Source organism: Erwinia amylovora, assembly GCF_017161565.1.
In the GTDB taxonomy this organism is placed as follows: Bacteria; Pseudomonadota; Gammaproteobacteria; order Enterobacterales; family Enterobacteriaceae; genus Erwinia; species Erwinia amylovora.
This window is the reverse complement of sequence record NZ_CP066796.1, coordinates 3,681,264-3,796,606: the sequence shown is the minus strand read 5'-3', so window position 1 is coordinate 3,796,606 and position 115,343 is coordinate 3,681,264. Positions and strand designations below refer to the sequence as shown.

Genomic DNA, 115,343 nt, shown 5'->3' with positions numbered 1-115,343 from the left:
CGTACCGAACACGGTGGCCCAGAAGATCAGCAGGCCGCTGCCCGCGAGAGCATTGGCCAGGCCGCCTCCCGCCGTATTCGGCGGCGGGGTGTTTTCGGTAAACAGCGCCAGCGACATGCCGTCCATACCGCGCGTCACGGTAGAAAACAGGATCCACACCAGCCAGAAAAGACCAAAGGCCATCGTCAGTAATGACAAAGTGAGAGCCATGCGGTTTTTCATTCGCCGCCACGCCTGCATTTTGCGGCGCGAGACAAGCAGTTGGTCATCAGCCTGTAAATCAACGGGATTCATGAGCGCGCTCCTTCACTTTTCGCCAGGCGCAGGATCAACAGTTTGGAACAGGCCAATACGATAAAGGTGATGACAAACAGGATCAGCCCCAGCTCCATCAGCGCAGCGGTGTGCACGCCGGACTCAGCTTCAGCAAATTCGTTGGCCAGCGCCGAGGTGATGCTGTTGCCCGGCATAAACAGTGAGGCGCTGTCGAGCTGGTAAGTGTTACCGATAATAAAGGTTACCGCCATGGTTTCACCCAGCGCACGCCCCAACCCAAGCATTATCCCGCCAATCACCCCGTTTTTGGTGAACGGCAGGACTATCCGCCAGATAACCTCCCAGGTGGTGCAACCGATGCCGTAAGCCGACTCTTTCATCATCACCGGCGTCTGTTCGAATACGTCACGCATCACCGAAGAGATATAGGGAATAATCATAATCGCCAGGATAATCCCGGCGGCGAGAATGCCAATTCCAAAAGCCGGGCCGGAGAACAACGCGCCAACAATCGGCACGTTAGCCAGCACGTCGCCTACCGGCTGCTGGAACCAGGTGGCAAACAGCGGAGCAAAGATAAACAGCCCCCACATGCCATAGACAATGCTGGGGATGGCCGCCAGCAGTTCGATGGCCACGCCCAACGGGCGACGCAGCCAGCCAGGGGCCAGTTCGGTCAGAAACAGGGCGATGCCAAAACTGACCGGGACAGCGATCAGCAGGGCAATAACCGAGGTGACAACGGTGCCGTAAATCGGCACCAGCGCACCAAACTGCTGGTTCGGCGCATCCCACTCTTTGTTCCACAGGAACGAGAAACCAAACTTGTGGATGCTCGGCCATGAGGAGAAAAGCAGGGAAACGATGATGCCGCCAAGCAGCAACAGCACGATCAGCGCAGCCAGTTTCACCAGCGCGCTGAAGATGATGTCACCCTGTTTTCCGGGGGCCTTAAATGTCGGCTTGCTTGCAGCCATAGAGTTCTCGAGTCGGTAACAGCTAATACATAACGGGCAAGGCGGCTTGCCCGTGCGGGAGAGACGCGCCACCTCAGCGTGGCGCGTTAAGCAATCAGTACAACGCCTTGCCGGAACTGTCTTTCACGTTGCTTTTCCAGGCGGCGCGGATCTGCTCCACGACGGGAGCTGGCAGCGATGCATAGTCCAGCGCGCTGGTGGTTTTGCCACCGTTTTTATAAGCCCAGTCAAAGAACTGCAACACGGCTGCGCCCTTCGCGGTGTTGGCCTGCTCTTTATGAACCAGGATAAAGGTGGTAGAGGTGATCGGCCAGGCGTTATCGCCTTTCTGGAAGGTCAGATCCTGAGCGAACGAGGTGCTCCAGTCTGCGCCTTTAGCCGCATCGCTGAAGCTTTTCTCGCTCGGGGCAATCGCTTTGCCGTCGGCATCGACCAGTTTGGTGTAGGCGAGGCTGTTCTGTTTAGCATAGGCGTATTCGACATAGCCGACAGATCCTGGCAAACGCTGTACGAATGCAGCAACGCCGTCATTACCTTTACCGCCCAGGCCCACCGGCCAGTTAACGGTGCTGCCTTTGCCGACTTTGCTGCTCCAGTCTTTGTTCACTTTAGACAGATAGCTGGTAAAGACAAATGAGGTCCCGGAACCATCAGCGCGGCGTACCACGTTGATATTGGCATCAGGCAACTTTACGCCCGGGTTGAGTTTGGTGATAGCCGGATCGTTCCACTTCTTGACAGTACCAAGGTAGATATCCCCCACGGTTTTACCATCCAGCGTCAGCTCCCCGGATTTGATACCAGGAATATTGACCGCCAGTACCACCCCGCCAATCACCGTCGGGAACTGGAACAGGCCATTTTTAGCCAAATCTTCGTCTTTCATCGGTGCATCTGACGCACCAAAGTCGGCGGTTTTCGCGATAATTTGCTTCACGCCGCCGGAAGAGCCGATACCCTGATAGTTAACCTGGCTGCCCGTGGCGGTGTGGTACTCTGCCGCCCACTTGTTATAAACCGGAGCCGGAAAGGTGCCGCCAGCGCCGGTCAGATTCGTCGCAGCCAGCGCAGAAACAGCGCTCAGAGAAAGGGTTAATGCAACGCATTGAGCCAGAGTTTTGTGCATCGAAGTCATATTCCCTCCACGGGATAATAAAATCAGGTCGGTAACCGTGTTCGAATGATTAATTATTGCTGCTGGGGGCAAAATAGGACAGTTTGGTGACAGTAAAATGTCGATAGTATGACAGAATTATGACATCCGGCCGTGACCGCCTTGTCAGCGCTGGAGTGCCATGACGCTGGCCATGCGCTCACGACAGCAACCGGCTTTGTAGCGCGCTGCCCACGGTGGCGCAACGACATCAAGATGGCACCCTGTAGATCGTACAGCATCAGAAATTAAGACTATACGGCAAGCTGGAAAGGGGCGGGCCGTTATTTGTCATCAACGGATATTCTGCTAAACAGCATCTGCATGCTCTGCATCAGGGTAAATGCCCTGAAGGTGTTCCTTTAATTTAGTCTTCAATAGCCTGTTTATTTACCAGTCTTCAGACAGCTGTGGGGTTGATTCAATATCAATAATCATTAAGTCCTGATGTTGTTATTCAGCGTCCTGACATATTGTCTGACGCATTAATTTTTAACGGAAGGCGGTTAATTACAGCAAACCGGGAGCGCCCCCGGGCAACTAAAAGGCTCAGATTGGAGGGGAGGATATTTCAGCATCCGGTTTTGTCAGAATTTTAGCAACACTTTCTATTGTTTTAAACGTACAGGAACACCTTATATTCTGGCACTGATAATACGCTTCTTTCGTTTGCTCGGAAATATATCGACTGGTTCTTGTGTGCGAAGCGTTATTGCAAACTGGACAGCGCATCATAAGTGCACCTCCGCAAGGTCCCCGTACCTTCGTGCAGCGCCGATGAGCTTATAAAAAACCGCCACCCTGTTACTCCTTTTCATTGCTGCCCCCTTATCAGTAGCTTCTCAAACCTGTTAAAATTTGCATGATTCGTCGATAAATCAAGGATGTTTAACTCATAATACAACAAATACATCGACTCAATCCTCGTTATTCATAATGTATCAACCAATATTTAACAGAGAGCTACAAGAAAAATCCTGCAGCGATCATGGTTATTTATAAGGGATTGTTATGTCCTGAAAACCACACAACAGAACCAGAGTGATTTCAAAAAATAAAAAGCTATTAATATACAGACCTTCAGCAAGAAGGTATTCGAAATAACCTGTGAGGATATTTATGTCAGATTATAATTATAAACCAACGCTGTGGACTCGTGCCGATGCATTGAAAGTTCATGAGGATGACCCAACCACAACTCAACCGGTTATTGACATTGCATTCCCGGTAATGAGTGAAGAAGTCTTTATTTGGGATACCATGCCATTGCGAGACTTCGACGGAGAGATTATCTCTGTAAATGGTTGGTGTATTATTTTTACGCTAACAGCAGATCGCAACACTGATAATCCGCAATTCCAGGATGAAAATGGCAATTATGATATTACTCGTGACTGGGAAGACAGACATGGTCGTGCGCGTATTTGTTATTGGTACTCACGCACCGGTAAAGACTGGATTTTTGGCGGTCGGGTAATGGCCGAAGGTGTCTCACCGACGACGCGTGAGTGGGCCGGAACCCCGATCCTTTTAAACGATCGGGGCGATATTGACCTGTATTATACCTGTGTCACTCCGGGTGCAACCATTGCCAAAGTGCGCGGTAAAATCGTCACTTCCGATCAAAGTGTAAGCCTGGAAGGTTTTCAGCAGGTTACATCACTTTTCTCTGCTGACGGGACTATTTACCAGACGGAAGAGCAGAACGCTTTCTGGAACTTCCGTGACCCAAGCCCATTCATTGACAGGAATGATGGCAAATTATATATGCTGTTTGAAGGAAACGTGGCGGGGCCGCGCGGTTCGCACGAAATTACCCAGGCTGAGATGGGTAATGTGCCGCCGGGTTATGAAGATGTGGGTGGCGCAAAATATCAGGCAGGCTGTGTTGGTCTGGCTGTGGCCAAAGACCTGTCAGGCAGTGAGTGGCAAATCCTGCCTCCGCTGATCACCGCTGTTGGCGTAAACGATCAGACTGAACGCCCTCATTTTGTCTTCCAGGATGGTAAATACTATCTGTTCACCATTAGCCATAAGTACACTTTTGCCGATAACCTGACCGGCCCTGATGGAGTGTATGGCTTTGTAAGCGATAAACTTACCGGCCCTTACACGCCGATGAATAGCTCCGGGCTGGTGCTGGGCAACCCGTCTTCACAACCTTTCCAGACATATTCACACTATGTTATGCCTAATGGGCTGGTCACTTCCTTTATTGACAGTGTTCCGTGGAAAGGTAAGGACTATCGCATTGGCGGTACTGAAGCTCCGACCGTAAAAATTCTGTTGAAAGGCGATCGCTCATTTATTGTTGATAGCTTCGATTATGGATATATTCCGGCAATGAAAGACATTACTTTAAAATAAGTCTGTTAGTCGATATCAGTCAGGTCAGGCTGGCTGATATCGCTATGATAGTCATATTAATTTTCCAAGGTTAAGTCTATATCTTCTTCGTATTGAAATTTTAATCTCTTCAAAGGATTGTATATATGGCGTTCTGGCTCAATGTTAATTTATTAGAGATTATAAAATCATGGTGGCGCGGGGAAGTTCCCATTGGTGGTGTATTAATGGCTATTGGCATGGCCGTGCTGCGGATGAAGTACTCTGGCAAATCTCGGGGAAAAACAGTGACAGAAGGATTACTCTGTGGAGCGTTAACATTGACGACGGTTTCAGCAATGAATTTCTTCCATATACCACAAAGTATGACGGTTGCTATTGGTGGCTTTATTGGCTTTGTTGGCGTTAAAAAGATAAGTCATCACCTGTTAATGTATCTGAGTTCACGGATTAAGAAGGAATAATAAAGGACGGTTTAAGTTGTGTCATTTGTGGTTAATATGATTGATTGCAGAATCTTGATCCAATCGACTTCTAACCTACCCGTTCTTCGGATAACCGAAGAACGATTGCACTACAGGCAGCAACCAGACGGGGGATAATATGCTGATATACAAGAACGTTCCCAGCAGGATTGATTTTAAGTATATCGAGGTTAACGGCTACGATCCCTTTATCCGTGATTTCATTAAAGGGAAAAGTTATCCATGGTGAGTGGTAGGGCATAACGATCGGCAAAATCAAAAGGGTCTCAAGGAGATCCTTTTTTTCGGGCGTCATCTCCGGCTCTGTAAACGAAAAAAACACCTGTTGAGGTGTTGCGTGTGCAGTGGTTGGTTCAATGGCTGGTGGCTAGGCTGGAAGCAAGGTGGCTGAATTTGGCGTGGATATGGTATTTCAACATTATGTTAATTAAAATGATCCTTCACTATAGGCCTTTTATCGTTATGACTATTGGTGTTATCAGCTTCATTTCATCCATAATATGGTATGGCTTCAACAGAAAAAAACATTACACGTTATTACCTCTGTTGCAGAAGGAATATAGCCCCGGCACCTTATTCATTTCATTGTCTCAAGTTTTTTTTGGGCTGCACCCATTGTATATTTATTCTTAGATTTAAAAAGAAAGAAGAATATACTGTTCGTAAAAAGAGAGTGGGAATTTTACACTTTTTTGAGAAAAAAGAGACTGCGCTAACTAACCGGATACTTCCATTCTGTTATTTATGCAACAGCAGCATGCTAGGTTGCTCATTTGTTATTATTTGCGGAATAATTATACATATTCAATTAAATTATTTCGCATGAGAAAATTTTCGCCTCTTAACTACGCCGGGTGTAAAGGGATAAGCATTAATTACTGGCCTAAAAAAAGCCCGGTACGCTGTTAATACAGCCCGCCGGGCTTTCACGTTAACCGTGGCTTTATCTGCCGTGCCGTTAACGATTGCCCCTTATTCCACCGTCACCGATTTCGCCAGGTTGCGCGGCTGGTCTACATCGGTGCCTTTAATCAGCGCCACATGGTAGCTGAGCAGCTGCAACGGCACGGTGTAGAAGATTGGCGCGATCACCTCTTCGACATGCGGCAGCGGAATGATACGCATCCCTTCGCTGTTGGCAAAACCGGCATCCGCATCGGCGAAGACATACAGCAGGCCGCCACGGGCGCGCACTTCTTCAATGTTCGACTTCAGCTTTTCCAGCAGTTCATTGTTCGGCGCGACAACAATCACCGGCATATCAGCATCGATCAGCGCCAGCGGGCCGTGTTTCAGCTCTCCGGCGGCGTAGGCTTCAGCGTGAATATAGGAGATCTCTTTTAGCTTCAGCGCCCCTTCCATGGCGATCGGGTACTGATCGCCACGGCCAAGGAACAGCGCGTGATGTTTGTCTGAGAAATCCTCTGCCAGGGAAGCAATCAGCTCATCCTGTGACAGCATCTGCTCAATACGGCTCGGCAACGCCTGCAGGGAGTGAACAATATCGTGTTCCACCTGTGGATTAACGCCTTTAAGACGACCAATTTTTGCCACCAGCATCAGCAGGACGGTTAGCTGGGTGGTAAAGGCTTTGGTTGATGCCACGCCGATTTCCGTACCGGCTTTGGTCATCAACGCCAGGTCAGATTCGCGCACCAGGGAGGAGCCCGCCACGTTGCAGATCGCCAGCGATCCCAAATAACCCAGCTCTTTCGACAGGCGCAGCGCTGCCAGCGTATCGGCGGTTTCACCGGATTGAGAAAGGGTGATCAGCAGGCTGTTTTTGCGCACCGCAGATTTGCGGTAGCGGAATTCAGAAGCGATCTCCACGTCACAAGGTACGTTGGCCAGAGATTCAAACCAGTAGCGCGAAACCATACCAGAGTTGTATGAGGTGCCACAGGCGACAATCTGGATATGTTCAACGTTGGCCAGCAGCGAGTCAGCGTTGGCGCCCAGCTCGGAAAAGTCGACTTCTCCGTGGCTGAAACGACCGCTAAGGGTGTTTTTAATCGCCACCGGCTGCTCGTAAATCTCTTTCTGCATGTAGTGGCGGTAGGCACCTTTATCGCCGGCATCATACTGCGTATTGGATTCGATTTCGCGGCGCTGTACAACCTCGCCGCTGCGGTCAACGATAATGACGTTACGGCGGGTAATTTGCGCGATATCACCCTCTTCCAGATAGATAAAGCGGCGCGTAACCGGCAGCAGCGCCACCTGATCTGAGGCAATAAAGTTTTCACCCACGCCACGGCCTATTACCAGCGGGCTGCCGGAGCGCGCAGCTATCAGCGTGGCGGGATCGCGACTGTCAAGGATAACCATACCGTAAGCACCGCGCAGCTGCGGGATGACACGCTGCACCACTTCATGCAGTGAGCCGCCGTTTTGCTGTTCCCAGTGCACCAGGTGCGCCACCACCTCGGTATCAGTTTCTGAGGTAAAGGTGTAACCGCGGCCTGTCATCAGCTCGCGCAGTGGCTCATGGTTTTCAATAATGCCGTTGTGAACAATAATGATTTCGCCGGAAATGTGCGGGTGCGCATTACTTTCCGACGGTTCGCCGTGCGTGGCCCAGCGCGTGTGCGCGATACCGGTTCCACCCGCCAGCGCGGTGTTTTCCGCCGCGGCAGTCAGGTTGCTCACCTTGCCAACGCGACGCAGGCGGGTAGCCTGCCCGTTAGCATCAACCACGGCCAGACCGGCAGAGTCATAGCCACGGTATTCCAGACGGCGCAGCCCTTCGAGCAGGATTTCTGCAATATCACGCTGCGCTACAGCACCAACAATTCCACACATAGTAATTTTCCTGACATGATGGCGGACAGGCCATCAGCGTTGTCTTCTGACCTGATTGTTCCGGTACATTCCGGTTCCCCGAGCCTTGTAGAGAGTGGGGATTATTTTTATGTTTACTGCGGGTTTCAGGCTGCGGTAACCACAGCCTGAAGAAGCTTACTTTTTCTTTTGCGGCCGCTGCCAGCTGGCGTTCAGCTGCTGCTCTTTACGGTTGTAGACCAGCCCGGCAGCCGGGACATCTCGCATAAGGGTGGTGCCGGCAGCAATGGTCACGCCCGCCGCCACGCTGACCGGCGCGATCAGCTGGGTATCAGAACCGACAAACACATCATCGCCGATAACCGTTTTGAATTTATTGACGCCATCGTAGTTACAGGTGATGGTACCGGCACCGATATTAACATTAGCACCTATTTCCGCATCGCCAAGATAGCTGAGGTGACCGGCCTTGGATCCTTTACCGAGCCGCGCTTTTTTCATCTCGACAAAGTTACCGACGTGCGCACCTTCTGCCAGCTCGCTGCCGGGGCGCAGACGGGCAAATGGCCCAACGCTGCATCCCGGGGCCAGCTGCGCGTCTTCAATCACGCTATACGGACTGATGATGCTGTCGTCGGCAATCACGCTGTTTTTAATCACGCAGCCGCTGCCGATTTTCACCCGGTTGCCGAGTATGACATGACCTTCAATAATGACGTTGGTATCAATGACCACATCGCGACCGTGGTCCAGCGTGCCGCGTAAGTCGAATCGTGCCGGATCCTGTAACATCACGCCGGACAACAGCAATTTTTCTGCCTGCTGAGCCTGGTAAACACGCTCCAGCGTTGCCAGCTGCAGACGGTTATTGACCCCGTCAGTTTCAGTGGTGTGCGCCGGATGCGCAGCCTCAACCTGGCGGCCTTCCTGGTGAGCGAGCGCGATAATATCGGTGATGTAATATTCACCCTGCGCATTGTGATTGGTCAGCTGGCCTAACCAGCGCTTCAGGTCCGCCCCCCCCGCCAGCAGGATGCCGGTGTTAATTTCGTTGATCGCCAGCTGTTCAGGTGCAGCATCTTTCTGCTCGACAATGCCAACCACCCGGCCGTTTTCACGGATGATGCGGCCATATCCGGTCGGGTTATCCAGGCTAACCGTCAGCAGGCCGATGCCGCCATCGGGTTTCACTTGCTGCAAACGACGCAGCGTTTCGCTGGATATCAATGGCACATCGCCGTACAGCATCAGAATGTCTTCATTATCCGCGAAATAAGGCGCGGCCTGTTGCATCGCGTGCCCGGTTCCCAACTGTTCCGCCTGAAGCACCCAGTTCAGGGACTCGTCATTAAGGGCGGTTTTCAGCAGCTCTCCCCCGTGCCCATAAACCAGATTGACGCGCTGCGCATTCAGCGCCCTTGCCGCGTCTATCACGTGCTGAACCATCGGTTTTCCTGCCAGTAAATGCAATACCTTCGGCAGGTCGGAATACATGCGGGTTCCTTTGCCAGCGGCAAGAATTACCACGCTCATCGGGCGGTTTGACATAGACATCCTGACTGATCTTTTATGAGATGAAAGTTAAGCGGTTTACCCCGCCAAATACTACATATTTTTCGGAAAAAAACATCTCGGGCCGGTCGCGGTACACCGATCACGCAGACATTTTAGCGCACCCGCCGGTGGCTATCATCGTTGCGATGGCCGGAAATTCAGCCGGCAAAAGCCATAAAAAAAGCCAGTCAGTTTCCTGACTGGCCTTCTGCAACTTAAACCTGAGTTACATCGCGTTTTTGGTCAACTCGATCACGCGCAGTTTGGCGATCGCTTTAGCCAGTTCCGCAGACGCTACCGCAAAGTCAACATCACCGTGAGAGCTGTTCATATGCTCTTCAGCTTTGCGCTTCGCTTCCAGAGCGCGAGCTTCGTCGAGATCGCTGCCGCGGATCGCCGTGTCAGCCAGTACGGTAACCGCACCGGGCTGCACTTCCAGCACGCCGCCGGAGAGGTAAATCACCTCTTCTTCACCGTACTGCTTAACGATGCGGATCATACCAGGCTTAATGGCGGTCAGGAGCGGGGCGTGGTTTGGGCGAATACCCAACTCACCTTCGCTGCCTGATACCTGGATGCTTTGCACAGTGCCGGAGAACATCTGCAGTTCTGCGCTGACAACGTCCAGGTGAAAAGTCATGGCCATAGTTAACCTCCAGGGAAACTATCCCCTTTAACCTTCAGGCTGCGTCCGGGTGGGCTACCTGCGTTTACCCGCATCACCCCTTCGGTAACATGCGGATCCACGCCTTTGCCGCCTTTCTGCAGCCCGATTGCTTCAGGGCTGTCTGATTACAGTTTCTTCGCTTTTTCCACGGCTTCTTCGATGGAACCCACCATGTAGAAAGCCTGCTCTGGCAGATGGTCGAACTCGCCTTCCATGATGCCTTTAAAGCCACGGATGGTATCTTTCAGAGACACGTATTTACCTGGAGAACCGGTGAACACTTCCGCCACGAAGAACGGCTGGGACAGGAAGCGCTGCATCTTACGCGAGCGTGCTACCACCAGTTTGTCTTCTTCTGACAGTTCGTCCATCCCCAGGATGGCGATGATGTCTTTCAGTTCCTGATAACGCTGCAGCAGTGACTGAACGCCACGCGCAGTGTCATAGTGTTCCTGACCCACAACCAGCGGATCCAGCTGACGACTGGTGGAATCCAGCGGGTCAACGGCCGGGTAGATACCCAGAGAAGCGATTTGACGGCTCAGTACCACGGTTGCATCCAAGTGCGCAAAGGTGGTGGCTGGTGACGGGTCAGTCAAGTCATCAGCAGGAACGTAAACGGCCTGTACGGAGGTGATTGAACCGGTTTTGGTCGAGGTGATACGTTCCTGCAGAACGCCCATCTCTTCCGCCAGCGTTGGCTGGTAACCTACCGCAGAAGGCATACGACCCAGCAGAGCGGAGACTTCAGTACCGGCCAGGGTGTAACGATAGATGTTATCGATAAACAGCAGTACGTCACGACCTTCGTCACGGAACTTCTCCGCCATGGTCAGACCGGTCAGCGCAACGCGCAGACGGTTACCCGGTGGCTCGTTCATCTGACCATAGACCAGCGAAACTTTGTCGATAACGTTGGAGTCGGTCATTTCGTGGTAGAAGTCGTTACCTTCACGGGTACGCTCACCCACACCGGCAAATACCGAGAAACCTGAGTGCTCAGCCGCAATGTTACGAATAAGCTCCATCATGTTGACGGTTTTACCTACGCCCGCACCACCGAACAAGCCGACTTTACCGCCCTTGGCGAACGGACACATCAGGTCAATCACCTTGATGCCGGTTTCCAGCAGATCCTGAGAGTTCGACTGATCTTCGTAAGAAGGTGCAGAGCGGTGAATCGCCCAGCGCTCTTCTTCGCCAATGTCGCCTTTCATATCGATCGGCTCACCCAGCACGTTCATGATACGGCCAAGTGTGGCAGTACCTACCGGTACTTCAATTGGGTGCTGAAGGTCAACGGCTTCCAGACCACGCTTAAGGCCGTCTGAAGAACCCATGGCGATGGTACGAACCACGCCACCGCCCAGCTGCTGCTGAACTTCCAGCACCAGACGAGCATCACCATTTTTAACCTCAAGGGCGCTGTACACTTGTGGTACTGCGTCCTGAGGGAACTCGACGTCAACCACGGCGCCGATTACCTGGACAATCTTTCCAGTAGCCATCTTGAATCCTCTACCTAATTCATTTCTACCCGACGTTTAGGAAGCCGCAGCGGGGTTAGCGGTAACCGATCACCTGAATTGCTTACCAGGTAAACGCATTGTGACTCGTCCCCTTACTGCCAACTTCATCGCCTGAGCAGTACCTGGTTAAACCGCGGAGGCCCCCGAGACGATCTCGGTAAGTTCCTGAGTGATGTTGGCCTGACGAGCTTTGTTGTAGACCAACTGCAGCTCTTTGATCAGGTTTCCGCCGTTATCGGTTGCGGCTTTCATCGCCACCATTCGCGCGGCCTGCTCGCTGGCCAGGTTTTCAACAACACCCTGGTAAACCTGAGATTCGACGTAGCGGCGCAGTAACGTGTCCAGCAGCGCTTTCGGATCGGGTTCATACAGATAGTCCCAGGTGCTCTTTTTCACAACGCCTTCCGCATCATCTGCTGGCGGTAACGGCAGCAGCTGTACGATCTGTGGAGACTGAGACATGGTGTTGATAAATTTGTTGCTGACGATGTACAGCTTGTCGATGCGGCCTTCATCGTATGCCTGTAGCATCACTTTGACCGGGCCAATCAGGTCGGACAGGGCAGGTTTATCGCCCATGCCGTTGACCTGAGCAACCACGTTGCCGCCGACAGAGCCGAAGAATGACATCCCTTTAGAACCGATAATCGCCAGATCGCTCTCGACGCCTTTATCAGCCCAGGATTTCATATCCATCAGCACTTTTTTGAACAGGTTAATGTTCAAACCACCACAAAGCCCGCGGTCGGTAGATACGACCAGATAGCCGACGCGCTTAACGTCACGCTCATCCAGGTAAGGGTGCTTGTATTCCAGATTACCTAGCGCAATGTGACCAATCACTTTGCGCATGGTCTCTGCATAAGGACGGCTGGCCGCCATGCGTTCCTGCGATTTACGCATTTTGGAGGCGGCGACCATTTCCATCGCTTTGGTGATCTTCTGCGTGTTTTGCACGCTGCCGATCTTACTACGTATCTCTTTTGCGCCGGCCATAAGCTTCTCCTCAAAGCCTTGCGGCCTGCCCCAACAGGGACAAGCCGCCAGACATTACCAGGACTGGGTTGCTTTAAACGTTTCGAGGAGGCCTTTCAGCTTCTCTTCGATTTCGCCGTTATAGTTACCAGACTGGTTGATATCAGCCATCAGCTCTGCATGATCGCGATCCGCATAAGCCAGCAGTGCCGCTTCGCAGCTACCGATTTTCGCCAGTTCGACGTCATTCAGGAAGCCGCGCTCGGCGGCAAACAGCACCAGACCCTGCTGCGCTACGGACATCGGCGCATACTGTTTCTGTTTCAGCAGTTCGGTCACTTTCTGACCGTGGCTCAGCTGTTTGCGGGTTGCTTCATCCAGATCGGAAGCGAACTGCGAGAACGCCGCCAGCTCGCGATACTGTGCCAGCGCGGTACGGATACCCCCGGACAGTTTCTTGATGATCTTAGTCTGAGCAGCACCGCCCACACGAGATACGGAAATGCCCGGGTTAACCGCCGGACGAATACCGGAGTTGAACAGGTTGGTTTCCAGGAAGATCTGACCATCGGTAATCGAAATGACGTTGGTCGGAACGAACGCAGAAACGTCACCCGCCTGGGTTTCGATGATCGGCAGAGCCGTCAGTGAACCGGTTTTACCTTTCACTTCACCGTTGGTGAAACGCTCAACGTAGTCGGCGCTCACACGGGAAGCACGCTCCAGCAGACGGGAGTGGAGATAGAACACGTCGCCCGGGAAGGCTTCACGGCCCGGTGGACGGCGCAGCAGCAGAGAAACCTGACGGTAAGCAACAGCCTGTTTGGACAGGTCATCGTATACGATCAGCGCGTCTTCACCGCGGTCACGGAAGTATTCGCCCATCGCGCAGCCGGCATATGGTGCCAGGTATTGCAACGCAGCAGATTCAGATGCGGTCGCAACCACCACGATGGTGTTAGCCAGCGCGTTGTGTTCTTCCAGCTTGCGTACCACGTTAGCGATGGTCGAGGCTTTCTGACCGATGGCCACGTACACGCATTTGATGCCGGAATCGCGCTGGTTGATGATGGCATCGATCGCCATCGCGGTTTTACCGGTCTGACGGTCACCGATGATCAGCTCACGCTGGCCACGGCCGATTGGGATCATCGCATCAACCGATTTGTAACCGGTCTGTACCGGCTGATCGACGGACTGCCTGTCGATAACGCCAGGTGCAATCACTTCGATCGGGGAGAAACCGTCGTTGTCGATAGCGCCTTTACCGTCGATAGGTGCACCCAGGGTGTTCACCACGCGGCCCAGCAGGCCACGGCCGACCGGGACTTCGAGGATACGGCCAGTACACTTCACCGTCATGCCTTCCGCGAGGTCAGCATATGGGCCCATCACCACTGCACCTACGGAGTCACGCTCCAGGTTCAGTGCGATAGCGTAACGGCTGCCCGGCAGGGCAATCATCTCACCCTGCATCACATCGGCCAGGCCGTGTACGCGGATGATGCCGTCACTTACAGAAACAATAGTACCTTCGTTGTGAGCTTCGCTCACTACATTGAACTGAGCAATGCGCTGCTTGATCAGTTCGCTGATTTCGGTGGAATTCAGTTGCATATGCTCCAGTCCCCTTAAGACTGCAAGACGTCTGCGAGGCGTTCAAGACGACCGCGTACGCTGCCGTCAATGACCATATCACCCGCACGGATGATTACGCCTGCCATTACAGACTTATCAATTTTGCAATTCAGCTTAACTTTGCGTGACAGACGTTTTTCCATCGCGGCGCTGATTTTAGCCAGCTGTTCGTCACTCAGTGTTGTGGAAGAGATAACGTCAACCTCGGCGGTCGCATCGTGTGCGGCACGCAGTTGGATGAACTGTTCCAGAACAGCGGTAAGCGTGGGTAAACGTCCGTTTTCAGCCATCACCTTAATCAGGTTCTGACCGGCTTCGTCGAGTTGGTCACCACAAATCGCGATGAATGTTTCAGACAACGCTTCCGGCGCCAGGGCGCCGGAAAGGAGATCTGTCATCTGTTCATTGCTTGCCACCGAGGCGGCAAACGCCAGCATCTGCTGCCAGCGATCGACACCTTGATGCTCAACAGCAAAGTCAAAAGCTGCTTTGGCGTAGGGGCGAGCTACAGTAGTAAATTCAGACATCAGCCCCTCCCTCCTTACAGTTCAGCGACCAGTTTATCTACGATGTCGCTGTTAGCAGCTTCATCCACGGAACGTTCAATGATTTTCTCGGCGCCGGCAACAGCCAGCATCGCGACCTGCTTGCGCAACTCTTCACGAGCACGTTTGCGTTCGGCGTCAATTTCAGCCTGCGCCTGGGTGACGATCTTGTTACGTTCTTGCTCAGCCTCTGCTTTGGCTTCGTCCAGGATCTGCGCACGGCGTTTGTTCGCCTGCTCGATGATGACCTGAGCGTCGTCCTTTGCTTTTTTCAGCCGATCGGTCGCACTCGCCTGCGCGAGATCCAAATCTTTCCTGGCACGTTCAGCGGAAGCAAGGCCGTCGGCAACTTCTTTCTGGCGCTTTTCGATAGCGGCCATAAGCGGCGGCCATACGTACTTCATGCAGAACGCTACAAACAGGATGAACGCGATAGCCTGGCCGAGGATTGTTGCGTTAATGTTCACAGCACAATGCCTCTTGTTAAGTTAACTTATTCTGCCGCCGTGACTCACGGCGGCAGAAGCCGTTCATCGCATCCATCAAAGCAGAGCGATGAACAATCGGTTCTTACGCCGCGACAGCAAACATCACGTACAGTCCCAGCCCCACAGCGATCATCGGGATTGCATCCACCAGACCCATTACAACAAAGAACTGCGTACGCAGCAGAGGGATCAGATCCGGCTGGCGCGCGGCGCCTTCCAGGAATTTACCTCCGAGGATGCCGATACCGATCGCAGCACCGATTGCCGCCAGGCCCATCATCACAGCGGCAGCCATGTACAGCAGATCCATATTCAGGTTTTCCATGACAGTCTCCAGTTTGTTTCAGTTAAAACGCAGTAGTGTTGAGAAAAATATCAATGTTCTTCAGATGCCATCGACAGATAGACAATCGTTAAGACCATGAAAATGAAAGCCTGCAGCGAAATGATCAGGATGTGGAAAATGGCCCAGGGCACACTCAGAATCCACTGTGACCACCACGGCAACAGACCGGCAATCAGGATAAAAATCAATTCACCCGCATACATATTTCCGAACAGTCGCAGCCCCAGAGATACTGGTTTGGACAGCAGGCTCACGCCTTCCAGAATCAGGTTGATCGGAATGAATAACGGGTGGTTGAAGGGTTGCAGTGTCAGCTCTTTACTAAAGCCGCCAATGCCTTTCATCTTGATGCTGTAGAACAGAATCAAAACAAATACGCCAAGCGCCATCGACAGCGTGATGTTCACGTCGGCGGAAGGCACCACACGCAATGCTGGCAGCCCGAGGAAGTGCTCGCCGATATACGGCAGCAAATCGATAGGCAGCAGGTCCATGAAGTTCATCAGGAACACCCAGACGAAAATCGTCAGGGCCAGCGGAGCGATAACTTTGCTTTTGCCGTGGTACATATCGCGCACGTTGTTATCAACGAAACCGATAACCAGCTCGATAGCGGCCTGTAATTTGCCCGGTACGCCGCTGGTTGCTGATTTCGCTACCCGGCGAAACAGCACCAGGAATACCAGTCCCAGTACCACAGAGAAAAACATGGAGTCGATATTTAGTACCCAGAACGTCGCCGGAGCGTCGTGCGGATTCACTAGCCCGAAGGTACGCAGATCAAGCTGAAGATTATTCAGATGATGACCTATGTACTCTTGCGGCGTAGAGATTTCTCCTGCAGCCATGATGCCTCTTACCCTTTGTTGTTAATTACAGCCGGCGCGACGATTTGCACCATCAGCACCGATAACCAGGCCAGTCCCAGCGGCGTAAATACCGCTTTAAATACCCCCAGCGCCACGATAAGAACGAGAACAGTAACCATCACCTTTAGCGCTTCACCTAACGCAAAAGTCCAGGCGAGCCGCCCCGTTACTTCATGCCCCGCCTGGTGACGCCAGGCAAAAATCATAAACAACACGTTTGGCAGCCAGGCTGCCAGCCCACCGGCAAAGGCGGATACGCCCCAGGTCAAATCCTTAAAGGAAAACAGTACACCGATTACGACGAAGGTCACCAGCTGTAACAACAGCACGGTCCGGGCAAATTTCACTTTACAGAGGGACACTGACATGACGTTGAAACTCTCCTGCCCGGCTTAGGGTGTGCCGCGTGTCGCATTAATTTGCCTTAGCTCATTTGAGTAAGGTGGCAAAAACCGTGCAAATTATACGGTGCGCACCTGTGATTTCAATCGATAAGTCGTGAAAAGGTGAACAATTATTTTATTTTCTTTCTGACGGCCTGTTTTCCAAAAGGCCGAACAACGGCAACGGGTGGTTTTTTTTCTGCAATTCGAGACATTCCTTGCACATAAAGCGTGTCCACGATCACAAATTAGTAATATCACACTGCGATAATAAGCCACGCAATAACTAAACTTTAATAGTGTATTCGCTAAAAAACATTAACAATCATGAGCATAATGACTGTTTCTCTGAAAATGCTTTGTTCCTTTAAAAAAAAGCTTCTGTTGACTTTCGTAGCAAATATTTAACACAGGAAAGTAATGACTCACGCCAGGTTAATTACCCATATTTTATTTTCATAAGTGATTATAAGCTGGTGAACATGCCTGAGAAAAATGAACAGGCTGCTAACAGGATGTAAAAATCTGGTTAAATGTAACAGAGCTGTTCAGATAATTTCTGCCGGATAGCAGAATTTGAGAGTCATTTCACAGCCAGATGATTTTTGTGGATAGCCCCATCAACCTTAAGGTATTCGCGTTTAATGGCCAGAATCAGCAGAAAAGGGGCTTAACCAGGCGCCGCAAGTACTGCATAAACAGCAGACTGACGGGCCTTTATCTGTGGTTCTACGATCGGTTAGTGGGGACAATTATCACCAGATGCCGCTCACCTTCCAGCTGCGGGACGGTTAACGGACTGATTTTTTCTACCCTGAAACCTGCGGGCAATGCCGCGATTTCATCCTCGGGCAGTACGCCTTTTAAGGCGTAAAATCTCCCCTGTTGGGCCGGTAAATGGCGGCACCAGCTGACCATATCAGTCAGTGAAGCAAATGCCCGGCTAATCACGCCATCAAATCCCGGTTCGCCCGCAAAGTCTTCTACCCTGCTCTGCACCGGCATGATGTTTGCAAGCTGAAGCTCGTGCTGTACCTGTTTCAGGAAGCGTATGCGCTTACCCAGGCTATCCAGCAGGGTGAAGTGCGCCTGCGGGCGGACGATCGCCAAAGGCACCCCCGGCAGCCCGGGACCGGTGCCGACGTCGATAAAGCGATCGCCGACCAGATGCGGTTCCACCACGATGCTGTCGAGAATATGACGTACCAGCATCTGCTGTGGATCGCGCACCGAAGTCAGGTTGTAGGCTTTATTCCACTTGTGCAGCATCTCAACATAGCCGATCAGCTGATGTTTCTGACCGTCGGACAGGGAGATGCCTGCCGTTTTAAGTAACGCCGAAAGTTGATTAATCATGCACTTTTACGCAACAGGCCCTGTTTTTTGAGATAAATAAGCAGAATGGAGATCGCCGCCGGCGTAATGCCAGAAATACGCGATGCCTGACCAATTGAACCCGGTTTGTGATCGTTCAGTTTCGCGATCGCTTCATTGGACAGTCCGCTGACCTGCTGATAATCCAGATCGACGGGTAGCACCGTATTTTCATTGCGTAGCTGTCTGTCGATCTCTTCCTGCTGACGGGCGATATAGCCTTCATATTTGACCTGGATTTCAACCTGTTCCGCCGCTTGCGCATCGGCTAAAGCCGGAGCGAAGTGCTTCAGGGTCATCAGCTGCTGATAGGTCATTTCCGGGCGGCGCAGCAGGTCTTCGCCGCTGGCCTCTTTGGTCAGTGCAGCGCTGATCACACTGTTGACCTCAGCCACGCATTCCGATTTGGGATGTACCCAGATATCACGCAGACGCTGGCGTTCCAGTTCAATGCTTTCCAGCTTCTCATTGAAGCGCGCCCAGCGGGCATCATCGACCAGGCCCAGCTCCCGGCCAGCTTCGGTTAAGCGCAGATCGGCGTTATCTTCACGTAGCATTAAACGATATTCGGCACGCGAGGTGAACATGCGGTATGGCTCTTTGGTGCCAAGGGTACAGAGATCGTCCACCAGCACCCCGAGATAAGCCTGATCGCGCCGTGGCGCCCAGCTCTCTTTGTCCGCAGAGAGACGGCCCGCATTCAGGCCGGCAAGCAGTCCCTGCGCGGCGGCTTCTTCGTAGCCAGTGGTGCCGTTGATCTGTCCGGCAAAGAACAGGCCCTGAATATATTTGCTTTCCAGCGTCGGTTTGAGATCGCGCGGATCGAAGAAATCGTATTCGATGGCGTAGCCGGGGCGGACGATTTTCGCGTTTTCCATGCCGTGCATGGAGCGGACAATTTGCATTTGCACATCGAACGGCAGGCTGGTAGAGATGCCATTAGGATAGATTTCGTTGCTGGTCAGCCCTTCTGGTTCCAGGAAGATCTGGTGCGCATTACGATCGGCAAAGCGCATCACCTTGTCTTCGATGGACGGGCAGTAACGTGGGCCGATGCCTTCAATCACTCCTGCATACATCGGACTGCGGTCGAGATTATTGCGGATCACCTGATGGGTTTTCTCATTGGTGTAGGTGATATAGCAAGGCACCTGCCGGGGATGCTGGCTGACGTCCCCCATGAATGAGAAGACCGGTAGCGGGGTATCGCCATGTTGTGGAGCCAGCACGCTGAAATCGACAGTGCGGGCATCGATACGCGGAGGCGTTCCGGTTTTCAGGCGACCGACGCGTAGCGGCAGTTCACGCAGACGGCGTGACAGCGGGATAGAGGGGGGATCGCCAGCACGACCGCCGCTGTAGTTGTCCATGCCAATATGAATTTTGCCATCAAGAAAAGTGCCGACGGTCAACACCACGGCTTTGGCACGAAACTTCAGCCCCATTTGAGTCACTGCACCAACGACACGATCGTTTTCAACCAGCAGATCTTCAACGGCCTGCTGGAAGATCATCAGGTTGGGTTGATTCTCCAACGCGGTGCGTACCGCCTGACGATATAATACGCGATCGGCCTGAGCACGAGTGGCGCGAACGGCAGGCCCTTTGCTGGCGTTTAGTATCCTGAACTGGATACCCGCCTGGTCAATTGCGTGGCCCATCAGGCCGCCCAGCGCATCCACTTCTTTAACCAGATGTCCTTTCCCGATACCGCCAATCGCCGGGTTGCAGGACATCTGTCCCAGCGTATCGATATTATGGGTTAACAGCAGGGTTTGTTGACCCATACGAGCAGCGGCCATGGCGGCTTCTGTCCCCGCATGACCACCACCGATAACGATGACGTCAAAAGGATCTGGATAAAACATGGTACTGCACCTCGCGGCTTGTGCGAATTAAGGGACGTTGCTGAGGGCGTGGATTCTACTCAACTTTAGACGATGGGGAAAGCATCGGGATCGTCGTGTATTAAAAAGAAGATCTTTTTTATTTAGAGATCTCTTTATTAGATCTTCTATTAGGATCGACGATCTCTGTGGATAACCCTTTTTTACTGATAACGATCAACTTATTAGAGACGATCGTTAGCTGTTAACGACCGGTGATCCCGATCCGTATAAGCTGGGATCTAAATGGCATGTTATGCACAGGCTCCGCCAGGATGCCAAGTTGTTATTGGCATAACAACCGGTTTTCACCCGGTAATTAGCTATGTTATCCACAGAAATAAGTGTGAGAAAGCCTCAAAAAAGAGCGATATTTACAAAAGGGGGCGTGGGCAACGCAGGTTCAAAGGATCGAAAAGGCGATCGCTGCCCGATCGCCTCCCTGTTCAGATCAATGTCTTCCAGGTTTCCAGCCATTCGCCGGCGGGATCTTCCGGGATTTCATGTTCAAGTACGTCAATTTCCAGACGCTCGCCGATACGCTGCGCACCCAGAGAGGTCAGCAGCTGGTCAAATTGTCTGACGGCGCCGCAGAACAGATCGTATTCGCGGTTACCGAGGCCAACAGCGCCGTAGCGCAACTGACTCAGGTCGGGCTGCTGTTCCTTAATCGCATCGAACAGCGGCTGAATGTTGTCGGGTAATTCACCGGCCCCGTGGGTGGAGGTCACGATAATCCAGATCCCTTCCAGCTTCAGTTCTGCCAGCTCCGGCCCGTGGAGCGTGGTGGTGTTGTGACCGGCTTCAGAAAGCTGCTCATCCAGATGATCGGCCACGTATTCCGAGCTGCCCAGCGTACTGCCACTGATTAAAGTAATGTCGGCCATAATCTGATCCCAGTGTGATAATGGCGGGCATTGTACGCTGTGATCAGGCTGGGATCTACCTGTGGGTAAGTAGGGATATTTCTTAATTTCATTGGCTTTGCTGGCCATCGTGATCATAGCCATGTTTATCGCCAGGCTGTCTGTAAACGGATTAAGCAGAACCTGGCGCAGTCGCAACGCGGTGCCCGACTTACAGAAACGGGAGGGGTTGGCTGTGGATAATTTCATGCACCGATCATGGGATAATCGTACGCATGATCGGGTTTTGCAACGAGATCAGGGTTTCAGTTGACTGGATCTCATCGATGGTCTGGATCTTGTTAATCAGTACCTGTTGCAGGGCGTCGATCGAACGGCACATCACTTTAATAAAGATGCTGTAATGTCCGGTGGTGTACCAGGCTTCCACCACTTCTTCAAGCTGCTCCAGTTTCGCCACCGCAGCAGGATAGTCCCTGGCACTCTTCAGGATGATGCCGATAAAGCAGCACACGTCGTAGCCAAGCTGTTTTGGGTCTATTTCGACCCTCGTTCCCTTGATGATGCCCGCCTGCTTCATCTTTTCCACGCGGACGTGGATGGTGCCCGGACTGACGTTGAACTGCTTGGCCAGCTCGGCATAGGCGGTACGGGCATTATCCATCAGGGCAACGAGAATGCCGCGATCGAGGCTGTCTGGCTGCATATTTTCTGCCATAGTGGCTCCGCGATTAGTGAATATTCAGTTGTGGTGCGATTAATGTGCGGGATTGTGAAGGGAATGGCAATCTGATTGCGGGAATGATAGCGGGCATGGTGATATGCCCGCTACAGGTCAGCGTTTACGCCACAGGGTTAGCTGGGCAACGCTGTGCTGGAATTTACGCGCCGTTTCGCGGATGACAAACGGCACGTCCTGAGGTGGGGCGATCTCCTCAAAGTCGGCGGCCAGCAGGCGTTGCAGTGCCTGATAAGTCGATAGCGCCTCGCCATTTTCTCTCATGCCGCCCAGCCAGCTCTCCTTCGGCGTGAACGCTTCAAGCCAGGTATAAGGAGAAGAAAGCATCAGCACGCCGCCGGGGCGGATGGTTGGCGTAATATCCGTCAGGAAGCGCTTCGGCTGGCGCAGGCGGTCAATCAGGTTAGCGGCCAGTACCAGATCCCAGGCTTCCGCCTGGGGTTTCAGGTTGCAGGCATCCCCCTGTACAAACCGGATGCGGCTGGCCTGTTCCGGGCCGAGATCGTAGTCCTGCAAGCGCAGCTGATGGTATTCAATCAGATCGCCCTCTTCCTGAGTCACATAGCGGAAGCCTTCGCCACGGGAGAGTTGCAGGGCGACATCGATAAAGCGCGCCGAGTAGTCCATTCCGACCACCTGCTTAAAATGACGCGCCAGTTCAAAGCTGGCACGGCCGGTAGCACAGCCGATATCCAGCGCCCGCAAATGTTGCTGGCTGATATCACCGGCGATCTGCGCCAGCGTTTTGGCATAATTTCCCACGCCAAAGTATTCAGCGCCGTACTGGAAGTCGAGATACTGTGACACCATGCTGTCCGTTTCATACGGATTGGCGTGCAGGCTTCCCTGATGCTGCGAGACCACATAGCGGAATCCCGCATGCTGGAAGAAGTGGCGTCGGAAGGCATAGCGTGCCGATTTCAAGGCTTCATTGCCGGTTGATATCCAGCTGCCGCCCTTAATCAGGGTATGTTTACCGTCAAAAGTCGGGGTGGAGAAGTCGTCATATAACGGGTGGACGCGGAAGCCGGGAAACCCACTGATTGGCGTGGTGGTCCACTGCCAGACATTGCCAACCAGATCGTAAAACTCCCCGTGGGCAAAGCGATCTACCGGGCAGGAAGAGGCCCAGCGGGCCAGATTAATATTGCCCGGCGCTTCACTCCAGTCCGGTTGGTCGCCCGCCACCTGTTCACGCAGCCGCATCCATTCACTTTCCGCCGGAAGCTGTACCGCAAGGCCCGTCTCCTCCGCTTTCCAGCGGCAGAATGCGGCCGCCTCCAGCTGATTGACTTCAGCCGGCCAGTCCCACGGCATCGGCACTTCTTCCGCCAGCAGGCGCAGCCTTAATGCTTCCGGCTGCTGTGATGAACCGGCCCAGAAGGTTGGCATATGCGCCCCGGCGAACTCGCGCCAGCCCCAGCCTTCATCATCCCACCAGCGCCGGGTCTGATAGCCCCCGGCGGCAACGAAAGCAAAAAACTCGGCGTTACTGACCAGCATGCGGCTGGCCTGAAATGGCTTCACCTCGGTCACCTGGCTGCCGTACTCATTGTCCCAGCCGTAGGTATCATCGGTTTTGCCCAGGGTTATGCGGCCAGCGCTTACGGAGACAAGGCTGTTGTGCGGCACGGCCTGACGGTCGTGGCGGGCTTCAGGACAGGCAGGCCAGTGAGGTTGGGCTTTAACCCATGCCAACGGCAGCTGGCGGATCAGCACGCTGGAGGTTTCCAGATGAATACGTTCGTGCTCAATCCCCATCAGAATGACCCAAGCCGGGCTGTTCCAGTCGATCGGCAGCGTTAACGGCATCTGCTGAATGAACTGCTCGATAAGATGACGAACCTTCCCGCGATAGTCGCGCAGTTCTGCCAGCGACGGCCAGCTGTAGTGGCTGTTATCGAGATCGTCCCAGCTCATTTCATCGACGCCGATCGCCATCGTCGCTTCGATCCGGTCATCAATGCGCGCATCGATAAGGCCGCCCGCCATCAATTTATTGATGAAGAAGGTAGCGGTATGACCATAATAGAAGATCGGTGGATGACGCAGCGAAATCGCCTTGTTATACCAGGCGCGTTCGTCGCTGAGGCAGTCGAACAGGCTTTCGTACAGTTCCCAGGTTTGACGAAAATAGCGCAGTAGCTGCAATCGTTTTTGTTGTGGATCGCTACCGCTAAGCTTCAGCGTGCGGGTGGGCGCAGGTAATCCCGTCTGGTGGTGTTGTGCGGTCACATGATGCTCCCATCTTGCCATTGGCTAACGCGTTCATATCACTATAGCAAATAAGGTTTGTGGCACGGTGACAAAGAGCGGTGTTCAGCGTTTCCAGCGGCGTAGCAGTCGGCTTTTCAGCCCGGTATCGAAGCGCCAGATATGGTCAAAGATGCGCATAATGGCGGGTTTTCCATGATCGGACATGGCAACGGCGTGGAAGCGCTGCTGTTGCTGTTGCTGATGAATGCGTACGCGGGTTACCAACGCATCCGGCAGGCGTTGGGCGATAAAATCGGAGAGAACCACCACGTCGGCATCCTGCCACTGCGGGTCAGACAGCTTCTCTGATACCGCCTCAAGGCAGGCGGCGAGATCGGTTCCGCCACGAAAACGCTGGCTGAGAAAGCGAATAGCCTGACTGATGCCGTCGCCAGCGGTCAGCTCATAGCCGATCGCCTGATGAGCAAACAGCATAACGTAGCAGCGGCGATTATCCGCCAGCGCGACTTTCAGCAGGGCAAGACAAAAAGCTTTGGCGCAGCGTTCGTTAAACCCGCCCATCGAACCGGAGGTATCAACGCAGACGATAAACGGGCCGCGCTGTTGCGGGTCACGATGCTGGTGGACAACGGGGCGCTGCGTGATGTGGTCATGCCAGCTTTCCCCTTGCAGACGATAGGTCAGCAGGCGTTTCTCCACCAGCCGCCGGTAGAATTCAATCTCCAGCTCGCTGATGCCGAGCGTTGCCAGCTCCGGCGGCAGCAGGCGCAGGATATCATCGCTTTGGTGCAGGCCGCTGACCTCTTCCGGCACGTTTGCCGGTTCACGCACCCGCTGGTGACAGGTTTGCGCTGGCGTATCATCTGACGGCACCGCCTTCGCTTCGCGGCTGCGTCCCAGCTGTTGGGCCAGCTTCAGCAGCTCCGGCTGGCTGGCCAGGAACTCGCCGTACTGCACGATTAGCTGATAATCGCCTTGCTGTAACGCGCCGCGCGACAGATCCCACAGTCTGCCCGCCGCGCCTTCGCCGTCATCCGCCAGCACCGGAGCAAGCTGGCCGCTTACTGCCAGCCGCTGTTGCAGCTCTGCCAGCAGTCTTTCCCGCTGCTGATCGAGCAGCTGCTGGTTAAGCGTCAGGGTCTGCAACGTCAGGCTCAGACGCCAGCGCTGTAAAAACAGGATTTGCTGCGCACTATTAAGCTGGCGGGTATCGATGTTGGCGACCAGCGCTCGCGCTTTCTCGTTAAACGTTGACCGTTGTTGCTCAAGCCAAACCAGCAGTTCGGCTAACCTGGCGTTAAAATCGCGCAGGCTCAACGTCTGGAACTGCTGAAATCGCTGAAACTCCGCTGCCAGCTGCGGCGGAATGGCGGTGGACTTTAATTGTTGCAGGATGTCTGCCTTGCGCCGTGGCAGGTCGCGCGTCAGAGCGGTTTTGAGGGAGGGAAATTTCTCAAAGAAAATGGCCAGCTGTGGCGAGGCCAGCAGGGTAATAACCAGCTCTTCCACCAGGTCGTTCTCATTTATTGACAGAAAAAGACTTAGCGTATCAAGTGAAATCACTGTCGTGCCTGCTTCAGCTGTTCAGCGACCTGCTGCAGGCTTTCTTCCACTTTTGCCAGCCAGTCATCGCTGATAAACAGACAGCGATGGTGCTGGCTGAACAGGGTGCGCTGTGCGCACAGCTGGGTATCCAGTTCAGCCAGCGCCAGTGAGATCTCGTCGGGCAGCCCCTGCTGCGCTTTGCCGGGCAACATCAGACGCGAAGCCTGCAGGCTGACGTCACGCAGCGTCAGGCAGTCACTGTCGTCGACGTGCAGGTCAAGAATTTGTGCAAAACCTATGCCGTTGAGCTTGCCGCGTACCTCACCGCCTTTTTGCAGCCAGCGGTCCAGCGCCTCGCGGGGCAGGGTGATATGCGTTACCCGCATATCATGCAAGGTTAGCGGTTTTTGCAACATCAGCGTGAGTGACCCGGCGGTGAGCGCGGTGGGCAAATCGTAGTGTGGCTTGCGGCTAAACATGCCGCCGTGTTTCTCCAGGCGAATGGCCTGTTCGCGACTTTGCTGCTGCTGCAATGCCAGGCGGCGCGTATTGATTTGTTGCAGTTGGAACAGCATGGGCTGCTGTTGCCAGGCATGCTGGGTAATCAGGCTATCCAGCTCATGCTCAAGCAGCGTCATTGAACCTGTGTTATGCCACAGGCAGTCTTTCAGCAGGATCAGGTCGATAGGGGCAATCGCAATACGGCCGCTGTAGAAGGCGCTTGCCTGTAACAGATGAATGGCCTTTTTCCAGCGTCGATCGGAGATATATGGGGCTTCCGGCTGGCCTTCCAGCCGTTCGCGCAGCATGAAGATAAGCTCGAAAACATCGTCCGGCAGGCTGACCTTACTGATACCCAGCTGCCACTGCTGATACTCCTCGTCGCTGATGCACAGCGATTCAGCCACCGGATTTTGATTTTCATCCTGCTGGTGGGTGAGCAAACTGCGGAAATTCTGCTTTTCATGCACGTTGTCCAGCCACAGGCGGATTAACATGCGGTCATACAGCGCTTCCAGCCCGCTGTCGGCCTCCGGCAGTTCGTTTGAAGCGGTCACCAGCAGGCGCATCGGAATTGTCTTTTCGCTGTCACCGTTACGAAAACGCCGCTCGTTAATCGCGGTTAGCAGCGTGTTCAGAATGGCCGGCCCGGCCTTCCAGATTTCATCAAGGAAGACGATTTCTGCATCGGGCAGATAGCCTTTCGTCAGGCGCTGGTAGCGGCCTTCGTCTTTCAGCGCCTGAATGGAAAGGGGGCCAAATACCTCTTCCGGGGTGGAAAAGCGCGTCATCAGATATTCAAAGGCGCGGGCATGTTGGAAAGCAAACTTCAGCCGTCGGGCGATCAGGCTTTTAGCGATACCCGGCGGGCCAAGTAAAAACACACTTTCACCGCACAGCGCGGCCAGCAGGCAAAGGCGGATCGCATGATGGCGCTCGTAAAGTCCTTTTTCCAACGCATTGCTCAGGCGGGAGATGCGTTCTGCCAGTAATTGAGATGGGGCCATAATCAACGTTCATCCTTTTCTACGGTCAGGCCAGCATCGTTGGCTGGCGAGCGCAAACACGACTGGCTATGATGCTTGAAAGAGTTGATAGTAGTCAGCTTTTTTATTATCAAAGGGTGACACGACCACTAACGGCGTCATTTTTCAGGTAATTAACGGTGGGTATTGATGATGGATCGTGCATACTGTGCGCGTTTTGACGGACTGCTGAACCGTGCGCAATCCCGCGTAAGTCCACCGCAACAAAAGACAAATCTATGAGTTCTGAGAAGAAGCAATCCCTGGGAGCCGTCATGCTGGCTGCCATTGGCGTGGTATATGGTGATATTGGCACCAGCCCGCTTTACACTCTGCGCGAATGTCTTTCCGGGCAGTTTGGTTTTGGTGTAGAGCACGATGCCGTATTTGGCTTTTTATCGCTGATTTTCTGGCTGCTGATCCTCACCGTCTCGTTAAAGTATATCAGTTACGTGATGCGCGCCGACAATGCCGGTGAAGGCGGGATCCTGACGCTGATGTCACTGGCGGGGCGATATACCGGATCGCGTTCGACGGCAATTCTGGTGATCATGGGCCTGATTGGCGGCAGTTTCTTCTATGGTGAGGTGGTGATCACCCCGGCGGTATCGGTGCTCTCGGCGATGGAAGGGCTGGAAGTGATTGCCCCTTCGCTCGATCGCTATATTGTGCCGATGGCTATCGCGGTACTGACCCTGCTGTTTGTCATTCAGAAACACGGTACCGGCATGGTTGGCAAGCTGTTTGCCCCGGTGATGCTGCTGTGGTTTATTGTGTTGGCGGCGCTTGGCGCGCGCGGTATTGCTGATAATCCTCAGGTTTTACACGCCCTGAATCCTTACTGGGCGGTGCACTTTTTCATGGAATATAAAACCGTCTCTTTCTTTGCGCTGGGCGCCGTGGTACTGGCGATTACCGGCGTTGAAGCGCTGTATGCCGATATGGGCCACTTCGGCAAGTTTCCTATCCGCCTGGCGTGGTTTGTTGTGGTACTGCCTTCGCTGGTGCTGAACTATTTTGGCCAGGGGGCGCTGCTGCTGAAACACCCGGAAGCGATAAAAAATCCCTTTTTCCTGTTGGCTCCGGATTGGGCGCTAATCCCGATGCTGATCCTGGCTGCGCTGGCCACGGTGATTGCCTCACAGGCGGTGATTTCCGGCGTCTTCTCCCTCACCCGTCAGGCGGTGCGCCTGGGTTATCTGCCGCCGATGCGCATCGTTTACACCTCGGAACAGGAATCAGGACAAATTTATATCCCGGTGATCAACTGGCTGCTGTTTATCGCGGTGGTGCTGGTGATCCTTGGCTTTGAACACTCCAGCAATCTGGCGGCCGCTTACGGCATCGCCGTGACCGGGACTATGGTATTAACGGCCATTCTGTGCAGCACGGTGGCGATTCAGAACTGGCACTGGAATCGCTATCTGGTAATGGTGTTATTGGTCGGTATGCTGTGCATCGATATCTCGCTGTTGTCGGCCAACGTGGTGAAACTGTTCTCCGGCGGCTGGCTGCCGCTGACGTTAGCACTGGTCATGTTTATCGTCATGACCACCTGGAAAAGCGAGCGTTTCCGCCTGCTGCGCCGTATACATGAACACGGAAATTCTCTGGAAGCGATGATCGCGTCACTGGAGAAATCGCCGCCGGTGCGCGTGCCGGGCACCGCCGTCTATATGTCGCGCGCCCTCAACGTCATCCCCTTTGCTATGTTGCACAACCTCAAACATAACAAGGTGTTGCACGAGCGCGTGGTGCTGCTGACGCTGCGCACGGAAGATGCCCCCTATGTGCATAATGTGAAACGCGTGACTATTGAGCAGCTGTCGCCCACCTTCTGGCGCGTGGTGGCGAGCTACGGCTGGCGTGAAACGCCGAATGTGGAAGAAATCTTCCACCGCTGTGGTCTGGAAGGTTTGAGTTGCCGCATGACGGAAACCTCGTTCTTTATGTCGCACGAATCGCTGATCCTTGGCAAGCGGCCGTGGTATCTGCGACTGCGCGGCAAGCTGTTCCTGATGCTGCAAAAGAACGCTCTGCGCGCGCCCGATCAGTTTGAAATCCCGCCTAATCGGGTGATTGAATTGGGAACACAGATAGAGATTTAAGCGGCGGTGAGGGGGGCAATTGCGTCTATATCAAACCGGATTTTCTCTTGTCGGGCTGAGGTTATTGCCCCCTGGTCCGCGATCAGCGTCGCTTTAGTTCACCATCAATTAGTCGCTTGCCAGTGGGCATTTGACTCGCCTTGCGGTGGAAAATACCATTTATGGGTTGACGGGTTACCTTCGGTTTGCAGGATGTGGTGCCCATATCCGGCTTTATAATATACTGAACCCACTTTTCCGTATTCCTCCCAGATTTTGGGATTAGCCTTTGTCCCCATGTTTAATCCGCCGTAAAGCCAGTTCCAGTTATCCATCTTGCCATCAGGAAAACGCCAGCCGTTAAGCGATGGTGTTCCTTCTTTTCTTAAAATGTAAAACAAACGATTATCGGAACAATAATACACCTCGCCGACTACGCCTGCTTCGTTTGGCTGTTTGGGGGCCGTGTAGGCACCCGCTTTAAAGGAGATGAATTTCCAGTGACGATTGGAATTACCACGTGCCGGGAAAGACCACTGATTGTCGGCCGGCCTGCCCGCCGTTTTGAGGATTAAAAAGCCATGCCCGGTCTGATAGTACACCGAGCCTGTTTTTCCGTACTCCTCCCACTCTTTAGGTGAGTGCAGGGTTCCGTTGTTTTTTCCGGCGTAGACCCAGTTAGCATCATCAGATTCATCTACCGGGAGATGCCAGCCACGGTTCGCCGGGTTACCCGATTTCCTCAGGATATAAAACGATCTATCTTCGTCAGAGTAATAGACTTCGTCCGCTATACCTTCATCGGTCAGGCGTTTTGGCGCGGTAAAGGAGCCTGCTTCCCAGGAGATAAATTTCCAGCGATAGTCGGACTGACCTTCAGGCGGGTAATACCATTTCTTATCTGAAGGCCTGCCTTCAGTTTGCAGGATCAAATAACCGTATTTAAAGGAATGATAAACCGATCCCGTCTTGCCATACTCATGCCATGCTTTAGGCGACTCCAGGGTTCCATGGTGTTCCCCGCTGTACAACCAGTTGGCGTTATCCGCTTTACCGGAAGGGAATTGCCAGCCGTTGTCCGCAGGAGTCCCTTCGCTTTTAAGTATATAAAGATACTGATTTTTGTCGTCATAATAGACCTCTCCAACCGTACCCTTAACATTATAGTTTTTAGGGTTTTTGAACGAACCCATGATCCAGGATATGACGTTCCAGTGCGAGTTAGACGTGCCATTTTGCGGGAATGACCAGAGTTGCTGTGAAGGTCTGCCTGAGGTTTTCAGGGTCAGATAGCCATATCCGGCGTGATAATATACCGATCCCACTTTTCCATATTCATTCCAGGCTTTAGGTGATTCCGGGGTGCCTCTGTTTTGCCCGGCGCAAATCCAGTTCTCGTTGTCTGCCCTACCGGGAGGGAAATCCCAACCGTTGCGCGAAGGATTACCCGCATTGCGCAAAAGATAAAACAGCTGGTGTTCGTCAGAATAATAAAGCTCGCCAGCCACACCTTCCGCCGTCGGCCTTTTAGGCGCGTTGAAAGTACCCGCCTCCCGTGAGATAAATTGCCATCGCTGGTTGGACGTACCTATAGGAGGGAAAAGCCATTTTTCGTCTGGCGGTCGGCCTTCGCTTTTCAGGGTAAAGTAGCCAAGTTGAGGATCGTAGTAAACCGAACCAGCTTTGCCATATTCACTCCACAGTTTAGGCGAGTCGAGGGTGCCCCTGTTTTTCCCGGCGTAGAACCAGTTCTTATTATCCATGTTAGCGGCAGGGAAGTGCCAGTTTTTAGTCAAAGGCATTTTATTGTTTTTTAAGATATAAAACGATGCGCTTTCGTCGCTAAAATAGACTTCTCCCGTCTTGCCTTGCACATTCTGTTTTTTTGGGGTGTCGAAGGTCCCCACATCCCAGGAGACGAATTTCCAGTGTCTGTTGGACTTACCACCATCCGGAAATTGCCAATGACTTGATGATGGCCGGCCTTCGGTGTTGAGGGCTAAATAGCCGTACCCCGGCTGGAGGTATAGCGACCCCGCTCTTCCGTACTCATCCCAGGTTTTAGGGGAGTCGAGGGTTCCTTTGTGTCTTCCGGCGTAGATCCAGTTCTCGTTATCCTGCTCATTGGAGGGAAAAAACCAGCCGTAAAGGGAGGGATTACCGTTAGCTTTCAGGATATAAAACGTTTGATTTTCATCAGAATAATAGACATCCCCAGCGCTGCCTGGATCGTTATGTGATTTGGGAGCGTTAAAGGAGCCTCGTTCCCAGGAGATCAGTTTCCAGCGCTGACTGGAATTACCTCCCTCAGGAAATGGCCAGTTATTGTCAGACGGCCGTCCTTCAGTTTTCAGGCTGAAATAGCCATAGCCGGGATGATAATATAACGAGCCGGGTTTTCCGTACTCGGTCCAGGCTTTAGGTAAGTCGGGTGTTCCGGGGTTTTCCCCGGCGTAGATCCAGTTCCCGTCATCCGTTTTACCGGCAGGGAAGGACCAGCCTTGTCGCGCTGGCTTGCCATCTTTTCTCAGGATGTAAAACGCCTGATTGTCGACCGAGTAATAAACTTCTCCAGAGGTGCCTTCAACCTCCGGCAGTTTGGGTGATTTGAAGGAACCGACCTCATAACATATGAACGACCAGAAGGCGTTGGAATTACCGGCGTTCGGGTAAACCCAGTAGTTTTCCGATGGACTGCCCTCAGTGACAAGGCTCATATATCCCCATCCGACCTGAAAATACACCGAACCTGCTTTTCCATATTCTTGCCATTGTTTCGGAGAATCCAGGGTTCCCAGATTTTTCCCGGCGTAGATCCAGTTCTCATCATCTTTTTTTTCAGTGGGGTAACGCCAGCCATGGTCGGTTGGGCTGCCCATTTTTTTCAATACATAGAATGATTCGTTTTCCTCAGAGTAATAGACGTTGCCCGCAGCGCCTTTATCATTCCAGGCCAGCGGCGTGGTAAACGTGCCGGCTTGCCTGGTGACAAATTCCCAACGCTGACCAGACTGACCTGCCGGTGGAAAATACCATTGATGATCTGAAGGTCTGCCATCCGTTTTGAGGATCAGATAGCCATAATTCACGTCATAATATATCGAGCCGGCTTTACCGTACTCATACCAGTGTTTGGGCTGTTCCATTGTTCCCGGGTGGCGACCTGCGTACAGCCAGTTCTCATTGTCGCTGGCATCATCTGGGTAATGCCAGAAATGGGTTGAGGGGTGTCCTTCTTTTCTGTATTCGAAGAATTTGTTTCCTTTCTTGTTAAGAAAAATATCGCCCTGAAAGCCAAATTCATTCCAACTTTTCGGCGAAAGGTACATGTTTTCGGTAGATATGCCGAGGTTATACGCGATATCCATTAATGCCGGTAGTGTAACAATTTTATTGAATCCTGTTTCACTCCTGCTCACTACCGCGGGCGAAGATTGCATTGCCAGAGAGTAATATTCTTCGTCAAGAGGTTTGCTCAGATAGGCATCCAGGTAATCGGTGGCTTCCGGGCTGATATATAACACCTCCATACAGAGTTCGAAGAATGCCAGGTCATCTTTCACAGAATATGACAATAACAGTTCGCGAATAATTGTGCTATAACTATCATGTTGACCATAGAATAATTCATTATTTTTAATAAAGGTATCGATATCCAATTTACCTAAAACTAATCTACCGATTTCGATTAAGAAAAGGTTAAAGTATCGGGAATTTCGTTTTGTTCTTGGCGGTGCAGGGGCAGAAGACTCTTTAACCGTATTTACCAGGTAGTGATATATTCCTCTGACTTTATTGATAAAATTGATGTTTCTGTCAGTGACTTCTGCAGAGACACTTTCAAGATCGCTTAAGGGGGTGGGGTCATAAATGACTCTGGCCTCAGGTTCTGCATCATAAGTTGTACGGTATTTGCCGCGCCAGGCTACGACCCGTTTTCCCATGCTGGCTGAAATTATCCTTCCGCTGGAAGGAAAGCCGGTAGCTCCGAAACAGGATTCAATTTCGATAGAATTGATCTTATCGAGATCGATGCCTTTAAACTTAGCAAGGCCTTTTATAATGCTGACAATCTCAGAAGGAGACTTATAGTTAATATTCCTCGGGCCGCCGTGCGCCCGGACGCGCAGAAATGCACCGAATGAATAAAATCTGGCGTCCTTTCCCAGTAAAGCCTGAATTCGGGTGTTTTTCAGATTGAAAGAGACAGACTTTGCCCACAGATTTCTTTCCTTTATTTGGTTTTTAAGATCGCTAGATTTATATATGGTGTGTTGTCCGCTTATTTTCAATGAAGGTTCGAAAAGTTCAGGGATGAAATATTCGTCATTGTTCAGGCGCAATGCAAATATTCCACCCTCGTAACTTCCTGTGGGCTGACGAGTCAGGAAAATGATTCCGCCTGGTGGGGTGTTTTCATCGATCTCCTCACTTTTTAACCACAACTTCTCTGCCGTGATATAACTACGTATGGGGCCTTTATTAAGAATGTCTTCACGCATGACTGTTACCAGTTCGGGAGGTATATCTCCCGTTCTGGATAACACAACGCCTATGGCATGAGCGCCGCCTGCGCTGTAATCGTCTTTTTCCAGCTGCAATACGGATTCTTTATAGCTTTTATCAAAGGGTAACTTGGTATCTTTTATGGATCCGGCGTAAACTTTGAATTTTTTCCCCTCGCTGCTGATGAGAACACCATCTTCAAAGTTTCCCAACTGTTCGGCCGTCAGGGTAATGCCATCATGTACAAACTCGGCAGCCAGAATTTCATTGTTGACTCCGCTAAATAACCCGTTGCCCATTGCCAGCATAGTGTGTTTTAGCGGCGAATTTTTCCCTGCATCCTCGATAAAAACAATGACCTGCCCTGTCTTTACTTTGAGTAATTGGTTCAATTCCGCAACATTGATTGTGTTTTCCATATTCTTCAGGCATGAAGATAAATCTGTGGCGCTACTGAGAAATAAATTCATGTTTTTCTCTTCCGCTAACCCCGATTTGGCAAGAATTCTGGTGACAAAGTCCACGGATGAAATCTCTTTATCAATTTTAATTAATTCATTTCTTGCATAGGTTAGCAGCCTTCGCCCTGCTTCAAATACAGATTCCCTGCCTGTTTTATCTGGGCTCATAACAATGGTTTTTCTTCCATTAACCCATGACTTATTATCACGAGAATAGGAGATATATTGTTTTTTTAGTAGCAAAGACTTTTGTTCTAAATTGTAAACGCTGACTCCGTCTGAATCCCTGTTCATTTTGAATTCTCCGCCGTTTACCTCAACAAATACCCCCCCATTTTTGATGTTCAGCTTATCAGGGATAATATCTTTAAGGGGGCCTTGATGTTCTTTACTGAGCAGCCTGACACTATGCAGGTCGAGCGATGCGGAAAGCATTTGGGATACGGATAAGAATTCACTGTTGATTTCAATAATCAGGTTGAAATCCATTGCTTTACCCTCCAGCCTGTCTGCAATGGATTCCAGGACAGGGGGGACAAGGTTTTGCAATATCGTCAGAGGAACAAAACCAGGAAATGAATGCAGTACGGTGCTGGAAATGGTGTCAATATAATGCATGATATTAAGGAGAAATGTTTTCTCCGACGTTTTCGGGCACCCTTTTTTAAGATATTCATAGTCGTAGACAATCTGCCACTCTTCTCCCGCCATTTTTATTGGGCTGTGTAATGTTTTGGCTATGTTGCGCAGAACGTCGGAGAAACTTAACGCTTCACGCTCTTTTTGACATGCAAAATCAAACAGCTTCTTTTGGCTCACCCCTGAACCAGGTAATACTGTACTGACCGGCTGTGGAAGAGCCAGATGTCGCCTGACATGCCTGGCAGCCTTTATTTCGCCATTAAACGGGGTGCTGAACAAATCTGCCGTTTCAGATGTATTAGCCATGGCAGTGGAAGCCGGGTTATACCTGCTGTGGCTATACTGCCGCCGCCACAGCCCGGCACCGGCCAGCATAATCGCAGCGCCCATGACGCAAGCCGTTTTACTCTTAAGTGATAAGGGCAGAATCTGCTGCTGGTTCATTTCGCCGCGGGCATCGCGCAGATCTTCCGCTTGCTGATAAAGCTTTTCACCTGCATAAATCACCGCTGACAGCTCAATGTCTTCGTTGTCGGCTTCATCAGCACTCCAACGCAGCGCCCTTTTCAGCGTATTCAGGAGCCGACGGCCCGCGATCGTGCGGGAGCTAACGCCGCCTTGTTTAAACAAATACCCATCACTTTTTTTGGCCGATTTGATTCGAGCGATCAGTGGTGACGTTTCGTTTTTGCTGCGCGAAGCTTCGGGGTTGAGGCTTGATGCGGAAAGTTGTGATACCTGTTCAGCATTTTCCCTTGTTATTGCGATCATAACTCCAGCTCCTTTGGTGTATAGCTACGATTAAAAACCTTATTTCAGTTAATAATATCGCTATTCTTTAAAATTAAGATGTTGGAAATATCAGGAAAGGTTCTTTGCGCTGCTTTGCAGCGGGTGTTGAATGTATCTGAACTACTGCATTGAGCCGTCCAGGCTCAGGTAAAGATCACTGGAAAGCTGGCGATCAAATGCGAGGAGCAGCCGGGGGCCAACGGCAGTGACAATCACAGTTTTCTCCTACATCCAGCCTGGCGCTGTGCGCTTTTAAACGGATGGCAGAGGATTAAACCGTCAAGGCTATCTATGGCAGGATGCTTGCAGCTTTGCCGGGCGGAATGCCCGGTATGCTTCTGTCATTGCGAGAGGTAGCGCCAGTGGGTATTTGATTCACCTGTCTGCGGGAAATACCATTTATTGACCGAAGGGTTGCCTTCAGTTCGAAGAACAAAGTACCCATATCCGTTTTTATAATATATTGAGTTAACTTTTCCATACTCGCCCCAGTGTTTGGGATAAGCCATCGTTCCTTTGTTATCCCCACCGTAAAGCCAGTACCAGTTATCCTGTTTGCCTGAAGGGAAGCTCCAGCCGCTTTGCGATGGAACGCCCTCTTTTCTCAGGATATAATACAGTTCCTGACTGAAAGAATAGTAGACTTCACCAGCTACTCCTTTATCAGTCGCCTGTTTAGGGTCCTTGTAGGTACCCGCCTCGAAAGAGATAAAGCTCCAGTGGTCATCAGACTCACCGGCATTTGGGAAAAGCCATTGATTGTCCGGGGGCCGGCCTTCCGTTTTCAGGGTCAAGAAACCATATTCGGCCTGATAGTATATCGAGCCTACTTTTCCATACTCTGTCCACTGTTTGGGCGAATAAAGGGTTCCCTTGTTTTCCCCACCATAGATCCAGTCGATACCATCTGCCTTTTCAGCAGGAAAATGCCAGCCGCGGCTGGCCGGATTACCCGTTTTTTTCAGGATATAAAACGACTGGTTTTCGTCGGAATAATAGACTTCTCCTGCCACACCTTCATCACTTTGCCGTTTGGGGGAAACCCAGGAACCTGCTTCCCAGGAGATGAATTTCCAGTGTTTGTCAGACTGACCGTTAAGCGGGTAATACCATCTTCTGTCCGATGGACGGCCTTCAGTTTGTAGAGTCAAATAGCCGTATTTAAAGCTGTAATATACCGCCCCCTGTTTGCCATACTCACCCCATGTTTTGGGTGAGTGCAGGGTTCCCCTGTTATCTCCGGTATAAATCCAGTGAGCGTTGTCCGCCTTAGCGCGAGGGAAAAACCAGCCGTTGGTGGCTGGTGTCCCCTCTTTTTTAATAGCATAAAACAACTTATTTTTATCGTTATAGTAGATTTCTCCTACCGTGCCTTTATCAGTCAGGTGTTTGGGGGCGTCGAAAGAGCCCATTTCCCAGGAGATGAAATTCCAGCGTTCGTTGGAATCTCCTTCTATCGGGTAATGCCAATTATGTTCTGCAGGCCGACCTTCCATTTTAAGGGTCAGATAGCCGAATTCAGCATCGTAGTATACCGAGCCTGTTTTTCCATACTCCTCCCAGTCTTTAGGGGAGTCGGGGGTTCCCCTGTTTTCCCCGGCGCAGATCCAGTTGGCATCATCTAGCCCATCGGAAGGGAATCGCCAGCCCTGAGTTGAGGGGTTGCCCGCATTTTTCAGGATGTAGAAGCTGTGATTCATGTCAGAATAATAGACTTCGCCAATCATGCCTTCATCATTCTGACGTTTAGGGTTATTAAAGGATGCCGCTTTCATGGAGATAAATTTCCAGTAATTGTTGGACATCCTTTTATGTGGGAAATACCATTTCTCGTCTGGTGGGCGCCCTTCTTTTTTCAGAATTAAGTAGCCATATCCTGACTGGTAGTATATCGATCCCGCTTTTCCATATTCGTTCCATGCTTTAGGCGAATTGAGAGTTCCGCTGTTTTTACCCGCATAGAACCAGCTCTCATCATCCGTGTTACTGGAAGGAAAATGCCAGCCTTTGGTCAAAGAGGTCATATTTTTTCTTAAGATATAAAACGACGCATTTTCGTCAGAAAAATATACCTCTCCAACCTTGCCCTGAACGTTGAGCCGTTTGGGGGCGTTGAATGAGCCCAGATCCCAGGAGATGAATTTCCAGTGTTTGTCGGACTGACCACCCGTTGGGAATTTCCATCTAATTTCAGACGGGCGACCTTCGGTTTTGAGGGCGAAATAGCCATATCCTGCTTGCAGGTAAATTGACCCCGCTCTTCCGTATTCATCCCAGGATTTAGGCGCCTCAAGGGTTCCCGGATTTTTCCCAGCATAAATCCAGTTTTCGTCATCTTCGTCGTCGGAGGGGAAAAACCAACCCTGTAGAGATGGATTACCGCTTGCTTTCAGGATATAAAACGACTGGAATTTTTCAGAATAATAGACCTCTCCAGACTTGCCTTGCATATCATGGAGCTTGGGGGCGTTAAAGGAGCCTTGTTCCCAGGAGACGAGTTTCCAACGTTTATTGGATCTACCACCATGGGGGAATTTCCATTTGTTTTCTGAAGGCCGACCTTCATGGTTTAAGCTGAAATAGCCGTGCCCGGGATGATGGTAAATCGAGCCGGGTTTTCCGTACTCATTCCAGCTCTTTGGTGATTCGAGTGTGCCTGAGTTTTGCCCGCCGTAGATCCAGTACGAATCATCCGTCTTGCCAGCAGGGAAAGGCCAGCCGCGACTCGCTGGTTTGCCATCCATTCTCAGAATGAAGTATGAGCGTTTTTTATAGTCGTAGTAAACTTCTCCAGCTGTTCCTTCGACATTCGGCAGTTTAGGCGAGTCGAAAGAGCCAACCTCAAAGCATATGAAGTTCCAGTGCTCGTCAGATTCACCACCATGAGGTAAAAACCAGTTATTATCAGATGGCCTGCCGTCGAGCTTGAGACTCATATATCCGCTACCCGGGTGATGATATATCGAGCCTGCTATTCCATACTCGTTCCATTGCTTCGGACGATCCCGGGTTCCCAGATTGATTCCCGCATTAATCCAGTTCGCATCATCCCTCTTGCCTGCGGGGAAATGCCAACCATGACTCGGTGGCTTACCCTCTTTTTCAGAATGTAGTAAGAGTCGCTTTCGACAGAGAAATAAACGTCACCGCTCACGCCGTTATCATTCCACGCCCTTGGGGTTCGAAAGGTGCCAGCCTGCAGAGTGATAAATTCCCAATGTTCATCATTCTGATTTTCTGATGGAAAGTACCATTGATGGTCTGAGGGTCTGCCATCGGTTTTGAGGGCGAAATAGCCCCGGTTAGTATCATAATACACCGATCCCGCTTTACCATATTCGTACCAGTCTTTGGGTTGCTGCACGGTTCCAGGGTTACGGCCAGCGTACAGCCAGTTTTCATTGTCCATGGCATCAACCGGATAACGCCAGAAATGATTTGCCGGAATTCCTTCTCTTCTGAATTCGAAGAATTTGTTTCCATCTTTATTGATATAAATATCACCAGGAAATCCAAACTCATGCCACTTTTTTGGCGTGAGAAACATGTTTTCAGTGGAGATACCCATGGCATAGGCAAGATCAAGAAGTTCTGTTGAAGTAATATTTCTATTGAAACTTACATTATTTCTGCTCTCTTGCGGAGTCACGGGAGCTAAAGATAAAAATGAATATTCATCGTTAAGAGGTCTGCTTATATAATTATCGAGATATTCGGTGGCTTCCGGGCTGACATATAAAATTTCCAGGCACAGTTCGGAGAACGCCATGCTGTCTTCAGGTACATATCGCAATATCCTGTCACGTATTAACTCTATATCGCCAATTCGGGAGCCAAAAATGAATTTGTTGTCTTTTATGAACGTTTCAGTATCTATTTTACCCAAAACAAGACGACCCAGGTCAATTAGCAGCAGATTAAAGTATTGGGAGCTCCGTTTTTCTCTATGTGGTGAAAATAGCGTTGATTCTTTAATTGTGTGGCTTAGGTATATATACAGCCCCCTTAATTTATTGAAAAAGTTAGTATGTCTGTCGGTGATTTCTTCAGAGATATTCTCCAAATGGCTTAAGGGGGTGGGGTGATAAATAACTTTGGCTTCATCTTCTGAATCATAATCAGTACGATACTTTCCACGCCATGCGACAACTTTTTTACCCGTTTTAGCTGCGATGATCCTTCCGCTGGAAGGAAACCCGGTAGCACCAAAACATGATTCAATTTCGATTGTTTTGATTTTATTAAGGTCGATGCCTTTGCTGATTGAAAGGCCTTTTATGATACTGACAATATCTGTAGGTGACCTGTAGTTGATGTTTCTGGGGGCACCATGCGCGCGGACTCGCAAAAATTCGCCGAATGCATAGAACCTTGCGTCTTTACCCAGTAAAGCCTTAACTCTTGTATTTTCCAGATTAAATTCAACTGGCTTAACCCAAAGCTCCTTTTCTTTAATATTATTCTTGAGTTCTTTCAATGTGTAAATTGTACTGACCCCACCCACTTTCAGTGCGGGTTCAAACAGTTCAGGTATAAAAAAATTATCACCTTCCAGGCGTAATGCAAATATGCCATTGTCATAATCATCAGAAGGCTTCTGAGTAAGAAATATCATTCCTCCAGGGGGCGTGTTATCGCCAATATCCTCACGACTGAACCACCCTTCTCTGTTTTTAACAAATTTGATGAAGGGGCGTATAGAGCCTCCATTAATAATTTCGTTATGCAGGGCAGAAACCAGGTCTGGTGATAAATCTCCCGTCATTGATAAAACAACGCCTATCGCGTGCGCACTGCCTGCGCTGTAGTCATTGACTTCAAGATTCAGTACTGATTCTTTATAGCTTTTATAATAGGATAATTTTGAGTTTTTTACGTAACCGGCGTACACATGAAATCTTTTACCTTCACTGCTGGTAAGAAATCCTCCTTCAAACTCTCCCAACTGCTCGGCTGTGAGTGTAATGCCTTCATGACCTAACTCTACTGAAATTTCATCATTATGGATCCCTGTAAATAAGCCATTCCCCGTCGCCAGCATGGTATGCTTCACCTGCATGTTGTTTTCTTTCGGCTGTATAAAAATAACGACCTGCCCTGCTTTCACTTTCAGTAACTGGTCTAATTTAGTAATAGTGCTTGTCTCTTCCATATGTGTTAATTGGAAGGATGGCTGGTTAACACTGTTGCGAAAATAATTAAGGTTATCGCTATTTGCTAAACCCAACTTGTTCAGCACGGTTGAAACGAAATCAACGGATGACACGTATTTTCCCGTCGTTTTCGATTCAATTCTTGCACGAGCCATTAATTTTCGGCTTGCTTCAAAGAGGTAATCCTGACTTGTCGTGTCCGGGCTCATAACAAGCGCTCTGTTGTTTGCTCGCCATTTTTTTTCACCACGCACATAATCAATGTAGTTCTTTCTAAGTTGCAGAGATTTTGCTTCTATGTCGTGAATATAAACGCCATCTCGATCACGACACATCTTATATTCCCCACCTTCCAACTCAACGAATATCCCGCCGTCTTTAAGCTTTAATTTTTCGGGTATAACCCCCTCTGCCAACCCTGCTTGTGCGTCACTGAGCAGGTTAATACCATGGAGATCAAGTGAAGCTGAAAGCATTTGAGATACGGATAAAAACTCATGATTAATTTGTATAATTAAGTCGAAATCCATTTTCTTCCCATCCAGCTTGTCTGCGATGGATCTCAGGACGGGGGGGACGATATTTTGTATTATCATTAAAGGAACAAAGCGCGGAAATGAATGCAGTATGGTGGAAGAAACCGAGTCAACGTAGTGCAAAATATTAAGAAGGAAGACTTTCTCTGAAGGTTGTGGGCAACCTTTTTTCAGCAAGTTATAATTGTAAATAACCTGCCACTCCTCGCCAAATTTCTTTATTGGGCTGCTCAAGCTATCGGCGATGTTGCGCAGAACGTTTGAGAAACTTAACGTCTCACGTTGTATTTGACATGAAAAATTAAACAGCTTTCTTTTATTCACTTCTGAATCAGATACGTCCTTGCTTACCGGCTGTGGGTTAGCCAGATGCCGCCTGACGTGTCTGGGGATCTTTATTTCCCCATTATACCGGCAGTCATGCGTGCTGAATGAGCCCGACGCTTCAGGCGTATGATCTGTGGCAGTGGAAGTCGGTTCTGCAGCGGTTTTGCCCGGAAGTAGGTGATCAGGCCGCCCGCTCTGGCTAAATTGTCGCCAGAACAGCCCGGCACCAGCCAGCATGACCGCAGCGCCCATGGCGAGTGCCGTTTTACTCTTAAGTGATAATGGCAGGGCCTGTTGCTGCTCCGTTTTACTACGGGTATCACGCAGAGCTTCCGCTTCCTGATAAAGCCTGGCACCTTCAAAAATCACCACTGACTGTTCAACATCCTCGTTATTGGCGCTACCTGGCCATACTATTTTCAATGTATTAAGTATTCTACGGCACGGGGCTGTGCGGCAACTTGCACGGCCTTGTTTCGCCAGAGTGACATCGCTTTTATTAGCCGATTCAAGGTGAGTGGTGAGAGGTGACGTTCCGCTATCGATGTCGGCAGATTCGAGTTTATGGTTTGCTGCGGAAAGTGGTGGCGCCTGTTCAGAGTTTTCCTTTGTTATTCGAATCATAACTTCTGCTCCTTGAATATCGAACCACGATTAAAAAATTATAAAATAGCTGAGTAAAATAAATACAGTTCATATAGACAGAGTAAAAGGATAGGGGGGAATTGTCTTAGTGCCTGAAAGTCATAACTGCTTCACGGAGGTTGGTCGGGTAAATCAACACTTCAGCGCTTAATTAAAATCCAGTGACTATTGGACTCGCCGGGCAGCGGGAAATACCACTTATTTTCTGCGGGGTTGCCTTCAGTTTTAAGCATCAAGTATCCATAATCAGCTTTGTAATAAATCAAGCCGGCCTTTCCGTACTCGTGCCAGCTTTTAGGGGAATCCAGAGTCCCTTTTTTTTCACCGGCATACAACCAGTGCATATTAGTTATTCTGCCGGAAGGGAAAAACCAGTGCTCAGTCGATGGCCTCCCATTTTTTTTCAGGATAAAAAAGCATTCCAGTTGATGTGAATAATAGACTTCACCAGCAACACCCTTATCTGTTAGCTGTTTGGGTGCCAAAAAAGAACCTGCCAGGTAGGAGATGAACTCCCAATGAGCGTTTGACTCGGCGTCATTCGGAAAGAACCAATTGTGATCAGATGGCCTTCCTTCAGTTTTGAGGATTAAAAATCCATGATGACTGTCATAATATAATGAACCTGGTTTGCCGTACTCATTCCAACTTTTAGTTGAGTCAAGGATGCCCTTGTTTTTACCTGCGCAGAACCAATTTGTGTCATCACCAAAAGAGAAGTACCAGCCGTTGGTCGCGGGGTTACCCGATTTTCTCAAGATGTAATAGTTCTCATCTTCGTCAGAATAATAGACGTCTCCAGCCATTCCCTCCGAACTCATCCGTTTGGGGTCGGTGAAAGACCCTGCTTTATAAGATACAAATTTCCAATGGTCGTCAGACACTGCGTTCTTAGGGAAATACCATTTATTTTTTGCTGGTATTCCTTCCGTCTTAAGTATTAAGTATCCATATCCTGCTTTGTAGTATATCGATCCCGATTTTCCGTACTCGCTCCACAATTTAGGCGAATCAAGAGTTCCTTTATGCTCTCCGGCATATATCCAATTTATATTGTCCGCTTTGCCGTAAGGAAAATGCCATCCGTTAGTCACCGGGTTACCCGCACTCTTTAGCAGGTAGAAAAGTTCGGTTGTATCTGAATAATAGACCTCTCCAGCGACACCTTCCGCTTTTTGCGGTTTAGGAGCCTCGAATGTACCAGCCTCCCAGGAAATGAATTTCCAGTACGTATTGGACTTACCTTCTTTCGGATAAAACCAGTTTTTATCTGACGGTCTGCCCTCTCTTTTCAGCGTAATTAAACCGCATCCCGCATCATAATACACTGAGCCGATTTTTCCATACTCGTTCCATACTTTAGGTGATGCCAGGGTTCCACTGTGAGAACCGGCACAAATCCAGTTCGCATTATCAACTGAAGGAAAATGCCAGCCATGGCTGGATGGTTGACCTGTTCTCTGCAGAACATAATAATAGTGGTTTAATTCCGAATAATAAACTTCACCCTTGGTGCCAACCTCGCTCCATTTTTTTGGGGCATCAAATGTACCCAACTCATAAGAGATGAATTTCCAGTGAAGGTTCGATACTCCCTGGCTGGGGTAATTCCAATCATTATCGGGTGGCCGGCCTTCAGTTCTGAGAATGGAATAGCCGTAATGACTATCATAGTAAACCGAACCCGCTATACCGTATTCATTCCATTTTTTAGGTGAATCAAGGGTTCCCTTGTTTTCTCCGGCATATAACCAGATTTCGTTATCATTCTTACCCTCAGGGAAATACCAGTAATGGTCGGATGGTTTTCCTTTTTCCCTAAATATATAATAAGCTTTGTTTTCCTCTGAATAATAAACCTCTCCCTGCTTGCCTTTATCATCCCAGCCTTTGGGTGTCTCAAATGATCCTTCTTCATAGGATATGTAAGTCCAGTGATGATCAGATTCACCAGAATATGGGAAATACCAACTGTGGTCTGATGGTCTGCCTCTGGTTTTGAGCTTCAGATAGCCATATCCCTCTTCGTAATACAAGGAGCCAGCATTTCCATAATCGTGCCATCTTTTAGGCGAATTGAATGTACCTCTTTTTTTCCTGCATAGATCCAGTTTCCATCATCCATGTCGCCAGAAGGAAAATGCCAACCGTGGCTTGAAGGTTTGCCATCTTTTCTCAAAACATAATAGGTCTTATCTTCTACAGAATAATAAATTTCACCGGACACACCTTCGTTATCCGGGAGCTTAGGTGATTCAAACGAGCCTATTTCAAAACCTATAGATTGCCATCGCATATTTGACTGGCCGTGTGAAGGGAAATACCAGCTATTGTCTGATGGTCTGCCATCGGTTTTGAGCATCATATAACCATATTCTCCTTCATAATATATTGAGCCGACTTGCCCGTATTCATGCCATTTTTTTGGTGAGTCCAGGTTTCCCTGATTTTTTCCCGCGTAGCTCCAGTTTTCGTTGTCTGAGTAGATGGGAGGAAAGTACCAGTCATGGTCCGATGGATTCCCCGTTTTTTTTATGAGATAAAAAGCCTCGTTTTCGCCAGAATAGTAGACGTTGCCTGATATACCCTCTTCACTCCAGGCCAGCGGGCTCCTGAATGTTCCTGCTTTCGATGTGATAAAACGCCAATGGATGCCGGACTCGCCGTTTTTCGGGAAATACCACAGGTAGTCCGAAGGTCTGCCGTCTGTTTTCAACATCAGGTATCCGTAGTCTTCATCATAATAGATGCAGCCCGCCTTTCCATACTCATACCAGTCTTTAGGTTGTTCCATCGTTCCCGGATGACGGCCAGCGTAAAGCCAGTGATCATTATCTAAAGCATCATCTGGATAATTCCAATGATGATTTGCGGGGATCCCCTCTTGCAACAATACAAAAAATCTTTTTTTCTTATCGTCCCAATAAACTTCGCCGGGAAATCCAGAGTCATTCCATTTTTTTGCATCGATGTATTTGTTGACGTTGGTAATTCCCATCGAGTTTGCAAGATCGCTCAGCTCTGCAGTAATGCTATTTACAATAATCCTCGCCACTTCCTGTTTATCTTTCAGCTCGGTTTTTTTTTGCAGTAGGGAAATATCCTCATCAAAGTTATCTAAGGGCGTCATGCTGATATAGTAATCCAGGTACTTGGTCGCTTCAGGGCTTGAAAAAATCACTTCCATGCATTGCTCAAAGAATTCATAACTGTTCCTGGGCACGTGTAGGAGTACTTTTTTATGCAACCACTTCATTTCTCCCTGAGCGCTGTAAAAGAACTCCGCGTTATCATTGATAAACGTTTTTATATCTTTTTTACCCAAGACTAATCTGCCAATATCCATTAATAATAAACTAAAATAGGAATCATCACGTTTTGACCTTAGGGATGTAGAAGGGAAAGGTTCCCTCTCTGTATTTTCAAAGTAGGTGAAGACTCCTCTTAATTTACGTATAAAGTCTATGTTTCTTTCTGTGGCATCTGCGACGATATTCTCAAGGTCATTTAACGGTGTTGGATTATAAATAACTCTATTGCCTGCCTCTGAGCCATCACCCGTGCGATACTTACCCCGATAAGCGATCACCCTTTTATTCATTGCGGCTGAAATGAATTTTCCGGTGGAAGGAAACCCGGTGGCTCCGAAACATGACTCGAGTACGATGGTGCCTATTTTATTAAGGTCTATTGCTTTGATCTTTGACAGCCCTTTTATTATGCTGACAATCTCAAAAGGAGACATATAATTGACCGTCATTGGCAAGCCATGCGCCCGGATGTGTAAAACATTATCAATGGCATAAAATCTGGCGTCCTTACCCAGTAACGCCTCGGTACGGGTACCCGCTAAATTGAATTCAACGGCTTTTGCACGAAGATTCCTCCCAATAATGTTCTCTTTTAGTGCATGTAGTTTGTATATTGTGCTGGTACCACTGGATTCTAATGCTGGCTCGAAAAGTTTAGGGATAAAAAATTCGTCATCGCTCAGGCGTAATGCAAAGGTTCCCTTATCATAATTGCTACCGGGGCGATTCGTCAGATAGATCATCTCACCGGGGAGGATTTTTTCAGCGATTTCCTCAATGCTCAACCATCCCTTCCCACCTTTAATGAACTTACTTAATTGGTTTTTGTTTCCCGCGGAGCCACGCAGAACGGACAAAAATTCTGGCGACACATCACCAGTCTTTAATAGAACAGAAGCAATCGCATGCGCGCTATCTGCTTTAACGATCTTCTCTTCAAGTTCCAGCACTGCTTGTTTATAGTTTGTCGAAAATGCCGTTTGCGCCTCTTTCAGAAAGCCGGCATATACATTAAATTCTTTACCTTCGCTACTCTTAAGCAGCTTATTTTTAAACCCACCCAGCTGCTCGGCGGTAATAATGGTGCTTCTGGAACCAAACTCGCTAGAAATTCGCTCATTATTGATGCCTGCAAAAATACCATTTCCTGTCGCCAGCATAATATGTTGAACATTAATGGCGTTATTTTTGGTGTCTGTAAAAATGACCACCTGCCCTTGCTTGATTCTTAATAATTGATTCTCATTAGTGATGTGAATCGGATCTTTTATATAATTATAATTATATGCTGAATGAGCCAGGCTGCTTTGCAGTGAACCCAATTTCCCTCTCTTTATTAATCCCGCTTTGGCCAGGATCTCAGTAACAAATTTAACGGATGAATGCCTGCTGTCTGTTCTCTTCGACTCATTTCTCGCGAAGTTGATCAGTCTCTGGCCTCTTACCAGAGATGTTTCGATGTCTCCCGTTTCGGGCTGCATGATTTTCGAGTTTCTACCCACTATCCATCTTTTGTTGCTACGTAAGTAATGGATGTGTTTCTTCCTGAGCTGTAGTGATTTTTGGTCAATGTCATAAATGCAGACCCCTTTTTCGTCTCTCATCAGTTTAAATTCCCCCCCGCTGATGCTGACATAAATATCCCCTTTTTTTACCTCAATTTTTTCGGGGATTATGTCGGCTATCCTTTCTTTTTTCCTTTCTGAGAGCATGTTTCTGCCATGAAGGTCAAGTGAGGAGGCAAACAACATAGGTAACGTTAACAGTTGATTGTTCATCTCCATGATCAAATCAGCGTTCATTTTTTTGCCATCTGCGCGATCTGCAATAGATTTCAAAACGGGTGGGATAATATTTTGCAGCACCATGATTGGCACAAATTCGGGGAATAAGCTCATCACCTTATTAGCAACAACATCAATATAATGCATGATGTCGGCCAGATATATCTTGTCCGATTCTTTAGGGCACCCTTTCTTTAAGCTATTATACGTGTGGACAATATGTGACTCCTCTGCCAATTTTTTTAACGGGCTATTTAGCGTTTCCGCAATATTACGCAGTACGTCTGAAAAGCTCAGTGTTTCCCTCTCTTTAGCACACAAAAAATCCAACGGTACCTTTTGGATAATTTCCGTGTCTGGCAGTACCGTGGTAAACGGCCGCGACTTTGGCTGATGACGCCTGGCATGTTTCCGAACCTTTTCAGCATCGTTGCCAGACTGGGTAAGATTCTGGAACGAAGTTATTGGTGCGGTCAAATGTGCCACAGTTGATGATACCGAACCTGCGTTTGTGCTATCCAGAGGTCGCGTATCTGGCTGCCCATATGGGTTAAATCGTCGTACATTGAGTCCTGCATCGCCCAGTAATATCGCAGCCCCCATAGCGAGGCCGGTTTTACCCTTAAGCGAGACAGGCAGCAGCTGCGGCATCTCCTTTCTGTTCTGATTAATGCGCAGGGCTTCCGCCTCCAGATAAAGCGCCTTGCCTTCAGACAGTACCTCTGCCTGTTCTGTATCTTCTGCGGCGGGATGGTCACCGTTCCCTGTCAACCCCCCTTTCAGTGCGGTTAACAAGCGATTGACGGATGTTTTGCCAGAGCTTCTGCTGCTTTGATCTGACAACGGCTCTTCGCTTTTTTCGACTGATACAACACGATCGGTGAGTGGATATGTTGCTTTATGGGCACAGGAAAAAGGGTAGCAGACGCGGGGTGCGGGTAAAAAAGGGCTGGATGTGGTGGTAGTGTTTTCTACGGGGATCTTGGGCATATTGGCGTCTCATATGGTCAATTATCACAAAAATAATGCGCTTACGCAGACTATAATATCGCCATTATTGCACCGGGATGGATTTAAGCGTATCAGGAAACGTTCATTTAGGTGGCGTTGCCAGCAGGTGCTGAATCGGACGGTATAAATCAGACTTTTCCGTCAGACCTCATCATCCCAACCGCTAAGTAAGTTGCTGAAAAGTTGCTATAATAGTCAGCAACCGCCTTCCCCGGCAGGATTGGCTGCCCTTATCCCACAAGGAAAAACGAAATGATGAAGAAAACAGCCGCGTTGCTGGTGCTCACCGCCCTGATCTCGACTCCGTTACTGGCTGCTCAGAGCGGCGGCTTTGTTGATCCTGATGCGCCAGCAGCGTCAGTTCAGAAAGGTGGCTTCAGCGGCCCGAATGGCACCGTAGCGACGGTAAAACAGGCGCAAGAGATGAATGATGACGCCTGGGTCACCCTGCGTGGCCATATTGAAAAACGTGTCGGGGATGAGAATTATCTGTTCCGCGATGCCACCGGCAGCATCACCGCAGAGATCGACCATAAACGCTGGGACGGGCAGACCATCGGTCCGAAGGACCAGGTCGAGCTGTTTGGTAAGCTGGACAAAGACCTCAACTCACTGGAACTGGACGTGAAGCAGGTGCGTAAAATTGGCGGCTAAGCCGGGTCATGCTTCTGTCAGATTTGTCACCAGGTGATGAACGGCGGGAGAGCGATCCCAGCGCCGCCATGCAAGAGCGATATCACTGCCCAGCGCGGCATCCTCAATCTGATGGAAGCTGACGCCGGGCAGTTTGATGCTTCGCAAAGAATCCGGGACAATGCTGATACCAAATCCGGCTGCGACCATACTGATGGCGGATGATATCTGCGGAGACTGCTGAAAGCGTTCTGGCTGAAATCCGGCACGCAGGCAGGCGCTGATAATCACTTCGTACAGGCTGGGGGCGACCTTGCGAGGAAACATAATGAGCGGGTCGTCTTGCAACTGTGCCAGCGACAGACAGGGCGTAGCGCATAACCGGTGATCAGCAGGTAAAACCAGCGCCATTTTCTCACTGGCGATCACCTTCAGATTAAAGGCTTTGCTGCTCTCACAGGGCAGGCGCACAAAGGCCGCATCCAGTAACCCTTCCTGTAAATCATGCATCAGTGCTGCCATATTCTCTTCACGCGGCAGCAGCTTTATCGCCGGGAAACGGTGCTGAAAGCGGTGTAACAGCCGGAATATCTGCGGATGGAAGGCAATCGAGCTGGCGAAACCAATCGACAGTTGCCCACTGATACCGCGCGCAATCCCCTTGGCTTTTTCCAGCGCATGGCCGGTCAGTTCCAGGATTTGGCGCGCGTCCTGATAAAAGGCTTCACCCGCATCGGTCAGTTCAACGCCGCGGGTCAACCTTTTCAACAGCGGTGTACCTATCTCTTCCTCCAGCTTCTTGATTTGCTGGCTTAGAGGCGGCTGGGAAATGCCGAGCATTTCTGCTGCCCGCGTAAAATGGCGCGTTTCGGCAACCGCAACAAAATAACGGAGATAGCGTAGTTCCATATCAAAAACGTCTCAAAGAGAGGTGAAAGGTATATTGGAATCTTTTTCTTATTGGCGTCAATATTGTCTTAATACTTCTTAACAGTTTAGCGGGGAGAGGTGCAATGACACATTCTGTAACTGATTGTTCATGCATGGAAGAGTTAACAAAAACCGTCAAAGAGATGCATAAGGAAAGACCAGAAAGCGTAATCTATCAGACATCTTTGATGAGTGCGTTACTCAGCGGCGTGTACGACGGCACCACCACCGTGGCCGATCTGTTGAAAAAAGGGGATTTCGGCCTCGGCACCTTTAACCAGCTGGATGGCGAACTGATCGCTTTCGACAGCGAAGTCTACCAGCTGCGCTCGGATGGCAGTGCGCGTGCAGCCGGATCGGAGCAGAAAACGCCGTTTGCAGTAATGACCTTTTTCCACCCGCAATATCAGCACCGCTTTAACGGCCCGGTAACCCGCGCTGAAGTCCATCACATCGTTGACCGGCAGGTCAGTTCTGATAACCAGTTCTGCGCGTTGCGCATTGACGGCCTTTTCAGCCATGCGCAAACCCGCACCGTGCCCTGCCAGCATCGCCCGTATAAATCGATGCCGGAAGTGCTCGGTAAGCAGCCCACCTTTGAATTCGTACAGCGCAACGGCGTATTGATCGGTTTTCGCACCCCGCAGTATATGCAAGGCATTAACGTAGCGGGCTACCACGAACACTTTATTACCGACAATCGCCAGGGCGGTGGCCATTTACTCGACTATCAGCTTGATCACGGCACGCTCACCTTTGGCGAAATCAGCAAACTGGTGATCGATCTGCCCGGTGACAGTGATTTTCTGCGGGCAAATCTCAGTCCGGAAAACCTGGACTCTGCCATTCGTTCCGTTGAAAGCTGAAAACAGGAGACACATTAAATGAAAAACGCAACTGATGTTCAGCAGTGGGCACACGGTGCCGATCTGGTCGCGGCACAGCTGGAGGCTCAGGGGGTTAAGCACGTATTTGGCATTCCCGGTGCGAAAATAGATAAAGTATTTGATTCGCTGCTTGATACTTCAATTCAGACCATTCCCGTTCGTCATGAAGCCAATGCCGCATTTATGGCGGCGGCAGTCGGCAGACTGACCGGCAAAGCCGGCGTGGCGCTGGTCACATCCGGGCCGGGCTGTTCCAATCTGATCACCGGCATGGCAACGGCGACCACGGAAGGCGATCCGCTGGTGGCGCTGGGAGGAGCAGTAAAACGCGCCGACAGCGCCAAGCAGGTGCATCAAAGTATGGATACGGTGGCGATGTTTCGCCCGGTGAGCAAGTACGCGGTCGAGGTGGGTTCCGCAGATGCGATTGGCGAAGTGCTGTCGAATGCCTTCCGCAGCGCCGAACAGGGCCGCCCAGGCGGTGCTTTTGTCAGCCTGCCGCAGGATATTGTTAACGAACCGGCGCGTGGTCATCTGTTGAACACCCACGGACAGCTGCTGCTTGGCGCCGCGCCGGATGTGGCGATAGCGGCGGTGGCGCAGCAGATCGCCCAAGCGAAGAACCCGGTGATCCTGCTGGGACTGATGGCCAGCCAGCCCGCTAACAATGAAGCGCTTTATCACCTGCTGGAGCGCAGCCATATTCCCGTTACCAGCACTTATCAGGCTGCGGGGGCGGTGCGACAGGAGCATTTCTCACGCTTTGCCGGGCGCGTCGGGCTGTTTAACAATCAGGCAGGTGACCGCCTGCTGCGCGGGGCCGATCTGATCATCACCATCGGCTACAGCCCGGTTGAGTATGAACCGGCAATGTGGAACAGCGGCACCGCCACGCTGGTGCATATTGACGTGCTGCCAGCCGACAGCGATAACTGCTATCAGCCGGATGCCGAGCTGGTGGGTGATATCGCCGCCACGCTGGAAAAACTGACCGCACGTATCAATCATCCATTATCGCTCAGCCCGCAGGCGGTGGAGATCCTGCAGGACCGTCAGCAGCAGCGTGAACTGCTGGCCTTGCGCGGTCACCAGCTCAATCAGTTTGCCCTGCATCCGCTGCGTATTGTGCGCGCCATGCAGGACATCATTAACAGCGATGTGACGCTGACGGTGGATATGGGCAGCTTCCATATCTGGATCGCCCGTTATCTCTACAGCTTCCGCGCCCGTCAGGTGATGATTTCTAACGGCCAGCAAACCATGGGCGTTGCGCTACCCTGGGCAATCGGTGCATGGCTGGTGGATCCGTCACGCAAAGTGGTGTCCGTTTCCGGTGACGGGGGATTCCTGCAATCCAGCATGGAGTTGGAAACCGCAGTACGGCTGGGCGCCAACGTGTTGCACATTATCTGGGTCGATGAGGAGTACAACATGGTGGCGATGCAGGAAGAGCAGAAATATCAGCGTGTGTCCGGCGTGAAGTTCGGCCCCGTTGACTTCAAAGCCTACGCCGAATCCTTTGGTGCTGCCGGTTTTGCGGTGAAAAGTGCCGAACAGCTGGAACCGACGCTGCGCAAAGCGATGGACGTACAAGGCCCGGCGGTGGTGGCGGTGCCGGTGGACTATGCCGATAATCATCTGCTGATGGGCCAGCTGCATCTGAGTCAGATCCTTTAACTTTGCCGCGTGAAATTGGGCTGACCATGTTGACACGGCGTACAGGGAAAAACGCCTCAAGGTGAATTGAGGCGTTCTTTGAAACAGTACGGCTAACGCGATGGTGTTATTGCCTGTCCTCGCCATGATTTTCCAACCAGGCAGGCTGGCAAATCATGCACGAAAAGAGGTCATGTTGTGCGGAACGCCGATATGCACCTGAGACAACTCACTGTTTTTTAAACAGGTGAAGCACCTCATCAGACTGATGAAAACTTAGCCCATTAACATATTGACCTATGTATCTCCCAGCGGTTCTACCGATAGCCTGGTTGTCCGGGGCCTTTTGAGCTTTCAGATTTTCAGCTGCCACTTTTCCACTTTTCCTTCCAAAGCATTGGGCAGGTTCACGATGCGTTGTTTGCCGCCAATAACGATTCTTTGCATCGTTATTCATGGACACTAACCGGGACAGCAGATGAGCCATACTCTTTGGTTGTTCTACTGTCCGTGAGCAAATCGCTTGTATACCCTGGGAAAAACTACCGATATTGATTGGCATTTAGTTATTTGTACCTGTGAGATAATAGAAAAAAATAATAATTTAACCTTCTTGACGATGCTGATGTTAAAATCCCGTTCTTAACCACCTCCATTTATTTTGTCTGATCAATTGATATCTGGTGAGGCTGTAATAAATAAATTATTTTTTCGAGTTGACCTCATTTTTTAATACATAGCTTACTCATGAGGTTTTTGGAATAATATTTTATTTGGTCAGCTTAGCCTGAAAAAATGCCATTCGGTGATTATAATTTAAGATATTAATTTATAACTATTGTTTTATAAGGTTTTTTTACCATACTATCGTGTCCAGCAAAATCTTGCAGAGTATCATTGCAATAATCTGACACATTATTTTAACATGGTGCATAACTCATTACATGGTTTGCTGGATCCTGAATAAATATTCATTAATTTGATGTTTATAATTAGTCCACGATGGGAGATATCATGCCTGAAGTGTGAATATCATATAGGGTATTATCATAAAAATATAAACAAAAAACCTCAATAATCACTCCGTTAATACGGAAATTCAGATCATTTCAATATAGCAAAACGTGTAGAAATCGGATTCGCCCACCCTTTGAGGGGAGGGCAATAGCGCCTTTTGAGTCTGAAAAAACAGCCAGCGGCGCGCCAGCAAAACGTTTCGATGGCGATCACATTTCCAACATCTGAAGATTGTTTTCCCCCCGCTATTTCTTACACTGCCCGCTGGCGAAACGTTTCGCTGTGGAGCGAAAAATGAAAAAAGGCATCTTACTGCATTCGGCTATCTCTGCCGTGATAGCCCGCCTCGGCCATACCGACAGTATTGTTCTTGGCGATGCCGGCTTACCCATTCCTGAGGGGCCGCAGCGTATCGATCTGGCATTAACACCGGGTATTCCCAGCTTTCTTCAGGTCGCTCAGGCGGTCACCAGCGAGATGCAGGTCGAAAGTGCCATTATGGCGCAGGAGATCCGGCAGCATAATCCGCAGCGCCATAGCGAACTGCTGGCCTTACTCGACGTATTGCAGCAGCAGCAGGGGAACACCATCAGTATTCGCTATATCAGTCACGAACAGTTCAAACAGCAAGCCCAATGCAGTCAGGCAACAATTCGCAGCGGAGAAATTACGCCGTATGCCAATGTCATCCTGGTCGCTGGCGTGACCTTCTGAGGCGCTTATGCAACCTTTATTACAACTGAAGGGCATCGACAAGTCGTTCCCCGGCGTTAAGGCCCTGTCGGGCGCTGCGCTGTCGGTTTACCCCGGGCGGGTGATGGCGCTGGTGGGGGAAAACGGCGCGGGCAAGTCCACCATGATGAAAGTTCTGACCGGCATCTACCCGCGTGATGCCGGATCGTTTGTCTGGCTGGGGCAGGAAACCACCTTTAACGGCCCGAAAGCGTCGCAGGAGGCGGGGATTGGCATCATCCATCAGGAACTGAATCTGATCCCATCATTGAGCGTTGCCGAGAACATCTTCCTTAGCCGGGAACCGGTGACCCGTTTCGGCCGTATTCAGTGGAAGAAGATGTACGCCGCAGCGGATGCGCTGCTGCAACGCCTGAATCTGCGCTTTCGCAGCCACAGGCTGGTGGGCGAGCTGTCAATTGGCGATCGGCAGATGGTAGAGATCGCTAAGGTTCTGAGTTACGAGTCAAAAGTGATCGTAATGGACGAACCCACGGATGCGCTGACCGATACCGAAACCGCCTCGCTGTTCCGCGTGATTGGCGAGTTGAAAGCCCGCGGCTGCGGCATCGTCTATATCTCCCATCGTATGAAAGAGATATTTGAGATCTGCGATGACGTCACGATTTTCCGCGACGGGCAGTTTATCGCCGAATATAAGGTGACGGCGCTGAACGAAGACTCACTGATCGAAATGATGGTCGGGCGCAGGCTGGAGGAGCAGTATCCGCGCCTGAATAAAGCGCCGGGTGAAGTGCGTCTGAAGGTTGAAAACCTCAGTGGGCCAGGCGTGGAAAACGTCAGCTTTTCGCTGCGCAAAGGTGAAATACTTGGGGTGGCTGGCCTGATGGGCGCAGGGCGGAGCGAACTGATGAAAGTGCTGTACGGCGCGCTGCCTCGCAGTAAGGGGCGGGTAACGCTGGAGGGGAAAGCAGTGGTGGCGCGCTCCCCGCAGGAGGGGCTGGCTAATGGCATCGTTTATATCTCTGAAGACCGTAAGCACGATGGCCTGGTGCTGGGGATGTCAGTGAAAGAGAATATGTCGCTGACCGCGCTCAACGACTTCAGCTATGGCGCAGGGCGACTGAAACATGCGCAGGAGCAGCAGGCAGTAGGGGATTTTATCACCCTGTTTAAGGTGAAAACCCCGTCAATGGACCAGGCGATTGGCCTGCTGTCCGGCGGTAATCAGCAAAAGGTGGCGATTGCGCGTGGGCTGATGACGCGGCCAAAAGTGCTGATCCTTGATGAACCGACGCGCGGCGTTGATGTCGGGGCGAAAAAAGAGATTTATCAGCTGATTAACCAGTTTAAGCAAGAAGGGTTGAGCATCATTCTCGTCTCTTCTGATATGCCGGAAGTGCTGGGCATGAGCGATCGCGTGCTGGTGATGCACGAAGGTCGCCTGAGCGGTGACTTCCCGATCGAACAGGCCTCGCAGGAGATCCTGATGGCAGCGGCAGTAGGTAAATATCACAGCGCGGAGCGGGTATAATGATGAGCACAAAAATCCTTCCTTTACGCCGCCCGATCACCAAGGCATGGCTGCTTAAGCAGAAATCGCTGATTGCCCTGCTGCTGCTGATTGCCATCGTTTCCAGCCTCAGTCCGAATTTCTTCACCGTTAGCAACCTGTTTAACATCCTGCAACAGACCTCGGTGAACGCCATTATGGCGGTGGGAATGACGCTGGTGATCCTCACCTCCGGTATCGATCTCTCCGTCGGGTCACTGCTGGCTTTGACCGGCGCGGTTGCGGCCTCGCTGGTTGGGCTGGAAGTGAATGCGCTGGTGGCGGTGGCGTCTTCACTGGTGCTGGGTGCCGGAATCGGTGCAATAACCGGGGTGATAGTGGCAAAAGGCAACGTGCAGGCATTTATTGCCACCCTGGTGATGATGCTGCTGCTGCGCGGGGTGACGCTGGTTTATACCAACGGTAGCCCGGTTAATACCGGCTTTAGCGCTAACGCCGACCTGTTTGGCTGGTTCGGCATCGGCCGTCCGCTGGGTATCCCAACCCCGGTCTTTCTGATGGCGGTGGTCTTCCTCGCAGCCTGGTACATGCTGCATCACACCAGGCTTGGCCGCTATATCTACGCGCTGGGCGGCAATGAGGCGGCAACGCGCCTTTCAGGCATCCGCGTTAATCGCGTCAAAATTATCGTCTACTCCCTGTGCGGAATGCTGGCCGCGCTGGCGGGCACCATTGAAGTCGCGCGCCTCTCCTCGGCGCAGCCAACGGCAGGCACGGGCTATGAGCTGGATGCCATCGCCGCCGTGGTGCTGGGCGGCACCAGCCTGGCGGGCGGTAAAGGGCGGATTACGGGGACGTTGATTGGCGCGCTGATCCTGGGCTTTCTGAATAACGGGCTAAACCTGCTCGGCGTTCCCTCTTACTACCAAACGATCGTCAAAGCGGTGGTGATTTTACTGGCGGTGCTGGTGGATAACAAAAGCAGTAAATAACTCATTTACCCTTTATTCCTGACGCTGTAGCTGCGTTGGCTGTGTGCACCCACCCCAGTCACTTACCCCGGTAAGCTGTTGGCGATTGATGCACTTGCCGCCTTGCTGTAACGCCAGTTATTTCGGGTATACCCTTACAGGATATCAAAATGAAGATAAAAAAATGGACTGCGCTGGCACTGCTGGCAGGCTCTACGCTTAGCGCCAGCGCGCTGGCACAAGAGACCATCACGCTGGTGGTCTCTACCCTGAACAATCCTTTCTTCGTGTCGCTGAAAGAGGGCGCGCAGAAAGAGGCGGACAAGCTGGGTTATCACCTGGTGGTGCTGGATTCGCAGAACAACCCGGCGAAAGAGCTGGCCAACGTGCAGGATCTGACGGTGCGTGGTAGCAAACTGCTGCTGCTCAACCCTACGGATTCTGACGCCGCAGGCAACGCGGTGAAAATGGCCAATCAGGCCAATATCCCGGTTATCACGCTGGACCGGGTGGCTACCCAGGGTAAAGTGGTCAGCCACGTTGCTTCTGATAACCGTGCAGGCGGTAAGCTGGCCGGTGACTATATTGCGCAAAAGGCCGGCGAAGGGGCAAAAATTATTGAACTGCAGGGTATTGCCGGTACTTCCGCCGCGCGAGAGCGTGGTGAAGGATTCAAACAGGCCGCCGCTGCACACAAATTCACTATCCTTGCCAGCCAGCCGGCTGACTTCGACCGTACCAGAGGCCTGAATGTGATGCAGAACCTGCTGACTGCGCACCCGGACGTGCAGGCGGTGTTTGCCCAGAACGATGAAATGGCGCTGGGTGCACTGCGCGCATTGCAAACGGCGGGCAAAACGGATGTGGTAGTGGTTGGCTTCGACGGCACGCCGGACGGTATTAAAGCGGTACAGGGCGGCAAACTGGCGGCGACCGTTGCGCAGTTGCCGGAGCAGATCGGCGCGATTGGCGTTGAGACGGCGGATAACGTACTGAAAGGCCGGCAGGTTCCGGCTATCAATCCGGTTGAACTGAAACTGGTAACCCGATAAAACACAGAAAAGCATGGCACGCGCCACCTGTGGGAGGCGCAGCTATCTGGACAATTCACTGATGAAAAAAACCGGCAAGCTGACCGTCCTCGGCAGCATTAACGCCGATCACATTTTGAATCTGGCGCACTTTCCGCGTCCGGGGGAAACGGTGATCGGCAAGCAGTATCAGGTTGCATTCGGTGGTAAAGGCGCTAATCAGGCCGTTGCCGCCGCCCGCAGCGGCGCGGATATGGCGTTTATCGCCTGTGTGGGCGAAGACGATATCGGCGAGCGTATTCGCCTGCAGTTGGCCAACGACCGCATTGATATCGCCTCTGTCGCGGTTATCAGCGGAGGATCTACCGGCGTGGCGCTGATTTTCGTTGATGGTGACGGTGAAAATACCATCGGTATTTATGCCGGTGCCAATGCCGCCCTGACGCCGCAGCGCGTGGTTGAGCATCAGCTGACTATTGCTGAAGCACAGATTTTACTGATGCAGTTGGAGTCGCCGCTGGATAGCGTGCTGGCGGCGGCGCGTATTGCCCATCAGCATCAGACCCGGGTGGTGCTGAATCCGGCTCCGGCGATGCAACTTTCGGATGAGCTGCTGGCGCTGGTCGATATCATCACCCCCAATGAAACCGAAGCGCAGATCCTGACCGGCGTGGCGGTAAACAGTGACGAAGACGCAGCCCGTGCCGCGCAAAAGCTGCATGAGAAAGGGATTACCACGGTACTGATTACGCTTGGCAGCCGGGGCGTATGGCTTAGTGAGCAGGGTAAAGGGCACTGTGTTCCCGCGTTCAGCGTGGCAGCCGTCGATACTGTCGCAGCGGGAGATACCTTTAACGGCGCGCTGATGACCGCGTTACTGGAGCAGCGCCCGATGACTGAGTCGGTGCGTTTTGCCCATGCCGCTGCGGCGATTGCCGTAACGCGCCGTGGCGCGCAACCTTCCGTTCCGTGGCGTGATGAAATAGACAGCTTCTTGCAGCAGCAGGGGTAAATGTGGCAACGATGAAAGATGTCGCCCGTCTGGCGGGCGTTTCAACCTCTACCGTATCGTACGTGATTAATAATAATCGTTTCGTCAGCCCGGCGGTGCGTGAAAAGGTCACCCTGGCCGTCAGGCAACTCAATTACGCGCCTTCGGCGCTGGCGCGCAGCCTGAAGCTGAATCAGACTCGTACCATCGGCATGTTGCTTACCGCCAGCAGCAATCCCTTCTATTCCGAAGTGGTGCGCGGCGTGGAGCGCAGCTGCTATGAGCGTGGTTACAGTCTGGTGCTGTGCAACACGGAAGGAGATGAAGAGCGGATGAACCACAGCCTGGAAACGCTGATGCAAAAGCGTGTCGACGGCCTGCTGATCATGTGTACTGAAAGCCATCTTCCCTCCACCGACATTCTTAGTCGTTACCCTGGCGTGCCGGCGGTGATGATGGACTGGGCGCCGTTCAAATGCAGTAAAGACATTATTCAGGATAACGCGCTGTTAGGTGGGAAAATGGCGACTCGCTACCTGATCTCCCGGGGCTATACGCGTATTGCCTGCATCACGGGTCCGCTGGATAAGACCCCGGCACGCATGCGCCTTAAAGGTTATCAGCAGGCGATGGAACACGCCGGGTTGAGCATTCCGGCAGATTATATGGTGAGCAGTGACTTTGAGTTTCAGGGCGGTTTCAACGCCATGAATGAGCTGCTGGCGCTCCGCCCAGCGCCACAGGCAGTATTTGCCTGTAATGATGCCATGGCGGTCGGGGTTTATCATGCCTTATACCAGGCGGGAATGAGCATCCCGCAGGAGATGGCGGTAGTGGGCTATGACGATATTGAGCTGGCGCGTTACATGACCCCGCCGCTCACGACCGTTCATCAGCCCAAAGACGAATTGGGGGAGCTGGCGATTGATGCCCTGCTGCACCGTCTGGCCGATCCGATGGCTGAGACGCAGCTGCTGGTACTGACGCCGGAATTAATTGAACGCGCCTCGGTCGGTGAAATCTAAGTTTTCTTCTTGCGATCGCTAATCAGATTACCGCCGTCTCCTGGCTTCAACAGCAGAAATACCAGCCCTGACAGCACGGTAATGATGCCCATGGTCAGGAAAGTAGCATGGAATTGATACAATGTGCCGCCACCAAAGTCTTCATAAAACCGCAGCACCGCGGCGCTGACCGCCACGCCAAAACTAATAGCCAACTGCTGAGTCACGGCCAGCAGACTGTTGCCGCTGCTAGCATTACCGTCGTTCAAATCGGCCAGGGTGATAGTGTTCATCGCCGTAAATTGAGTCGACATCACCACCCCCAGAACAAACAGCGGGATCAGTAAGACTAAAATATTCCAGTTCTCCGTCTGTAAAGAGAAAGATGCCACCAGTACGCCAATTATCACGCTAATGCCGACCAGCGTTTTGCGGTAACCAAACCCGCGCAGTACGCTCGTCACCGTCGACTTAGCCAATACCGAGCCAAGCGCAGTAGGGGCCATCATGCAGCCAGCCAGCAACGCCGTATAACCAAAGCCGACCTGCAGCATCAATGGCATGAGAAACGGAACGCAGCCGGTGCCCAGGCGCGAGAAAATGTTGCCGACGATGCCAACGGAAAACGTGCGTGTCTTAAATATAGGCAGTGGGATCATCGGAGAGGGATGTCGCCGGGCATGGACTATATAAAGCAGCAGTAATGCTATCCCTGCCAGCAGCACCATTAGCGCAATCAGGCTGGACACAACGCGCTCGCCAAATAGCTCGATACCACAGGAGATGCCTACCAGTCCCAAACCAAACAGCAGGAATCCCAGAACATCAAAGCGGCGTTTCGGCGTGGTGAAGTCCGGCATATATTTGCGCGCGAAGAAGATGCCGACAACGCCAATAGGAATGTTAATCAGGAAAATCCAGTTCCACGTGGCCCAGGTCACCAGCACGCCACCGAGCAATGGGCCAAGCACCGGGCCAATAAGCCCAGGCATAGTAACAAAGTTGAGAACCGGAAGCAGCTCGCTACGCGGATAGGCACGCAACAGTGCCAGACGTGCCACCGGCATCATCATAGCGCCGCCAACCCCTTGTACGATACGCGAGGTAATCAACATCCACAGGGAACCGGACAGGGCGCAGGCCAGTGAACCCAGAGAGAACAGAAAGACTGCGCTAATAAACACTTTGCGCGTGCCAAAACGATCGGCCAGCCATCCACTGACCGGGATGAGCATAGCAACGGTTAAGGTGTAGCTGATAATAGTGGACTGCATTGCCAGCGGGGAGCGTTCGAGACTTTGAGCGATGGCTGGCAGAGCGGTATTAAGGATGGTGGCATCCAGCGCCTGGATAAAGAAAGCCATTGCGGCAATCCACGGTAGTCCGGCCATACTGCGCGCGGATTTAATCATTGGTTGTCCTTTGTGTTCGTCTGATGGGCATGTGAATTTCCTGTCATAAAAAAGAATAGCATCTCGCTTTGGCTCGTAGCGCTACGTATTAACACTTTTCAGGCCTGTAATGCTGGTTTATTACTCCGAAAATGGTTGCTTTTAAGGCTTTTGAGGAAAAAACACTCGCTCAGTCATTTTTCTACAATAAACACTTGTCAGCCGTGAGAAACTCCCTATAATGCGCCTCCACTGACATGGAACAACGGCTTACCGGCCGGCGTGTTGAGAGGTTCAGGAAGTTCTGAACCGCCTGGAAAAACTTCTGTAAAAGAGGTTGACTCCGGAGGAGGAAAGCGTAATATACGCCACCTCGCGACAGGATGCCAAGGCACTGTGCGCACCGCTCTTTAACAATTTATCAGACAATCTGTGTGGGCACTCGCAGGATTGATATCAGACGCTTCCGGGCGTCAAAAAAATATCAAGTCTTAAGAGTGAACACATAATGAAATTCATTATGACGTTTTACGATTGAGCATCGCTGGACTGGTTTCAGCAAATCGAACTTTTAATTGAAGAGTTTGATCATGGCTCAGATTGAACGCTGGCGGCAGGCCTAACACATGCAAGTCGAACGGTAGCACAGAGAGCTTGCTCTTGGGTGACGAGTGGCGGACGGGTGAGTAATGTCTGGGAAACTGCCCGATGGAGGGGGATAACTACTGGAAACGGTAGCTAATACCGCATAACGTCTACGGACCAAAGTGGGGGACCTTCGGGCCTCACACCATCGGATGTGCCCAGATGGGATTAGCTGGTAGGTGGGGTAACGGCTCACCTAGGCGACGATCCCTAGCTGGTCTGAGAGGATGACCAGCCACACTGGAACTGAGACACGGTCCAGACTCCTACGGGAGGCAGCAGTGGGGAATATTGCACAATGGGCGCAAGCCTGATGCAGCCATGCCGCGTGTATGAAGAAGGCCTTCGGGTTGTAAAGTACTTTCAGCGGGGAGGAAGGGTGAGAGGTTAATAACCTCCTGCATTGACGTTACCCGCAGAAGAAGCACCGGCTAACTCCGTGCCAGCAGCCGCGGTAATACGGAGGGTGCAAGCGTTAATCGGAATTACTGGGCGTAAAGCGCACGCAGGCGGTCTGTCAAGTCGGATGTGAAATCCCCGGGCTTAACCTGGGAACTGCATTCGAAACTGGCAGGCTAGAGTCTCGTAGAGGGGGGTAGAATTCCAGGTGTAGCGGTGAAATGCGTAGAGATCTGGAGGAATACCGGTGGCGAAGGCGGCCCCCTGGACGAAGACTGACGCTCAGGTGCGAAAGCGTGGGGAGCAAACAGGATTAGATACCCTGGTAGTCCACGCCGTAAACGATGTCGACTTGGAGGCTGTTCCCTTGAGGAGTGGCTTCCGGAGCTAACGCGTTAAGTCGACCGCCTGGGGAGTACGGCCGCAAGGTTAAAACTCAAATGAATTGACGGGGGCCCGCACAAGCGGTGGAGCATGTGGTTTAATTCGATGCAACGCGAAGAACCTTACCTGGCCTTGACATCCACGGAATTCTGCAGAGATGCGGAAGTGCCTTCGGGAACCGTGAGACAGGTGCTGCATGGCTGTCGTCAGCTCGTGTTGTGAAATGTTGGGTTAAGTCCCGCAACGAGCGCAACCCTTATCCTTTGTTGCCAGCGATTCGGTCGGGAACTCAAAGGAGACTGCCGGTGATAAACCGGAGGAAGGTGGGGATGACGTCAAGTCATCATGGCCCTTACGGCCAGGGCTACACACGTGCTACAATGGCGCATACAAAGAGAAGCGACCTCGCGAGAGCAAGCGGACCTCATAAAGTGCGTCGTAGTCCGGATCGGAGTCTGCAACTCGACTCCGTGAAGTCGGAATCGCTAGTAATCGTAGATCAGAATGCTACGGTGAATACGTTCCCGGGCCTTGTACACACCGCCCGTCACACCATGGGAGTGGGTTGCAAAAGAAGTAGGTAGCTTAACCTTCGGGAGGGCGCTTACCACTTTGTGATTCATGACTGGGGTGAAGTCGTAACAAGGTAACCGTAGGGGAACCTGCGGTTGGATCACCTCCTTACCTGAAGATACCTTCCGGCGCAGTGTCCACACAGATTGTCTGATAAAAAGTAACGAGCAGAAAAACCTCTACAGGCTTGTAGCTCAGGTGGTTAGAGCGCACCCCTGATAAGGGTGAGGTCGGTGGTTCAAGTCCACTCAGGCCTACCAAATTTCTTCTCATGCTGCGATATGCACTCGGTCGTTTACTGTAGTAAACTTCCCACCCGCATGCCTTGCCTGAGTAAAAATTAACATTTTCCTTCTTATTACAGAAGAAAATGACTCCTGGTAGACAAAGGTTTCTGTAAGACCGTATGGGGCTATAGCTCAGCTGGGAGAGCGCCTGCCTTGCACGCAGGAGGTCAGCGGTTCGATCCCGCTTAGCTCCACCATATGGTTTTTCTTCATTCAATACTTCAGAGCGTACTGTTTAACAGTATGCTGCGAAGTATTATGCTCTTTAACAATCCGGAACAAGCTGAAAATTGAAACGACGTGTCGTGTTCATTCTCCGTAATCAGAATGAAGCCACGATATGTTCGAGTCTCTCAAATACTTGCACCCGAAAGGGTCTCTTACTCAGGTTGAGTAATGAGCGAGCTAAGTGAAGGCAAGGCGTCAGCGCGCAGCAACGCGGAGTGGACTTGAGTCCATGAGCATTGCGAGCACTGCATAACGCCGCCGTCACGACGCGCAGCCATTACGTGAACCGGAGAGGGACGCTTGTGGGTTGTGAGGTTAAGCGACTAAGCGTACACGGTGGATGCCCAGGCAGTCAGAGGCGATGAAGGGCGTGCTAATCTGCGATAAGCGTCGGTAAGGTGATATGAACCGCAACAACCGACGATACCCGAATGGGGAAACCCAGTGCAATCCGTTGCACTATCATGTCATGAATACATAGTGGCATGAGGCGAACCGGGGGAACTGAAACATCTAAGTACCCCGAGGAAAAGAAATCAACCGAGATTCCCCCAGTAGCGGCGAGCGAACGGGGAACAGCCCAGAACCTGAATCAGTTTGTGCCTTAGTGGAAGCGTCTGGAAAGTCGCGCAGTAAAGGGTGACAGCCCCGTACACAAAAAGGCACTTGCTGTGAGTTCGATGAGTAGGGCGGGACACGTGACATCCTGTCTGAATATGGGGGGACCATCCTCCAAGGCTAAATACTCCTGACTGACCGATAGTGAACCAGTACCGTGAGGGAAAGGCGAAAAGAACCCCGGCGAGGGGAGTGAAACAGAACCTGAAACCGTGTACGTACAAGCAGTGGGAGCACCTTCGTGGTGTGACTGCGTACCTTTTGTATAATGGGTCAGCGACTTATATTCTGTAGCAAGGTTAACCGTATAGGGGAGCCGCAGGGAAACCGAGTCTTAACTGGGCGTTAAGTTGCAGGGTATAGACCCGAAACCCGGTGATCTAGCCATGGGCAGGTTGAAGGTTGGGTAACACTAACTGGAGGACCGAACCGACTAATGTTGAAAAATTAGCGGATGACCTGTGGCTGGGGGTGAAAGGCCAATCAAACCGGGAGATAGCTGGTTCTCCCCGAAAGCTATTTAGGTAGCGCCTCGTGAACTCATCTCCGGGGGTAGAGCACTGTTTCGGCTAGGGGGCCATCCCGGCTTACCAACCCGATGCAAACTGCGAATACCGGAGAATGTTATCACGGGAGACACACGGCGGGTGCTAACGTCCGTCGTGAAGAGGGAAACAACCCAGACCGCCAGCTAAGGTCCCAAAGTCATGGTTAAGTGGGAAACGATGTGGGAAGGCACAGACAGCCAGGATGTTGGCTTAGAAGCAGCCATCATTTAAAGAAAGCGTAATAGCTCACTGGTCGAGTCGGCCTGCGCGGAAGATGTAACGGGGCTAAACCATGCACCGAAGCTGCGGCAGCGGCGCGAATGCGTTGTTGGGTAGGGGAGCGTTCTGTAAGCCGTCGAAGGTGTGCTGTGAGGCATGCTGGAGGTATCAGAAGTGCGAATGCTGACATAAGTAACGATAAAGCGGGTGAAAAGCCCGCTCGCCGGAAGACCAAGGGTTCCTGTCCAACGTTAATCGGGGCAGGGTGAGTCGACCCCTAAGGCGAGGCCGAAAGGCGTAGTCGATGGGAAACGGGTTAATATTCCCGTACTGGGTGTTACTGCGAAGGGGGGACGGAGAAGGCTATGTTAGCCGGGCGACGGTTGTCCCGGTTTAAGCGTGCAGGCTTGAGTTCCAGGCAAATCCGGAACTCTTTAAGGCTGAGGCGTGATGACGAGGCACCACGGTGCTGAAGTAACAAATGCCCTGCTTCCAGGAAAAGCCTCTAAGCATCAGGTAACATCCAATCGTACCCCAAACCGACACAGGTGGTCAGGTAGAGAATACCAAGGCGCTTGAGAGAACTCGGGTGAAGGAACTAGGCAAAATGGTGCCGTAACTTCGGGAGAAGGCACGCTGGCGCGTAGGTGAAGCGACTTGCTCGTGGAGCTGAAGCCAGTCGAAGATACCAGCTGGCTGCAACTGTTTATTAAAAACACAGCACTGTGCAAACACGAAAGTGGACGTATACGGTGTGACGCCTGCCCGGTGCCGGAAGGTTAATTGATGGGGTTATCCGCAAGGAGAAGCTCTTGATCGAAGCCCCGGTAAACGGCGGCCGTAACTATAACGGTCCTAAGGTAGCGAAATTCCTTGTCGGGTAAGTTCCGACCTGCACGAATGGCGTAATGATGGCCAGGCTGTCTCCACCCGAGACTCAGTGAAATTGAACTCGCTGTGAAGATGCAGTGTACCCGCGGCAAGACGGAAAGACCCCGTGAACCTTTACTACAGCTTGACACTGAACATTGAGCCTTGATGTGTAGGATAGGTGGGAGGCTTCGAAGCGTGGACGCCAGTCTGCGTGGAGCCAACCTTGAAATACCACCCTTTAACGTTTGATGTTCTAACCTGGCGCCGTTACCCGGCGTGGGGACAGTGTCTGGTGGGTAGTTTGACTGGGGCGGTCTCCTCCCAAAGAGTAACGGAGGAGCACGAAGGTCAGCTAATCACGGTCGGACATCGTGAGGTTAGTGCAATGGCATAAGCTGGCTTGACTGCGAGAGTGACGGCTCGAGCAGGTGCGAAAGCAGGTCATAGTGATCCGGTGGTTCTGAATGGAAGGGCCATCGCTCAACGGATAAAAGGTACTCCGGGGATAACAGGCTGATACCGCCCAAGAGTTCATATCGACGGCGGTGTTTGGCACCTCGATGTCGGCTCATCACATCCTGGGGCTGAAGTAGGTCCCAAGGGTACGGCTGTTCGCCGTTTAAAGTGGTACGCGAGCTGGGTTTAGAACGTCGTGAGACAGTTCGGTCCCTATCTGCCGTGGGCGCTGGAAGATTGAGAGGGGTTGCTCCTAGTACGAGAGGACCGGAGTGAACGCACCGCTGGTGTTCGGGTTGTCATGCCAATGGCATTGCCCGGTAGCTAAGTGCGGAAAAGATAAGCGCTGAAAGCATCTAAGCGCGAAACTTGCCTCGAGATGAATCTTCCCTGACTCCTTGAGAGTCCTGAAGGGACGTTGAAGACGACGACGTTGATAGGCCGGGTGTGTAAGCGCAGCGATGCGTTGAGCTAACCGGTACTAATGACCCGTGAGGCTTAACCTTACAACGCCAGAAGCGTTCTGGGTTGTGTTGAGAGACGAAAAACGATATTCAGCTTGTTCACCGGAAAACAGATTTGCAGGAAACGAAAGATTTTGTGCTGAAGCAAGGCGGCAGGTGCAGTGAAGGAAAGCGCATACTGAGGTATGTGACTGAGTTTACAGGCGCGGCCAGTGCGGCACCAGTGAAAAAGATCCGTTTCGTGCACAAAGAATTTGCCTGGCGGCTTTAGCGCGGTGGTCCCACCTGACCCCATGCCGAACTCAGAAGTGAAACGCCGTAGCGCCGATGGTAGTGTGGGGTCTCCCCATGCGAGAGTAGGGAACTGCCAGGCATCAAACAAAGCAAAAGGCCATCCTGCGGGATGGCCTTTTTGCGTTCTGAAGGATTTGTTCTAGTCCCGGAGTTTAGCTTCTGCAGCCTGCAGCAGATCTTCCGGATGGTTGAAATTGCGAAATGCGGGTTCTCCCTGAGCAAACAAAACGCTGTGCCCCCCCGCCTGTTGAAGAAACAGCATCAATTTTCGATTCCCTTGCGTCAGATATTGCTGAAGTGGATCCGCCAGACTTCGATGCAACAATACCTGTGTAGGATGGTCTCGCACCTCTGTTCGTACCCAAACCGCCCGTGCCTTACCTTTATGTCTCCACAAACGTTGCGCCATATTTTCTGGTAAACAGGGAGTATCACAGGAGGTGAAAACCACCCAATCCGTTTCTGCCTGCTGCAGCGCCGCCAGTATTCCGGCCAACGGGCCGGGGAAGTCTGCCAGCGTATCGCGGATCACCGGCACTCCGCTATGTTGATATACTTCAATATTACGATTGGCATTAATCCATACAGCCGTCACCTGGGGTCGCAAGCGTTGTAGCACATGCTGATAAAGAGGCTGGCTATGCCAGTTAATCAGACCTTTATCTTCTCCCCCCATACGGCTGCCGCGGCCACCCGCAAGGATCACCCCGGTTACTGGCAGTCTGGTCATTTGCTTACACCTGAAGCTATCGTAGTTTATTGATTCGGAGACAACAGCATGAAATGCCATTGCCTTAATGAGTTAAACAGTTCACTGCAACCTGCCTGGCAACAGCATTCCGAACTGTACTGAGTGCAATTGTTACAGATCTTAGCCGATGAAACCGATTTTCTGCAGCCGTTAGAGGGATCAACGGATGATATGCTGATCTACCAGCTCAAAATGCGCAAAAGCGATAAAGATGCAGAACTTCCCGGCCTGAAAATAGATTATGCAAATGATTTTAAGACAGCACTGCTGTGTGCGCGGGGTAAAATTAAGGAATAAATCGACTCCCGGGACCCGGACACGGCTGATTTAATGGTATTCTTTTAGGTCAGTTTGCAACGACCAGCGAGCCAGCCGGATGTCAGAACCTGCATTTAACTTTAACACTTTAACGCCAGATACCATTCTTGATGCACTCTGGGGCACAGGGTTGCGCGTAGAGTCCGGATTGACAGCGCTAAATAGTTATGAAAACCGTGTTTATCAGTTCTTTGATGATGAAAAGCGCCGTTATGTTGCGAAGTTTTACCGCCCGCAGCGCTGGTCACAGGCGCAGATCGAGGAAGAACATCAGTTTTCTGCGGAACTGTTCGCTGATGAAATTCCGATTGCGACCCCGCTGATGTTGCAAGAGGCCATGCTCCACCAGCATCAGGGGTTCTGGTTTGCGGTGTTCCCAAGCCTTGGAGGACGGCAGTATGAAACGGATAACTACGATCACCTCGAGTGGGTAGGGCGCTTTTTAGGGCGTATCCATCAGGTTGGACAACGTAGTGAATTTGCAGCGCGGCCAACTATCGGCCTGCAGGAATACATTGATGAACCTTTGCAAATTCTGAGTACCAGCCCGCTGGTGCCCGCTAAGCTGAAAGATCAACTCCTTATCCGTGTTGAGCGGCTGCGCGCAACGCTGCTCAACTGCTGGCACACTCAGTGGCGGCCATTGCGTCTACACGGTGACTGCCATCCAGGCAATATACTGTGGCGTGATGGTCCGCTTTTTGTTGACCTTGATGATGCACGTAATGGCCCGGCCGTTCAGGATTTGTGGATGTTGGTCAACGGCGATCGCCAGGAACAGCGTCTGCAATGGGAAATCTTGTTGGAAGCTTATGGTGAGTTCTGTGAATTCGATACTCATCAACTGTCACTGATTGAACCTTTACGTGCTATGCGGATGGTTTATTATCTGGCTTGGGTAGTAAGACGTTGGCAAGATCCGGCATTTCAGGTGAGCTTCCCATGGATGACGGATGAGGATTTCTGGCGCCGACAGATTTCCATATTTAATGAACAGGACAAGCTGTTGCAAGAGCCTCCGCTTCAGCTGTTACCTGTATTCCAGGTGTGATCGCCCCTTTGGTTCACCTACAGAGTTAGTAATCAGGAGAGAGTTTTACAATGAAAAAGATTTGGTTAGCGCTCGTCGGTATGGTTCTGACATTCAGCGCCTCAGCGGCTCAATTTACCAATGGCCAGCAGTACGTCACCCTCGACAAACCCGTCACCGGCGAACCGCAGGTTCTTGAATTCTTTTCATTCTACTGCCCGCACTGCTACGAGTTTGAACGCGTGTGGCATGTCAGCGATGCGGTGAAAAAAAATCTTCCGGCCAATGTTAAAGTGACGAAGTACCACGTTGAATTCCTCGGTGGCGATATGGGTAAAACGGTAACCCAGGCATGGGCTGTAGCAATGGCGCTGGGTGTTGAAGATAAAGTGACCGCCCCTGTTTTCGAGGGCATTCAGAAAACTCAGACCATCACAGACCCGGCAACGCTAAAAGAGACTTTTGTTAAGGCTGCGGGAATTAAGCCAGCAGATTACGATGCTGCGTGGAATAGCTTCGTGGTGAGATCCCTGGTCGCGCAGCAGGAAAAAGCAGCGGCAGACATGGATCTGCACGGCGTGCCGGCGATGTTCGTTAACGGCAAATATATGGTTAATAGCGGTGGGCTGGATACCAGCTCAATGGATAACTACGTTCAGCAATATGCTAACCTGGTGAACTTCCTGGCCAGCCAGAAGTAAGTTTTACCACCAGGCTACCTTCCGCGCCGGTATCACAGCCGGCGTTTTTACTCTTATATCCCGTAATTATCCGTGTGAAGTGGGCTTTCACCCGCTGAATATATCGCATATTTATGTTGCAGCATTAACTTATATCCACATCGCGCTGGTTGTATAGAAGCGTCAGTCAGCCTGATACAAAAATAATAACGTGCTGATTTATAATGAATAATAATAATTTTTTTGTCGCAGACTAATCTAAGAATAATATCCTGGTAAATTTACACACAAACTTATCCACAGAATTTCCTTGCGAAATATCACGCAAAATCGCAATTGTCTGCGAATTATTCGTCGTTGTGATTTCATCTTTTATGGTGAGCTGTGGCATCCTTGACCCCAATTAAAACCAAAGAAGAACGTGACGACTTATGGCTCAAATTGCAGAAAACCCGCTGATTCTGGTAGATGGCTCCTCCTACCTGTACCGTGCTTATCATGCGTTCCCTCCGCTGACCAATAGTGCAGGTGAACCCACCGGTGCAATGTACGGCGTATTAAATATGCTGCGCAGCCTGCTGTTACAATATAAGCCAAGTCATGTGGCTGTGGTTTTTGATGCTAAAGGTAAAACGTTCCGCGATGAGCTGTTTGAGGAGTATAAATCCCACCGTCCGCCGATGCCTGACGATCTGCGTGCACAGATTGAGCCACTGCATAAGATGGTCAAAGCGATGGGGCTGCCGCTATTGGCCATCCCGGGAGTTGAAGCTGATGATGTGATCGGCACGCTGGCGCTGGAAGCGGAGAAAGCAGGGCGTGCGGTACTGATCAGCACCGGTGATAAAGACATGGCTCAATTGGTCACGCCTGATATCACGTTGATCAATACCATGAATAACGCGATTCTCGGCCCTGATGAAGTGGTTGAAAAATACGGCATCCCGCCCTCGCTGATGATTGATTTCCTTGCCCTGATGGGCGACTCCTCTGACAACATCCCGGGTGTTGCTGGCGTGGGTGAGAAAACGGCGCAGGCACTGCTTCAGGGGTTGGGCGGCGTGAAAGATATTTACGCTAACCTGGACAAAGTGGCAACGCTGACCTTCCGCGGTGCTAAAACGATGGCCGCAAAGCTGGAGCAGAATAAAGAGATGGCACTCCTCTCTTATCAGCTGGCGACGATTAAAACTGACGTTGAGCTGGAACTGAACAGCGACCAGCTAACGGTAGAGCAACCGGCGGTAGAGGAGCTGCTGGCGCTATTCAAGCATTACGAATTCAAGCGCTGGATAACCGATCTCGAAGACGGCAAGTGGTTGCAGGGCAATAAAGGCAACCCGTCAACGAAAAAAGTGGCGGCGGTGCAGGATGAACCGGCTGTCGCAGAAGCGGCCAGCGTGCTCTCCTCAGATGGCTATGTCACCATCCTTGACGAAGAAACGTTCACCAGCTGGCTGAAAAAGTTACAGCACAGCGAGCTGTTCGCTTTCGATCTGGAAACGGATTCGCTGGACACGCTTAGCGCCAATATTATCGGGATTTCATTTGCGACTGCGCCCGGTGAGGCCGCCTATCTGCCGGTCGCTCATGACTATCTTGATGCCCCCGAACAGCTGGACCGCAGCGATGTGCTTGCGCGCCTTAAGCCACTGCTGGAAGACCCGCAGTCACAGAAGGTCGGGCAAAACCTTAAGTTCGATCGCGGCGTGCTAAAGCGCTATGACATCGAATTACTGGGTATCCGGTTTGATACCATGCTGGAATCTTACGCCCTGAACAGTGTGGCCGGTCGCCACGATATGGATACGCTGGCATCGCGCTGGTTGCAGCATAAGACCGTCACTTTCGAAGAGATAGCAGGTAAAGGTAAGAATCAGCTCACTTTCAACCAAATTGCTCTGGAGCAGGCGGCGCATTATGCGGCAGAAGATGCCGACGTCACGCTACAGCTGCATTTGAAAATGTGGCCGGAGCTGGAAAAAGAGCAGGGGCCTAAAAACGTCTTTGAGCAGGTCGAGATGCCGCTGGTGCCGGTCATTTCGCGCATAGAGCGCAATGGGGTATTAATAGATCAGAGCATTCTGGCCGTGCATTCGCAGGAGCTGGGTAGTCGCCTGGCAGAGCTGGAACTGAAAGCGCATGAACTGGCAGGCGAGCCGTTCAACCTGTCGTCACCGAAACAGCTGCAAACCATCCTGTTTGAAAAGCAGGGTATCAAACCAACCAAAAAAACCCCTGGTGGTGCGCCCTCTACCAGTGAGGAAGTGCTGGCTGAACTGGCGCTGGATTATCCGTTACCGAAGGTGATTCTGGAGCATCGCGGCCTTGCCAAACTAAAATCGACCTATACCGACAAGCTGCCGCTGATGATCAATCCGCATAGCGGACGGGTACACACTTCTTATCACCAGACGGTTACCGCTACCGGGCGTCTCTCTTCCAGCGATCCCAACCTGCAAAACATCCCGGTGCGCAATGATGAAGGTCGTCGCATCCGCCAGGCATTTATTGCGCCGCAAGGCCATCGCATCCTGGCGGCGGACTACTCGCAGATTGAGCTGCGCATCATGGCGCACCTGTCACAGGATAAAGGGCTGCTCTCAGCATTTGCCAGCGAACAGGATATTCACCGCGCCACGGCGGCAGAAGTGTTCGGCGTGGCGCTGGACAAGGTCAGTGGGGAGCAGCGTCGTAGCGCCAAGGCAATTAACTTTGGTTTGATTTACGGTATGAGCGCTTTTGGGTTGTCACGTCAGCTGAATATTGGCGCCGGAGAAGCGAAGAAGTATATGGACCTTTACTTTGAGCGCTATCCGGGGGTTCTGCAATACATGGAAAGTACCCGCGAGCTGGCGGCGCAGAAAGGCTATGTATCAACGCTGGATGGTCGCCGTCTGTACCTGCCGGACATCAACGCCAGTAATGCCATGCGCCGTAAGGCGGCCGAGCGTGCGGCAATCAATGCCCCGATGCAGGGGACCGCAGCGGATATCATCAAGCGTGCCATGATTGCCGTAGATAGCTGGCTGGAACAGCAGCCATCTCCTGAAGTCAAAATGATTATGCAGGTGCACGATGAGTTAGTATTTGAAGTGCAGGCAGATGCGGTAGAAGCGGCTTGCGCGCAGATCCGCGCATTGATGGAAGGGAGCATGAAGCTGGATGTGCCGCTGCGCGTGGATATTGGTGTTGGTGATAACTGGGACCAGGCCCACTAACCGCGTTAAGTAGCGAGTCACCGGAATGGGTATTAGCGGGTTGCGGTGACATTCTCCTGACAATGTCTGGCTTAAACGGTTCAGCCAACTGCCTGATACGGTTATTCAACCTATTTGGCGAACCACTCCTGCCAGATCATCTTTTTCGTTATAAAGCCACAAGATTGGCCGTATTTTGTGAGCTAAGTTAGATTAAATGTGTCATTTGCTGAAAATTAACTATAAAAAACCCTTTTGAGCACCCAAAAAATCATGTAGAGTTCGCTTTGTAGGGTACAGAGGTAAGATGTTCTATCTTTCAGACCTTTTACTTCACGTAATCGGATTTGGCTGAATATTTTAGCCGCCCCAGTCGTAATGACTGGGGCGTTTTTTTATTTTCTGTCGTCTGGTTTCTGTCGTGCCGGCCGTGCCCGGTCATCTCAGTCACTGTCTGATAAACGCTGGCGTGTTTTAAGCTTGTGCGGCAAATGCCTGACACTCGGCTTCAGGTCAGACCGCGCCTTCTTCGGTAGCCGGAGGAAGATCGCGATACCAGCTGTCCAGCTTCTGGCTCAGTTTGTCGACGCCAATTTTCTTCAACGATGAAAACAGTTCAACCTCTACCGTACCCAGGAAAGTTTTAGCCTCTTCCCTTACTGCATTCAACTGTGCTTTGCGCGCGCCGGAGGCCAGTTTGTCGGCTTTGGTCAACAGCACCAGCACTTCTCTCCCGCTCTGCACGGCCCACAAGACCATTTGTCTGTCCAGCTCTTTCAACGGGTGGCGAATGTCCATCAGAACCACCAGGCCTTTAAGGCAGTGACGGTCGTGTAAATATTCCGCCAGAGAACGCTGCCACTTTAACTTCGTCTCTTCCGGAACTTCTGCATAGCCATAGCCAGGCAGATCGACCAGACGATAGCCTTCAGCAACCTGGAACAGGTTAATCAGCTGCGTGCGCCCCGGCGTTTTACTGGTACGCGCAAGACTCCTCTGATTAGTCAGTGTATTTAGCGCGCTGGATTTCCCCGCGTTCGAACGCCCGGCAAAAGCAACCTCAATGCCGGTATCGGCGGGCAAATGGCGAATATCGGGGGCGCTGGTGACAAAATGGGTGAGGTGATAATTCCAGCCAGACAATGTAGACACTCCAGAAAAAGGGCAATAAGGCTGATTATACCCTTTATGGCTGTAAAGCGCCCGGTAAGACACCCGCCTGCTTTGCGGTTGTAAGACATTGACTATTTTTGCTGCCAGCACTTGCTGTATTTTATGCCGGCGCGATTATTTTTTTTACTGTTTATCATATACTTATAAGATAACTCTTAAAAAAAAGAGTAAAAAACACTGCCTGCATGTTGTGAGCCTGACAGGTTAGTTTATATTTAAGCGCAGAAACAGGATATTTCACTTCAGGATGAAGCGCTCAGGGAGTATCAGGACGACCACGGGCCGGGCAGGAGAAGTGTACAGGCGTACGCGACAGGGACCAGGGAAGTTTACCAGGAGTGGTGAACCACAGCCAGAGCAAAGGAAAACAGGGATGCTGGTTGCTAAAATGGATGCTGAAAATGTCAGTCCTTCCGCGGAAGGTGCGAAAAAAGGCGACAGGATGACCTGCCGCCTTTTTCTTGCTCTGCTTTCTGCTAGATTCCGCCGCAATTCTATACTGAATATAAAAGTCTGAGAGCAGAAACCATGAAGCAGCCTGCACGCACGCCCCGGGATAAGAAACCGACATCACGAGTGAAACGCAAAACCCGTGAAGAAATCAATCAGGAAGCACGCGATCGCAAACGTGATAAAAAGCACAGCGGCAATGCCTCCGGCAGCCGGGCTAATCCGGTCACGGTGAGCCAGAAGGGCGAGAAGAGCAAAGCCGCTAAAGATCCTCGCATTGGCAGTAAGAAGGCGATTGCACTGGGTGCGGATGCCGCCCCCACTAAGCCGGTTAAAGCGCCTAAAACGGCGGTTGCGAAAAAACCGCGTCTGACGCCGGAAGAAGAGCTGGCGATGCTGGAAAATGACCAACGTCTGGATGCGTTGCTTGACCGACTGGAAAGTGGCGAGACCCTGTCAGCAGAAGATCAGGCCTGGCTCGATCAGTCGTTGGATCGTATTGATGTTCTGATGGAGCAGCTGGGCATTGCGTTGGATGATGATGCCGACGACGAAAAGGCGGAAGAAGATATGTATCGCCTGCTGAAAGGTAATCATTGAGACCGCGGCAGATCCCGCCGTTTTCTGTCCTGACTAAGGCAGCGCATTTTCGCGCCGCCTTAACTTTGTGCGCTATCTGGCCATGACTTGGCCTGGATCAATTATTGCGCTGATTTTGCTGTGCTGGCTGGGCGGAATGTGGGTTAAACTACAGCGGCTATCGCGGCTGGAAACCCGGCTGCGCGGCCGGATCGTCAGCCAGCAGCTTACTGTGACGCGGCGACCTGCACCACGACGCAGATAAGGTCAGTGAGCATGCAGATACAGACGACAGAGTGGGATCTCCCGCTTATTCAAAAATACAACCTATCCGGCCCCCGCTATACTTCCTACCCGACCGCGCTGGAGTTCCATCAAGATTACGACGAGCAGGCCTTTTTGCAGGCCGCGCTTCGCTATCCTCAACGCCCGCTGTCTCTCTATTTGCATATTCCGTTCTGCCATCGCCTTTGCTATTTCTGCGGCTGTAACAAGCAGGTGACGCGTCAGCAGCATAAAGCCGATGACTATCTTGCCGCACTGATGCTGGAAATTGCCGCCCGCGCCCGGTTATTTCAACAGCGTACCGTCAGTCAGATGCACTGGGGCGGCGGTACGCCAACCTTCCTCAATAAACAGCAAATCCGTCGCCTGATGGCCTGTCTGCGGCAACATTTTCATATCAGCGATACGGCTGAAATATCGATTGAGGTTGACCCGCGAGAAATTGAGCTGGATGTATTAGATCATCTGCGTGCAGAGGGGTTTAACCGCCTGAGCATGGGGGTGCAGGACTTCAATAAGCAGGTGCAGGAGAAAGTGAACCGGGTGCAGGATGAGAAGACGATCTTCGCTCTGGTCGCCCGGGCACGGCAGCTGGGGTTTGTTTCCACCAATATTGACCTGATTTACGGTTTGCCAGCACAAACGCCGGCAAGCTTTGCTTTTACCTTGCAGAAAGTGGTCGAGCTGGATCCTGACAGGCTGAGCATATTTAACTATGCCCATATGCCCGCGCTGTTCGCCGCCCAGCGCAAAATCCGCGAGGCCGAGCTACCGGACGCACAGCAGAAGCTGGCTATTCTGCAACAGACCATTGCTACCCTGACGGCACAGGATTACCAGTTTATTGGTATGGATCACTTTGCCCGCCGGAACGACGAGCTGGCGATAGCGCAGCGAGCGGGTGAACTGCATCGCAACTTTCAGGGTTACACGACTCAGGGCGACTGCGATTTGCTGGGAATGGGCGTATCGGCGATAAGCAGGATCGGGGACAGTTATGCGCAGAATCACAAGGAGCTGAAGCACTATTATGCGCATATACACGCCAGCAATACGGCGCTGTGGCGTGGTTTACAGCTGACGGAGGATGACTGTCTGCGTGCTGATGTGATTAAGCGCCTGATTTGCCATTTTTCCCTGTCATTTGAAAGCGTTGAGGCGCGCTGGGGAATTCACTTCCGTGACTACTTTGCGCAGGATCTGGCACAGCTACAGCCGCTGATCGCCGACGGGCTGCTGGAATGCCATGATAACGCACTTGTCGTCACCGCTAAGGGACGATTGTTAATCAGGAATATCTGCATGTGCTTCGATCGTTACCTTCGTCAGAAAGCGTCTGATGCACGATTCTCAAGAGTTATCTGAATAAAAAAGGCGGCTGCGGAAATGTCACCGTGCCGCCTTCTTGTCGTACAAAAGGGAGCTACTCCATCCCTAACTCTTTCAGCTTGCGCGTCAGGGTATTACGTCCCCAGCCGAGCAGACGCGCCGCTTCCTGCTTATGGCCCTGAGTATGGCGCAGCGCGGTGGTCAGCAGCGTGCGCTCCAACTCCGGTTGCGCTTCGGACAGCAAATTTTGATGACCGGAACGCAATGCCCTGTCGGCCCACTGCGCCAGCAGCGTGGCCCAGCTGTCCGGCAGCGAATGCACCGGGTTTTCGGGCGTCGCGGTCTCAAACAGCTCCGGCGGCAGATCCTGGATCAGCACTTCCTGACCGGCAGCCATCACCGTCAGCCAGCGACAGGTGTTCTCCAGCTGGCGTACGTTACCGGACCAGTGCAGGCGTGTCAGAGCGGTTTCGGTCTCCGGGTGCAGGATTTTGGCTTCCACCCCCAGCTCGCGCGCGGCAACTTGTAAGAAATAACGTGCCAGCCGCGGAATATCTTCCCGCCGTTCGCGCAGCGGCGGTAAATGCACGCGGATCACGTTCAGTCGATGGAATAAATCCTCCCGGAATTTCCCCTCCTGTACGCGCAGTTCCAGATTCTGGTGGGTGGCGGCGATAATACGCACATCCACTTTGACCGGAGCATAGCCGCCAACGCGATAGAACTGGCCATCTGCCAGCACGCGCAGCAGACGAGTCTGAACATCCAGCGGCATATCGCCGATTTCATCAAGGAACAGCGTCCCGCCGTCGGCCTGTTCAAAACGCCCCTGACGGATCTGATTTGCTCCGGTAAACGCCCCTTTTTCATGACCAAACAGCTCTGATTCGATCAAATCCTTTGGGATGGCGGCCATATTCAGCGCGATAAACGGGGCTTTGGCACGCGGACTGTGGCGGTGCAGGGCATGGGCAACCAGCTCTTTACCGGTACCGGATTCACCGTTGATCAGCACGCTAATCGAGGAACGCGACAGCCGTCCGATAATGCGGAACACATCCTGCATCGCCGGGGCCTCACCGATGATATCGGTCGTCGGGCCGCTGACTGGCTGATTACGCGGCTGCTGCTGCTCCTGATAGTGGCTGATGGCACGTTCCACCAGCGCCACCGCTTCATCAATATCAAACGGTTTTGGCAGATAATCGAACGCACCCTGCTGATAGGCACTGACCGCCGCATCGAGGTCAGAATGCGCGGTCATGATAATCACCGGCAGCATAGGATGGCGTTGCTTAATCTGTTTCAGTAGCGCCAGCCCATCCATGCCGGGCATACGAATATCAGACAGTAAAACGTCCGGGGTTTTTGTCGCAAGGGCTTCCAGCACCTCGTTTGCGCTCTCAAACGTGGCGCACTGTAAACCGGCTCCAGTGAGCGCACGCTCAAGCACCCAGCGGATGGAGCTATCGTCATCGACGATCCAAACTATCCCTCGTTGCATAAAAACCTCACTGGCGAATAGGCAAGTAAACCGAAAATTCCGTGTGTCCGGGCCAACTGTTGAACTCTATTTTCCCCGAATGCTGATCGATCAGGCTGCGGGCAATGGACAGTCCTAATCCGGTACCGCCTTCGCGGCCGCTCACCATCGGGTAAAACAGCGTATCCTGCAGCAGCGCCGGGATGCCGGGACCGTCGTCTTCAATATCGATGCGTGCCACCAGGCGATAACGTGTACCGTGCAGCGTCAGCTGGAAGGCGGTACGGGTACGTATAATGATAGTGCCGCCTTTATCACCCAAGGCTTGCAGCGCATTGCGTACGATATTCAGCAGAACCTGTTCGATTTGATCCGGGTCATGAGGAAGCTCTGGCAGGCTGGGATCATAGTCGCGGACCAGTGACACATTATCGGGCAGCTCCATCGAAACCAGATTAACCACCCGTTCGGCCACCTGATGAATGCTTTGTGTGATGTGCATCCCGGGCTGTTGCGGCCCCAGCAGACGGTCGACCAGATTGCGCAGGCGGTCTGCCTGTTCAATGATCACTTTGGTGTATTCCGTCAGCGACGGATCGGGCAGGGCTTTGGCCAACAGCTGAGCTGCACCACGCAGTCCGCCCAGTGGGTTCTTGATTTCATGTGCCAGGCCGCGAACTAAATCACGCGCTGCCACCTGTTGCGCGTGCTGCAGCTGTTCCTGGCTCAACCGGCGCTGATTATCCATCGGCGCCATTTCCAGCAAAATAAGCCCATCAGACAGGCGCTGTGCGGTAAGCGACATAATGTGCGCGCGGCTGTCGACCACCAGGGTCACTTCGCTGTCGGTGAAGCCCTGTCCGGCATCCAGACTTTCGCGCATGACCTCAATATTCAGGGAAAAATAGCCCATCAGTTCCGGCAGTGGCGTACCAAACAGCTTGCGGGAACTCTGCGCCAGCAACTGCTGCGCGGCGGGGTTGGCGTAATGAATCACCAGTTCGCCATCGACCAGCAAAATACTATTGATCAGCGAATTGAGAATCTGCCCAGCATCGGGCAGCGTGCCAGTTGCCATACGGCCTTCTCCAGAACTTTTTTTGCACCAACTTAGTGCATTATAGCCGTGTCAGTTAAAATCGTCCTGCTGAACGATAAATCCGCGGTGAAAAAAACCCATCCTGAGATGGGCTGAAAGTTCCACGGCAACAAATACCCGGCGTCCTTCATGCCACAGCTGCGAGACGACATTCGCCGGGATAACAAAAATTAAACGCTGTAGTACAGTTCGAACTCAACCGGGTGCGGGGTCATGCGCACGCGCTCCATCTCCGCTTTACGCAGCTCGATATAAGCTTCGATCGCGTCGTCGGTGAACACACCGCCACGCGTCAGGAACTCACGGTCTTCGTTGAGAGCGGCCAGAGCTTCGTCCAGGGAGGCAGCAACTTTAGGGATCTCCGCTTCTTCTTCCGGCGGCAGGTCGTACAGGTTTTTGTCCATCGCATCGCCCGGGTGGATCTTATTGATGATGCCGTCAAGGCCAGCCATCAACAGTGCCGCGAAGCACAGGTACGGGTTAGCAGCCGGATCGGGGAAGCGCGCTTCAATACGGCGTGCTTTCGGGCTGGCGACAACCGGAATACGGATAGACGCGGAACGGTTACGCGCAGAGTAAGCCAGCATAACCGGTGCTTCGTAGCCAGGAACCAGACGCTTATAGGAGTTAGTGGTCGGGTTAGCCAGCGCATTGATCGCTTTAGCGTGTTTAATCACTCCGCCGATGTAGAACAGGGCAGTTTCAGACAGGCCGCCGTATTTGTCGCCCGCAAACAGGTTAGTTCCGCCTTTTGACAGTGACATGTGGCAGTGCATACCGGAGCCGTTATCACCGAATATTGGCTTAGGCATAAAGGTGGCGGTTTTGCCATAAGCGTGAGCCACGTTGTGGACGACATATTTGTAGATCTGAATTTCGTCAGCTTTCTTGGTCATGGTGTTGAAGCGGGTAGCCACTTCATTCTGACCGGCAGTGGCGACTTCGTGGTGATGAGCTTCAACCACCAGGCCCATCTGTTCCATCGTCAGACACATCGCAGAACGGATATCCTGTGATGAGTCGACCGGAGGAACCGGGAAGTAGCCGCCTTTCAGCCCCGGACGATGGCCTTTGTTGCCGCCTTCGTATTGTTTACCGGTGTTCCAGCTGGCTTCGATATCATCGATAGCAACGTGGGAGCCGGAAGTGCTGCTGCCGAAACGGATATCGTCAAACAGGAAGAACTCGGGTTCTGGCCCGAACAGCACGGTGTCGGCAATGCCGGAAGAGCGCAGGAAATCTTCTGCGCGTTTGGCGATGGAGCGTGGGTCACGGTCGTAACCCTGCATGGTGCCTGGCTCAAGGATGTCGCAACGAATAATCAGGGTGGCATCTTCGAAGAACGGATCGAGGACAGCGGTGGTGGCATCCGGCATCAGAACCATGTCGGATTCGTTAATCCCTTTCCAGCCACCAATCGAGGAGCCGTCGAACATTTTGCCTTCCTCGAAGAAGTCAGCATTAACCTGGTGAGCAGGGATAGTGACGTGCTGCTCTTTGCCTTTGGTATCGGTGAAACGCAGGTCAACGAATTTGACTTCGTGCTCGTTCATCATCGACAGAACGTGTTCAGCTGACATACTTAACTCTCCTGGATTTTGTCATTGTCGTCGCGGTTAGAGAACTTCCACGGTGCGCTTTGCATTTCGCTGCGCTACTTCCGATAATAAAGATCTCTGACAAGCTTACAACCGTGTGGAAAAGGGCATTTTTCGCTTATCAGAGTATTTGCGAAATTTGTGCCAACTTTTTTATTTTATGCAAAAGGCGCTATGATGCGCCCTCTCGTCAGACGGGGGATGCACCACGATGGAAGTCGCGCACCATTCTGGTGCTGTTGAGTGGTGGCTGGTCACCATTTTGGTGCAATTTCAGCATTCCGGTGCAATCTTTGCACTGGAAATGGGTGTCATAACCATCCGGACAGTTATCTTTATACGAAGTCCTCGAACTTGTTCAGTCCTTCGATTAATCCGTGTACAATAGCGCGCTATTTCTAATGCCTGAGGCAAAGCTGTGATCGAAAATTTGCGTAACATCGCCATTATTGCCCACGTTGACCATGGTAAAACTACCCTGGTTGATAAGTTGCTGCAGCAGTCCGGGACCTTTGATGCCCGCACCGAAGCAACCGAACGCGTAATGGACTCCAACGATTTGGAGAAAGAGCGTGGGATTACCATCCTCGCAAAAAACACCGCCATTAAATGGAATGACTACCGCATCAACATCGTTGATACCCCAGGGCACGCCGACTTCGGCGGTGAGGTTGAGCGTGTGATGTCAATGGTTGACTCGGTGCTGCTGGTTGTGGATGCAATGGATGGCCCGATGCCGCAAACCCGTTTCGTGACCAAAAAAGCTTTTGCTAACGGTCTGAAGCCGATCGTGGTAATCAACAAAGTTGACCGTCCGGGCGCGCGTCCTGACTGGGTTGTTGACCAGGTATTTGACCTGTTCGTCAACCTGGATGCCACTGACGAGCAGCTCGACTTCCCGGTGATCTACGCCTCTGCCCTGAACGGAATCGCCGGTCTGGACCACAGCGATATGGCGGAAGATATGACTCCGCTGTACGAAGCGATTGTAAAACATGTGTCGCCACCGCAGGTCGAGATGGAAGCACCTTTCCAGATGCAGATCTCTCAGCTGGATTACAACAACTACGTTGGCGTTATCGGCATCGGCCGCATCAAGCGCGGTAAAGTGAAGCCGAACCAGCAGATCACGATCATCGACAGCGAAGGCAAAACCCGTAACGGTAAAGTCGGTAAAGTTCTGACTCACCTGGGCCTGGAGCGTATCGACGCGACCGAAGCGGAAGCGGGCGATATCATCGCGATTACCGGGCTGGGCGAACTGAACATCTCTGACACCATCTGCGATCCGCAGAACGTGGAAGCGCTGCCGGCACTGAGCGTTGATGAACCTACCGTGACCATGTACTTCAACGTCAACACCTCGCCGTTCTGCGGTAAAGAAGGTAAGTTTGTGACCTCGCGTCAGATCCTTGACCGTCTGAACAAAGAGCTGGTGCACAACGTGGCGCTGCGCGTTGAAGAAACCGAAGACTCCGATGCGTTCCGCGTATCGGGTCGTGGTGAGCTTCACCTGTCGGTGCTGATCGAAAACATGCGCCGCGAAGGCTTTGAAATCGCCGTTTCACGTCCTAAGGTTATCAACCGTAAAATCGATGGCCGCATGCAAGAGCCGTTCGAGAACGTGACGCTGGATATCGAAGAACAGCACCAGGGTTCAGTGATGCAGGCGATGGGCGAGCGCAAGGGTGATGTCAAAGACATGATCCCTGACGGCAAAGGCCGTATTCGTCTTGATTACCTGATCCCGGCGCGTGGCCTGATCGGCTTCCGTACCGAGTTTATGACCATGACTTCGGGCACCGGTCTGCTGTACTCGACGTTCAGTCATTACGATGACGTGCGTGCGGGCGAAATCGGCCAGCGCCAGAACGGCGTGCTGATCTCTAACGGCCAGGGTAAAGCGGTGGCCTTCGCCCTGTTCAGCCTGCAGGATCGCGGCAAGCTGTTCCTCGGCCACGGTGCGGAAGTGTATGAAGGCCAGATTATCGGTATTCACTCACGCTCTAACGACCTGACGGTAAACTGTCTGACCGGTAAGAAGCTGACCAACATGCGTGCTTCCGGTACGGATGAAGCGACTACGCTGGTTCCGGCTATCAAGATGTCTCTGGAGCAGGCTCTGGAATTCATCGATGATGACGAACTGGTCGAAGTGACGCCTCAGTCGGTGCGTATTCGTAAACGTCATCTGACGGAAAACGATCGTAAGCGCGCAAGCCGCGGCCCGAAAGAAGCGTAATCCGCCGCTTAGTCGTCGGTTTCAGGATGCAAAGGCCATGGTCTTTGCATCCTGAATGATGACGGCTAAAATCGCCTGTTCTTCAGGGGCGGAACCTATCCGACCCTGCAACTGCCATGCAGTTTTCAATTCTCCCACCTGTTCAGCCTTCCGTTTTACCGCTAGAGTGATGAACTCAGTGCAATACAAGGGGGTGACCATGCTGTATATCTTTGATTTAGGTAATGTCATTGTTGATATTGATTTCAACCGGGTGCTTGGCGTCTGGAGCGATCTGGGCCGTGTACCTTTGGCCACGCTGCAAAGCCGCTTCCAGATGGGTGAGAGCTTTGACCAGCACGAACGCGGCGAAATCAGTGATAAGGAATTTGCCCGGCAAATTTGTGACGAGCTGGAGCTGCCGCTGAGCTTTGAGCAGTTTGCTGCCGGCTGGCAGGCGGTATTTGTCGGCGTGCGCCCTGACGTCATTGCCATTATGCACCAGCTGCGTGAGCAGGGTGAGCGGGTCGTTATCCTCTCTAACACCAATAACCTGCACTGCCAGTTCTGGCCGGAGCAGTACCCGGAAGTCCGGGCGGCCGCGGATAAAATCTATTTATCGCAGGAGATGGGGTTACGTAAGCCCGATCCGGCCATTTATCAGCGTTTGCTTAACGAAGAAGAGACGGCGGCGGCAGAGGCTATCTACTTCGACGATAATCCAGAAAACATCGAAGCAGCGCGTGCGCTGGGGATCCACAGCCTGCATATAACCGATAACAGCGTGATCCCGGCGTTCTTTGCCGACCGCATGCCCGACGGTCGCCGGTAGAATATGCGTCCGCTCAACCACTTTTTGCACCGGTTACGTGCATTTTGGACATGGATCAAGCTGTTGTGGCAGCGTATCGACGAAGATGCGATGACCGTGCTGGCCGGGCACCTGGCCTATGTCTCGCTGCTGTCGCTGGTTCCGCTTATTGCTGTGGTTTTTGCCCTATTTACCGCCTTTCCGATGTTTTCGGACGTCAGCGTGCAGTTAAAAAACTTTGCCTTTCACAACTTAGTACCGGCGGCCGGAACCACGGTGCAAAACTACCTGGAACAGTTCGTTGCCAACGTCAGCAGAATGACGGCGGTGGGGGTGGGGGGGCTGGTGGTGACCGCACTCCTGCTGATGTACTCGATTGACTCGGCGCTGAATACCATCTGGCGTAGCAAAGTTAAGCGACCGCTGGTGTACTCTTTGGCGGTGTACTGGATGATCCTGACGCTGGGGCCGCTGCTGGCGGGTGCCAGCCTGGCCATTAGCTCCTACCTGCTATCGCTGCACTGGGCGACGATCGGCGGCCTGAGCGTGCTGATAGATATGGTGCTGCGCATATTCCCGTTGCTGCTTTCTTGCCTCTCCTTCTGGCTGCTGTACAGCCTGGTGCCGACGGCTCCGGTGGCGGGACATGATGCGCTGGTCGGGGCGATAGTCGGCGGTATTTTGTTCGAGCTGGGTAAAAAGGGCTTCACGCTGTATATCACCACGTTTCCCTCCTATCAGCTGATTTATGGCGTGCTGGCGGTAGTACCCATTCTGTTTCTATGGGTTTACTGGACCTGGTGTATCGTTTTGCTGGGAGCGGAAATTACCGCCACGCTGGCTGACTATCGCCGGCTGAAGCGCGAAGAACAAGAAAGAGAAAACGAGGATCCATGATTGCATTAATACAACGGGCGCTGCAGGCCAGCGTGGCAGTCGCGGGGGAGACCATCGGCGAGATCGGAGCGGGGTTGCTGATTTTACTGGGTGTGGAAAAAGGAGATACCCCTGAAAGCGCGCAAAAATTAGTGGATAAAGTGCTCGGCTATCGTATTTTTGCTGATGAAGGCGACAAAATGAATCTGAACGTGCTGCAGGCGGGGGGCAGCGTGCTGGTGGTGTCGCAGTTCACGCTGGCGGCCGATACTAAAAAAGGCATGCGGCCGAGCTTCTCCGGTGGTGCCGCTCCGGCGGAGGCCGAAAAACTGTACGACTACTTTGTCGCCTGCTGCCGTGAAAAAGGTGTCTGCACTGAAACCGGTCGCTTCGCGACTGATATGAAAGTGGCGCTGATCAATGATGGCCCCGTTACCTTCTGGCTGCAGGTTTGAAACAGCTGGCAGAGCGGCAAAGGAATAGCCTGACTGGCTCATACAGAGAGAACCATTTTATGTATCACCTTCGCGTACCAGAAACCGCAGAAGAACTGGAGATCTACTACCAATTCCGTTGGGAAATGCTGCGCAAGCCGTTACATCAGCCGATGGGGTCAGAACGTGATGCCTGGGATGCGCTGGCGCATCATCAAATGGTGGTTGACGAGCAGGGTGACCCGGTAGCTGTCGGGCGGCTGTACATAAATGCCGATAACGAAGCGGCGATCCGCTTCCTCGCCGTGCATCCTTCCGTGCAGGGTAAAGGACTGGGAACGCTGGTGGCGATGACGCTGGAGTCCGTTGCCCGCCAGGAAGGCGTAAAACGCGTGGTGTGCAGCGCACGAGAAGACGCCGTCGACTTTTTTGCCAAACTCGGCTACTTCAATCAGGGGGAGATCACCGCCCCGCAAACTACGCCAGTACGCCATTTCCTGATGATTAAACCGGTGGTGACGCTGGACGATATTTTGCATCGTGCCGACTGGTGTGGTCAGCTTCAGCAGGCGTGGTATCAGCATATTCCGCTAAGTGAAAAGATGGGTGTGCGCATCCTGCAATATACCGGGCAGAAATTTGCCACCACCATGCCGGAAACCGGCAACCAGAATCCCCACCATACGCTGTTTGCCGGCAGCTTATTCTCGCTGGCAACCTTAACCGGCTGGGGGCTGATCTGGCTGCTGCTGCGCGAGCGCCAGCTTGGCGGGACCATTATTCTGGCCGATGCTCATATTCGTTACAGCAAGCCAATCAGCGGCAAACCGGGGGCGGTGGCCAATCTGGGGTCGCTCAGTGGCGATCTTGACCGCCTGGCGCGTGGACGCAAAGCCAGGGTGCAGCTGGAGGTGCAGCTGTTTGGCAATGAAGAGTGCGGCGCGGTATTTGAAGGTGTTTACATCGTGCTGCCCGCCGATCCTGACGGGCCGCTGGAAGAGGGGGGCTGCGGCGTTTAGCGCCGTTTCAGCGCCCTTTCTTTTTACGCCCGGGCTGGGCAAAACGTTTACGCGGTGCAGCGTTAGCGCTGCTGGTTACCTTCGCGCCGCTGGCGGCAGGTTTTTTGGCGGCGGTGGCCTTTGGTTTGGCTTTTTTCACCGCCGCATCCTCGGACGATGAGTTCTCAATCAGTTTAAATAGCTCGATCAGCTCGTCATCGGTGAGATCACGCCACTCTCCCGGCGGCAGCCCTTTCAGACTGACGTTCATGATGCGCGTACGCTCAAGTTTGGTAACGTCATAACCAAAATGCTCGCTCATGCGGCGGATCTGGCGATTAAGCCCCTGCACCAGCGTAATGCGAAAAACAAACGTCGACTCCTTCTTCACCTTGCATTTTTTGGTCACCGTTCCCAGCATGGGAACACCGGCACCGAGTCCACGAATGAACTCCGCGGTGACCGGCTTGTTGACCGTCACCAGGTACTCTTTTTCGTGATCGTTGCCGGCGCGCAGGATTTTGTTCACCAGGTCGCCGTGGTTGGTGAGGAAAATCAGCCCCTGCGAGTCTTTATCCAGGCGTCCGATAGGGAAAACACGCTTGCTGTGATTGACAAAATCAACGATGTTATCGCGCTCACCGCCTTCCGTGGTGCTGACGATACCCACCGGTTTATTCAGGGCAATAATGACCAAATCGTCTTCGTTACGCGGCTCAATAAGCTGACCGTTTACTTTCACCACGTCTCCGGCAAATACCCGATCGCCCACAGCAGCACGTTTGCCGTTGATAAAAACGTTGCCCTGTTCGATGTAACGATCGGCATCACGACGCGAGCAGATACCGCTCTCGCCGATGTATTTGTTGAGACGAATAGATGGGTTGGTCAGCATAGTTCCTCCGTAAAAAACGGACTATACCTTACCGATGCAGGGTTGCGAAGTGGGGCGTGACGGATCACGCCCCGTAGGTGCGTTACTGCGCGCTGGTGACCTGGCCTGCACGCATGGTTTGCAAGACTGACTTATTATCAGCGCTTACGTCGAGCGTACCGTTAACGGTTGGTTTTAGCGACTGTCCGTTCTGCAAACTGGCCTGAATGTTTAATTGCAGATTGGCGGCGCCCGTCAGAGGGACCTCAGGCCATCCCCAGTCATGTAGCAGATTGGGTGCTATCTGGCGACCGCGCAGCTTCAGCGACAGCGCACGCAGCGGCTGCTGGCTCACTGTCGCCTGCCCCTCCAACATCCCGTCAGCGCTAAAAGCGCTCATTTCTGTCACACTGATGCTGCTGTCGGTGGCCGTCAAAGCCAGAGACGGATGGCGCAAATCGACACGATTAAAGGTGGCCTCCGCGGCATTAACGCTCAGTTCGCCTGACCAGATCCCCCACTCACCATCGCGCGCCATCAGCAAATTGCTGCCGTTGCCGTCCAGCGCCGTCATCTGAAACGGAAAGTCCGGACTGATATCAATAATCAGATTATGGCTGGCACTGAATTTGCTGACCTGCACGCTATCCAGCCATGAAGGCAGCGGCCGCAGCCAGTGCTCCCGCCAGTTTAGCGGCAGGGTGTATTCCAATCCTGCCACCACCAGCTCATTCAGCGTCAGTTTTCTGTCGCTGCGCGTCCAGTTACCCTGGGTGCGCACCAGTCCGTTAACCCAGCGGGTACTGAACTGGTTCAGGGCGATACCCTGTGGCGAGAAAGTCATCCTGGCGATCGGGTCATCCAGCTGCATACCGCCGTTGACAACGCTGTTAGCATTCAGCGCCAGCGTGCCATCATCGCTCTGCCAGTCGCCATCACGCAGCGTCAGGTCCTTCAGTACCAGATCGAGATCGGTTACCGCCCAGTCCTTGCCTTCCAGCCGCGCATCCGTGACGTCCATACGTTCAATGTGCACCGGCGGCAGCGAGCTTAAGGGTTGCAGAAAATCACTCAGGGTCTTATCACTTTGCAGGCGGATACTGTTAAGGTGCAGGCTTGCTATCTGCCAGCTCCCTTGTGCATCACGCCGGGCGCTGGCGGTGACCGATCCTAATGCCATATCGGCACCTAAGTTACTCAGTATTAACTGCCGATCTTTGATGCTGCCCTGGATCAGTACGTTAGCGGCCGGGATGCCGTCAAGCGTCAGCGCACCGGCGCTAAGCTGGAAGCTGGCGTTTTTGCCCAGCACATCATTCTTTTCAGGTTGCCACGGTGTAATACCGCCGTCGACACGTTGCGCCTGTAACGGCCAGCTGGCCAGATTGCGGTTCAACGCCATCTGGCTAAGCTGAAGCCGATCGGCCTGTAAAGACACCGGCGCGCTGTGGGTAGTGAGATCCAGCGTACCTCTGTCGAGCTGGATACTGGCAAAGTGCAGCGGATGACTGAACTGTATCAGCCCCAACCCGAGGTCTACGTGTTGCGCAACCAGTGAGGCAGGTTGACCTTTGCGGGCAAAGGAGACGTCGTTAAGGATCAGATGACTGGGATTGGAAAAATGATGCTCCACTTTACTGAACGACAGCGAATAGTCGCTGTTTTCCCCGATCTGGCGGCTGATCCATCCTGCTCCCCAATGGGTTTGCAGCAGCAGATAAAGGCCCAGGGCCACCAGCAACAGTAGCAGTAACAGCGTGAGCAAAACATTGCCGAAAAACTTCATCGTATCCATCCCTATGAATTTTGGTAATGGCTTGTTATGCCCGATTTATCGCGGTATCTCAACCTGCAACGATGAGCGGGCGAAAATTATCCGCCCGCGCGTCATTTATCCCAGGAATATGCTTATTTTTCTGTGGGAAACACCAGATTCAGGATAATGGCGGTGATGCCGCCGGCGGCGATGCCGGAAGAGAGCAGCGTTTTCAGCCAGTCCGGTGCAAATTGCAAAATCAGCGGCTGCTGGGAAACACCAAGGCCGACAGCCAGTGACAGCGCGATGATCATGACAGCCCGACGATCCAGCGGCTCCCGCGAGACGATGCGCACCCCTGAAGCGGCAATAGTACCAAACATCACGATGGTGGCTCCGCCGAGTACCGGTTGAGGAATATGCTGCACAAAGCCGCTCACCGCCGGGAACAGCCCCAGCGCAATCAACATTAGCGCGACAACAAAACCCACGTAGCGGCTGGCAACGCCGGTCAGCTGAATAACGCCGTTATTCTGGCCGAAACAGGAGTTAGGGAAGGTATTAAACAGTGCGGAGACGCAGGAGTTGAGGCCGTTAGCCAGCACGCCGCCTTTCAGCCGCTTCATATACAGCGGGCCGCTGACCGGCTGTTCGGAAACGTCAGAGGTGGCGGTAATATCGCCAATGGTTTCCAGCGAGGTCACCATAAACACCAGCATCAGCGGGATCAACAGATTCCAGTCGATGCCCAGTCCGTAATAAAACGGTGTTGGGATAGTAATTAATGCACCGTTAGATGGTGCGGTATTTTCCGGCAGCATCCCCATCGCCCAGGCCAGCAGATAACCCACCGCCATCGCAATCACCAACGAGGCGACGCGCAGATACGGGTTACGCTGGCGGTTGAGTATAATAATCACCGCCATCACTGCCCCCGCCAGCAGCAGGTTTTTCGGTGCGCCGAACGTGTGATCGCCGATCGCGGCAAAGCCACCGCCGATGGAGGTCAGTCCAACCTGAATCAGCGACAGGCCGATGATCATCACCACAATACCGGAAACCAGTGGCGTAATAACACGTCGGGCGAGGTGCAGCACCCGGGACAGCGCCATCTCGGTACACGAGGCCAGCATTAGCGTGCCGAACAGCGCGGCCATCATGGTGGGTACGTCGGCTCCGCCATTTTTTAACGCCAGGCCGCCCATAATCAGCGGCGTGACAAAGTTAAAACTGGTGCCCTGGATCGACAGCAACCCCGAACCCACCGGCCCCCAGGTTTTAATCTGCAGGATCGACGCCACGCCGGAGGCAAACAGTGACATGCTGATGATGTGCTGCGTATCCTGTGCCGGCAACCCAAGCGCCTGACAGATAAGAAGCGCGGGTGTGATCACGGCGACAAACATCGCCAGCAGATGCTGACAGGCGGCAAACAGGGTTTGTGGCAGCGGTGGGCGGTCTTCAAGGCGATAAATCAGCTCGCTTTTACCCGCAGTGACAATGTGCGGTGCGGCGGCGGCATCCCGGGTTTTAACGGTCATTAACAGGCTTCCCAACGGCAATAAAGAGGCGATTTTAATCTTCTTCAGCGCAAAAGCAATCGTTTGCTACTTGCCAACTTACATTGGGCGGCCGGTACCTAAGGCCAGCTCAGACGTTGGCACCAGGCTCGGCTGACGATATCCGGCAAAGGGGTTTAACGAACAGGCAGGCGACATCCCGCCGCCGACTCAGGCGGCGGATATCGCAAGGCGAGGGATGAGTGAGTGACGATGCGAATTACGCATTGGTATATCGCTCGGTTTCCGGCAGCCAGCGTTCAATCAGCGCCACGGCCTGTTCGGGATAGTGCTGGTGGATATGGCGCGCCACGCGCTGAACTTCCGGGATTAGCGCCTGGTCGCGCAGCAGGTCGGCCACCCGGAATTCGGCATTGCCGGTTTGACGTGTGCCCAGCAGTTCACCAGGGCCACGGATTTCCAGGTCACACTGGGCAATCATAAAGCCGTCGTTGCTGTCGCGCAGCACCTGCAAACGCTTCTGTGCCGTTTTACTCAATGGTGACTTGTACAGCAGCACGCAGTGGGAAGCCACCGCGCCACGGCCCACGCGCCCGCGTAGCTGATGCAGCTGTGCCAGCCCAAGGCGCTCGGGATTCTCGATAATCATCAGGCTGGCATTCGGCACATCAACCCCGACCTCAATCACCGTGGTGGCGATCAGCAGATGGATTTCACCCTGCTTAAACGCCTGCATGACCGCCTGCTTTTCTGCTGGCTTCATGCGGCCGTGTACCAGCCCGATAGTCAGTTCCGGCAGTGCCAGCTGCAGCTCTTCCCACGTGGCCTGGGCTGCCTGGGCTTCCAGCAGTTCGGATTCTTCGATCAGCGTACACACCCAGTAAGCCTGGCGGCCTTCACTGCTGCAGGCATCTTTCACGCGGGTAATGATATCCGCGCGCCGCGTATCGGGGATGGCCACGGTGGTCACCGGGGTTCGTCCCGGTGGCAGCTCGTCGATGGTGGAAGTGTCAAGGTCGGCGTAGGCAGTCATTGCCAGCGTTCGTGGGATCGGCGTGGCGGTCATAATCAGCTGATGAGGATGAAAACCCTGGTCCTCGCCTTTTTCCCACAGCGCCAGACGCTGGTGGACGCCAAAACGGTGCTGCTCATCAATAATCACCAGCGCCAGGCCGTTAAACTGTACCTGCTCCTGGAAAATAGCGTGGGTGCCGACAATCATCGATACCCTGCCGCTGGCGATGGCCTCCTGCTGCGCCAGACGTGCTTTTCCCTTCTGCTTCCCTGCCAGCCAGCCTACCTCCAGCCCAAGCGGGGCAAACCATTGGCGGAAATTATTGGCATGCTGTTCGGCCAGCAGTTCGGTCGGAGCCATCAGCGCGACCTGCTTACCCCAGGCAATAACGTTTAACGCCGTCAGTGCTGCAACCAGCGTTTTACCTGAACCCACATCGCCCTGTACCAGCCGCATCATCGGATAATCATGGGCCAGATCGTTTTCAATTTCGCGTACCACTCTCTGCTGCGCGGCGGTAGGGCGGAAAGGCAGCGCGGCAAGTAATCGGTCGCTTAACTGATGGCGGGGCGACATCGGCAATGCGTGATAACGTTGGGCGCCGGCGCGTACCGCCAGCATACTGAGGTTATGCGCCAGCAGTTCTTCCATAATCAGACGGCGCTGCGCCGGATGCGTTCCGCTGTCGAGATCGGCCAGAGCCATATCGGGCGGCGGGCGATGCAGGGTGCGCAGGGCATCGGGCAGGCTGATTAATCCCCCTCTTAACTGCGGCGGCAGCAGTTCGGCAATGGCACAGGTATCGAGCAGGGTTAATGCCTGATCGGTCAGATTGCGTAACGTGGCCTGGCGTACGCCTTCAGTGGTGGAATAGACCGGCGTCAGCGTCTCCTGCAACCCGGTGACGCTATGTTCTCCCTGAACCTTGTATTCAGGATGAATGATCTCGGCACCACGCTGACCGCGTTTTATCTCGCCGTAAGCCGTAACCCGACGACCCACCGCAAGGCTGTTTTTCATCCCGGCATTGAAGTTAAAAAAGCGCAGAGTCACGGTGCCGGTGCCGTCAGTTATCTGGCAGGTCAGCATTCGACGGCGGCCAAATGAGATATCGCAGTGCAGCACTTCTCCTGCAACCGTGGCGTAAATGCCCGGCTGCAGGTTGTTGATCGCGTAAAGCTGGGTACGATCTTCGTAGCGCAGCGGCAGATGCAGCAGCAGATCCTGTACCGTTACCAAACCCAGTTTTGCCAGCTTTGTCGCCTGGCTGGCCCCCACGCCGGATAACGTGTTAAGCGGCACTGCATCCAGCAGACGGCCCTGCATTATTTACGCGCCTTAGACTGCATGGCCGCCCACCATTCGGCATCGGCCACCACCTCACCGCAATTGTTGATTTCAGGGTAGGGCAACCCTTTATGTTTCGCGACGCGAGCCAGCACCGGATAGCCGCCTTCGAATAACAGACGCTGCTGTTCGCTGTATTCCAGCGTGCTCTCTTCACGCATATACATACCGGCATTCTGCCGCTGGCGCTGGGCTTCATACAGGATCAGGGCAGAGGCGACGGAAACATTCAGTGACTGCACCATGCCGATCATTGGAATAATAATGTCGCGATCGGCGAGGTCCAGCGCTTCCCGGGTAATGCCGGTTTTTTCCTGCCCCATCAGAATACAGGTCGGGCGGGTGTAGTCGATTTCGCGGAAATCGACCGCTTTATCAGAAAGATGGGTCGCCAGAATCTGCATGTTATGGCCTTTGAGACAGGTTACGGCATCGGCAATCGAGCGGTGGGTTTTAACCTGCACCCAGCTGTTGCTGCCAGCGGCGGCGGAGACCATGGTGCGCATGCGGCTGCCCGGCCAGATGGCGTGAACCTCGTGAACACCGACGGCATCGGCGGTACGGATCACCGCAGAAACGTTATGAGGCTTGTGTACCTGCTCCATGCAGACCGTTAAGTCGTGCTGACGGGCGGCAAGCATGGCGCGGATGCGGGCATAACGTTGTGCATTCATGCGAAACAGGCTCCCTAAAATGGATAATGACGTTGGCGACTAAGCAACCGGCTATCGCGGGGAGGGCCAGAACAAGGGGGCCATGCCTTATTCCTTAATTGCGGTTACGGTGTACTTTAATCACGTCCGGCATCACACGGATTTTACGCATGATATTAGCCAGATGAACGCGGTCGCGTGCGGTCAGACGAATAAAGGCGCAGTAAACACGACCATCTTTCTCTTCGGTATTCAGGCTCTGAATATTAGAACCTGCAGTGTTGATCGCCGCCGTCAGATTGGCCAGCGCACCCTGATGGTTAAACATATCGACCTTGATTTCGGCAACAAATTCCTGCTCAGTTACCTTATCCCACTCGACCGCCATGTATTTCTCTGGCTCTTTCTGATAGCCACGAATATTGCGACAGGATTCATGGTGCACCACCAGGCCTTTGCCGGGGCTGACGTGCGCAACAATCGGGTCACCGGGGATCGGACGACAGCATTTAGCGAAGGTGATCAATACCCCGTCAGCACCCTTAATGGGGAGCTTACTGCGCGAGCTACCGGCGGAAGCAGGGCCGGTAGCCGGAGCGTTTGGCTCATTCTGTTGCAGATTTTTTGCCACCACCACGCTCATGGCATTGCCAAGGCCAATTTCAGCCAGCAGGTCGTCAAGCGATGCCAGCTTCATGCGCTCAAGCTCGTGCTGGACGTTGGCCGGCGGGATCTCGGCCAGTTTACGGCTGCCGCCCAGGGCATGGTTAAGCAGGCGTCGGCCGAGGCTAACAGAGTCATCACGCTTGAGGTTTTTCAGCAGCTGACGGATCTTGGCGCGAGCTTTCGAACTGACGACGAAGTTCAGCCATGCTGCGTTCGGGCGGGCACCCGGGGCGGTAATGATCTCCACCGTCTGGCCGCTGGTCAGCGCCTGTGACTGCGGGTAAGGCTGGCGGTCGACGCGCGCCCCCACACAGGCATGGCCAATGTCGGTATGAACCGCGTAGGCGAAATCCACCGGTGTGGCGCCGGCAGGCAGTTCGACGATGCGCCCTTCCGGGGTGAACACGTAAATTTCATCCGGGAACAGATCGGATTTAACACTTTCAATGAATTCAAACGAACTGCCGGCGCTCTGTTGCAGCTCCAGCAGGCTCTGTAACCAGCGCTGGGCACGGATTTGTGCCGTGGTCCCGCTTTCACCCTGTTCTTTATAAGCCCAGTGCGCAGCCACCCCCATTTCGGCCATTTGATCCATATCTTCAGTACGGATCTGAACTTCTACCGGCACACCGTGTGGACCGATCATTGAGGTATGCAACGACTGATAGCCGTTGGCTTTGGGAATGGCAATATAGTCTTTCACGCGGCCCGGACGCGGTTTATACAGGTTGTGCATTTGGCCAAGCACGCGGTAGCAGGTATCAACATCACGCACAATCACCCGAAAAGCGTAAATATCCATAATCGAATGGAATCGCTGTTCTTTCAGATGCATTTTGCAGTAGATCGAATAAAGATGTTTCTCACGACCGCTGACGCGGCGGGTAATTCCGGCTTCTTCAAGGCGACCGTCGATTTCTGAGAGAATTTTCTGGATCATCTCTTTACGGTTACCACGCGCGGCTTTCACCACTTCCTTAATCACACGATAGCGGTTCGGATAAAGGGCTTCAAAGCCCAGCTCTTCCAGCTCGGTTTTCAGGTGATGAATACCCAGACGGTGCGCCAGTGGGCTGTAAATTTCCAGCGTTTCCAGAGCGATACGGCGTTTTTTATCCGGACGCAGGGCGCCCAGAGTACGCATATTGTGCGTGCGGTCAGCCAGCTTGATCAGAATGACGCGAATGTCCTGCACCATTGCCATGATCATCTTGCGGAAGTTTTCAGCCTGGGCTTCTTTTTTGTCACGGAACTTCAGCTTATCGAGTTTAGAAACTCCCTCTACCAGTTCAGCAACAGTCTGACCAAACAGCTGTTCCATATCCTGATAGGTGGCGGGCGTGTCTTCGATAACGTCGTGCAGCAGAGCTGCCATGAGTGTTTCATGGTCAAGCTTCATCTCAGCGAGGATGCACGCCACCGCAACCGGATGGGTGATATAGGGCTCACCGCTGGAGCGTGTCTGTCCCTCGTGAGCATCACGGGCGACAAGATAAGCTTGCTTGAGGCGCTTTATTTGCTCCTCAGGCAAGTATTTTTCAATCAGCTGATTGAGGCTTTCAAACAGATACAAGGCTGGCCTTCACAAAGAATTAACGACGGCCTTCAGCGATGGCGGTCACAGCCTGCAATTCCGCGGCTTCCTGCTCATGCTGTTCCTGACGATCGCGCACGTCGAGGATCTGATTGGTAATCAGACCTTCTTCAATTTCACGCAGTGCAATAACGGTAGATTTATCGTTTTCTTCAGGAACCAGTGGGTCTTTGCCGCCAACCTGCATCTGACGTGCGCGACGAGCTGCTACCAGCACCAGGTCAAAACGGTTACCAATTTTTTCTACTGCGTCCTGTACGGTTACGCGTGCCATAAGTGTGATACTCCACGGGTGGTGACGAAATGACTGGGCATCATACTGAGTTGTCCTCAGTCTGCCAATAGTTTGCTGATTAACGCATCATGACGGGCCTTTTGACGGCCCATCCGCAGACGCTCAGCGCGAATAATGGTTTTCAAGTCTGACAGCGCCAGGTCGAAATCATCGTTCACGATCAGGTAGTCGTAATCTGCGTAATGGCTCATTTCGGCAACGGCCTGAGCCATACGTTTGGTGATAACTTCTTCGCTGTCCTGGCCGCGGCCACGCAGGCGACGATCCAGTTCGTCCTTCGACGGAGGCAATACGAAGATACTGCGTGCTGCCGGCATTTTCTGCCGGATCTGTTTAGCACCCTGCCAGTCGATATCCAGAAACACATCAACACCGGTTGCCAACACCTGTTCAATGGCTTTACGGGAAGTGCCGTAATAGTTTCCGAACACTTCAGCATGTTCAAGAAACGCCTCTTCGCTAATCATGCTGCGAAACTCGTCGTGATTGACGAAGTAATAGTGTTCACCGTGGTTTTCACCCGGCCTAATCCCACGCGTGGTGTGTGAGATGGATACCTGAGTATCGTACAGCGGCTGCGTTTTTAACAGCGCCTGAATCAGGCTGGATTTACCCGCACCGCTGGGGGCGGAAACAATAAAAAGTGTACCTTGAGCCATGATTATTCTTGATATGCCAATAAAGCGGAGTCTACTTCCTGCACAGTATACACAGGTGCAGCGCGTCATGCAGCGTTTAGGGCTTGTTACAGGTTTATTTATCAGAAATTGGATAACGCCATACAAATATTTGCCTGCCAGGCATGGCTTGCATAAAAAGTGCTGAAGCCGCCTTCAAAAATACTCTTTTGCCTCTCGCTAACCCTTCTATGCTGCGCTTTACTGCCGGCCATTGTCATTACATGCGGGAGAAGCAGCAATGAAATATGCCATTTTGGTCGTCTGGCTGTTCAGTACCCTGGTACAGGCACAATGCCCGGTTTGGTCCCCATCGCGCGCCGATGCGGAAATCGCAGCGCTGAAAGCGCAGCTGGAAAAGTGGGATGAGGCCTATTATCGGCGTGGAGAAGCCCAGGTCCCCGATGAGCGCTACGATACCCTGCACGACAAACTGCAACAGTGGCAGCGCTGTTTTTCTCCAGCCAGCGATTTGCGCCAGCCATTGCTCAAAACTGACGGTAAAGTTTTGCATCCTGTCTCCCATACAGGCGTTAAAAAGGCTTCAGGTAAAGCAGCGGTGGCGCGCTGGATGGAAAAGCGTGACGGGCTGTGGATTCAACCGAAGGTGGATGGCGTGGCAGTGACGTTACTCTACCGAGATGGCCGGCTGGTGCAGATGATCAGCCGGGGAGACGGCGTTAAGGGAGAAGACTGGACGGCAAAAGCACGCCAGATCCCCGATATTCCAAAATCCATTCCACGGTTCCCGGCAATGCAGGTTTTTCAGGGGGAGCTGTATCTCAAGATGACCGATCATCAGCAGGCCAACGATGGGGGGAAAAGTGCACGATCTCTCGTTGCGGGGGCGCTAATGGCAAAAGCTGCCTCAACAGTTCTGCAACGTGTCGGAATATTCGTTTGGGCATGGCCGGATGGACCCAACTCCATCGCCAAGCGCCTGACGGGGATACGCGCCCTGGGATTCCCAGACATCAAAGACTGGACCCATCGGGTAGAAAATGTGGATGAGGTTGAGGGCTGGCGTGAACGCTGGTTTCACCAGCGCTTACCGTTTGCCACCGATGGCATTGTTGTTCACGGTATGCCGACCAGGCAAGGCACTGACTGGCTGCCTGAACAGGGCGACTGGGCTATTGCCTGGAAATATCCTCCACCGGAAGTGACAAGCGAAGTACGGTCAGTTGAGTTTGCTATCGGTCGTACTGGCCGTATTAATGCTGTCTTGAATCTGCTGCCGGTGCAGCTTGACGATAAACGGGTAAGCCGGGTCAATATAGGCTCGATTGAACATTGGAAACAAACCGATGTGATAGCAGGAGATCAGGTGAGTATCAGCCTGGCCGGTATGGGGGTTCCACGTATGGATAAGGTTATATGGCGGGTGAAAGAACGCGTGCTTCCCCCTCTACCCGATGCCACACACTTTAACAGCCTGAGCTGTTTTCACCTGACGCCAAAATGCCGTCAACAGTTTCTGGCAAGGCTGGAGTGGCTTAGCAGCAAGCCTGTGCTTAACCTTAGCGGCGCGGGCCGCCAAACCTGGCAGCAGTTGATGCAATCGGGCAGCATGGCGCATATATTCTCGTGGCTGGCTCTGTCGGAGGAAGAGTTGAAAGCCGTGCCGGGCATTGGAGAACAACGGGCGCATTTCTTCTGGCAACAGTTCAGGTTGAGTCGCCAACTCCCCTTTAAACGCTGGGTTAAAGCACTAGGGGTGCCGATACCGGAACGGGCCATGAATACGTTGACGGACGATAACTGGCAACAGTTGCTGTCACACAGCCTGCAGGATTGGCAACAGCTGCCCGGTGTGGGCCAAACCCTGGCCCGGAAAATCTTCTCATACCTCCAGCAGCAGGAGGTGCGCCAGCTTATAGATGTATTAGAAGCACCCGGGCCCTGACTTTGCAGGGAAGATAATTAATGGTCGTTGTGCGGATAGTTAAAAACGGGCAATCCCAGCTTGAAGCGCAATGCCAGTAGCCGGGCTATGAACCCAGTCAGCAGGGTAATGATGATAACCGTTTCCAGCGGCAGGGCGGTTTTCTGCAGCAGGATGTATACCCAGCCAGAAGCGAATGCGATACCCGCATATATCTCTTTCTGGAAAACCAGAGGGATTTGATTACAAAACATATCGCGCAGGACGCCACCAAACACTCCGGTAACTACGGCGCTGATCGCAGCGATAATCCCTGCAAACCCCATATCCAGCGCCACCTGAGCGCCAATGATAGAAAATACGGCCAGCCCCAGTGCATCCAGCACCAGAAAAACCTTGCGCAGGTGCGGCATCAGTGGCGCTACGAAGGTGGTGATAACGGCGGCGGCGGCAACAATCATGATGTATTCAGGGTGTTTCACCCAACCGAGCGGGTAATGCCCCAGCAGCATGTCGCGCACTGAGCCTCCGCCTATTGCAGTAACGGAGGCAATGATGATCACGCCAAACATGTCCATCTTACGACGTCCTGCGGCAAGTGCTCCGGTCATGGCTTCAGCCGTGATACCGATGATGTAAAGGAAAGTGAGTAACATAGCTAACTCCATAAAATCAGTCTGCAATCCTAAGGGGTTCCGCCAGGAACGGCGACAGAAATTTTGCGGTATCGGTACAAGGGTTGTACACCCGCGCTGGTTACCAGAAAAATGTACCTGCCAGTCCTGAATGAATGGTTACTTCTCTCTTTAGCAATGACAGGCATTACCCGGTTCGATGGGCCGATGAAATAGGACAGCTATTAATTTTATTGAGGTGAATTCTTTCACGGGCAAGATTAATACTGCCGTATAAATTGTCAATTTTCTTAATTTAACTGGAGTTATCAGGTTCTCGTTTTATTAATTTTATTGTTTTTTCCATTAATTCCTTTTTTCTCACTTCATTTTGGTTGCTTTTATATTTATTGCAAACTGCTTGCCATCTGATGCTGGACGGAATTATTATGTTTAACTCGTTGTGTATTTTTTCAGGCTACTCATGATGAAGCATCTGGAGGCTATATGTATAGCAGATTCACGGTGGCGGTTTCTGATGACCATCCACATATCATTCATTCACTGAAAATGCTTTTTTCAAATAATGATCAGTTTACCATCGCGACAGAAACAGAATGTGGTAAGGACTTATTAGCTGTTCTTGCATCGGCACAAACAGATATTGTCATCACTGATTTCTCGTTGAGTTCGAAACGCTCTGCAATAGATGGTTTTGCCAAAATACGTGCGCTAAGTGGCCGTTTTCCGCTGGTGAAAATCGTTTTACTGACATCACAAAAGAACATAGCCATACTCAGAAAAACATGCGATTACGGGGTTAAGGCAATCGTGAGTAAATCAGACCCGGTAGAGGATACGGTAATGGCATGTCATCATGTCATGAACCAAAGTGGTTATTACTTCTCATCTTCCCTGAGCAACATCAAGAGTTATCTGTCGAAAAGTGGCGAAAAAGGAAATGGACTTACGCCTAAAGAGCTAGAAGTAATCAGGCTGTTTTCATCAGGATATACTCTTTCAGAGATAGCACGGCGACAGAACAGAACTATCAGCACGGTATCTACGCAAAAGTATAATGCTATGCGGCGCCTTGGAGTCTCTTCTAACGTTGAATTAATACGCTATGCCTATGCGCAAGGCTTGATATGAATTTTCCCTTCAGTCAAAAGAAATTCCCCGATTAATTTGAATGTCCACATGATTAAAAAGGAGAAGTGGAGGGGTCATATCATATTCATGCGTTCAAACGGGTGGAATTCAAACTCTTACTTCTGTTATTTTTTCTGTCCATTTCGGCAAGCTGTATCTTTCAGAGAGTTGATGCGGCTCTGTACCTATGGCGCCGAGTTAAATACGATAAAGCCAGGCTGCAGGCATTTTCATCCTGCTCCCTTGCAAGAAAAACCTCGTGTCTTTTACGCGGCTAACATCCTGCTGATGCGCTGGAGGCTGAAAACTTCATCGTCCAACGTCAGTAAGGATGAAAAACGCCGATGGGGCTACAATTTTTCCCACGCTTTTTTAAGCCCGGTCTCTTCATCGGGGTTTGCCCCCTGCAGAGTCGTAACTTCATCTTCTTGCTCTGTCTCCGGCTCGATATCAAGTGATGGCATGGTTTCCTCAATCATCTGTTCATCAAAAGCCGGATTAAGGGCTGGTGAAAGGGGCGAACTCATCAGGCTGTCCGGCATCGCGATATGAGGAACCGGCGCATCTTCAACAAACTGGGCCTCATCTTTTTTCACCGCCCGGCTCAGAGCAACAATCAACAGGCCGCACAGGGCAAAGAACGCATACAGCGTGTTACCACCGAGTGGCTCAAGCAGCAATCCGACCATTAACGGGCCAATACTGGCACCCACGCCGAAGGCCATCAGCAGGCAGGCTGCCAGCGAGACGCGTCGTTCTGGCTCGACCAGGTCGTTGGCCAGCGCAACGGCCAACGGGTAAAGCGAAAACAGCAACATGCTGACGATAAACCCGAGGGTCAGCAACAGTGGAAAACCGAGCTGTGGCAGTAGCGCCAGCGGAAGTGCGGCAACGGCCAGCATTATTGCGTTCAGGCGCAACAGACGAGTGCGATTATAACGGTCAGACAGCCAGCTGAGCGGAAATTGTGCAACCAGCCCGGCGAAAATAGCGATAGCCATAAACAGGCCGGTTTGCCCGGTGGTCAGCTGCTGCTGGCTGGCGTATACCGGTGCCAGACCATAGAAAGAGCCTACAGCCATACCAATTGCCAGCGTGGTTGCCAGAACTTTCGGAATCGATCCTACAAAGTGGCGTAACTCCATGGGCGCAGGTGAGAGCTGGCGTGCATGGGTGCGAGTGGTGAGGGCAATTGGCACCAGGCATAAAGCAAAGCAGAGCGCAATTAATAGCAGCGTGCTAAGGCCAAGATCGGTTTGTAACATAAGCACAACCTGGCCAAGCGACATCCCGAGATAGGTTGCGACCATATAGCAGCCAAACACTTTTCCGCGTTGTTCGGACTCAGACTGATCGTTAAGCCAGCTTTCCAGCACCATATACTGGCACATCATACACAGGCCGATAATAAGCCGCAGTGCAATCCAGGCAGGAATATACCCGGTCAGCCCATGACCGAGCACGGCGGCAGTAATAATCCCTGCACAGGAAACATAGGCACGGATATGGCCAACGCGTGCAATCAGAAAGTGACCGACTTTGCCGCCAATCACCAGGCCAATGTAGTTTGCAGCGATGATTGCCCCGATAAGAGCACCCGAGACATGGGCTGAGGTCAGACGCAGGGAAACATAGGTAGTGAGCAACCCGGAGCCGAGCAGCATTAACAGCGTAGTAGTATAAAGCGGGAAGAACACACCTAACGTCTTATTCACTCAGCCTCCAGTTTTTGAGTCGGTCCATTGAGCGCCGCACGCCCTTAAGCATGTTGCCATGTTGTGTGATACTAGCAGCTACAGTTGGCGGGGCAAACGCCCCCGGGCAGCGCAGCCAGGGAGCAATGCGAATAAACCAGTAGCGCAGTGGCCCACTGGGGACGATCAGTTTTTTTTCACAAATTCAGATTTCAACTTCATTGGGCCGAAGCCATCGATTTTGCAATCGATATTGTGATCGCCTTCTACCAGGCGAATGCTTTTGACTTTGGTACCGATCTTCAGTGGTGTAGAGCTGCCTTTGACTTTCAGATCTTTAATCACCGTCACGCTGTCACCATCCGCCAGCAGGTTACCGTTGGCGTCTTTCACGACAAGGCTATCTTCAGCAGCGGCATCGGCACCTTCAGCCCAGACATGGCCACATTCCGGGCAGTTGAGCATATCGCTATCCTGCCAGCTGTACTCGGAGTGGCATTTCGGGCAGGGAGGTAAAGTTTGCATTGGAAGTCCTTAACTAAAGCCTTAATAAAGTAAAGGGATAGTTTACCCTGTGAAGGTTCTGGTGCCTATGATAAAAACGGCGTCTGGCGACAGGAAGTATTCCGCATAACTGACCCATTCACTTTAAGGGATCTTCCGACATGTCAGGGGCATTGTCCGGAACCTCAAGTGCGTACACCGGATTGATTGTCTGCCTGAACTGAATTTTTCGTCGTAAGGGTAAAAAACGTCTGCCAGTGCGCAATCCGGCTCCGCTGGCAATGCCGAAAAAGTACCGGCTGATGGCGGAAACTCCGGACACCCCAAAAAGTATGTGGAACAAAAAGGGGTTTATTTACTCTCGCTCTGGCTGGCGTAGTAAAGCCCCCGGTATTTTCTACAGGCTAAATTCCGCTTACCAATAAGCAGCGTTGCTGCCCGGTTATGGCAGCAGGGGCATAAGTAGCAGCGCCGCACGCTATAGCGCGCCCGTGTGCTGGTGATTCTCGAGGGTAATGCTCTGCCGCCGATGGTCGCCGTGTAGCGACTGCCGTCCAGGTGAAAGCGCATTTCTCCGGCACGGGTTGCCAGCTGTAGCGCCTTCTCACCATCTCTGCCGGATGGCCTTGATATTGGATGAAAATAGCAGGGGCACAGGTGGGGGTAAAAGTGAAACATGCGCTTTCCTGGTAGCTTATGCGCATAAAAGAAGCCCGCTGTGAGCGGGCTGTCTGGGTTTCTGCTGTTTGCTGATAGCCAGTAAATCGTTATTCGATATTCTGGATCTGAATGTTGATTTATATAAAATTTTCAGTAAATACAATCAATTAAATGTATGTTATAACGGATTTTTAAATTTTATACCCATATAGCTACCCGCTAAGTTTTATTTTTAACTCGATACTGATTTTTTAGTGCTTTCCAATACCCCAAAACATCAATTTTAGTAAATTGTAAAATTTTTCTTTAAGATTAATCTGCTTTCTGGTAAAAAAATAGCGTGGGATGAACAACTCACTTGATGAACAAGGAAGCGTGTAGCAAAAAGCATGTCCTTTAAGTTCGGGACGACCGTAAGGTCTTTCTGGGTGCACTCTGGCGAGCCATGCGAAAGCTAGACCACGGAGTACAGTACACAGTTGGAAAAAGTTAGTGAAGATTGGGTGGATTTTATACTTTTGCGTTGCTTCCTTCGGATTCGACTACCCTTTCTGGCCGCGAGGACGCTAACTTTTATCTAAGAAGGATTATATGGCTAGTTCATTCTCATTCAAAGAAACGTTTACGCCTATTCAAAACGTTCAAAGTCTAATAAATCTTCTTGGTGTCAAAGATACGCAGAAGTTTGATGATTTGATCAGAAACGGTGCTGAAAGTTCTTATTACGTAAAACCTCCAATTAAGAAAAAAATGGAGGGGAAAGAATCGTTTATGCGCCCAATAAAATGCTTAAATCATTACTTCGTAAAATAAACCAAAAGATTTTTACTAAAATAAATTATCCTGATTATCTTTTTGGTTCTATTCCCGATAGAGAAAATCCACGTGATTATATACTATGTGCAGAACAGCACTGCAAGGCTAAGGTTTTAATTAAGATAGATATAGAAAATTTTTTCCCAACTATGAGGGAAGAATATGTCTACAGTATATTCAATAAACTATTGAAATGTTCAGAAGAAGTTTCAGCAATACTAACCAAATTAACAACTTTTGATGGTTATGTTCCGCAAGGTGCACCAACAAGCACATATCTAGCAAATTTGTACTTTTTTGATAGTGAACCAAAAAAAGTACAACATTTACGTAATAACGGTTTTCGTTATACTCGATTAATTGACGATATAACTATATCACGCGCAACAAAAGAAGGAAGTTGGAAATATGTTGAATCTTATATTGGTGAATTTATAACTCAAAAGCACCTTTCAATTAATAAAGATAAAACCATTTCAATATCTTCATCATCGCCTCAACAATTCAAAGTTCATAGTTTAAGTATTGAGGGTGAAAAACCAAAATTTCCCAAGGTAGAAAGATTAAAAATTAAAGACCACGTTCATAGAGTGGTGAAAACAGGGTACGGCAAAGATAACGAAAGAATGAAGAAAAGTTTTCATGATCTTTATTTTTCTGTAAGAGGTAAGATCACGAAGTTAAAAAGAGTAGATTGTTCTGACTACCCGATATTCAAGAAAATGCTAAAAAGGCATTGCGATCCTTTACCAGACCACAAAGAAATTATTCGCCTGAACAGAGTTATCACTAATTTGTCGAGAGATTTTGATACTTTAGGTGAATCTGAAAGGTACAAAAGTCGCTACTTTAAAGTTATGTTTAGGTTGAGTATTTTAAAAAAATTATACTCAAAAGAAGCAGAGGAATTTAAAAAGCGACTGAAATTGATAAGCCCTAAAAAAAATGATAAATGAATACAGAGCCACGCTTATACTATCAATAATGACACTCACTATCACAGTTGTTATATTTGTTTCAATGATATTGAGTTCGTTGTTTTTATTCTTTAATATTTATAGTAACCATCATTTAACTTTGTGTTTTTCTGAATCCTGCTTTAAATATGCGATAACTTTGTTTAGCACACCACTATATATACTTAAGCAATCTCTAATATTCATACCTGTATTTGTTTTTTTTATAGGACTATATAATTTTAAGCTTTCATTAGTTAACTCAAAATTAAATAATTGCATGAATAAAGAAAGGGATTTTTATTCATACATTAAAGAAAATTCTTTTAAGGAAAAGAGATATTCGAGTCACTGAATAAGAAAAAGCTGTTCAGCGCTCTATTTATGAATGATCTTAAATTTAACTTACAAGCAAAGGTTTTGATTGAATCTTTTTATCAAAATAGGGGGAGTCACGGTCTTTTAAGTTTGATTAAAGATGAAAAAAAAGAGGAGTATAAAAACAATCTTCTAACTATTTCCACATTTTTTGGGATGACTCTTGAAGAAGAAATAGATATCGAGAGGATGGATGAGATAGTTGATTTGTTGTGTTGTTCTGTAAAAGAAATAATTTTAATTTGGTTCAGCATTAAAATAGATAATAAATAGAGTTTTATTTGGTGTGAAGATTAGATAACTATTATAATGGCTTAGCTTTTTTAAACTAGGGCATATTTCAGAATATTAACTTGATTATAAGTTATTAGAATGTTTATTTATAAAATCCTGAGGTTATTATGTCCAAAAAGATGATGGCACTCAATATATTTTTAGCAGAGGATAAATATTCCTCTAAAGATTATAGTTTTTTCCTCTCAAAAGTTTGCAAGGAGTATCCACTTAAAGGTGTTAAAGGAGTAAAGGGAAAATGTTTTATAAAAGATGTTCAGGATAATACCCCTAAATGGAAAGAATTTTTTGAAGAATTTGCCGGAGATAAGATTGATAGTCTAATCACCAGATCTAGCTCGGCTGTATTAATTATAAAATATAAATCAAGAATATTTGCTATAACTTTTGGATATGGAAGGAGTTTATTAGAACAATCTTATTTTGTTTCTGATTTTGGTATAAAGTCAGCTTTAAACATGCTTAAACCTGATTCTTTAAGAAGCGTGGATACATTCACAATCGATGATTCCCCTGTGCAAAAAAAGACACAAGCCTCTTTAGATACTGAAATATCAATGTTTGGAGTAGACATATCAAAAGATATTTTAAGAGCGGTAACGGGGTCGCCCTTAGATGAAGTTTCTTTTAAAAAAATTTGTGGAGGTGATAATTCATTACAAGTTAAGATAGAGTTAGAGCCAGAAGATTTAGTTTCTTACCTCGAAGAATGTTTAGGCTACTATGATGGTAAGGAATATCTGGAAAAATTCTCTTGGGTTGATAACTTAAAAAAAGTAAGAAAGCAAAATAAAATTGAAGGTTTAGATGGGGTTTTATTAAAAAAGATAAAAAGTAAAAAACATGAAGACATTTCAATTATTGTGCCAGAAATTATGACTGATAAGGATGTTGAATATTTCAGTTATACAAGAGCAAAAGGTGTCATTTCCTATAGCATAGATAAGTCTGTTTACTTTAATGCTGTTGATTACTCAAATTTAGATATTGAAAAAATTAAAAGAGATAAGCTTTTTGCATTCAACAACCAAGAGGCTGAGGTTGAAAGTTTTTCAATGTATAAGTGTTTGAGTTTCGAGATAGTAGAAAATAAAACTAGGTATATGTTATTTTTAGGACAGTGGTTCGAAATAAGAAAGAATTTTTCGGAATACGTTGAAAAAGAATTAAAGGCTATAAAAACACATTCAAAGTCATTCCCTGATTTAATAAGAACCCTTGATCAAACTACGAAAGTAGTAAAGCTAGAGTCAGAGGGGGAATATAATGAACGGATAGCTAAAAGCAATAATTATATATTAATGGACAGAAAGTTGGTAAAAAGCAGTCGGGCCACGACTTCCATTGAGCTGTGTGACTTAGCTGATGTTAAAAATAAAATATTGATTCATGCAAAACATCGTAAGGGCGGATCTTCCGGTTTGAGCCATCTTTTCGCACAAGCAAGTGTTGCTTCTGAACTGATACTCGGTGACGAAGAGTTTAGAGCAGCGGCCAGAGAAGTAATTAGAGAGCATCATGGAAAAGCTGCTATGCGATTAATTCCTGCTAAGAAAATCAATAGTAGCCAATTTGAAGTTGTGCTATTAGTTCTTGGATGTGATCCTCATGAATTATTAAAAGGATTGCCTTTCTTTAGCAAGGTGAACTTGATTAATATGTATTCAAATCTTTCGCAGCGTGGACTAACAGTTACTGTTGCATCTGCAAAATAATTTTTGAAAGCAAGGTCTAACTCAGCGAAGCTGAGCGTCCTTGCTTTTTCTGCTCTTCGATTGCAAAAGGTAAGTCAAATTCCAGTTCTTGATAAAATTTAGCTATCGAATATAAATAGTTAAGCATACGGATTATGCTTAAATACAGGAAAGGAGTTCCTATGAATGATTATAACCCTCCGCTTATTGAAAATCTGCGCATTCATTGTGTCAGTGTCAGACTTAATAATTCAGAGCTCGTAAAGCTTGACCAAGAGCGAAAACAACACGCAAAGGGGGAGTGGCTTCGCATGTGCTTCATGAAAAACCAGCCTGCTGTCGTACCAGAAATTAATCGAAGCGCCTGGCAAAAGTTTGGTGAGATTAATCAAAAGCTCAACGAGCTCTTAAACCACCTCAATTCAAAGCAAGCATGCAGCCCACTGACCAAAACAGAGATATTTGTGGTGAAACGCCAAATCAGCGATCTTCGCTCACGTCTGCTATCTACTGAAATCTGGAGTGTCCATTCCTCATGAAGGGCATGCAGAGGATAAAGTGTAGTGGCATAGTGAATTTGGCCACCTGAATAGAGGTGATATCATCACCATAGTCAAAACAGGTGACATTATGACCGGACGTAACAGACGCAATTTCAGCCCCGAGTTTCGCCTCGAGGCTGCCCAGCTTGTACTCGATCAGCATTACACCGTTGCCGCCGCTGCCACTGCGATGAATGTCGGCAAATCCACGATGGATAAATGGGTTCGACAACTGAAAGAAGAGCGAACGGGAAAATCACCCATAGCTTCACCCATGACACCTGAGCAGATTGAGATACGTGAGTTGAAGAAAAGACTTCAACGCGTTGAAATGGAAAGGGATATATTAAAAAAGGCTACCGCGCTCTTGATGTCAGACTCACTGAACAATTCTCATTCGTTGAGAAACTCAGGGCGCGGTTTCCTGTTGCCGTTGTGTGCAACGTGTTTGGGGTTCATCGCAGCAGTTATAAATACTGGCGGCAGCCCAGGAAGCCTGACGCCACGAGAGTGGCATTACTGAGCCTTGTGCGTGAAGTTTATCGCGAAAGTAACGGTTCAGCAGGAGCGCGAAGCATTGCCGCAATGGTCACCACCCAAGGTATAAAACTGAGCCGCTGGCGGGCAACAAAGCTGATGAAAGCGCTCAATATTATCAGCTGTCAGCGACCTGGCCATCGTTATAAGAAGGCGTCTAAGGAACACATTGAGATCCCTAATTATCTGGATCGCCAGTTTGCTGTTACCGAGCCTAATCAGGCTTGGTGCGGTGATGTGACTTATATCTGGACGGGAAAACGCTGGGTTTATCTGGCTGTTGTACTCGATTTGTTTTCCCGTAAACCGGTTGGCTGGGCGATGTCATTTTTCCCGGATTCTGCATTGACAGCTAAAGCGCTGTCCATGGCCTGGGAAGCGCGAGGAAAGCCGGCTAATTAACTGTATCACTCGGACCAAGGCAGCCACTATACCAGCAGGAATTTCAAACAGTTACTGTGGAGATATCAGATAAAGCAAAGCCTGAGTCGCCGGGGAAATTGCCGGGATAACAGCCCAATGGAACGGTTCTTCAGAAGCCTGAAAACAGAGTGGGTACCGGATAATGGCTAGGCGAATTTTAGCGAAGCCAGCACGGCAATAACGAATTACATCACAGGATATTACAGCCAGCTCAGACCTCATCAATATAATGGTGGTTTGACGCCGAATGAATCAGAACGATTGTTCTGGAAAAACTCTAAAGCTGTGGCCAGTTTTTGTTGACCACTACACTTTTGCTTCTGGGGCTGTTTAGCAGGACAAGGACCTTTCGTTCTGGTGAGCTGATGATCTCGTTCAAGCTCTTGAATGATACGAGTGCTGATGAGGTTCTCGTTCCTGCCAAGATAGAGTTGGCCATTTGCCAAAACATTTATGCGGGAAGCAATGATATGTATGTGCTGACCAGCTTCGTCGTCATGAAGAAAATAACAGCGAAGATGAGTGTCGCAGAAGCCCATTCGCTTCATGTAATCGTCAGCGATAGCTATCCACTCCTGTTTTGTAAGAGTCTCGCCTGTGGGTAATCTTAGAGAATTGTGCCAAACAGGTTTCTCAACATCTTCTCTCAGATTCTGAGTTCTTGCGAACTCTGCTGTCAGCTCGTCTACTGTAATGCCTACCAGGTTACCTCCTATCAGAACAGGAGGGGTGGAGTGATGAGTAGCAGGGGCAAGAGCATACGAGATGACACCCCAGAAGCTCTTACCTCTTTTTATTCTATTCATGCCCTTCATCAATAGTGGTCACTTGTCGAGTGTTAGTAGAGCATCTCTTACATGCGACAGCTTTAACTTCAAAACAGTTACTTCATGCGACAGAAGCTGAGCATCTGTTCCTTTACGAAGCAGGAATGATCCAAGATCATTAAGCTTCTGTAGTGAGTGGGTAAGCTCTTGCCAGGCTTCTTTGTTGGGTTCTGGAACTGTTGGAGGGAGTTGCTGAAGAGCTGAGCTTCTCAGCCAACAGCTTTTGCTGAGCTGATTTCTCAAAATATTTACTCTCGCAAGTTCTATATCATTTAAACGAACAGTAACGGTATGCCTGCGAATGCGATTCTGGGGAAGTTTCTTAGATTCACCATTGTTGGTGAAAGACGAGGGAAAATCGTCATCAAATATATTATTAAAATTTTTCATATCAACTCCTTTTGATATTAGATGGACAGCAAATCCGTATGCTGTCTATAACGAATAGCATAATATGCAAGTCTGTCAATGGCTTAGGTGTTAATTTGATGTTGGTTTTTCTTTTTCTGACTACAAGGAAGAAAAACAAGGGAAACTCAGCTTCGCTGAGTTAGCCCTTGCTAAGAATAATTTTTAATCTATCTAAGTTTAAACTTGATAAATAAACTTCAAGTGATATTCAAAATCTAAAAAGAAAGGAGGGTTAATATGAAATTTTTAAAAAATAAATATAGTGCCGAAGTATACTTATTGGTATTGTCTAATTTTATTGCTCTATTTTATTTGGTTTATCTTATATCGAAAATAACATGATTATTACATGTCGCCGAAGCTGTTATGAGTTTTTCCGATTGTAGTTGGTGAATTATTAATAACTGAATATATGTTTGCCACATTAATTAAAAGCACAATCACGGCAAGGAAACTTGCCAGTTTGAACTTGATTGCTTTATCTTTGCTATAATCTGATTTGTGAACTTCTATTACCCACCAAAGAAGTAAAAAGAATAGGGCAATAAAAAAGTAATCCGAAAAGCTCAGTGCTTGGAAAAATAAATCGACTATTGATGGTTCTTTAGTAGCATTACTCATGATAGTTTCCTTGTTAAAGAATTGGTCGATAAATGAACGAAGACATGAAAATCCACTGTATAAAATGACAGCATTATGCTATAGTAATGCATTACAATCATAGTGTCTGGAGTACAATTATCAATGAAATTTGAAGGAGTTAATAAACCCACTGTCGTTTCGATGTTTTCAGGTTGTGGTGGCATGGATTTAGGCTTTGTTCAAGCAGGCTATGATGTTGTTTGGGCTAATGATTTTGATGCTGATGCTTGCTTGACTTATAAGCGAAATATTGGTGATATTATTCACGGGGATGTTACTACTCTTGATGTCCCAGATGTTAAAAATTTGGATGTTTTGACTGCTGGTTTTCCTTGTCAGCCTTTCTCTAATGCTGGCTCACGAAAAGGTATAAATGATCCAAGAGGTCAACTCTATAAGCAGACATTTAAATTTATCAAAAAACTATCACCTAAGGTCGTTGTTTTTGAGAATGTTAGAGGTCTGCTGAGTACAAAAGTTGAAAATGGCAAGCTGATTGATGAGATCGTAGATACACTCACTAATTCTTTAGGATACCATGTGATGTATAGACTCGTTAATTTCAGCCATTTTGGGGTTCCGCAAAACAGGATCCGAGTAATATTGATTGCCATTAAAGATTTAGAATATTTACCATATATTTTCCCTGAAGTTGAGATGAACAAGGATCTCACTTTGGCTAAAACTCTGGCAGGTATTACTGATGAACTTCCAAACCAAAATGAGCTGATGAAACTAAATCCTCAAGCACTTCATTACGGCTCTATGATTCCAGCAGGTGGTTCTTGGAAAAACATTCCATATGAATTGTTACCAGATCGTTGGAAAAAAATTCGGGATGACATGCCCCGATACCATTATCCAAACTTTTTCAGAAGATATGATTTGCATGAAATTCAAGGCACAATTACGGCCGCATTTAAACCTGAGAATGCTGGAGTTTGGCATCCTGTAGAGGACCGAATTTATTCGGTCAGAGAGATCGCTCGTTTCCAGACTTTCCCTGACGATTTTGTTTTTGAAGGTAGAAGTATAAAGTCAAAATATCAGCAAATAGGTAATGCAGTGCCTCCACTAATTGGAAGAAAGATTGCAGAGCAAATAAAAAATTACATACACAAAGTAGAGCTATCCAAAATACAAAGAACTATGGTTGAAAGCACTCACCTAAATGTTAATCAGCCTATACATGTTCAAAAAGTTAGCTTAGCTCTTTTTTAAAGGAATATATATATGTTTTTTTCTGAAGATGTCATAAGGAAGAGTTTTGAAGGTATCAAAAAAATTGATTCTTCAAATGGAAAATCTCGTATGGAAAAAATTAGTGGTTTGAGATATCTCTTAGCTACTTCTATGCTTCTGAAAAGAACTGACCAAAATGAAATTGACATGAAAGTTGGTTCTGAATATCGTGACGAATTCATTAAAACCGTTGGGGAGGTTGTATCCCTGGACTCTCAAGGATTATATACAAAAGACTTTAACTCAGAATTTGATGTAAAAAAAGATTATGGAATTGGTAGTAATTTTTACACCACCCGTTTAGCTTATAGTCGTTCACAAGTTATAAATTATCCTGGAAGGCCTGCACCCCTGCTTAAGCTCGCATATGAAAATATAGCTATACAAGAAAATGTTAAAAATACTCTGGAAAAATCATATAACATTGATTCTATCAAAGTAGCACTATGCATTTGGCTTATGAGAGGGGAGGGAATCAATATTGATGATATAAAATCTCCAAATGAAACAATACTTGGAATAATTGAACTTTATCTTAGAAATAATTTTACTGCCGATGTTTATAAATCATTAGTTCCAGATTTGAATGATGTAAATTTGTTCTTTACTAACATAAAAGATGATTATTTTTCCCCAAACAAATTTTATGTTGAAGTTATTAAAGATGAAAGAGTTATTGATCAAATCGAAAACAAAGTGGAATTTGCTTCTGTCGAAGATAAATCAATACTATCAGAAAAAGATATTCTCGTTTTAGAAGACAACTTAAACGATGACGATCCTATTCTTATTATTACTCAAAAATTATTAAGTAAGGGAGCTAAAGGCATTCTTTTCTCAGGACCTCCAGGTACAAGTAAAACTTGGTATGCTTTGAAAATAGCCTTGAAGTTAACTTCTTCAGATATGAGACGCATTGAGAGGATTCAATTCCATCCATCATACTCATATGAGGACTTCATTGAAGGATTAGTTCCTAATGGAGCAATAAATAGCTCTGAACCTTTATTTAAACCAAAACATAAAATTTTCTTAGAAATTTGCAAAAGAGCACGGGAAGATATAGATAACTCATATTTCCTTATAATTGATGAGTTTAGTCGAGGTGAACCGAGTAAGATCTTTGGCGAGCTTCTTACTTATATAGAACCAGACTATAGAGACATAAGTTTTATTTTGCCTTATTCTGAGGAACATTTTTCTATCCCTCAAAATATAGTAATATTTGCCACCATGAATCCATACGACCGTTCGGTTGTGGAACTTGATTCAGCTATGGAAAGGCGATTTGAAATTATCGAAATGGAGCCAAGTCAAAATATTTTGAGGTCTATACTCCAACAAAATCTTTTGTCTGGGGAAAAGATTGGTAAAATATTACTTTTCTTTAGCAGGAGTAATGAGCTATCAACTCATGGTTTTGGTCATACTTACTTCAAAAATATCGAATCTGACGATGATTTACTTCTGCTATGGAATCATAAACTTAAATTTATTTTTTCCAAGATGTTTAAATTCAATCCCGAAACTTATACTGAATTGAAACAACTTTTTATGGACATCTTAGATGAAGAATTCAAGGATGAAATTAAATGATGATCATTGAAGCCAAGGAAAGAACAGAAGTTAATGTAGATATTAATCTCATAGTCAAAAATGGGAATAAGCTCGACATTTATCCTGAAATAAGAAATTTTTTCAGCATTGATTATAAACCGAAAAACAATGCTCTTATTCTTTTTTCAGGTAAATATATTGGTCTGATTCCAATAAATGAAAGTTTAGCAATTGATATTAAACCGAAGTTTTCAATTGGTAATATTAACCGTATGATCCTTACCTCGGGAGAATACCTTCAGGCTTTGACATTTTTCAACAGGCATTATAGTGAAAGTGCTGTTGATTCTAACATCACTTTTAAGTTTTTGATCGAATGCTTCATCAGAGAAATGAAAGCCTTATATGAGAATGGATTATTAAAAGACTTTATTAAGAGGAATGCGATCAGCTCTAATATTAAAGGAAAGTTGAATGTATCTCATTCAATAAAAAAATTATGGTCTAAAGGGATGTTTCACAAAGCATCTGTGGATTTTGATAAGTTCACACCTGACAATGATGTCAATAAATTTATTAAGTGTGCACTTTTTCAAAGCTTGGTTGAGCTAAGAAGAAATCATCGTGAACTAAAAAAGCTAATACAGGATAATGTGTTTTTCTTAGAAATGTTTGATGGAGTAAAAAGTTTTCAAGGATCTAATCCTCTAAATCTATATAATCCTTACAATGATTTTGGAATTATAAGAAATTATTATAAAAATATAGTAAAATCCGCAGAGCTTATTCTTTCTAAGAAAGGGATAAGTTTTGAGCTAACAGAGGAAAATGTATTTCTTAACTCTTACTATATAGACATGGAAACAATATTTGAGAAGTATTTATTTGTGTTTTTGAAAGAGTACTTTTTAAATAATCATCCTGAACTTTCTGTTAAAGATGGGAATACTGATGGTAAGAAGAAATTTTTCAATGCGCAAAGTCTTGCCACTGGAGATGCTAAGCCTGATGTGATCATTAAAAAAGGTGAAAGCACTCTTTTAATTGCAGATGCTAAATATAAAAGCAAGACAAAAGATACAGATAGATATCAAATAATAAGCCATGCTGTTTCTTTTGATTGTAAATATACAGTGCTGATTTCTCCAAGACCTGAAAATCATAATGGGGAAAAGATGAGAAAGATCGGTGATGTTGGCGACACTTTAAAAATTAATGTCTATGAATATTTTATAGATCTCTCTAACCCAGACCTTGAAAATGAAGAGTCTGAGCTTGCAGAGTCTTTATTCAATCTTGTTAAAAATTATTGATTTTTATAAATCTTGCTTTAGTTTGACTTGTAAATGATTGCTCTAATTGCATAATCTACTTTCTGTAATGCCTCTTTTCTTTCCTCAAAATAGTCATATCTGTCATAAATCCCTTCGACTCCTTTGAGTTTATGGTTCAAACACCGCTCGGCCACATGTGGTGGAACAGTTAGTGAAGCAAGCAGGCTCCGACTGGTTCTTCTCAGGTCATGGACAGTGAAATATTCAATATCGCCCATAACGTTTTTTGGTTTCTTCTTCTTGCCAGGTTCAACCCCGAACAACTTCGCTATGGCTCTGTTAAGAGTGTCTTTTCCCATGTGCTGATTTTTACTTGTCCGGCGATTAGGGAAGACATAAGGCGA

The 115,343-nt window shown here is 50.4% G+C and carries 80 protein-coding genes, 2 tRNA genes, 3 rRNA genes and 4 pseudogenes (2 of these 89 cut by a window edge); 42 read left to right on the top strand and 47 right to left on the bottom strand.

Translation table 11 applies throughout. The features are described from left to right. The 4 genes from pstA to JGC47_RS17215 form a co-directional block, all read right to left on the bottom strand. A protein-coding gene (gene pstA, locus JGC47_RS17230) for a phosphate ABC transporter permease PstA (RefSeq protein ID WP_004161214.1) crosses the window boundary here: on the bottom strand, positions 1 to 294 show its 5' end (the start). It extends 594 nt beyond the left edge of the window; only the first 294 of its 888 coding nucleotides appear in the window; its start codon is at positions 292 to 294; the stop codon falls past the left edge of the window. Beyond that, positions 291 to 1,253, bottom strand: a complete 963-nt coding sequence (pstC, locus tag JGC47_RS17225) for a phosphate ABC transporter permease PstC (protein ID WP_004161216.1) — start codon at positions 1,251 to 1,253, stop codon at positions 291 to 293. Before pstC ends, pstA begins: the two co-directional genes overlap by 4 nt. Before the next feature lie 94 nt (positions 1,254 to 1,347). Continuing rightward, positions 1,348 to 2,388, bottom strand: coding sequence for a phosphate ABC transporter substrate-binding protein PstS (gene pstS / locus JGC47_RS17220; protein WP_024015396.1), 1,041 nt, complete (start codon positions 2,386 to 2,388; stop codon positions 1,348 to 1,350). 567 nt (positions 2,389 to 2,955) lie between these two features. Further along, positions 2,956 to 3,141, bottom strand: a complete 186-nt coding sequence (locus JGC47_RS17215; protein WP_004161221.1) for an ogr/Delta-like zinc finger family protein — start codon at positions 3,139 to 3,141, stop codon at positions 2,956 to 2,958. Positions 3,142 to 3,525: 384 nt separating this feature from the next. Between JGC47_RS17215 and JGC47_RS17210 the strand changes: the two genes are divergently transcribed. Continuing rightward, positions 3,526 to 4,773: a glycoside hydrolase family 68 protein gene (locus JGC47_RS17210; RefSeq protein ID WP_004161222.1), complete on the top strand. Its 1,248-nt coding sequence runs from the start codon at positions 3,526 to 3,528 to the stop codon at positions 4,771 to 4,773. Between the two features lie 125 nt (positions 4,774 to 4,898). Further along, positions 4,899 to 5,216, top strand: a complete 318-nt coding sequence (locus tag JGC47_RS17205; RefSeq protein ID WP_004161223.1) for a phage holin, lambda family — start codon at positions 4,899 to 4,901, stop codon at positions 5,214 to 5,216. 993 nt (positions 5,217 to 6,209) lie between these two features. Here JGC47_RS17205 and glmS read toward each other — a convergent pair. The 18 genes from glmS to ravA form a co-directional block, all read right to left on the bottom strand. Continuing rightward, positions 6,210 to 8,039 (bottom strand): glutamine--fructose-6-phosphate transaminase (isomerizing), encoded by a 1,830-nt coding sequence (gene glmS / locus JGC47_RS17200; protein ID WP_004161228.1) that lies wholly within the window; start codon positions 8,037 to 8,039, stop codon positions 6,210 to 6,212. Positions 8,040 to 8,195: 156 nt separating this feature from the next. Continuing rightward, positions 8,196 to 9,566, bottom strand: a complete 1,371-nt coding sequence (glmU, locus tag JGC47_RS17195) for a bifunctional UDP-N-acetylglucosamine diphosphorylase/glucosamine-1-phosphate N-acetyltransferase GlmU (protein WP_004161238.1) — start codon at positions 9,564 to 9,566, stop codon at positions 8,196 to 8,198. 232 nt (positions 9,567 to 9,798) lie between these two features. Beyond that, positions 9,799 to 10,218 (bottom strand): F0F1 ATP synthase subunit epsilon, encoded by a 420-nt coding sequence (locus JGC47_RS17190; RefSeq protein ID WP_004161242.1) that lies wholly within the window; start codon positions 10,216 to 10,218, stop codon positions 9,799 to 9,801. A 146-nt stretch (positions 10,219 to 10,364) separates the two neighbouring features. Continuing rightward, positions 10,365 to 11,747, bottom strand: coding sequence for a F0F1 ATP synthase subunit beta (gene atpD, locus JGC47_RS17185; protein ID WP_004161243.1), 1,383 nt, complete (start codon positions 11,745 to 11,747; stop codon positions 10,365 to 10,367). Between the two features lie 147 nt (positions 11,748 to 11,894). Then, the gene (atpG, locus tag JGC47_RS17180; protein ID WP_004161244.1) at positions 11,895 to 12,764 is read right to left on the bottom strand and encodes a F0F1 ATP synthase subunit gamma; all 870 of its coding nucleotides are present in this window, start codon (positions 12,762 to 12,764) and stop codon (positions 11,895 to 11,897) included. A gap of 54 nt (positions 12,765 to 12,818) precedes the next feature. Next, positions 12,819 to 14,360, bottom strand: coding sequence for a F0F1 ATP synthase subunit alpha (gene atpA, locus JGC47_RS17175; protein WP_004161246.1), 1,542 nt, complete (start codon positions 14,358 to 14,360; stop codon positions 12,819 to 12,821). Positions 14,361 to 14,374: 14 nt separating this feature from the next. Beyond that, positions 14,375 to 14,908 (bottom strand): F0F1 ATP synthase subunit delta, encoded by a 534-nt coding sequence (gene atpH, locus JGC47_RS17170; RefSeq protein WP_004161248.1) that lies wholly within the window; start codon positions 14,906 to 14,908, stop codon positions 14,375 to 14,377. Between the two features lie 14 nt (positions 14,909 to 14,922). Further along, positions 14,923 to 15,393 (bottom strand): F0F1 ATP synthase subunit B, encoded by a 471-nt coding sequence (atpF, locus tag JGC47_RS17165; protein ID WP_004161249.1) that lies wholly within the window; start codon positions 15,391 to 15,393, stop codon positions 14,923 to 14,925. Positions 15,394 to 15,496: 103 nt separating this feature from the next. Further along, positions 15,497 to 15,739, bottom strand: coding sequence for a F0F1 ATP synthase subunit C (gene atpE / locus JGC47_RS17160; RefSeq protein WP_004161250.1), 243 nt, complete (start codon positions 15,737 to 15,739; stop codon positions 15,497 to 15,499). 50 nt (positions 15,740 to 15,789) lie between these two features. Then, the gene (atpB, locus tag JGC47_RS17155; protein ID WP_004161258.1) at positions 15,790 to 16,608 is read right to left on the bottom strand and encodes a F0F1 ATP synthase subunit A; all 819 of its coding nucleotides are present in this window, start codon (positions 16,606 to 16,608) and stop codon (positions 15,790 to 15,792) included. Between the two features lie 8 nt (positions 16,609 to 16,616). After that, entirely contained in the window at positions 16,617 to 16,997 is a 381-nt protein-coding gene (gene atpI, locus JGC47_RS17150; protein ID WP_004161259.1) for a F0F1 ATP synthase subunit I, read from the bottom strand. Between the two features lie 744 nt (positions 16,998 to 17,741). Further along, the gene (gene rsmG / locus JGC47_RS17145) at positions 17,742 to 18,368 is read right to left on the bottom strand and encodes a 16S rRNA (guanine(527)-N(7))-methyltransferase RsmG (protein WP_004161260.1); all 627 of its coding nucleotides are present in this window, start codon (positions 18,366 to 18,368) and stop codon (positions 17,742 to 17,744) included. Beyond that, positions 18,365 to 20,254 carry a tRNA uridine-5-carboxymethylaminomethyl(34) synthesis enzyme MnmG gene (mnmG, locus tag JGC47_RS17140; RefSeq protein WP_004161261.1) on the bottom strand — a complete coding sequence of 630 codons (1,890 nt, stop codon included), beginning with the start codon at positions 20,252 to 20,254 and terminating at the stop codon, positions 18,365 to 18,367. The genes rsmG and mnmG overlap by 4 nt, the downstream gene beginning before the upstream one ends. Positions 20,255 to 20,718: 464 nt before the next feature. Beyond that, positions 20,719 to 21,159 carry an FMN-binding protein MioC gene (gene mioC, locus JGC47_RS17135; RefSeq protein ID WP_013034821.1) on the bottom strand — a complete coding sequence of 147 codons (441 nt, stop codon included), beginning with the start codon at positions 21,157 to 21,159 and terminating at the stop codon, positions 20,719 to 20,721. Between the two features lie 235 nt (positions 21,160 to 21,394). Next, complete coding sequence (asnC, locus tag JGC47_RS17130; RefSeq protein ID WP_004154708.1) at positions 21,395 to 21,856, bottom strand: transcriptional regulator AsnC; 462 nt, start codon at positions 21,854 to 21,856, stop codon at positions 21,395 to 21,397. Between the two features lie 117 nt (positions 21,857 to 21,973). Continuing rightward, positions 21,974 to 24,133 (bottom strand): 5-histidylcysteine sulfoxide synthase, encoded by a 2,160-nt coding sequence (gene ovoA / locus JGC47_RS17125; RefSeq protein WP_004165056.1) that lies wholly within the window; start codon positions 24,131 to 24,133, stop codon positions 21,974 to 21,976. Between the two features lie 63 nt (positions 24,134 to 24,196). Continuing rightward, the gene (viaA, locus tag JGC47_RS17120) at positions 24,197 to 25,657 is read right to left on the bottom strand and encodes an ATPase RavA stimulator ViaA (RefSeq protein WP_004154711.1); all 1,461 of its coding nucleotides are present in this window, start codon (positions 25,655 to 25,657) and stop codon (positions 24,197 to 24,199) included. Beyond that, complete coding sequence (gene ravA / locus JGC47_RS17115) at positions 25,654 to 27,147, bottom strand: ATPase RavA (RefSeq protein ID WP_004154713.1); 1,494 nt, start codon at positions 27,145 to 27,147, stop codon at positions 25,654 to 25,656. Before ravA ends, viaA begins: the two co-directional genes overlap by 4 nt. Before the next feature lie 257 nt (positions 27,148 to 27,404). Here ravA and kup point away from each other — a divergent pair, with 257 nt between their 5' ends. Then, positions 27,405 to 29,273, top strand: coding sequence for a low affinity potassium transporter Kup (kup, locus tag JGC47_RS17110; protein ID WP_004154714.1), 1,869 nt, complete (start codon positions 27,405 to 27,407; stop codon positions 29,271 to 29,273). Positions 29,274 to 29,377: 104 nt separating this feature from the next. On the opposite strand, the gene JGC47_RS17105 is transcribed toward kup, so the two are convergent. The 3 genes and pseudogenes from JGC47_RS17105 to JGC47_RS17095 all read right to left on the bottom strand — a co-directional run bounded on the left by JGC47_RS17105 (position 29,378) and on the right by JGC47_RS17095 (position 48,399). Further along, complete coding sequence (locus JGC47_RS17105; protein ID WP_004154715.1) at positions 29,378 to 35,632, bottom strand: hypothetical protein; 6,255 nt, start codon at positions 35,630 to 35,632, stop codon at positions 29,378 to 29,380. Positions 35,633 to 35,994: 362 nt separating this feature from the next. After that, a pseudogene (locus JGC47_RS17100) lies at positions 35,995 to 42,293 on the bottom strand (glucosyltransferase). 161 nt (positions 42,294 to 42,454) lie between these two features. After that, positions 42,455 to 48,399 (bottom strand): annotated as a pseudogene (locus tag JGC47_RS17095) (glucosyltransferase). Positions 48,400 to 48,672: 273 nt separating this feature from the next. On the opposite strand from JGC47_RS17095, the gene JGC47_RS17090 reads away from it, so the two are divergent. After that, positions 48,673 to 49,074, top strand: coding sequence for a YgiW/YdeI family stress tolerance OB fold protein (locus tag JGC47_RS17090; RefSeq protein ID WP_004154720.1), 402 nt, complete (start codon positions 48,673 to 48,675; stop codon positions 49,072 to 49,074). A gap of 6 nt (positions 49,075 to 49,080) precedes the next feature. Here the strand turns inward: JGC47_RS17090 and JGC47_RS17085 are convergent, their stop codons facing one another. Next, positions 49,081 to 49,962 carry a LysR family transcriptional regulator gene (locus tag JGC47_RS17085; protein ID WP_004154721.1) on the bottom strand — a complete coding sequence of 294 codons (882 nt, stop codon included), beginning with the start codon at positions 49,960 to 49,962 and terminating at the stop codon, positions 49,081 to 49,083. Between the two features lie 104 nt (positions 49,963 to 50,066). Here JGC47_RS17085 and budA point away from each other — a divergent pair, with 104 nt between their 5' ends. The 8 genes from budA (at position 50,067) to rbsR (ending at position 59,767) form a co-directional block, all read left to right on the top strand. Then, positions 50,067 to 50,849, top strand: coding sequence for an acetolactate decarboxylase (gene budA / locus JGC47_RS17080; RefSeq protein ID WP_004154722.1), 783 nt, complete (start codon positions 50,067 to 50,069; stop codon positions 50,847 to 50,849). An 18-nt stretch (positions 50,850 to 50,867) separates the two neighbouring features. Beyond that, positions 50,868 to 52,547: an acetolactate synthase AlsS gene (gene alsS / locus JGC47_RS17075; protein ID WP_004154723.1), complete on the top strand. Its 1,680-nt coding sequence runs from the start codon at positions 50,868 to 50,870 to the stop codon at positions 52,545 to 52,547. Between the two features lie 1,290 nt (positions 52,548 to 53,837). Next, positions 53,838 to 54,257 (top strand): D-ribose pyranase, encoded by a 420-nt coding sequence (gene rbsD, locus JGC47_RS17070; protein WP_004154729.1) that lies wholly within the window; start codon positions 53,838 to 53,840, stop codon positions 54,255 to 54,257. 7 nt (positions 54,258 to 54,264) lie between these two features. Then, on the top strand, positions 54,265 to 55,770 hold the full coding sequence (gene rbsA, locus JGC47_RS17065; protein ID WP_004154730.1) for a ribose ABC transporter ATP-binding protein RbsA: 1,506 nt from the start codon (positions 54,265 to 54,267) through the stop codon (positions 55,768 to 55,770). Between the two features lie 2 nt (positions 55,771 to 55,772). After that, positions 55,773 to 56,741 carry a ribose ABC transporter permease gene (gene rbsC, locus JGC47_RS17060; RefSeq protein ID WP_004154731.1) on the top strand — a complete coding sequence of 323 codons (969 nt, stop codon included), beginning with the start codon at positions 55,773 to 55,775 and terminating at the stop codon, positions 56,739 to 56,741. Positions 56,742 to 56,890: 149 nt separating this feature from the next. Further along, complete coding sequence (gene rbsB, locus JGC47_RS17055; RefSeq protein ID WP_004154732.1) at positions 56,891 to 57,772, top strand: ribose ABC transporter substrate-binding protein RbsB; 882 nt, start codon at positions 56,891 to 56,893, stop codon at positions 57,770 to 57,772. 61 nt (positions 57,773 to 57,833) lie between these two features. After that, positions 57,834 to 58,763 carry a ribokinase gene (gene rbsK, locus JGC47_RS17050; RefSeq protein ID WP_013035744.1) on the top strand — a complete coding sequence of 310 codons (930 nt, stop codon included), beginning with the start codon at positions 57,834 to 57,836 and terminating at the stop codon, positions 58,761 to 58,763. A gap of 2 nt (positions 58,764 to 58,765) precedes the next feature. Continuing rightward, positions 58,766 to 59,767, top strand: a complete 1,002-nt coding sequence (gene rbsR, locus JGC47_RS17045; protein ID WP_004154735.1) for a ribose operon transcriptional repressor RbsR — start codon at positions 58,766 to 58,768, stop codon at positions 59,765 to 59,767. Here rbsR and JGC47_RS17040 read toward each other — a convergent pair. Then, positions 59,764 to 61,158, bottom strand: coding sequence for a DHA2 family efflux MFS transporter permease subunit (locus tag JGC47_RS17040; RefSeq protein ID WP_004154736.1), 1,395 nt, complete (start codon positions 61,156 to 61,158; stop codon positions 59,764 to 59,766). The genes rbsR and JGC47_RS17040 overlap by 4 nt on opposite strands. Positions 61,159 to 61,709: 551 nt before the next feature. Between JGC47_RS17040 and JGC47_RS17035 the strand changes: the two genes are divergently transcribed. From JGC47_RS17035 to rrf, 5 genes are all read left to right on the top strand, one after another. Then, positions 61,710 to 63,249: ribosomal RNA gene (locus JGC47_RS17035) — 16S ribosomal RNA — on the top strand. Positions 63,250 to 63,321: 72 nt separating this feature from the next. Continuing rightward, positions 63,322 to 63,398, top strand: a tRNA-Ile gene (locus JGC47_RS17030). Positions 63,399 to 63,546: 148 nt separating this feature from the next. Next, positions 63,547 to 63,622, top strand: a tRNA-Ala gene (locus JGC47_RS17025). Positions 63,623 to 63,966: 344 nt separating this feature from the next. Next, a 23S ribosomal RNA gene (locus JGC47_RS17020) occupies positions 63,967 to 66,873 on the top strand. 215 nt (positions 66,874 to 67,088) lie between these two features. Further along, a 5S ribosomal RNA gene (gene rrf, locus JGC47_RS17015) occupies positions 67,089 to 67,204 on the top strand. The 16S, 23S and 5S rRNA genes sit together here with 2 tRNA genes alongside, the layout of an rRNA operon. 60 nt (positions 67,205 to 67,264) lie before the next feature. Here rrf and mobA read toward each other — a convergent pair. Continuing rightward, positions 67,265 to 67,855: a molybdenum cofactor guanylyltransferase MobA gene (gene mobA / locus JGC47_RS17010; RefSeq protein ID WP_004154739.1), complete on the bottom strand. Its 591-nt coding sequence runs from the start codon at positions 67,853 to 67,855 to the stop codon at positions 67,265 to 67,267. A gap of 123 nt (positions 67,856 to 67,978) precedes the next feature. On the opposite strand from mobA, the gene JGC47_RS17005 reads away from it, so the two are divergent. The 5 genes from JGC47_RS17005 to spfP all read left to right on the top strand — a co-directional run bounded on the left by JGC47_RS17005 (position 67,979) and on the right by spfP (position 73,459). Continuing rightward, positions 67,979 to 68,173 (top strand): DUF1040 family protein, encoded by a 195-nt coding sequence (locus JGC47_RS17005; protein WP_004154741.1) that lies wholly within the window; start codon positions 67,979 to 67,981, stop codon positions 68,171 to 68,173. A 79-nt stretch (positions 68,174 to 68,252) separates the two neighbouring features. After that, on the top strand, positions 68,253 to 69,245 hold the full coding sequence (locus JGC47_RS17000) for a serine/threonine protein kinase (RefSeq protein ID WP_004154742.1): 993 nt from the start codon (positions 68,253 to 68,255) through the stop codon (positions 69,243 to 69,245). A gap of 50 nt (positions 69,246 to 69,295) precedes the next feature. Further along, positions 69,296 to 69,925, top strand: a complete 630-nt coding sequence (gene dsbA, locus JGC47_RS16995; protein ID WP_004154743.1) for a thiol:disulfide interchange protein DsbA — start codon at positions 69,296 to 69,298, stop codon at positions 69,923 to 69,925. 410 nt (positions 69,926 to 70,335) lie between these two features. Continuing rightward, positions 70,336 to 73,125 carry a DNA polymerase I gene (gene polA / locus JGC47_RS16990; RefSeq protein WP_004163725.1) on the top strand — a complete coding sequence of 930 codons (2,790 nt, stop codon included), beginning with the start codon at positions 70,336 to 70,338 and terminating at the stop codon, positions 73,123 to 73,125. A 286-nt stretch (positions 73,126 to 73,411) separates the two neighbouring features. Beyond that, a complete protein-coding gene (gene spfP, locus JGC47_RS18110) occupies positions 73,412 to 73,459 on the top strand; it encodes a small protein SpfP (RefSeq protein ID WP_071892919.1) in 48 nt (15 codons plus the stop codon). Positions 73,460 to 73,617: 158 nt separating this feature from the next. Here the strand turns inward: spfP and yihA are convergent, their stop codons facing one another. Beyond that, the gene (yihA, locus tag JGC47_RS16985) at positions 73,618 to 74,247 is read right to left on the bottom strand and encodes a ribosome biogenesis GTP-binding protein YihA/YsxC (RefSeq protein WP_024015121.1); all 630 of its coding nucleotides are present in this window, start codon (positions 74,245 to 74,247) and stop codon (positions 73,618 to 73,620) included. A gap of 403 nt (positions 74,248 to 74,650) precedes the next feature. On the opposite strand from yihA, the gene JGC47_RS16980 reads away from it, so the two are divergent. The 3 genes from JGC47_RS16980 to hemN all read left to right on the top strand — a co-directional run bounded on the left by JGC47_RS16980 (position 74,651) and on the right by hemN (position 76,956). Next, complete coding sequence (locus JGC47_RS16980) at positions 74,651 to 74,794, top strand: hypothetical protein (protein WP_206215642.1); 144 nt, start codon at positions 74,651 to 74,653, stop codon at positions 74,792 to 74,794. Between the two features lie 11 nt (positions 74,795 to 74,805). Then, positions 74,806 to 75,327: a Der GTPase-activating protein YihI gene (gene yihI, locus JGC47_RS16975; protein WP_004154746.1), complete on the top strand. Its 522-nt coding sequence runs from the start codon at positions 74,806 to 74,808 to the stop codon at positions 75,325 to 75,327. A gap of 255 nt (positions 75,328 to 75,582) precedes the next feature. Beyond that, positions 75,583 to 76,956, top strand: a complete 1,374-nt coding sequence (gene hemN / locus JGC47_RS16970; RefSeq protein ID WP_004154748.1) for an oxygen-independent coproporphyrinogen III oxidase — start codon at positions 75,583 to 75,585, stop codon at positions 76,954 to 76,956. Positions 76,957 to 77,014: 58 nt separating this feature from the next. Here hemN and glnG read toward each other — a convergent pair whose 3' ends face one another. The 3 genes from glnG to glnA form a co-directional block, all read right to left on the bottom strand. Then, a complete protein-coding gene (glnG, locus tag JGC47_RS16965; RefSeq protein ID WP_004154749.1) occupies positions 77,015 to 78,424 on the bottom strand; it encodes a nitrogen regulation protein NR(I) in 1,410 nt (469 codons plus the stop codon). Between the two features lie 7 nt (positions 78,425 to 78,431). Next, positions 78,432 to 79,481: a nitrogen regulation protein NR(II) gene (gene glnL, locus JGC47_RS16960; protein WP_004154750.1), complete on the bottom strand. Its 1,050-nt coding sequence runs from the start codon at positions 79,479 to 79,481 to the stop codon at positions 78,432 to 78,434. A gap of 191 nt (positions 79,482 to 79,672) precedes the next feature. Continuing rightward, on the bottom strand, positions 79,673 to 81,082 hold the full coding sequence (gene glnA, locus JGC47_RS16955; RefSeq protein ID WP_004154751.1) for a glutamate--ammonia ligase: 1,410 nt from the start codon (positions 81,080 to 81,082) through the stop codon (positions 79,673 to 79,675). A gap of 436 nt (positions 81,083 to 81,518) precedes the next feature. Between glnA and typA the strand changes: the two genes are divergently transcribed. From typA to fabY, 5 genes are all read left to right on the top strand, one after another. Then, positions 81,519 to 83,342, top strand: a complete 1,824-nt coding sequence (gene typA / locus JGC47_RS16950) for a ribosome-dependent GTPase TypA (protein ID WP_004154752.1) — start codon at positions 81,519 to 81,521, stop codon at positions 83,340 to 83,342. 199 nt (positions 83,343 to 83,541) lie between these two features. Beyond that, positions 83,542 to 84,153: a glucose-1-phosphatase gene (yihX, locus tag JGC47_RS16945; RefSeq protein WP_004154753.1), complete on the top strand. Its 612-nt coding sequence runs from the start codon at positions 83,542 to 83,544 to the stop codon at positions 84,151 to 84,153. Positions 84,154 to 84,156: 3 nt separating this feature from the next. Next, positions 84,157 to 85,029: a virulence factor BrkB family protein gene (locus tag JGC47_RS16940; protein ID WP_004154754.1), complete on the top strand. Its 873-nt coding sequence runs from the start codon at positions 84,157 to 84,159 to the stop codon at positions 85,027 to 85,029. Next, positions 85,026 to 85,463 (top strand): D-aminoacyl-tRNA deacylase, encoded by a 438-nt coding sequence (gene dtd, locus JGC47_RS16935; protein WP_004154756.1) that lies wholly within the window; start codon positions 85,026 to 85,028, stop codon positions 85,461 to 85,463. The genes JGC47_RS16940 and dtd overlap by 4 nt, the downstream gene beginning before the upstream one ends. 59 nt (positions 85,464 to 85,522) lie before the next feature. Continuing rightward, positions 85,523 to 86,461, top strand: coding sequence for a fatty acid biosynthesis protein FabY (gene fabY, locus JGC47_RS16930; protein ID WP_004154757.1), 939 nt, complete (start codon positions 85,523 to 85,525; stop codon positions 86,459 to 86,461). Between the two features lie 7 nt (positions 86,462 to 86,468). Here the strand turns inward: fabY and rluF are convergent, their stop codons facing one another. The 8 genes from rluF to gmk all read right to left on the bottom strand — a co-directional run bounded on the left by rluF (position 86,469) and on the right by gmk (position 96,819). Then, a complete protein-coding gene (gene rluF / locus JGC47_RS16925) occupies positions 86,469 to 87,335 on the bottom strand; it encodes a 23S rRNA pseudouridine(2604) synthase RluF (RefSeq protein WP_004154758.1) in 867 nt (288 codons plus the stop codon). A gap of 82 nt (positions 87,336 to 87,417) precedes the next feature. Continuing rightward, positions 87,418 to 89,100: an AsmA family protein gene (locus JGC47_RS16920; protein WP_004154759.1), complete on the bottom strand. Its 1,683-nt coding sequence runs from the start codon at positions 89,098 to 89,100 to the stop codon at positions 87,418 to 87,420. Positions 89,101 to 89,222: 122 nt separating this feature from the next. Then, a complete protein-coding gene (locus JGC47_RS16915) occupies positions 89,223 to 90,611 on the bottom strand; it encodes a nucleobase:cation symporter-2 family protein (RefSeq protein WP_004154761.1) in 1,389 nt (462 codons plus the stop codon). Positions 90,612 to 90,849: 238 nt separating this feature from the next. After that, positions 90,850 to 92,931: an ATP-dependent DNA helicase RecG gene (recG, locus tag JGC47_RS16910; RefSeq protein WP_004154763.1), complete on the bottom strand. Its 2,082-nt coding sequence runs from the start codon at positions 92,929 to 92,931 to the stop codon at positions 90,850 to 90,852. Next, positions 92,931 to 93,626, bottom strand: coding sequence for a tRNA (guanosine(18)-2'-O)-methyltransferase TrmH (gene trmH, locus JGC47_RS16905; RefSeq protein ID WP_004154764.1), 696 nt, complete (start codon positions 93,624 to 93,626; stop codon positions 92,931 to 92,933). Before trmH ends, recG begins: the two co-directional genes overlap by 1 nt. 94 nt (positions 93,627 to 93,720) lie before the next feature. Continuing rightward, positions 93,721 to 95,844 (bottom strand): bifunctional GTP diphosphokinase/guanosine-3',5'-bis pyrophosphate 3'-pyrophosphohydrolase, encoded by a 2,124-nt coding sequence (gene spoT, locus JGC47_RS16900; protein WP_004163726.1) that lies wholly within the window; start codon positions 95,842 to 95,844, stop codon positions 93,721 to 93,723. Between the two features lie 19 nt (positions 95,845 to 95,863). Further along, complete coding sequence (gene rpoZ / locus JGC47_RS16895) at positions 95,864 to 96,139, bottom strand: DNA-directed RNA polymerase subunit omega (protein WP_004154766.1); 276 nt, start codon at positions 96,137 to 96,139, stop codon at positions 95,864 to 95,866. Between the two features lie 56 nt (positions 96,140 to 96,195). Beyond that, on the bottom strand, positions 96,196 to 96,819 hold the full coding sequence (gene gmk / locus JGC47_RS16890) for a guanylate kinase (RefSeq protein ID WP_013035745.1): 624 nt from the start codon (positions 96,817 to 96,819) through the stop codon (positions 96,196 to 96,198). Between the two features lie 259 nt (positions 96,820 to 97,078). On the opposite strand from gmk, the gene ligB reads away from it, so the two are divergent. Next, positions 97,079 to 98,743, top strand: a complete 1,665-nt coding sequence (ligB, locus tag JGC47_RS16885; RefSeq protein WP_004154768.1) for an NAD-dependent DNA ligase LigB — start codon at positions 97,079 to 97,081, stop codon at positions 98,741 to 98,743. A 17-nt stretch (positions 98,744 to 98,760) separates the two neighbouring features. Here ligB and JGC47_RS16880 read toward each other — a convergent pair whose 3' ends face one another. Beyond that, positions 98,761 to 99,378 carry a trimeric intracellular cation channel family protein gene (locus JGC47_RS16880; protein ID WP_004154770.1) on the bottom strand — a complete coding sequence of 206 codons (618 nt, stop codon included), beginning with the start codon at positions 99,376 to 99,378 and terminating at the stop codon, positions 98,761 to 98,763. A 465-nt stretch (positions 99,379 to 99,843) separates the two neighbouring features. On the opposite strand from JGC47_RS16880, the gene JGC47_RS16875 reads away from it, so the two are divergent. Next, on the top strand, positions 99,844 to 100,488 hold the full coding sequence (locus JGC47_RS16875) for a response regulator (RefSeq protein WP_004154771.1): 645 nt from the start codon (positions 99,844 to 99,846) through the stop codon (positions 100,486 to 100,488). Between the two features lie 350 nt (positions 100,489 to 100,838). Here the strand turns inward: JGC47_RS16875 and JGC47_RS16870 are convergent, their stop codons facing one another. Both JGC47_RS16870 and JGC47_RS16865 read right to left on the bottom strand, forming a co-directional pair. Then, positions 100,839 to 102,203 (bottom strand): MFS transporter, encoded by a 1,365-nt coding sequence (locus JGC47_RS16870; protein WP_004154772.1) that lies wholly within the window; start codon positions 102,201 to 102,203, stop codon positions 100,839 to 100,841. 165 nt (positions 102,204 to 102,368) lie between these two features. Then, complete coding sequence (locus JGC47_RS16865; RefSeq protein WP_004154773.1) at positions 102,369 to 102,707, bottom strand: zinc ribbon domain-containing protein YjdM; 339 nt, start codon at positions 102,705 to 102,707, stop codon at positions 102,369 to 102,371. Positions 102,708 to 103,937: 1,230 nt separating this feature from the next. Between JGC47_RS16865 and JGC47_RS16860 the strand changes: the two genes are divergently transcribed. The 7 genes and pseudogenes from JGC47_RS16860 to JGC47_RS16835 all read left to right on the top strand — a co-directional run bounded on the left by JGC47_RS16860 (position 103,938) and on the right by JGC47_RS16835 (position 109,289). Next, complete coding sequence (locus JGC47_RS16860) at positions 103,938 to 104,159, top strand: hypothetical protein (RefSeq protein ID WP_024015122.1); 222 nt, start codon at positions 103,938 to 103,940, stop codon at positions 104,157 to 104,159. After that, entirely contained in the window at positions 104,132 to 105,118 is a 987-nt protein-coding gene (locus tag JGC47_RS16855) for a reverse transcriptase family protein (RefSeq protein ID WP_004154776.1), read from the top strand. Before JGC47_RS16860 ends, JGC47_RS16855 begins: the two co-directional genes overlap by 28 nt. Then, positions 105,108 to 105,473 (top strand): retron Ec48 family effector membrane protein, encoded by a 366-nt coding sequence (locus JGC47_RS17755; protein ID WP_338327698.1) that lies wholly within the window; start codon positions 105,108 to 105,110, stop codon positions 105,471 to 105,473. The genes JGC47_RS16855 and JGC47_RS17755 overlap by 11 nt, the downstream gene beginning before the upstream one ends. A 29-nt stretch (positions 105,474 to 105,502) precedes the next feature. Beyond that, positions 105,503 to 105,769, top strand: coding sequence for a hypothetical protein (locus tag JGC47_RS17750; protein WP_168382938.1), 267 nt, complete (start codon positions 105,503 to 105,505; stop codon positions 105,767 to 105,769). Positions 105,770 to 105,897: 128 nt separating this feature from the next. Continuing rightward, positions 105,898 to 107,505 (top strand): TIGR04141 family sporadically distributed protein, encoded by a 1,608-nt coding sequence (locus JGC47_RS16845; protein ID WP_004154777.1) that lies wholly within the window; start codon positions 105,898 to 105,900, stop codon positions 107,503 to 107,505. A 161-nt stretch (positions 107,506 to 107,666) separates the two neighbouring features. After that, entirely contained in the window at positions 107,667 to 108,023 is a 357-nt protein-coding gene (locus tag JGC47_RS16840) for a hypothetical protein (protein ID WP_013035748.1), read from the top strand. Between the two features lie 91 nt (positions 108,024 to 108,114). Then, positions 108,115 to 109,289, top strand: a pseudogene (locus JGC47_RS16835) (IS3 family transposase). A gap of 8 nt (positions 109,290 to 109,297) precedes the next feature. Here the strand turns inward: JGC47_RS16835 and JGC47_RS16830 are convergent. The 3 genes and pseudogenes from JGC47_RS16830 to JGC47_RS16820 form a co-directional block, all read right to left on the bottom strand. Then, positions 109,298 to 109,801 (bottom strand): annotated as a pseudogene (locus tag JGC47_RS16830) (relaxase/mobilization nuclease domain-containing protein); the annotation flags it as partial. Positions 109,802 to 109,810: 9 nt separating this feature from the next. Next, complete coding sequence (locus JGC47_RS16825) at positions 109,811 to 110,203, bottom strand: hypothetical protein (protein ID WP_004154780.1); 393 nt, start codon at positions 110,201 to 110,203, stop codon at positions 109,811 to 109,813. Positions 110,204 to 110,569: 366 nt separating this feature from the next. Further along, on the bottom strand, positions 110,570 to 110,845 hold the full coding sequence (locus JGC47_RS16820) for a hypothetical protein (RefSeq protein ID WP_024015126.1): 276 nt from the start codon (positions 110,843 to 110,845) through the stop codon (positions 110,570 to 110,572). A 123-nt stretch (positions 110,846 to 110,968) separates the two neighbouring features. Here JGC47_RS16820 and JGC47_RS16815 point away from each other — a divergent pair, with 123 nt between their 5' ends. Genes JGC47_RS16815 through JGC47_RS16805 form a run of 3 tightly spaced genes read left to right on the top strand, consistent with a single transcriptional unit; the run spans position 110,969 to position 114,978 of the window. Continuing rightward, positions 110,969 to 112,087 carry a DNA cytosine methyltransferase gene (locus tag JGC47_RS16815; protein ID WP_004154781.1) on the top strand — a complete coding sequence of 373 codons (1,119 nt, stop codon included), beginning with the start codon at positions 110,969 to 110,971 and terminating at the stop codon, positions 112,085 to 112,087. A 12-nt stretch (positions 112,088 to 112,099) separates the two neighbouring features. After that, positions 112,100 to 113,704 (top strand): McrB family protein, encoded by a 1,605-nt coding sequence (locus JGC47_RS16810; RefSeq protein ID WP_004154782.1) that lies wholly within the window; start codon positions 112,100 to 112,102, stop codon positions 113,702 to 113,704. Next, positions 113,701 to 114,978, top strand: a complete 1,278-nt coding sequence (locus JGC47_RS16805) for an McrC family protein (RefSeq protein WP_004154783.1) — start codon at positions 113,701 to 113,703, stop codon at positions 114,976 to 114,978. Before JGC47_RS16810 ends, JGC47_RS16805 begins: the two co-directional genes overlap by 4 nt. Positions 114,979 to 114,995: 17 nt before the next feature. On the opposite strand, the gene JGC47_RS16800 is transcribed toward JGC47_RS16805, so the two are convergent. Next, positions 114,996 to 115,343: the 3' end of a tyrosine-type recombinase/integrase gene (locus JGC47_RS16800; RefSeq protein ID WP_013034823.1), read on the bottom strand. The gene runs 876 nt beyond the window's last position; 348 of the gene's 1,224 nt are visible here — the last part of the coding sequence; the start codon falls outside the window, past its right edge; it ends in the stop codon at positions 114,996 to 114,998.

What these genes read in the sequence shown, in the direction of transcription:
- pstC (WP_004161216.1), bottom strand. Translation starts at nt 1,253, where the DNA reads ATGGCTGCAAGCAAGCCGACATTTAAGGCCCCCGGAAAACAGGGTGAC.
- pstS (WP_024015396.1), bottom strand. Translation starts at nt 2,388, where the DNA reads ATGACTTCGATGCACAAAACTCTGGCTCAATGCGTTGCATTAACCCTT.
- JGC47_RS17215 (WP_004161221.1), bottom strand. Translation starts at nt 3,141, where the DNA reads ATGATGCGCTGTCCAGTTTGCAATAACGCTTCGCACACAAGAACCAGT.
- JGC47_RS17210 (WP_004161222.1), top strand. Translation starts at nt 3,526, where the DNA reads ATGTCAGATTATAATTATAAACCAACGCTGTGGACTCGTGCCGATGCA.
- JGC47_RS17205 (WP_004161223.1), top strand. Translation starts at nt 4,899, where the DNA reads ATGGCGTTCTGGCTCAATGTTAATTTATTAGAGATTATAAAATCATGG.
- glmS (WP_004161228.1), bottom strand. Translation starts at nt 8,039, where the DNA reads ATGTGTGGAATTGTTGGTGCTGTAGCGCAGCGTGATATTGCAGAAATC.
- glmU (WP_004161238.1), bottom strand. Translation starts at nt 9,566, where the DNA reads ATGTCAAACCGCCCGATGAGCGTGGTAATTCTTGCCGCTGGCAAAGGA.
- JGC47_RS17190 (WP_004161242.1), bottom strand. Translation starts at nt 10,218, where the DNA reads ATGGCCATGACTTTTCACCTGGACGTTGTCAGCGCAGAACTGCAGATG.
- atpD (WP_004161243.1), bottom strand. Translation starts at nt 11,747, where the DNA reads ATGGCTACTGGAAAGATTGTCCAGGTAATCGGCGCCGTGGTTGACGTC.
- atpG (WP_004161244.1), bottom strand. Translation starts at nt 12,764, where the DNA reads ATGGCCGGCGCAAAAGAGATACGTAGTAAGATCGGCAGCGTGCAAAAC.
- atpA (WP_004161246.1), bottom strand. Translation starts at nt 14,360, where the DNA reads ATGCAACTGAATTCCACCGAAATCAGCGAACTGATCAAGCAGCGCATT.
- atpH (WP_004161248.1), bottom strand. Translation starts at nt 14,908, where the DNA reads ATGTCTGAATTTACTACTGTAGCTCGCCCCTACGCCAAAGCAGCTTTT.
- atpE (WP_004161250.1), bottom strand. Translation starts at nt 15,739, where the DNA reads ATGGAAAACCTGAATATGGATCTGCTGTACATGGCTGCCGCTGTGATG.
- atpB (WP_004161258.1), bottom strand. Translation starts at nt 16,608, where the DNA reads ATGGCTGCAGGAGAAATCTCTACGCCGCAAGAGTACATAGGTCATCAT.
- atpI (WP_004161259.1), bottom strand. Translation starts at nt 16,997, where the DNA reads ATGTCAGTGTCCCTCTGTAAAGTGAAATTTGCCCGGACCGTGCTGTTG.
- rsmG (WP_004161260.1), bottom strand. Translation starts at nt 18,368, where the DNA reads ATGATTAATCAACTTTCGGCGTTACTTAAAACGGCAGGCATCTCCCTG.
- mnmG (WP_004161261.1), bottom strand. Translation starts at nt 20,254, where the DNA reads ATGTTTTATCCAGATCCTTTTGACGTCATCGTTATCGGTGGTGGTCAT.
- mioC (WP_013034821.1), bottom strand. Translation starts at nt 21,159, where the DNA reads ATGGCCGACATTACTTTAATCAGTGGCAGTACGCTGGGCAGCTCGGAA.
- asnC (WP_004154708.1), bottom strand. Translation starts at nt 21,856, where the DNA reads ATGGCAGAAAATATGCAGCCAGACAGCCTCGATCGCGGCATTCTCGTT.
- ovoA (WP_004165056.1), bottom strand. Translation starts at nt 24,133, where the DNA reads ATGGCAAGATGGGAGCATCATGTGACCGCACAACACCACCAGACGGGA.
- ravA (WP_004154713.1), bottom strand. Translation starts at nt 27,147, where the DNA reads ATGGCCCCATCTCAATTACTGGCAGAACGCATCTCCCGCCTGAGCAAT.
- kup (WP_004154714.1), top strand. Translation starts at nt 27,405, where the DNA reads ATGAGTTCTGAGAAGAAGCAATCCCTGGGAGCCGTCATGCTGGCTGCC.
- JGC47_RS17105 (WP_004154715.1), bottom strand. Translation starts at nt 35,632, where the DNA reads ATGATCGCAATAACAAGGGAAAATGCTGAACAGGTATCACAACTTTCC.
- JGC47_RS17090 (WP_004154720.1), top strand. Translation starts at nt 48,673, where the DNA reads ATGATGAAGAAAACAGCCGCGTTGCTGGTGCTCACCGCCCTGATCTCG.
- JGC47_RS17085 (WP_004154721.1), bottom strand. Translation starts at nt 49,962, where the DNA reads ATGGAACTACGCTATCTCCGTTATTTTGTTGCGGTTGCCGAAACGCGC.
- budA (WP_004154722.1), top strand. Translation starts at nt 50,067, where the DNA reads ATGACACATTCTGTAACTGATTGTTCATGCATGGAAGAGTTAACAAAA.
- alsS (WP_004154723.1), top strand. Translation starts at nt 50,868, where the DNA reads ATGAAAAACGCAACTGATGTTCAGCAGTGGGCACACGGTGCCGATCTG.
- rbsD (WP_004154729.1), top strand. Translation starts at nt 53,838, where the DNA reads ATGAAAAAAGGCATCTTACTGCATTCGGCTATCTCTGCCGTGATAGCC.
- rbsA (WP_004154730.1), top strand. Translation starts at nt 54,265, where the DNA reads ATGCAACCTTTATTACAACTGAAGGGCATCGACAAGTCGTTCCCCGGC.
- rbsC (WP_004154731.1), top strand. Translation starts at nt 55,773, where the DNA reads ATGAGCACAAAAATCCTTCCTTTACGCCGCCCGATCACCAAGGCATGG.
- rbsB (WP_004154732.1), top strand. Translation starts at nt 56,891, where the DNA reads ATGAAGATAAAAAAATGGACTGCGCTGGCACTGCTGGCAGGCTCTACG.
- rbsK (WP_013035744.1), top strand. Translation starts at nt 57,834, where the DNA reads ATGAAAAAAACCGGCAAGCTGACCGTCCTCGGCAGCATTAACGCCGAT.
- JGC47_RS17040 (WP_004154736.1), bottom strand. Translation starts at nt 61,158, where the DNA reads ATGATTAAATCCGCGCGCAGTATGGCCGGACTACCGTGGATTGCCGCA.
- mobA (WP_004154739.1), bottom strand. Translation starts at nt 67,855, where the DNA reads ATGACCAGACTGCCAGTAACCGGGGTGATCCTTGCGGGTGGCCGCGGC.
- JGC47_RS17000 (WP_004154742.1), top strand. Translation starts at nt 68,253, where the DNA reads ATGTCAGAACCTGCATTTAACTTTAACACTTTAACGCCAGATACCATT.
- dsbA (WP_004154743.1), top strand. Translation starts at nt 69,296, where the DNA reads ATGAAAAAGATTTGGTTAGCGCTCGTCGGTATGGTTCTGACATTCAGC.
- polA (WP_004163725.1), top strand. Translation starts at nt 70,336, where the DNA reads ATGGCTCAAATTGCAGAAAACCCGCTGATTCTGGTAGATGGCTCCTCC.
- JGC47_RS16980 (WP_206215642.1), top strand. Translation starts at nt 74,651, where the DNA reads ATGCTGGTTGCTAAAATGGATGCTGAAAATGTCAGTCCTTCCGCGGAA.
- yihI (WP_004154746.1), top strand. Translation starts at nt 74,806, where the DNA reads ATGAAGCAGCCTGCACGCACGCCCCGGGATAAGAAACCGACATCACGA.
- hemN (WP_004154748.1), top strand. Translation starts at nt 75,583, where the DNA reads ATGCAGATACAGACGACAGAGTGGGATCTCCCGCTTATTCAAAAATAC.
- glnG (WP_004154749.1), bottom strand. Translation starts at nt 78,424, where the DNA reads ATGCAACGAGGGATAGTTTGGATCGTCGATGACGATAGCTCCATCCGC.
- glnL (WP_004154750.1), bottom strand. Translation starts at nt 79,481, where the DNA reads ATGGCAACTGGCACGCTGCCCGATGCTGGGCAGATTCTCAATTCGCTG.
- glnA (WP_004154751.1), bottom strand. Translation starts at nt 81,082, where the DNA reads ATGTCAGCTGAACACGTTCTGTCGATGATGAACGAGCACGAAGTCAAA.
- yihX (WP_004154753.1), top strand. Translation starts at nt 83,542, where the DNA reads ATGCTGTATATCTTTGATTTAGGTAATGTCATTGTTGATATTGATTTC.
- JGC47_RS16940 (WP_004154754.1), top strand. Translation starts at nt 84,157, where the DNA reads ATGCGTCCGCTCAACCACTTTTTGCACCGGTTACGTGCATTTTGGACA.
- dtd (WP_004154756.1), top strand. Translation starts at nt 85,026, where the DNA reads ATGATTGCATTAATACAACGGGCGCTGCAGGCCAGCGTGGCAGTCGCG.
- fabY (WP_004154757.1), top strand. Translation starts at nt 85,523, where the DNA reads ATGTATCACCTTCGCGTACCAGAAACCGCAGAAGAACTGGAGATCTAC.
- rluF (WP_004154758.1), bottom strand. Translation starts at nt 87,335, where the DNA reads ATGCTGACCAACCCATCTATTCGTCTCAACAAATACATCGGCGAGAGC.
- JGC47_RS16920 (WP_004154759.1), bottom strand. Translation starts at nt 89,100, where the DNA reads ATGAAGTTTTTCGGCAATGTTTTGCTCACGCTGTTACTGCTACTGTTG.
- JGC47_RS16915 (WP_004154761.1), bottom strand. Translation starts at nt 90,611, where the DNA reads ATGACCGTTAAAACCCGGGATGCCGCCGCCGCACCGCACATTGTCACT.
- recG (WP_004154763.1), bottom strand. Translation starts at nt 92,931, where the DNA reads ATGCAGGGCCGTCTGCTGGATGCAGTGCCGCTTAACACGTTATCCGGC.
- trmH (WP_004154764.1), bottom strand. Translation starts at nt 93,626, where the DNA reads ATGAATGCACAACGTTATGCCCGCATCCGCGCCATGCTTGCCGCCCGT.
- rpoZ (WP_004154766.1), bottom strand. Translation starts at nt 96,139, where the DNA reads ATGGCACGCGTAACCGTACAGGACGCAGTAGAAAAAATTGGTAACCGT.
- gmk (WP_013035745.1), bottom strand. Translation starts at nt 96,819, where the DNA reads ATGGCTCAAGGTACACTTTTTATTGTTTCCGCCCCCAGCGGTGCGGGT.
- ligB (WP_004154768.1), top strand. Translation starts at nt 97,079, where the DNA reads ATGAAATATGCCATTTTGGTCGTCTGGCTGTTCAGTACCCTGGTACAG.
- JGC47_RS16880 (WP_004154770.1), bottom strand. Translation starts at nt 99,378, where the DNA reads ATGTTACTCACTTTCCTTTACATCATCGGTATCACGGCTGAAGCCATG.
- JGC47_RS16875 (WP_004154771.1), top strand. Translation starts at nt 99,844, where the DNA reads ATGTATAGCAGATTCACGGTGGCGGTTTCTGATGACCATCCACATATC.
- JGC47_RS16865 (WP_004154773.1), bottom strand. Translation starts at nt 102,707, where the DNA reads ATGCAAACTTTACCTCCCTGCCCGAAATGCCACTCCGAGTACAGCTGG.
- JGC47_RS16860 (WP_024015122.1), top strand. Translation starts at nt 103,938, where the DNA reads ATGGCTAGTTCATTCTCATTCAAAGAAACGTTTACGCCTATTCAAAAC.
- JGC47_RS16855 (WP_004154776.1), top strand. Translation starts at nt 104,132, where the DNA reads ATGCTTAAATCATTACTTCGTAAAATAAACCAAAAGATTTTTACTAAA.
- JGC47_RS17755 (WP_338327698.1), top strand. Translation starts at nt 105,108, where the DNA reads ATGATAAATGAATACAGAGCCACGCTTATACTATCAATAATGACACTC.
- JGC47_RS17750 (WP_168382938.1), top strand. Translation starts at nt 105,503, where the DNA reads ATGAATGATCTTAAATTTAACTTACAAGCAAAGGTTTTGATTGAATCT.
- JGC47_RS16845 (WP_004154777.1), top strand. Translation starts at nt 105,898, where the DNA reads ATGTCCAAAAAGATGATGGCACTCAATATATTTTTAGCAGAGGATAAA.
- JGC47_RS16840 (WP_013035748.1), top strand. Translation starts at nt 107,667, where the DNA reads ATGAATGATTATAACCCTCCGCTTATTGAAAATCTGCGCATTCATTGT.
- JGC47_RS16825 (WP_004154780.1), bottom strand. Translation starts at nt 110,203, where the DNA reads ATGAAAAATTTTAATAATATATTTGATGACGATTTTCCCTCGTCTTTC.
- JGC47_RS16820 (WP_024015126.1), bottom strand. Translation starts at nt 110,845, where the DNA reads ATGAGTAATGCTACTAAAGAACCATCAATAGTCGATTTATTTTTCCAA.
- JGC47_RS16815 (WP_004154781.1), top strand. Translation starts at nt 110,969, where the DNA reads ATGAAATTTGAAGGAGTTAATAAACCCACTGTCGTTTCGATGTTTTCA.
- JGC47_RS16810 (WP_004154782.1), top strand. Translation starts at nt 112,100, where the DNA reads ATGTTTTTTTCTGAAGATGTCATAAGGAAGAGTTTTGAAGGTATCAAA.
- JGC47_RS16805 (WP_004154783.1), top strand. Translation starts at nt 113,701, where the DNA reads ATGATGATCATTGAAGCCAAGGAAAGAACAGAAGTTAATGTAGATATT.